Source organism: Allostigmatella hybrida (assembly GCF_020103775.1).
GTDB lineage: Bacteria > Myxococcota > Myxococcia > Myxococcales > Myxococcaceae > Hyalangium > Hyalangium aurantiaca.
This window is the reverse complement of record NZ_JAHXBH010000027.1, coordinates 1-115101: the sequence shown is the minus strand read 5'-3', so window position 1 is coordinate 115101 and position 115101 is coordinate 1. Positions and strand designations below refer to the sequence as shown.

At 69.5% G+C, this 115101-nt stretch carries 93 protein-coding genes and 2 pseudogenes; 25 read left to right on the top strand and 70 right to left on the bottom strand.

Annotated elements, in window-relative coordinates; all coding sequences use genetic code 11:
* Positions 1-206: 206 nt before the first annotated feature.
* Positions 207-1112, top strand: a complete 906-nt coding sequence (locus KY661_RS29875; protein ID WP_225413460.1) for a hypothetical protein — start codon at positions 207-209, stop codon at positions 1110-1112.
* Positions 1113-1124: 12 nt separating this feature from the next.
* Here the strand turns inward: KY661_RS29875 and KY661_RS29870 are convergent, their stop codons facing one another.
* Complete coding sequence (locus tag KY661_RS29870) at positions 1125-1295, bottom strand: hypothetical protein (protein ID WP_225413459.1); 171 nt, start codon at positions 1293-1295, stop codon at positions 1125-1127.
* Between the two features lie 262 nt (positions 1296-1557).
* Between KY661_RS29870 and KY661_RS29865 the strand changes: the two genes are divergently transcribed.
* Positions 1558-2634 carry a sulfite oxidase gene (locus KY661_RS29865; RefSeq protein WP_225413458.1) on the top strand — a complete coding sequence of 359 codons (1077 nt, stop codon included), beginning with the start codon at positions 1558-1560 and terminating at the stop codon, positions 2632-2634.
* Between the two features lie 13 nt (positions 2635-2647).
* On the opposite strand, the gene KY661_RS29860 is transcribed toward KY661_RS29865, so the two are convergent.
* The 6 genes and pseudogenes from KY661_RS29860 to KY661_RS29835 all read right to left on the bottom strand — a co-directional run bounded on the left by KY661_RS29860 (position 2648) and on the right by KY661_RS29835 (position 8996).
* Positions 2648-2842, bottom strand: coding sequence for a hypothetical protein (locus tag KY661_RS29860; protein ID WP_225413457.1), 195 nt, complete (start codon positions 2840-2842; stop codon positions 2648-2650).
* Positions 2843-3271: 429 nt separating this feature from the next.
* Entirely contained in the window at positions 3272-5428 is a 2157-nt protein-coding gene (locus KY661_RS29855; RefSeq protein ID WP_225413456.1) for a dickkopf-related protein, read from the bottom strand.
* Complete coding sequence (locus KY661_RS29850) at positions 5428-6099, bottom strand: hypothetical protein (RefSeq protein WP_225413455.1); 672 nt, start codon at positions 6097-6099, stop codon at positions 5428-5430. The genes KY661_RS29855 and KY661_RS29850 overlap by 1 nt, the downstream gene beginning before the upstream one ends.
* Before the next feature lie 243 nt (positions 6100-6342).
* Entirely contained in the window at positions 6343-7719 is a 1377-nt protein-coding gene (locus tag KY661_RS29845) for a putative metal-binding motif-containing protein (RefSeq protein ID WP_225413469.1), read from the bottom strand.
* A gap of 99 nt (positions 7720-7818) precedes the next feature.
* Positions 7819-8184, bottom strand: a pseudogene (locus tag KY661_RS29840) (putative metal-binding motif-containing protein); the annotation flags it as partial.
* Positions 8184-8996 carry a hypothetical protein gene (locus KY661_RS29835; RefSeq protein ID WP_225413454.1) on the bottom strand — a complete coding sequence of 271 codons (813 nt, stop codon included), beginning with the start codon at positions 8994-8996 and terminating at the stop codon, positions 8184-8186. The pseudogene KY661_RS29840 and the gene KY661_RS29835, both read right to left, overlap by 1 nt.
* Positions 8997-9237: 241 nt before the next feature.
* On the opposite strand from KY661_RS29835, the gene KY661_RS29830 reads away from it, so the two are divergent.
* Positions 9238-11037, top strand: coding sequence for a protein kinase domain-containing protein (locus tag KY661_RS29830; protein WP_225413453.1), 1800 nt, complete (start codon positions 9238-9240; stop codon positions 11035-11037).
* On the opposite strand, the gene KY661_RS29825 is transcribed toward KY661_RS29830, so the two are convergent.
* From KY661_RS29825 to KY661_RS29815, 3 genes are all read right to left on the bottom strand, one after another.
* A complete protein-coding gene (locus tag KY661_RS29825) occupies positions 11018-11626 on the bottom strand; it encodes a CPCC family cysteine-rich protein (RefSeq protein WP_225413452.1) in 609 nt (202 codons plus the stop codon). The two genes, KY661_RS29830 and KY661_RS29825, sit on opposite strands and share 20 nt — an antisense overlap.
* Before the next feature lie 54 nt (positions 11627-11680).
* Positions 11681-12349 carry a hypothetical protein gene (locus tag KY661_RS29820; RefSeq protein ID WP_225413451.1) on the bottom strand — a complete coding sequence of 223 codons (669 nt, stop codon included), beginning with the start codon at positions 12347-12349 and terminating at the stop codon, positions 11681-11683.
* A gap of 247 nt (positions 12350-12596) precedes the next feature.
* Complete coding sequence (locus KY661_RS29815) at positions 12597-15443, bottom strand: M16 family metallopeptidase (RefSeq protein ID WP_225413450.1); 2847 nt, start codon at positions 15441-15443, stop codon at positions 12597-12599.
* Between the two features lie 177 nt (positions 15444-15620).
* On the opposite strand from KY661_RS29815, the gene sppA reads away from it, so the two are divergent.
* Entirely contained in the window at positions 15621-17417 is a 1797-nt protein-coding gene (sppA, locus tag KY661_RS29810; RefSeq protein WP_225413449.1) for a signal peptide peptidase SppA, read from the top strand.
* Between the two features lie 6 nt (positions 17418-17423).
* Here the strand turns inward: sppA and KY661_RS29805 are convergent, their stop codons facing one another.
* From KY661_RS29805 to rpmH, 17 genes are all read right to left on the bottom strand, one after another.
* The gene (locus KY661_RS29805; protein WP_225413448.1) at positions 17424-17693 is read right to left on the bottom strand and encodes a hypothetical protein; all 270 of its coding nucleotides are present in this window, start codon (positions 17691-17693) and stop codon (positions 17424-17426) included.
* Positions 17694-17784: 91 nt separating this feature from the next.
* Entirely contained in the window at positions 17785-17973 is a 189-nt protein-coding gene (locus KY661_RS29800) for a hypothetical protein (RefSeq protein WP_225413447.1), read from the bottom strand.
* 11 nt (positions 17974-17984) lie between these two features.
* Positions 17985-18221, bottom strand: coding sequence for a hypothetical protein (locus KY661_RS29795; protein WP_225413446.1), 237 nt, complete (start codon positions 18219-18221; stop codon positions 17985-17987).
* Positions 18222-18236: 15 nt separating this feature from the next.
* Positions 18237-19076 (bottom strand): hypothetical protein, encoded by an 840-nt coding sequence (locus KY661_RS29790; protein WP_225413445.1) that lies wholly within the window; start codon positions 19074-19076, stop codon positions 18237-18239.
* Positions 19076-20089: a hypothetical protein gene (locus KY661_RS29785; RefSeq protein ID WP_225413444.1), complete on the bottom strand. Its 1014-nt coding sequence runs from the start codon at positions 20087-20089 to the stop codon at positions 19076-19078. The genes KY661_RS29790 and KY661_RS29785 overlap by 1 nt, the downstream gene beginning before the upstream one ends.
* A 27-nt stretch (positions 20090-20116) precedes the next feature.
* Positions 20117-21658, bottom strand: coding sequence for a pilus assembly protein TadG-related protein (locus KY661_RS29780; protein WP_225413443.1), 1542 nt, complete (start codon positions 21656-21658; stop codon positions 20117-20119).
* Positions 21634-22368, bottom strand: a complete 735-nt coding sequence (locus KY661_RS29775) for a TadE/TadG family type IV pilus assembly protein (protein ID WP_225413442.1) — start codon at positions 22366-22368, stop codon at positions 21634-21636. The genes KY661_RS29780 and KY661_RS29775 overlap by 25 nt, the downstream gene beginning before the upstream one ends.
* Before the next feature lie 112 nt (positions 22369-22480).
* Positions 22481-23125 (bottom strand): hypothetical protein, encoded by a 645-nt coding sequence (locus tag KY661_RS29770; RefSeq protein WP_225413441.1) that lies wholly within the window; start codon positions 23123-23125, stop codon positions 22481-22483.
* 189 nt (positions 23126-23314) lie between these two features.
* Positions 23315-23905, bottom strand: a complete 591-nt coding sequence (locus KY661_RS29765; protein ID WP_225413440.1) for a cysteine dioxygenase — start codon at positions 23903-23905, stop codon at positions 23315-23317.
* 135 nt (positions 23906-24040) lie between these two features.
* A complete protein-coding gene (locus tag KY661_RS29760) occupies positions 24041-24703 on the bottom strand; it encodes a Uma2 family endonuclease (protein WP_225413439.1) in 663 nt (220 codons plus the stop codon).
* 77 nt (positions 24704-24780) lie between these two features.
* On the bottom strand, positions 24781-26106 hold the full coding sequence (gene mnmE, locus KY661_RS29755; protein ID WP_225413468.1) for a tRNA uridine-5-carboxymethylaminomethyl(34) synthesis GTPase MnmE: 1326 nt from the start codon (positions 26104-26106) through the stop codon (positions 24781-24783).
* The gene (locus KY661_RS29750; RefSeq protein WP_225413438.1) at positions 26103-26330 is read right to left on the bottom strand and encodes a hypothetical protein; all 228 of its coding nucleotides are present in this window, start codon (positions 26328-26330) and stop codon (positions 26103-26105) included. Before KY661_RS29750 ends, mnmE begins: the two co-directional genes overlap by 4 nt.
* 29 nt (positions 26331-26359) lie before the next feature.
* Positions 26360-27142 carry a hypothetical protein gene (locus KY661_RS29745; protein ID WP_225413437.1) on the bottom strand — a complete coding sequence of 261 codons (783 nt, stop codon included), beginning with the start codon at positions 27140-27142 and terminating at the stop codon, positions 26360-26362.
* Entirely contained in the window at positions 27139-28959 is a 1821-nt protein-coding gene (gene yidC / locus KY661_RS29740; RefSeq protein ID WP_225413436.1) for a membrane protein insertase YidC, read from the bottom strand. The genes KY661_RS29745 and yidC overlap by 4 nt, the downstream gene beginning before the upstream one ends.
* Before the next feature lie 51 nt (positions 28960-29010).
* A complete protein-coding gene (yidD, locus tag KY661_RS29735; RefSeq protein ID WP_075005947.1) occupies positions 29011-29229 on the bottom strand; it encodes a membrane protein insertion efficiency factor YidD in 219 nt (72 codons plus the stop codon).
* The gene (gene rnpA / locus KY661_RS29730) at positions 29226-29630 is read right to left on the bottom strand and encodes a ribonuclease P protein component (RefSeq protein WP_225413435.1); all 405 of its coding nucleotides are present in this window, start codon (positions 29628-29630) and stop codon (positions 29226-29228) included. Before rnpA ends, yidD begins: the two co-directional genes overlap by 4 nt.
* 14 nt (positions 29631-29644) lie before the next feature.
* Positions 29645-29797: a 50S ribosomal protein L34 gene (gene rpmH, locus KY661_RS29725; RefSeq protein WP_037582942.1), complete on the bottom strand. Its 153-nt coding sequence runs from the start codon at positions 29795-29797 to the stop codon at positions 29645-29647.
* 353 nt (positions 29798-30150) lie between these two features.
* Here rpmH and dnaA point away from each other — a divergent pair, with 353 nt between their 5' ends.
* From dnaA to KY661_RS29710, 4 genes and pseudogenes are all read left to right on the top strand, one after another.
* Positions 30151-31500 carry a chromosomal replication initiator protein DnaA gene (gene dnaA, locus KY661_RS29720; protein ID WP_225413434.1) on the top strand — a complete coding sequence of 450 codons (1350 nt, stop codon included), beginning with the start codon at positions 30151-30153 and terminating at the stop codon, positions 31498-31500.
* A gap of 26 nt (positions 31501-31526) precedes the next feature.
* Positions 31527-32444, top strand: a complete 918-nt coding sequence (locus tag KY661_RS29715; RefSeq protein ID WP_225413433.1) for an aldo/keto reductase — start codon at positions 31527-31529, stop codon at positions 32442-32444.
* 185 nt (positions 32445-32629) lie between these two features.
* Positions 32630-32726 (top strand): annotated as a pseudogene (locus KY661_RS37805) (prepilin-type N-terminal cleavage/methylation domain-containing protein); the annotation flags it as partial.
* Positions 32699-33265: a pilin gene (locus KY661_RS29710; protein WP_398577261.1), complete on the top strand. Its 567-nt coding sequence runs from the start codon at positions 32699-32701 to the stop codon at positions 33263-33265. The pseudogene KY661_RS37805 and the gene KY661_RS29710, both read left to right, overlap by 28 nt.
* 16 nt (positions 33266-33281) lie before the next feature.
* On the opposite strand, the gene KY661_RS29705 is transcribed toward KY661_RS29710, so the two are convergent.
* A complete protein-coding gene (locus KY661_RS29705) occupies positions 33282-34235 on the bottom strand; it encodes a hypothetical protein (protein WP_225413431.1) in 954 nt (317 codons plus the stop codon).
* A 133-nt stretch (positions 34236-34368) separates the two neighbouring features.
* Here KY661_RS29705 and KY661_RS29700 point away from each other — a divergent pair, with 133 nt between their 5' ends.
* Positions 34369-35043 (top strand): response regulator transcription factor, encoded by a 675-nt coding sequence (locus KY661_RS29700; protein WP_225413430.1) that lies wholly within the window; start codon positions 34369-34371, stop codon positions 35041-35043.
* Positions 35040-36539: a sensor histidine kinase gene (locus KY661_RS29695; RefSeq protein WP_225413429.1), complete on the top strand. Its 1500-nt coding sequence runs from the start codon at positions 35040-35042 to the stop codon at positions 36537-36539. Before KY661_RS29700 ends, KY661_RS29695 begins: the two co-directional genes overlap by 4 nt.
* A 231-nt stretch (positions 36540-36770) precedes the next feature.
* On the opposite strand, the gene KY661_RS29690 is transcribed toward KY661_RS29695, so the two are convergent.
* Entirely contained in the window at positions 36771-36941 is a 171-nt protein-coding gene (locus KY661_RS29690) for a hypothetical protein (protein WP_225413428.1), read from the bottom strand.
* Between the two features lie 191 nt (positions 36942-37132).
* On the opposite strand from KY661_RS29690, the gene KY661_RS29685 reads away from it, so the two are divergent.
* Positions 37133-37525 carry a DUSAM domain-containing protein gene (locus KY661_RS29685; protein WP_225413427.1) on the top strand — a complete coding sequence of 131 codons (393 nt, stop codon included), beginning with the start codon at positions 37133-37135 and terminating at the stop codon, positions 37523-37525.
* A gap of 38 nt (positions 37526-37563) precedes the next feature.
* On the opposite strand, the gene KY661_RS29680 is transcribed toward KY661_RS29685, so the two are convergent.
* The 7 genes from KY661_RS29680 to KY661_RS29650 all read right to left on the bottom strand — a co-directional run bounded on the left by KY661_RS29680 (position 37564) and on the right by KY661_RS29650 (position 55101).
* Positions 37564-38526 (bottom strand): dioxygenase family protein, encoded by a 963-nt coding sequence (locus KY661_RS29680; protein WP_225413426.1) that lies wholly within the window; start codon positions 38524-38526, stop codon positions 37564-37566.
* Positions 38527-38624: 98 nt separating this feature from the next.
* On the bottom strand, positions 38625-39143 hold the full coding sequence (locus KY661_RS29675) for a secretin and TonB N-terminal domain-containing protein (protein WP_225413425.1): 519 nt from the start codon (positions 39141-39143) through the stop codon (positions 38625-38627).
* Between the two features lie 115 nt (positions 39144-39258).
* Positions 39259-40755 (bottom strand): right-handed parallel beta-helix repeat-containing protein, encoded by a 1497-nt coding sequence (locus KY661_RS29670; protein WP_225413424.1) that lies wholly within the window; start codon positions 40753-40755, stop codon positions 39259-39261.
* Between the two features lie 166 nt (positions 40756-40921).
* Positions 40922-42127 carry a patatin-like phospholipase family protein gene (locus tag KY661_RS29665; RefSeq protein ID WP_225413423.1) on the bottom strand — a complete coding sequence of 402 codons (1206 nt, stop codon included), beginning with the start codon at positions 42125-42127 and terminating at the stop codon, positions 40922-40924.
* Positions 42120-46739 (bottom strand): type I polyketide synthase, encoded by a 4620-nt coding sequence (locus KY661_RS29660; RefSeq protein ID WP_225413422.1) that lies wholly within the window; start codon positions 46737-46739, stop codon positions 42120-42122. The genes KY661_RS29665 and KY661_RS29660 overlap by 8 nt, the downstream gene beginning before the upstream one ends.
* The gene (locus KY661_RS29655) at positions 46732-54093 is read right to left on the bottom strand and encodes a non-ribosomal peptide synthetase (protein WP_225413421.1); all 7362 of its coding nucleotides are present in this window, start codon (positions 54091-54093) and stop codon (positions 46732-46734) included. The genes KY661_RS29660 and KY661_RS29655 overlap by 8 nt, the downstream gene beginning before the upstream one ends.
* A 162-nt stretch (positions 54094-54255) precedes the next feature.
* Entirely contained in the window at positions 54256-55101 is an 846-nt protein-coding gene (locus tag KY661_RS29650; RefSeq protein WP_225413420.1) for a class I SAM-dependent methyltransferase, read from the bottom strand.
* Between the two features lie 131 nt (positions 55102-55232).
* Between KY661_RS29650 and KY661_RS29645 the strand changes: the two genes are divergently transcribed.
* Positions 55233-56582 carry a cytochrome P450 gene (locus KY661_RS29645; protein ID WP_225413419.1) on the top strand — a complete coding sequence of 450 codons (1350 nt, stop codon included), beginning with the start codon at positions 55233-55235 and terminating at the stop codon, positions 56580-56582.
* Here the strand turns inward: KY661_RS29645 and KY661_RS29640 are convergent.
* From KY661_RS29640 to KY661_RS29630, 3 genes are all read right to left on the bottom strand, one after another.
* Entirely contained in the window at positions 56579-61918 is a 5340-nt protein-coding gene (locus KY661_RS29640; protein ID WP_225413418.1) for a trifunctional serine/threonine-protein kinase/ATP-binding protein/sensor histidine kinase, read from the bottom strand. The two genes, KY661_RS29645 and KY661_RS29640, sit on opposite strands and share 4 nt — an antisense overlap.
* Positions 61919-62012: 94 nt before the next feature.
* Positions 62013-64004 carry a protein kinase domain-containing protein gene (locus KY661_RS29635; protein ID WP_225413417.1) on the bottom strand — a complete coding sequence of 664 codons (1992 nt, stop codon included), beginning with the start codon at positions 64002-64004 and terminating at the stop codon, positions 62013-62015.
* Between the two features lie 155 nt (positions 64005-64159).
* Entirely contained in the window at positions 64160-64960 is an 801-nt protein-coding gene (locus tag KY661_RS29630; protein ID WP_225413416.1) for a hypothetical protein, read from the bottom strand.
* Between the two features lie 150 nt (positions 64961-65110).
* Between KY661_RS29630 and KY661_RS29625 the strand changes: the two genes are divergently transcribed.
* Positions 65111-66502 carry a M16 family metallopeptidase gene (locus KY661_RS29625; protein ID WP_225413415.1) on the top strand — a complete coding sequence of 464 codons (1392 nt, stop codon included), beginning with the start codon at positions 65111-65113 and terminating at the stop codon, positions 66500-66502.
* A gap of 2 nt (positions 66503-66504) precedes the next feature.
* Positions 66505-68013 carry a M16 family metallopeptidase gene (locus KY661_RS29620; protein ID WP_225413467.1) on the top strand — a complete coding sequence of 503 codons (1509 nt, stop codon included), beginning with the start codon at positions 66505-66507 and terminating at the stop codon, positions 68011-68013.
* A 24-nt stretch (positions 68014-68037) separates the two neighbouring features.
* On the opposite strand, the gene KY661_RS29615 is transcribed toward KY661_RS29620, so the two are convergent.
* The 4 genes from KY661_RS29615 to KY661_RS29600 form a co-directional block, all read right to left on the bottom strand.
* On the bottom strand, positions 68038-68313 hold the full coding sequence (locus KY661_RS29615; protein WP_225413414.1) for a hypothetical protein: 276 nt from the start codon (positions 68311-68313) through the stop codon (positions 68038-68040).
* A 144-nt stretch (positions 68314-68457) separates the two neighbouring features.
* Positions 68458-69456 carry an alpha/beta fold hydrolase gene (locus KY661_RS29610; protein WP_225413413.1) on the bottom strand — a complete coding sequence of 333 codons (999 nt, stop codon included), beginning with the start codon at positions 69454-69456 and terminating at the stop codon, positions 68458-68460.
* A 39-nt stretch (positions 69457-69495) separates the two neighbouring features.
* Positions 69496-72822 (bottom strand): patatin-like phospholipase family protein, encoded by a 3327-nt coding sequence (locus KY661_RS29605; RefSeq protein ID WP_225413412.1) that lies wholly within the window; start codon positions 72820-72822, stop codon positions 69496-69498.
* A 66-nt stretch (positions 72823-72888) separates the two neighbouring features.
* Positions 72889-74124, bottom strand: coding sequence for an MFS transporter (locus tag KY661_RS29600; protein WP_225413411.1), 1236 nt, complete (start codon positions 74122-74124; stop codon positions 72889-72891).
* Positions 74125-74485: 361 nt separating this feature from the next.
* Here KY661_RS29600 and KY661_RS29595 point away from each other — a divergent pair, with 361 nt between their 5' ends.
* The 3 genes from KY661_RS29595 (at position 74486) to KY661_RS29585 (ending at position 78571) form a co-directional block, all read left to right on the top strand.
* On the top strand, positions 74486-75103 hold the full coding sequence (locus KY661_RS29595) for a hypothetical protein (protein ID WP_225413410.1): 618 nt from the start codon (positions 74486-74488) through the stop codon (positions 75101-75103).
* A 68-nt stretch (positions 75104-75171) separates the two neighbouring features.
* Positions 75172-76002: a DUF3396 domain-containing protein gene (locus KY661_RS29590; protein ID WP_225413409.1), complete on the top strand. Its 831-nt coding sequence runs from the start codon at positions 75172-75174 to the stop codon at positions 76000-76002.
* Between the two features lie 1249 nt (positions 76003-77251).
* Positions 77252-78571: a serine/threonine-protein kinase gene (locus KY661_RS29585; RefSeq protein WP_398577258.1), complete on the top strand. Its 1320-nt coding sequence runs from the start codon at positions 77252-77254 to the stop codon at positions 78569-78571.
* A gap of 9 nt (positions 78572-78580) precedes the next feature.
* On the opposite strand, the gene KY661_RS29580 is transcribed toward KY661_RS29585, so the two are convergent.
* Both KY661_RS29580 and sitA5 read right to left on the bottom strand, forming a co-directional pair.
* On the bottom strand, positions 78581-79213 hold the full coding sequence (locus KY661_RS29580) for a pentapeptide repeat-containing protein (RefSeq protein ID WP_225413408.1): 633 nt from the start codon (positions 79211-79213) through the stop codon (positions 78581-78583).
* 11 nt (positions 79214-79224) lie between these two features.
* Positions 79225-80850, bottom strand: coding sequence for a SitA5 family polymorphic toxin (gene sitA5 / locus KY661_RS29575; protein WP_450097582.1), 1626 nt, complete (start codon positions 80848-80850; stop codon positions 79225-79227).
* Between the two features lie 593 nt (positions 80851-81443).
* On the opposite strand from sitA5, the gene KY661_RS29570 reads away from it, so the two are divergent.
* Positions 81444-81767: a hypothetical protein gene (locus KY661_RS29570; RefSeq protein ID WP_225413407.1), complete on the top strand. Its 324-nt coding sequence runs from the start codon at positions 81444-81446 to the stop codon at positions 81765-81767.
* A 20-nt stretch (positions 81768-81787) separates the two neighbouring features.
* Here KY661_RS29570 and KY661_RS29565 read toward each other — a convergent pair whose 3' ends face one another.
* The 4 genes from KY661_RS29565 to KY661_RS29550 all read right to left on the bottom strand — a co-directional run bounded on the left by KY661_RS29565 (position 81788) and on the right by KY661_RS29550 (position 85337).
* Positions 81788-83293 (bottom strand): CapA family protein, encoded by a 1506-nt coding sequence (locus KY661_RS29565; RefSeq protein ID WP_225413406.1) that lies wholly within the window; start codon positions 83291-83293, stop codon positions 81788-81790.
* Positions 83294-83397: 104 nt separating this feature from the next.
* Complete coding sequence (locus KY661_RS29560; RefSeq protein ID WP_225413405.1) at positions 83398-83670, bottom strand: hypothetical protein; 273 nt, start codon at positions 83668-83670, stop codon at positions 83398-83400.
* Between the two features lie 77 nt (positions 83671-83747).
* Positions 83748-84638 carry a transketolase family protein gene (locus KY661_RS29555; RefSeq protein WP_225413404.1) on the bottom strand — a complete coding sequence of 297 codons (891 nt, stop codon included), beginning with the start codon at positions 84636-84638 and terminating at the stop codon, positions 83748-83750.
* Positions 84639-84641: 3 nt separating this feature from the next.
* The gene (locus KY661_RS29550) at positions 84642-85337 is read right to left on the bottom strand and encodes a thiamine pyrophosphate-dependent enzyme (RefSeq protein ID WP_225413403.1); all 696 of its coding nucleotides are present in this window, start codon (positions 85335-85337) and stop codon (positions 84642-84644) included.
* Between the two features lie 52 nt (positions 85338-85389).
* On the opposite strand from KY661_RS29550, the gene soxR reads away from it, so the two are divergent.
* A complete protein-coding gene (soxR, locus tag KY661_RS29545; protein WP_225413402.1) occupies positions 85390-85857 on the top strand; it encodes a redox-sensitive transcriptional activator SoxR in 468 nt (155 codons plus the stop codon).
* Positions 85858-85869: 12 nt separating this feature from the next.
* Here the strand turns inward: soxR and KY661_RS29540 are convergent, their stop codons facing one another.
* The 8 genes from KY661_RS29540 to KY661_RS29505 form a co-directional block, all read right to left on the bottom strand.
* Positions 85870-86631 (bottom strand): MBL fold metallo-hydrolase, encoded by a 762-nt coding sequence (locus KY661_RS29540; RefSeq protein WP_225413401.1) that lies wholly within the window; start codon positions 86629-86631, stop codon positions 85870-85872.
* 35 nt (positions 86632-86666) lie between these two features.
* Positions 86667-87839: a hypothetical protein gene (locus KY661_RS29535; RefSeq protein ID WP_225413400.1), complete on the bottom strand. Its 1173-nt coding sequence runs from the start codon at positions 87837-87839 to the stop codon at positions 86667-86669.
* A 107-nt stretch (positions 87840-87946) separates the two neighbouring features.
* Positions 87947-88804 (bottom strand): pyridoxal kinase PdxY, encoded by an 858-nt coding sequence (pdxY, locus tag KY661_RS29530; RefSeq protein ID WP_225413399.1) that lies wholly within the window; start codon positions 88802-88804, stop codon positions 87947-87949.
* Positions 88805-88813: 9 nt separating this feature from the next.
* Positions 88814-89587 (bottom strand): tRNA1(Val) (adenine(37)-N6)-methyltransferase, encoded by a 774-nt coding sequence (locus tag KY661_RS29525; RefSeq protein WP_225413398.1) that lies wholly within the window; start codon positions 89585-89587, stop codon positions 88814-88816.
* Positions 89584-90540, bottom strand: coding sequence for a glutathione synthase (gshB, locus tag KY661_RS29520; RefSeq protein WP_075005904.1), 957 nt, complete (start codon positions 90538-90540; stop codon positions 89584-89586). Before gshB ends, KY661_RS29525 begins: the two co-directional genes overlap by 4 nt.
* A gap of 117 nt (positions 90541-90657) precedes the next feature.
* Entirely contained in the window at positions 90658-92301 is a 1644-nt protein-coding gene (locus KY661_RS29515) for a serine/threonine protein kinase (protein WP_225413397.1), read from the bottom strand.
* Between the two features lie 286 nt (positions 92302-92587).
* Complete coding sequence (locus KY661_RS29510; RefSeq protein WP_225413396.1) at positions 92588-92872, bottom strand: hypothetical protein; 285 nt, start codon at positions 92870-92872, stop codon at positions 92588-92590.
* Between the two features lie 46 nt (positions 92873-92918).
* Complete coding sequence (locus tag KY661_RS29505) at positions 92919-93224, bottom strand: hypothetical protein (RefSeq protein ID WP_075005901.1); 306 nt, start codon at positions 93222-93224, stop codon at positions 92919-92921.
* A 253-nt stretch (positions 93225-93477) separates the two neighbouring features.
* Between KY661_RS29505 and KY661_RS29500 the strand changes: the two genes are divergently transcribed.
* The 3 genes from KY661_RS29500 (at position 93478) to KY661_RS29490 (ending at position 97548) form a co-directional block, all read left to right on the top strand.
* Complete coding sequence (locus KY661_RS29500) at positions 93478-95664, top strand: tenascin-X (protein WP_225413395.1); 2187 nt, start codon at positions 93478-93480, stop codon at positions 95662-95664.
* 21 nt (positions 95665-95685) lie between these two features.
* Positions 95686-96216 (top strand): GNAT family N-acetyltransferase, encoded by a 531-nt coding sequence (locus tag KY661_RS29495; RefSeq protein ID WP_225413394.1) that lies wholly within the window; start codon positions 95686-95688, stop codon positions 96214-96216.
* A gap of 309 nt (positions 96217-96525) precedes the next feature.
* The gene (locus tag KY661_RS29490; protein ID WP_225413393.1) at positions 96526-97548 is read left to right on the top strand and encodes an aldo/keto reductase; all 1023 of its coding nucleotides are present in this window, start codon (positions 96526-96528) and stop codon (positions 97546-97548) included.
* A gap of 4 nt (positions 97549-97552) precedes the next feature.
* On the opposite strand, the gene KY661_RS29485 is transcribed toward KY661_RS29490, so the two are convergent.
* The 6 genes from KY661_RS29485 to KY661_RS29460 form a co-directional block, all read right to left on the bottom strand.
* Positions 97553-97996 carry a DofB protein gene (locus KY661_RS29485; protein WP_225413392.1) on the bottom strand — a complete coding sequence of 148 codons (444 nt, stop codon included), beginning with the start codon at positions 97994-97996 and terminating at the stop codon, positions 97553-97555.
* 35 nt (positions 97997-98031) lie between these two features.
* Entirely contained in the window at positions 98032-99672 is a 1641-nt protein-coding gene (locus KY661_RS29480; protein ID WP_225413391.1) for a bifunctional 3-(3-hydroxy-phenyl)propionate/3-hydroxycinnamic acid hydroxylase, read from the bottom strand.
* Between the two features lie 274 nt (positions 99673-99946).
* On the bottom strand, positions 99947-100387 hold the full coding sequence (locus tag KY661_RS29475; protein WP_225413390.1) for a DofB protein: 441 nt from the start codon (positions 100385-100387) through the stop codon (positions 99947-99949).
* A gap of 166 nt (positions 100388-100553) precedes the next feature.
* Positions 100554-101882, bottom strand: coding sequence for a hypothetical protein (locus KY661_RS29470; protein ID WP_225413389.1), 1329 nt, complete (start codon positions 101880-101882; stop codon positions 100554-100556).
* Between the two features lie 163 nt (positions 101883-102045).
* Positions 102046-102735 (bottom strand): head GIN domain-containing protein, encoded by a 690-nt coding sequence (locus tag KY661_RS29465; RefSeq protein WP_225413388.1) that lies wholly within the window; start codon positions 102733-102735, stop codon positions 102046-102048.
* Between the two features lie 85 nt (positions 102736-102820).
* The gene (locus tag KY661_RS29460; protein ID WP_225413387.1) at positions 102821-105211 is read right to left on the bottom strand and encodes a serine/threonine-protein kinase; all 2391 of its coding nucleotides are present in this window, start codon (positions 105209-105211) and stop codon (positions 102821-102823) included.
* A gap of 488 nt (positions 105212-105699) precedes the next feature.
* Between KY661_RS29460 and KY661_RS29455 the strand changes: the two genes are divergently transcribed.
* Complete coding sequence (locus KY661_RS29455; protein WP_225413386.1) at positions 105700-107763, top strand: PilZ domain-containing protein; 2064 nt, start codon at positions 105700-105702, stop codon at positions 107761-107763.
* Positions 107764-107786: 23 nt separating this feature from the next.
* Here the strand turns inward: KY661_RS29455 and KY661_RS29450 are convergent, their stop codons facing one another.
* The 4 genes from KY661_RS29450 to KY661_RS29435 all read right to left on the bottom strand — a co-directional run bounded on the left by KY661_RS29450 (position 107787) and on the right by KY661_RS29435 (position 111191).
* Complete coding sequence (locus KY661_RS29450; protein ID WP_225413385.1) at positions 107787-108788, bottom strand: ABC transporter substrate-binding protein; 1002 nt, start codon at positions 108786-108788, stop codon at positions 107787-107789.
* A gap of 64 nt (positions 108789-108852) precedes the next feature.
* Complete coding sequence (locus KY661_RS29445; RefSeq protein WP_225413384.1) at positions 108853-109614, bottom strand: ABC transporter permease; 762 nt, start codon at positions 109612-109614, stop codon at positions 108853-108855.
* Between the two features lie 12 nt (positions 109615-109626).
* The gene (locus tag KY661_RS29440) at positions 109627-110502 is read right to left on the bottom strand and encodes an ABC transporter ATP-binding protein (RefSeq protein WP_225413383.1); all 876 of its coding nucleotides are present in this window, start codon (positions 110500-110502) and stop codon (positions 109627-109629) included.
* Between the two features lie 104 nt (positions 110503-110606).
* Complete coding sequence (locus KY661_RS29435; RefSeq protein ID WP_225413382.1) at positions 110607-111191, bottom strand: DUF5011 domain-containing protein; 585 nt, start codon at positions 111189-111191, stop codon at positions 110607-110609.
* Positions 111192-111742: 551 nt separating this feature from the next.
* On the opposite strand from KY661_RS29435, the gene ypfJ reads away from it, so the two are divergent.
* Both ypfJ and KY661_RS29425 read left to right on the top strand, forming a co-directional pair.
* Positions 111743-112597 (top strand): KPN_02809 family neutral zinc metallopeptidase, encoded by an 855-nt coding sequence (gene ypfJ, locus KY661_RS29430; protein WP_225413381.1) that lies wholly within the window; start codon positions 111743-111745, stop codon positions 112595-112597.
* 142 nt (positions 112598-112739) lie between these two features.
* Positions 112740-113612 carry an alpha/beta fold hydrolase gene (locus KY661_RS29425; RefSeq protein ID WP_225413380.1) on the top strand — a complete coding sequence of 291 codons (873 nt, stop codon included), beginning with the start codon at positions 112740-112742 and terminating at the stop codon, positions 113610-113612.
* Positions 113613-113678: 66 nt separating this feature from the next.
* Here KY661_RS29425 and KY661_RS29420 read toward each other — a convergent pair whose 3' ends face one another.
* The 3 genes from KY661_RS29420 to KY661_RS29410 all read right to left on the bottom strand — a co-directional run bounded on the left by KY661_RS29420 (position 113679) and on the right by KY661_RS29410 (position 114990).
* Complete coding sequence (locus tag KY661_RS29420; RefSeq protein WP_225413379.1) at positions 113679-113954, bottom strand: (2Fe-2S) ferredoxin domain-containing protein; 276 nt, start codon at positions 113952-113954, stop codon at positions 113679-113681.
* A gap of 103 nt (positions 113955-114057) precedes the next feature.
* On the bottom strand, positions 114058-114273 hold the full coding sequence (locus KY661_RS29415) for a hypothetical protein (RefSeq protein WP_225413378.1): 216 nt from the start codon (positions 114271-114273) through the stop codon (positions 114058-114060).
* A 9-nt stretch (positions 114274-114282) separates the two neighbouring features.
* Positions 114283-114990, bottom strand: a complete 708-nt coding sequence (locus KY661_RS29410; RefSeq protein WP_225413377.1) for a DUF1775 domain-containing protein — start codon at positions 114988-114990, stop codon at positions 114283-114285.
* Positions 114991-115101 lie beyond the last annotated feature (111 nt).

The window sequence follows — 115101 nt, the reverse complement described above, 5'->3', positions numbered from 1 at the left end:
CGCATCGGCACGGGGCACCCGCCCACGTCCCCTGGCGCCCCTGGTGACTCCAGACACCAGGGCGAGACCGCAGTCACCAGGGATGCCCCCGCTCCAGCTCGGTCCGTCCGCCCCCAGCAAGTCCGCAAGTCCTGGGAATCCCAGCGGATACGGGCGCCGCCCCTTCCCATGCCGCCCTGGCACAGAAGGCGCAATGGAAGGGGCGCATGAAAAGCTTCAAGTTCGGTGGATTCAAGCCCTCCTCCCTGTTTGGACCGAAGCCGGACGCGCCGCGCCCCAGCGTGCCTTCGCCCTCCACGCCGAGGCCCCCGGGCAACCCGGTGGGCCCCCGGGATGGGTTCGAGACACCGGGGGGCTCGAGGCCCCGGAGCCTGTTCGGCGGGCCCTCGCAGCGGCCCAACGCGGACGTCACCCCGGAGTTCACCTCCAACCCGATGAACTTCGCGGGCAACAACGTCCTGAACGGCTACAACATGTTCCCCACCGGCAGGCCGGAGGGCGTGACGCTGCCCACGCCGCAGCGGCCGTTCGTGCCCGCCAACCAGTCGGTGGTGAGCCTGAACGTGAACCAGAACCAGGGCAACTCGCACCTGACGGCCACCCCCGCGGGAGGGCCCGGCACCCAGGCGCACTACCTGCACTACCTGTCGACGGGCGCGGGGCGCTTCGCGGGCCTCGAGGGCGTTCCGCTGCACCCGCGGCCGAACGATCCGTCCATGGTGGTGACGGGGCCACTCAACGGCTGCGCGGTGCACACCATGCACAACTCGAACAACAACACGATGTCGGTCATCCACCACGCCGACTACTCGAAGAACGGGGACGCGGAGCTCGATGCGTTCCTGGCGCAGAACCCGAACCTGAGGCTCGCCGGGAGCGTGAAGCCCAGCGACTACGCGCACTCCACGGGCGTGGGGCGCGTGGAGACGGGCGCCACTTCCTTCCTGCACTACGACCGGCCGCCCAACGGGGGCCAGGGGCAGTGGACGATGGTGACCCAGCTCAACGACTGGAAGAACGGCGGCACGGGCGCGGGCTCGCGGCCCGAGCTCGGCCGGCCACAGAACCTGCCCACGCCGTGGGTGCAGACCACGCCCCTGGACCTGCCCTAACCGGCCCTCCCGCTACCACTTCTGGTCGGGCAGGGGCTTGCGGACTTCCTCGGGCGGCTGGCCGTAACCCGGCATGCCCTCCTTGGCCTGGTCCGCGTTGTCCGCCTTCTTCTCCGGCGTCCGCTCCGGGCCCGCCTCGCGGGTCTGCTCCTGCTCCTTCGGTATCTTCGGATCCGCAGCCATCGTGTCCTCCTCCCGGCGTTTCGCCTGTCCGGGAGGAAAGTTCAGCACCGCGGCGGAATCAGGCCCGAACCCCGTGACGCCTGGCTGCCCTGCGTCCAGGCGCCCGCGTTACGTCAAGAAGGCAGCTTTGCCCAGGCCTCCGGGGCGGGCGCGGCCGGGCAGTCTCCCGCCGCAGACGCCCGCCACTGGACAGTGACCCTTGTCCCACCGGGGGGAGCGCCCCTACCTCTGAGAGCAGGACGGGGACGGACGGAGAGGGGCCATGGGACCAGGCGGCATCGGGTGGGAGCAGCTCTCCCCTCAGGACAGGCAGGCAGACGCGCACCAGGACTTGGTGACCGTCAAACACGAGCCCTTCAACGCGGAGACGCCCCCCGCGGCCCTGGCCTCGGCCCGGACGCCCACCGCCTCCTTCTTTGTCCGCAGCAACTACGCGGAGCCGGAGCTGTCCCGGGCCACGCACACTGTGGCGGTGGAGGGGGCGGTGGCGCGCCCCTTCACGCTGAAGGTGGCGGAGCTGGCGCGCGGGCCGCTGCGCACGCTGCCCGTCACCCTGGAGTGCGCGGGCAACGGGCGCACCAGCATGACGCCCCTGCCGGTGGGAGAGCCCTGGCAGCAGGGCGCCCTGGGCACGGCGGTGTGGGGCGGGGTTCCCCTGGCCCAGGTGCTCCAGCAGGCCGGCGTGAAGCCGGGCGCCGTCGAGCTCCTCGTGGAGGGAGCGGACGGGGAGGGGAGCCGGCGCTTCGCGCGGGCGCTGCCCATGGCCAAGGCCCTGCACCCGGACACGCTGCTGGCGCTGGAGATGAACGGGGCGCCGCTCACCCGGGCGCACGGCGCGCCGGTGCGGCTGCTGGTGCCCGGCTGGTACGGCATGGCGAGCGTGAAGTGGGTGACGCGGCTGGAGGTGCTCACGCGCCCCTTCGAGGGCTACTACCAGCGCGAGCGCTACATCTACGACACGCAGGACGGGGCGCCCGCCGAGCCGGTGACGCGCATGCAGGTGAAGTCCCTCATCACCTCGCCGGCGGAAGGGGCGCGGGTGGCGCCGGGCCCGGTGGTGGTGCAGGGCATGGCCTGGAGCGGCGAGCGCCGGGTGGTGCGGGTGGAGGTGGCGGTGAACGGGGGCGACAGCTGGCAGGCGGCCACGCTGCTGGAGACGCCGAGGCCCTCGGCCTGGGTGCGCTGGGCCTTCACCTGGGAGGGGGCGAAGGCGGGGCGCCACACGCTCCGGGCCCGGGCCACCGACGAGGCGGGCGATACCCAGCCCGAACGGGCGCCGTGGAACCGGCTGGGCTACGGGAACAACGCGGTGCAGGTGCGGGTGGTGGAGGTGGGCTGAAGCGCCGGGCGCCTCAGAACAGACACTCCATCACATCCACGAAGCTGCGCTCGGGCCTCGGGCGGGGCCCGGAGCGGGGCGGCGAGGGCGGCGCCTCGGCCTTGCGGGGAGGGCTCGCGGGGGGCAGCGGGAACGCGGGCGGCGCCACGTCGGGGATGAGGACGGGAACCGGGGAGGGAAGGGAGACAGAAACAAGGGCAGGCCGCATGACAGGACTCCTTTGTGTCATAGAACGAGCAGATAGCCCCCAGATCTGACATCCGCAGGTTCAAATTTGCTGCCTTGCGTCACATCGCGGGGTGAGCCGTAGGGCAGTGGACGTTGACGGGGCAGACCTGTTCCGATTTCGGAATGCAGGCCCCGCAACACTCCATCTCCTCGGGGCCACAGCGGGAGCACACCCCACAGTTCAATACCCCGCCGCACCCATCCTGCACGCGGCCACATTTCCTCTCACTGGAAGCACACGTCAGCGGCTGACACACACCCGCATCCGCCGCGGCCACGGTGGGCGGGGTGGGGAGGGATTCCGCCTTGCGGGAGGTGCAGGCCAGGAGGGCCATGGCCGCGGCCAGGCCCAGGGGCATCCAGGAAAAACGGCACATCATCATCGGCTCCAGGGGACTCCCACCCCGCGCTAGGGGCAGCGGAGGATGGGAGTAGCAGGATTACCGGTGTTGCGCGCGTCATGTTGGTACTTGGGCCAGGGCGCGTCGGGGTCCAGGCCCGGACTGTCCACGATGAATGCGTGAACCTTGGTCTCCGCGGTCACGTACAGGACGCCCAAGTTGGTGGCCACAGCTTGGCCCGAGGCTGGGTCGCGGAGACAATCGAGGGTCGGCGAGATGTTTGTGCCCTCACCCGCCCCTGGTTCGATCTTGGTCCCCCAGAGAGGTGTCGCCAAACTGGGCGTCCAAGCCCTGACTTCACCATCGGTATTCACCGTGTAGAGGTTCCCACCGCGGCCTACGACCGGGGCCCCCCGCAGGATTCCCGCTCCAGAGCTGATCACTACCGACGGGGTTCCAGTCCCAAGTTGAAGGGAGCGGAACTCTTGGCTCGAACTGGTCTCCGCGCCGAAATATGCGGTCTCACCGCTACCAATCGAGACATTGAACACGCGCGAACCACCACTCGCGGGAAAGAGCGTCTCCACAATGCCACCGTTCACGGAGATTTTGGCAAGCCCGCCCTGAGAGGGAACATTAACGGTGCCTGTTCCGACGTAAATATTCTCACCCGATACTGCCATTCCAGGACTTGCGACCGGCAAGCTCTGTGGCCACCCAGGCCGCGAAGTATTGGCTCCTGTTGAGAGATCGTAACTGGTGAGATTGGCATTAGAGGTCCCGTAGAAGACATTTTGGTCCTTTACGACAACGGCACCCGCGATTGCACGCGGAACCGAGGACCCCGTGATTTCCAAACACTTGGCAGTGGTGGCATCAGGGCTTAACCCCACAATACGCGCTAGAGAACTATTATAGACAGTGGTTGCTGTTTCCATACCGCCTATGGATCCCACGGCAATCGCGCTCGGGCTCTCTCCGCTTCCTGCGTAGGCGCACCTCGCCTTTTCCGTACCATTATTATTCAGCGCATAGAGCCACGAATTACTCGCCCCCCTCGCAGCAACGTATACGTACTCTTCACTACCTTTCAGAGCACCCACCGCAGCGCTGCCTGTGACATCCCCCGAGTCGAACACCCATTTCGTCCTGCCCGCCCAATCGACTCCATATGTTTTGCCGGTCTTCGAACCTGAGTTCGTCCCGAAGTAGATGAGTCCTTGGTTGCCGATCGCAGGGGTTCCTTCAATTTTTCCGGCGGCATCGAAGGCCCACTTCCAGCGCGTGACCCGGAGCGGCAACTCGGCCGACTGTCCTTCGTTGCCAGCACGATCCTGGCCTTTGACCCGGAACACCATGGCCCCTCTGAAGTCACTCATCTCCGGAACGGCAAGGTCCACGGCCTTCTCGCCACAGACTGGATGGCCGCCTGGGCACGAGGTCCTCTGCTGCATGTCAACCGTGACGGGGACTTCGGTCCGGCCGGGCGTTCCGCCAGGCCCAATACCAACCACTGTCAACTGAGACTGTGTCACCGTGTTATCGTTGGAGGAGACCGTTACCGTGACAGTTTCATCTCTGCGGAACGCACCTTCATATCCTGCTGTGGGATCCTGCTGCGCTGCTTGAACACCTGCGTTCCCTTGCTCCCGACCGGGCGGGGTGGAGAAGCCCAAGGTGAACGTGGGAGGCACCGTATCCACATCGACGAAGACTGAGGCGCGCAGATTCGTTTCCTCGTAGGCCGCCGTCACAGCGACTTCTTCATCTAGGTTCGGCACCAACCACAGCGCCGTGTACTGATTGCCATTGCGCGTGGGGGTACCAATCGAGCCCGCCGGGCTTCCATCCTTCTTTGTGGCCGTGAAGGCGAGCACGGGCCACTCCGCCTCCGTGACGTACTTCTCCGTCAGTTCCACGATGATGGGGATGGTTCCACCATTCAGCGATGCACCATTGACGGGTTCCTTGAGGGTCAACGCCGAGAAGCGCTGTAGGCAGCCCTCCGTCGTGCACACTTCAAACGCGCGGCACGCGTTCGTGCACTCGCTGGGGTCCACGATGTCCGGCTTCTTGCGGCAGACCCCCTCCTCGCCAATTTGTTCACACAGCCCGTTGGGGCCGCAGTCTTCATCCGACATACACGCGCTCAGTTCCCCGAGGCTCGGCACGGAGCACCCTACCACGAGCCCCAGCGCCACCATCCCTCCCATGAACCCACGCATCAGCGGACCTCCTTCACATCACGCTCACCGCCGGGCGAGACCAGGTAGCTAATCACGCTGCCAACCGCCGCCACGGCCGCTGTGCCAAACATCACATTGGCCAGCCGTGCCTGACTGCGCGCATCCTCCAGTTGTTGCGACAAGCCCGGTAGCTCCGAAGCGGTGGGCAGCGCGTCTCCCGCGAAACTGTCGCGCACCTGGGACACCGAGGACCGCGACTGGAGCCCCATCACCGCGCCCACACTGGCTGCCACCACCCCCACGCCCGCGAACACGATGGGCGCCACGGGGATGCGCGAGGGCGCCACGGCCTCCGCCGAGGGGGCGTAAGCGGGAGTTGCCTGGACCTCCGGCGCCTTGAGGTTGGGCTGTTGGGGCCTGTCCGTCTGCGCTACTGCGGCAGGGGGCTTCGCCTGAGCAGGGGAGGGGCGCTCACCCAGCCCCAGTTCCTTGCGCACCCGCGTCCGCACGTCCTCGAAGTCCCGCTCCAGCTTGGGAGAGACCCGGAGAGGAAGCTTGGCCTCGGGATCAAGCAACAAGCCCTCCCGGAAGGACATCTGCGCTTTCTCCCACTGCCCCATGTCCGCCAAGCAGATGCCTTCCCGCAGCGTCACGGCCACATCCTGAGCCAGCCCCCGGGCCAGCCCCCGGGCCCGCTCAAGCTGGACCAAAGCCCGCTCATTCTCTCCACTTTCGTAGAGCCGCTCTGCAGCCAAGAGGTACCGATGAAAGTCATCCTGCGCTTGGGCTGCGGGAGGAAAGAAGCCCAGGAGGCTGAGCACAACGGCCAAGACGAGCCGAGGAGAGGGTCGAAGAGGAAGCATGACGGCAGATGCTAAGGTTCGCGTCCTTCTCCGTCCACCTCCACCAGCCGCCTCTCACGCAACTGTCCTTTGGCTCCGGGCTCTCGACACTTACTCCGCGAAGTGAACCACCAAGCCATTGTCGCCCACCGCCCAGATGTCATCCGCCGCGTTGACGGCGATGTCCCGAAGAGGCTGGGGGCCGGCATAGAGCGGAGCGGGAGCCCAGCCACTCGGCTTGAGGAGACGGACACGTCCCTCCGTATCGGTGATGTAGACAGAATGTTGATCCAACGCCACAACGCCCGTGTAGTCGACAACGGGATTGTCCGCCAGAAGGTTCACACGGGACCACGTCTTGTTTCCATCCCATTTCATGACGAGGCCTTTGTCTCCCACAGCATAAGCAATGCTTGGCGACGCCATCCACACCGCAGTTAGATAGCCGCCATACCCGCTGGGAACGCCCGTCAGCGTATGGACGGTGAGCGCGGTCTCATTGCCCATACCGGGATGGCCAGCGATGAGCGGGGCGGAATGGTTCCGGTCGTACTCGTTGGCACCTCCCACCAGCAGAAGGGGCGCCGAGCCGTCGATCGTGTGGACACCCATATAGGCCGCAACCGAGTCAAAGAGCCTGCTGACCGAGGTGAGTCCCCCTGTGCAGAGGTAGAACTCTCCCCATGCACTGACAGCATAGTGTTGTATAACCCCACCTTGCGAACGTCCAATCACACTGGTTAGCGGGCTTCCGTTCCTGACGGACTGCGGGTCATGGCAGTCGGTTCCGTCATGCCATGCGACCTGCCCATCATCGCCCGCCAGGATGACGATGCCGTTCACCGTGGCCCACGTGGACTTCCAGGAGGCATTGCCGCACGCTCCGTCCAGGCTTGAGAAACTCGCGCCAGCAGCTTTGCGGACTGCGAGCTTGCCTCCATCTCCTGCCACCCAGACCCAGCCATTGTGGGTAATCGAGACGCTCTTCCAGTTGCGGCCTGTGAGGGCGGCATCATCCGGGAAGCTCTTCCAACCCTTCCCCAGGCAGGCATTGTCCTCATCCACGGTGGTGTTGCAGTTGTTGTCTCGGGCGTCACAGAGTTCGAAGCTCCCCCGTGCGTTGAGGGGATCCTGGTCATCACAGTCGATCTTGTTGGCGACGGTTCCCGTGGGAAAAGGCTCCGAGGGGCATCTCAAGCCCGCCCCCATGCCGCGTTCGTCGCCCGCTCCGTCTCCATCCGCGTCCGGATAGTAGGGCTCCTTGAGCGGCGCTCCCTGACAGGTCAGTCCATTCTTGTTGCTGTTGCAGATCCATGTCCCACCAGGACACGGATCACTGCAGGTTGCTCCCTTGAGTGGAAAACCGTCGTCCACTGCGCCATCGCAGTCTTCATCCACCTCGTCGCACGTCGTCTCGGTGAAGTTCCTGCGGGGATAGACATTCGCGTTCGAATCCAGGCAGTCCGAATGGTCTTGGACGTACTTCATGGGCTGCGTGCACCGGACGAGCGGGGCAGCGGTCATATCTCCAAAGCCGTCGCTATCCTGATCGGGGTACCAGTTCGTACCCACATCCTCATCGGTGTCCCCATTGCAGTTGTTGTCCCGGCTGTCACACACCTCTGGGGCCCCCGGATGGATGCCAGCGTGGGTATCATCGCAATCCCCCGTCTGCCCGGCATAGCCCGCAGGAAGACCGTCACAGAAAATCTCATACGGAGTACCGCTGGACGCGTATCCATCCCTATCCCGGTCCCCCCGGTATCCCACTGCGATGAAGGGACCCTCGCACGGTGCGTCCACGCACGTGCCTTGCACGCAGGCACGTCCCTCGCCGCAAGAATGCTCCGCATCGCAGGCGAGGGGTTTTCCTGAGATCACCTCTTCCAGGCTGGGTACGGTGCAGTTCAGGAAGAGACAGCTCAATCCCACCCATACGGAAAGAACGCGCATCAGGGAGCCTCCGTGACAGGAGCCTTCGCATGCTCTCCCGGCGACAGCAACCAGGTCACCAGGGCCGCCGCCGAAGCCGCCCCCGCGACCCCGAACAGGACATTGGCCACGCCCGCGCTTCCCCGAGCATCCTCCAGATGGGAGCGTGTTTCATCCAAGAACACCCCATTTCTCGCATCGCTCACGCTGGCCCGCGATTTCAAGCCGAACACCGTTCCCACCCCCAGTGCCACGGCCCCTGCGCCCGCCAGCGCCCACGGAAGCACCCGTCTGCCCGAACGGATTTTTGTCCCTGCCACGGGGGTGTAGGGCACGGGACTGCGAACGGGCGGCGGGGTGAGATCCGGTTGGAGGGACTGTTGCGCAGCGAGCTTGGGCGGGGACACCTCCTGCGCAGGAGCCGGAACCTGAGGCCGCTTTTGCAGGAGGTCCGCGCGCGCCCGCCGCCTCATCTCCTCGAAATCCCGCACCACCTTGGGGGCGACCTTCAGCGGTAGCTTCGCCTCGGGATCCAGCAGGAGCGCCGCATGGAACGCCGCCAGGGACGGCCCCCGCTCGCCCATGTCTCCCAGGACAATGCCCTCCAGAAGCCCCAGGGCGACCTCCTGTTCCGGAGTGCGGGCCCTGGGCTTGGCCCACTGGAGCTGAACCAAGGCCTGCTCATACTCCAGGTCCTCGTAGAGCCGCCGCGCCTCGGCCAGCGCGCCTTGGAAATCCTCCTGCGCGGGCGCGGCCATCGGGAGGAGGGCGCCCAGCACCACCCACCAGAGGGAGAAGCGCAGGGGCCATGCCAATGAGAGGGGTCCATCCATGGCCCCCATCATGCTCGGAGCCGATTGCTTGCCCGTCTTACTTTCAATCGCAGTAGGGGCATTCCCTCACTTTCCAGCCCTATCTCTGTGCAATACCGGAAAGCCTTGATGCCCACCGGGCAAGCAGGTCCACGCTTGCCCGAAGAGAGGATTTTCTTCTCCCCGCTGGCTGTGTCACTTTCCGCCCGGCCGGGCCCAGGGCTTGCCACGCTCGCCCCCATCCCAGAGAGGAACACGGTTCGTGACGGAGCAAGTGGGGAAGTACCAGCTGGTCCGCAAGCTCGCCACGGGGGGCATGGCCGAAGTCTTTCTCGCCAAGGCCGCCGGGCCCATGGGCTTCGAGAAGACGCTGGTGCTCAAGCGCATCCTCCCGCACCTCGCCGAGGAGGCCACCTTCGTCGAGATGTTCCTCTCCGAGGCCAAGCTGGCCGCGCAGCTCACCCACCCGAACATCGTTCAGATCTTCGACTTCGGTGAGGCCGACGGCGCGTACTTCCTCGCCATGGAGTACATCGACGGGCCGCACCTGCGCGCCCTCGTCAAGGGCGCCCGGACCCAGGGCCGCCCCCTGTCTCCCGTGGCCTGCGCCCGGCTCATCTCCCTGGCCTGCGAGGGGCTCGCCTTCGCCCACGACTTCGCGGATCCGCAGACGGGCGAGCCCATGGGGCTCATCCACCGCGACATCAGCCCGGACAACATCCTGATGTCCCGCCAGGGCGCCGTGAAGGTGGTGGACTTCGGCATCGCCAAGGCCGCCAGCCAGAGCCACCACACCCAGAGCGGCGTCATCAAAGGCAAGCTGGCGTACATGCCGCCCGAGCAGGTCCGCGCCAAGACCCTGGACCGGCGCGCGGATGTGTATGCCCTGGGCGTCGTCCTCTACGAGTTGATCACCACGCGCCGGCCGTTCGAGTCCTCCTCCGACGCGGGCCTGATGCAGGCCATCCTCTTCGAGGAGCCGGTGCCCGCGAGCCAGCACCGCGCCGGGCTGCCGGAGCCCCTGCTCGGCATCCTCGGCCGGGCCCTCGCCAAGGACCGCGAGCAGCGCTACCCGGACTGTCTGGCCTTCCAGTCGGACCTGGAGGACTTCATCCTCTCGGCCGGCAAGCCCGTGACGACGCAGCAGCTCGCCCAGCTCGTGGCGCAGTTCACCTCGGGCACGGGCACCCCCGTCCCCATCCAGAACACGCCGCGCGCCAAGGCCCCGCCCAGCACCACCCCCGTCCACACCCCCGTTCCCGCGAACCTCCCGGACACCCAATCCGGAGCCGCCTGGGCCGAGCCGCCCACGCTGAAGACGCCCCGGCCCCTGGAGCCCGCCGCCGCCGCCCTCCCACCCAGTCCCAGGCCCACGCCTCAGCCCAGTCCCCCGGTGAGGCCCTCCGTGAAGGCGGCCGCCGAGGCTCCGCCCCCTCCGGCCGTGGAGCGCCCCGGAGCCCCTGCCAGGACGCGGCGCTGGATTCCCGCCCTGGCAGGAGGCGTCTTGCTCGCGGCCGCGGCCGCCATCCTCTTGGGACGGTCCGGGACGCCGGCCCCTCCCCCTCCAGCCGTCGCCGAGGCCCTGCCCCTCGCGTCTCCTCCCGAGGTCCATCCGCCACGCGAGGAAGAGGCCCCCAGCGCCAAGGCCCTGCTCCCTGCGGAGCAGGCTCCCCAGGACCCGCCGCCCCCCGCGGCCGAGGACACGCCCTCCGAACTCATCCTGGAAGCGGCCCCCTCCCCGGAGCCCGCGGCCGGTGAAGAGTCCCCCAAGGCGCCTCGGCCATCGCGTCCCACGAGCCCCTCGGGCAAAGCGAAGCGGACGGTGTCCGCCGCGCTCAAGCCCGTGCAGAAGGGCACGATCGAGTTCCGCGTGCGCCCCTACGCCACCGTCTTCATCGATGGAAAGAAGGTGGGGGACACCCCCATGCCCGCCGTGGAGCTGCCCGCGGGGACCCACGTCGTGAAGCTCACGAACCCGGATCTGGCCAAGACCGTGACGCGCACCGTGAACGTGAAGCCCCTGGAGCCCACCATCCTCAAGGTCAATCTCCTCGAGGAATGAGCCGGGGCCGGCTCTCCGCGGTGGCGAAGCGCCCGTACTTGCGCAGCCGCTCCGGGTCTCCCGCGCGCAGGTCCACATCGCGCATGGCCTCGTAGGCCCGGCGGTACTCCGCGCGCGTCATCTGGTGGGCCACGCTGAAGCGCTGCAGCCGCTCCGGCCCGTCATCGAGCATGTCCTCGCCGTCCTCGTCCTCCCAGCCGCACACCGGGCAGACGTCATGCTCGCCGCGCCACTCGAACGTGCGGTAGCCGCAGCACGGACAGGGCTCGGCCGCATCCGGCGTGCCCTCCACCGCGTCCACGGCGATGCCCAGCTCCTCCGCCTCGGCCTTCAGCGCCTCGTTGCGGACGATGCGCCGCGCGTCCTCCTCCACGAACTCGAAAAAGGCGTCATACAGCGAGCGCCAGATGCGCGGCACCGCGTCCTCGCGGCGGAGCATCTCCTCGCGCACGCGCACGGGCAGCCGCAGCCAGCCGGGAGAGACTTCATCCCAGCCCCAGTAGGCGGACAGCTCGGCGAGCTTCTCGTGGGGGAGCCGCCGGGCCACCCGCTCCTGGGCAATGCGGCGGATGAGCACTTCACGTCGCATGGCGGGGGACTGCCGCGCCGGGCGCAAGCCCCCCGCGCGCGGATGACAACGGCCTCAGTCGAACGACACGTCCTCGAGGATGGCGAGCGTCGCATCCGCCGCGTTGATGGCGGAGCGGGACTCCTGCAGGTGCGCGCGGCAGGCGCCCAGGTACGCGCGGAAGAAGTGCTCGCTGGAATGCAGGAAGCGGCGGCGCACCTCCAGCGAGGCCTCCGCCAGCGGCACCACGGCCGGCTGGGCGCTCGCGCCCGCGCCCAGCACCGCGGGCTCCCGGTGGAACACGAGCCGCCAGTTGCCCTGGAGCTTCTCCAGCGCCACGTACTCACGCACCAGCGAGGACTGCACGAACGCGGCGAACAGGCTGCTCTCGGGGTTGAGCTTGAGCGCCTGGGCCGCCTCCTCGAAGAGGGCCTGCTCGTTGTCCGACAGGAGCGAGAAGGGCGCCGACGGCAGCCCGAAGCGCACCGCGAGCTGCGCGGCCTTCTGGTCGAGCTGGAAGATGCGATCGTCGATCGCCTCCACGTAGCTCTCCACCTGGGACTTCGGCGGCTGCATGAGGTTGCGCGGGAAGGCCAGCGGCTGCTTCTCCGCCTCGGGGCGCTTCTCCGCCTCGCTCCAGTCCATCTCGGAGCGCGGGGCCGCGCGGCCCTTGGCCGCGGAGGCCTCCTGCTCGGTCGTCACCGAGTGAAGCACGGCTTGTCGTGCACGCAGATTGATGGCCATGCTCTTCTCCTCGCCAGGCATCGCTGGCGCACTGTGAAGGTTTCACGGCCCCAGCCTTTAACGGGCGAGGGGAGGTCAGCGCCAATCACTGTCAACAGCACCCTTGCAGGCAGTTCAATGATAGCGCAGATCGCCGCCCTGCTGGCAAGCGTGCTCGAAGATCAATTCCTCGCCGGAAAGGCTCTCCAAACGCACCTCGGCGCAGGGGAACCCACGCGGCCCGCGCCCGGCGCCCCGCGTGGAAAGGCTAGGGAGCCTCGCCGGCGGGCGCCTTTGCCGGGGCTTTCTGCTTTGCCCCCGCGAAGTCGCCGGCCTTCACCACGGTGAGCTGGGCCGGGTCCACGTGCCGCGCGAGCGCCCGGCGCACGTCCTCGGGCGTCAGCTGGGCCAGGCGCTGCTCCAGCGTGGCATCGAATTGCAGCGTGCGCCCGTAGAAGAGGTACTGGGCCAGCGTCCACACCAGCCCCTCGTCCTGCGCGCGCCGGGCCTGGCGGTACTCCAGGAGCCCCGAGCGGGCCTTGGACACCTCCTCGGGGGTGAAGCCCTTCTCCCGCACCTGGGCCAGCTCCTCGCGCAGCGCCTTCTCCAGCCGCGCGGCGTTCTGCGGGGCGTAAATGGCATACGTGCTGAAAGCACCCACCGTGTCGAGCGGGGAGGCGGTGAGCGCGCTGGACACCGTGTAGGACAGGCCCTCCTGGTGGCGGATGCGCGTGGCCAGGCGCGAGTTGAGGAAGCCGCCGCCCAGCATGAAGTTGCCCAGCAAGAGCGCGGGCCAGTCCGGGTCATCCTCGCGAAGCTGCAGGTTGTGCCCCGCGCGAAAGTAAGCGTTGGCCTTGTCGGGCGTCTCCAGCACCAGCGCGCGCGGCGGCGCGGCGTGGAACGTCTGCGGCACGCGCACGTACGGGGCCGGGCTCTTCCACGCGCCGAACAGCTCGCGCACGAGCGCCTCCAGCGCCTGGGCATCGAAGTCTCCCACCGCGGCGAACTCCCCGTTCGAGGCCCCATAGAAACCCCGGTGGAAGGCCACCACCTGCTCGCGCGTCACCGCCTTCACCAGGCCGATGTTCTCGTCCACGGCGGGCACGTGGTACGGGTGGCCCACCGGGTACTGGCCCCCGAGCGCGCGCAGGAAGGCGTTGCCGCCTTGCGTCTCCGGCTCGCTCCGGGCCTTCTCCAGCGAGGCCAGCCACTGCTGCTGCAGCAGGGTGAACTCCTGGGCATCGAAGGCGGGCTCGCGCAGCGCCTCGGCCACCAGCCGCAGCACCGCGGGCAGGTTCTCGCGCACCGTCTCCACGGAGACGGCGGCCCCCAGCGGCCCGCCGTTCATCCCCACGCGGGCCTTGAGCTGGTCGAGCGTGTCCTGGATTTGCTGGCGGCTCTTCGTCCGCGTGCCGCGCAGGAGCATGGCCCCCGCGGCCTCGGCCACCTTCACCTGGCCCTTCACCGCCTCCGCGGTGCCCCAGCGCAGGTTGAGCGCCACCTGCACCATCTGCCCCCGGGTCTTCTTGGGCAGCAGCGCCAGCTTCAGCCCCTCGCCGTCCGCGGGCCGCAGCACCCGGGACTCGATGTTCGCGGGCGAGGGGTCAAACGCCTCGCCCTGCGCCACGGCGGCGCGGCCCTGGTAGCCCTGGAGCATGGCGGAGAGGTCCACGCGCGGCGGCATCTCGGCGCGGTCCAGCGTGGCGGTGGGCACGAACTGGCCCAGCGTCCGGTTGGAGGGCTTCAGGTACAGGGCCGCCACGCGGGTGACGTCCTCGGGCTTCACCGCCTCCACCCGGTCGCGGTGCAGGAAGAGCAGGCGCCAGTCGCCGATGGCGGCCCACTCGGACAGGGAGATGGCGGCGTTCTCCGAGTCGTTGAGCAGCAGGTCCACGGACTTCAGGAGGCTCGTCTTCGCGCGCGCCACCTCCTCGGCGGTGAAGGGCGTGCGCGCGGCCTCCTCCACCGTCTGGAGCAGCACCGCGCGGGCGGCCTCCACGCTCTGGCCCTCGCGCAGCTGCGTGTTGACGAGCAGCACGCCCGGGTCCTGGAGCTGGAGGTTGGAGGCGCTCGCGCGCACCGCCTTGCGCGGCTCCACCAGCGCCTTGTAGAGCCGCCCCGAGGGCGTGTCGCCGAGCACCTCGGTGAGCACGTCCAGGGCGCCGAAGCTCTCATGGGCCCCCTCGGGGATGTGGTACGCGGCGGTGAGGGCGGCCGTCTCGCCCACGCGGCGCAGGGTGACTTCGCGCTCGCCATCCTGGGTGGGCTCCTCGGTGTACGTGCGCGGCAGGGGCGCCTTGGGGCGCGGCAGCTTGCCGAAGGAGGCTTGCACCAGCTGGAGCGCTTTGGCCTCGTCGAAGCGGCCCGCCACCACGAGCAGGGCGTTATCGGGCCGGTAGTACTTCCGGTAGAAGGCCTGGAGCCGCTCGATGGGCACGTTCTCCACGTCCGCGCGGGTGCCGATGGTGGGCTTGCCGTAGTTGTGGAAGAGGAAGGCGGTGCCGAGCACCCGGCGCAGGAGCACCGCGTGGGGGTTGTTCTCCCCGCGCTCCAGCTCGTTGCGCACCACGGTCATCTCGCTGTCCAAGTCTTTCTGGGCGATGAAGCTGTTCACCATCCGGTCCGCCTCGAAGGCGAGGGCCCAGGCGAGGTTGGCCTCGGAGGAGGGCAGCGTCTCGAAGTAGTTCGTCCGGTCGAGCCAGGTGGTGCCGTTGGGCCGGGCGCCGCGCTCGGTGAGCGCCTGGGGAATGCGCGGGTGCTTCGGGGTGCCCTTGAACAGCAGGTGCTCGAGCAGGTGGGCCATGCCGGCCTCGCCGGGGCCCTCGTGCTTGCTGCCCACGAAGTAGGTGACGTTCACGGTGACGGTGGGCTTGGAGGGGTCCGGGAAGAGCACCACGCGCAGGCCGTTGGGCAGGCGGTACTCGGTGATGCCCTCCACGCTCGTCACCGGGGCGAGCGTGCCCTTGGGAGCCTGCGGGGACGTTTTGGCGGCGAGCGCCGGGGTGGCGGCCACCAGCAGGACGGCCACCAGGGCCAGGAAAGAGCGGCACATACGGGCCTCATGGGTCGGCGAAAAGGGCACGGCGCCTCCAACCCGCCCCACCCTACCGGTCATCCCGGAAAACACCGTATGCCCGTGGGGCCAGCGCCCCTGAGAGTGCGGATTGTTCAACAGGCGCGGCGGGGGGGCGGGGGCCACAGGAAGCCCGCCCCCCGGCGGGGATTGGTAGTAAGCACCCTCCCTGCGCGGGCCGCCTCTTCCTCGCCGGTCCCGCTTGCGTGTGAGGGAGTTATGAAACGCTTCATCGTGGGCGCCCTGGCCGTCATCGGCGCGCTCTCCATTCTGTTCGTCGCGGGCCTCATCCTGCTCATCCTGGTGGCCTCGGCGAGCAAGCCCTCGGTGCCGGGCACCTTGGTGCTGGAGCTGGAGCTGGACCAGCCCCTTCAGGAGCAGGTGCCGGAGGACTCGCTGGCGGGCGCTTTTGGCCCGGACCCGGCCACCGTGCGGGATGTGGTGGAGGCGCTGGAGAAGGCCGCGCAGGACAAGCGGGTGAAGTCGCTGCTCGTGCGCATCGACCAGCCGGGCGGCATCGCGGTGGCGCAGGAGCTGCGCGACGCGGTGAAGGCCTTCCGCGCGAGCGGCAAGAAGGCCGTGGCCTACACGGACACCTTCGGCGAGGGCGGCAGCGCCACGGGGGCGTACTACCTGGCCACCGCGTTCGACGAAGTCTACGTCCAGCCCTCGGGGGACGTGACGCTCACGGGCGTGGCCATGGAGACGCCGTTCGCGCGCGACGCGTTCGCCAAGCTGGGGGTGCAGCCGCGCATCGGCCAGCGCTACGAGTACAAGAACGCGGTCAACACCTATACCGAGCAGGGCTACACGGCCGCGCACCGCGAGGCGACGGAGAAGTTCCTGGGCAGCCTCTTCGGGCAGGTGGTGCGCGGCATCGCCGAGGGGCGCAAGCTGAGCGAGGACGAGGTGAAGGCGCTCATCGACCGGGCGCCCCTCCTGGGCCAGGCGGCGCTGGAGGCCAAGCTGGTGGACGGGCTGCTCTACCGGGACGAGGTGCTCGCCAAGGTGAAGGCGGAGGCCGGGGAGGGCGCGAAGCTGCTCTTCCTGGACAAGTACCTGGAGCGGGCGGGACGGCCGCACGAGACGGGCGAGACGGTGGCGCTGGTGTACGGGGTGGGCGGCATCGTCCGGGGCAAGAGCGGCTTCAACCCGCTGGGCGGGGATGCCACCTTCGGCGCGGACAGCGTGGCGCTGGCGCTGCGCAAGGCCACGGAGGACAAGGACGTGAAGGCCATCCTCTTCCGGGTGGACAGCCCGGGGGGCAGCTACGTGGCCAGCGACACCGTGCGCCGCGAGGTGCAGCGCGCGCGGGAGCAGGGCAAGCCCGTCATCGTCTCCATGGCCACGTACGCGGCGAGCGGCGGCTACTTCGTCTCTATGGGGGCGGACAAGATCGTGGCCCAGCCGGGCACGCTCACGGGCAGCATCGGCGTGTACGGGGGGAAGATGGTGACGGCGGACTTCTGGGCGAAGCTGGGCATCAACTTCGAGACCGTGGCCTTCGGCAAGGACGCGACGCTCTACAGCACGGACACGGACTTCAGCCCGGAGCAGCTCGCCAAGAACGAGGCCTCGCTGGACCGCGTGTACGTGGACTTCACGCAGAAGGCGGCCGAGGGGCGGCGCCTGCCGCTGGAGAAGCTCCAGGCGGTGGCGCGCGGCCGGGTGTGGACGGGCGAGGACGCGAAGGAGCTGGGGCTGGTGGACGAGCTGGGCGGCTTCCCCAAGGCGCTGGAGCTGGTGCGCGAGGCGGCGAAGCTGCCGAAGGACGCGAAGGTGCGCCTGCAGGTGTTCCCCCGGAAGAAGCAGCCCGCGGAGGTGATCGCCAGCCTGCTGGGCGGCGGGGAGGGGGACAACAGCGAGGATGAGCGCAGCGCGCAGCTCGCGGCGCTCTCGCCGCTGGTACCGGCGCTGGAGCAGACGCGGCAGCTCTACCGGCTGGGCACGCGGCTGGGGCTGTGGGGGCCGCAGCCGGAGACGCTCCGGGCCCCGCTGCCCGAGACGCGCTGGTAGCGCGCCTCAGGAGGCCTCCTTCTTCCGGGGGGCCTCCTTGCAGTTGCGGGAGCACGCCTTCTGCTCCTTCTCGCAGGACTTGAGGCACTCGTCGCTGCCGCCGCCGGCGTACTTCTGACAGATGTCCCGGCACCGCTGGGACTCGTCATCGCAGCGGTCCTGGCACGAGGCGGGCTCGCCGCGGCGCCGGCCCTCGCCCAGGGCCGGTGCGCTGGCCAGCCAGAGCCCCACGGCGAGGGGCCCTGCCAAGGGGTAAAACCGTGTGCTGATCCGCATCGCAACCTCCACGGGCCCGAAGAGCCGGAGGCGTGCAGATTAACCTGACCGGGTGACGGAACGCGTCACGCCCCCCGGGCGCCCGCCTGCCTCACGGCAGGGGCGACTGGATGATGTAGTAGAGCGAGCTGAAGTAGCGGCTCAAAGCATTCAGCAACTGCACCAGGAAGGGCCAGCCAATCGCGCCCACGCCCAGGAAGGCGGCGCTGATGGTGACGTACTCCACCATGGACTGGCCGCGGGCACGCGAGGGCAGGGGCCGGGGGGCAGGGGCGCGCATGGTCCGTCTCCTCATCCGCACTTGATGGAGCACTTCTGCTCGGCTTGCTGGCAAGCATCCAGGCACCTCTGCTTGCTGGGGCCTCCCTTCTCCTTGCACACCTTGCTGCATTCCTTGAGGTGCTTGGCGCACCGCTGCGGACAGCTTCGCTTGCCTGCGGTCCGGCTGCCCTCGGCGGAGGCCACGCTTCCCGTGAGGAGGAAGATGCCGAGCACCACGCCCAGGGCCTTGGTCGATGCCATGTTCATCCACATGCTCCCAATCTATTTCTGTTGCTCCAGGGAGAGATAGAGCCGCGCACCGGCCCCTTCCCTCTGGACTGTGGCGTTGAGCCGGCTGTCACCCCGGCGAAAGGAAAACTGGGGCTCCGGGGAGGGCTCCCGTGCGCCGTCCTCCAGAAGCCACCCCTGGGGCTCGAGCGCCTGCTGATAGAAGGCTTGCACGCCATTGACCTGCTCCGGGGCGAGCGACGCCATGACGGAGTAACGGACCCGGCCCTCCTCGCGGAAGGTGAGTGTCACGGGCTCCCGCGCGCCCGGGGGCAGCGGGAGCCCCGGAGGCAGCTGGCCCTGGTTCTCGATGAAGGACTCCACCTGGCCGGCGGAGACGAACACCATCGTCTCGCCCCCCTGGGCCAGCACCGACACCATATGGACCTTCTGGGTCCGCGGCATCACATAGCCCACGTAGCCCGCGTTCGCGTTGTAGCGGTGCTGAACGGGAGGCAGCCCCTCCTTCAACAGCGCGTCCTGATAGAAATCCAGCACCGCCCAGGGCGTATCCCGGGTGATGAACCACGCGACGGCGAAGGGCGAGTTCGCGTCCAGGAAGTCCGCGGCCAGGGGCTGGGGCACCGCGTCCTTGTAGGGAGGCAGCCCCTGCGTGGCGCGCTGGACGATGGCCTTCTCCTCGGCGGAGGGGCCCGACTGGCGCGCTGGAGGCTCTCTTACCCCCTGGGTGTCCTCGGACAGCAGGTTGTCGATGCGCGCCTCTTCCTGCTCGGACAGCCGCGCCTCCCAGCCGAAGCCAATCAGTGCCCCCACCACCGACACCGAGAAGAACAGCAGCCCCACGCGGGCAAGGGGTGAGGGGCCCTGCGGCATCAGCAGCTTTCCGGGTTCTTGCAGCCCATGTAGTAACTGCCACGCGCCTGGTAGGTCTTCTCGTGGTTGTTGCTGGAACCATCCTGCCAGGGCGTGGCGAAGAAGTCCTTCGAGCCCCCCTCGTCGCCCTCGATGGCCTGGGTGTGCTGGCCCGCCTCCGGCAGCGCGACATTGGGCGTCAACGGATCATCCCCCACACCGGGCATCAGCAGATTCTGGCCATCCAGCGCGGTCTTGAAGATCGTGTAGTCCGTCTGGAACCGATCGAAGCCTTGGGCGTCCGTGTAGATGTTCTCCACCCGCTCATACATGACGCCGGACTTGGTGTCCGGACTCACCGCCACGCTGGCGGCGCGGTCATTGAGCGCCAGGGTATCGGTGATGATGGCGAAGTCCTGCTGCGCCAGGAAGTACGCAGTGTCATCCGTGCCCGCCTTGGCGTTGCCGTGGATGTCTCCTTTGCCCTTCCAGTTCTCCTTGCTCAGGTCCACGTTGGAGAACTCCTGGAGGAACGACTTGGGCAGCAGGTAGTTCTCCACCACGGCCTTCGCGTAGCAGGAGTACAGCCCGCCCGAGGCGCCAAACTGGTCCGTGAACTGGTCAATGGACCCGCCCCCCACCTTGCCCGCGTTCTTGTCCGCCTGCGTGCACGTCACCTGCTCGGCCTTGTTCTCATCGTTGAGCCAGCACACGTGGCCCACGAAGGCGCGCTCGTCGTGGTGGTCCGTCGCGTCACAGTCCTGGCCCTGGTTGTAGCTGTCGCCACTGGACTCATGGTCGCAGAACATCAGGCGCGCCATGCCCTGAACCTCGGAGGCCTTGTCCCCGCCCGCCATGTAGTCCTGCCCGGTGAAGTCCCAGGGCGTGGAGGTGACCGCCTCCGTCACGTCCGCCGCGTAGCGCAGCAGGTCGTCCAGGAAAAGGGCGTACATGAAGATGGGGATGATGATGATCATGCTGATGGCCGCCTCCACCGAGGCGGCACCGCGCTGTTGCCGTGAGGTCCGACGCATGAGGAACGCTCCGTAATCCCGTTCGTGCTACAGCGGCATGTTGGGCGCGCTGGCCATCTCTGCGGAGTCCGAGTTGCCCGCCTTCTGCAGGACGTTGGCCGCCTCGGAGCCACTGGAGAAGGGGTGCAGCTTCGCGCGCCAGAAGGGGCCGAAGAGGTTGGGCTGCTCCTGCCAACTGCGCAGCCGGTGGTAGTACACGAGCGCCTTGGACACGGCGGCGCCCTCGTTCGCCGCCAGTTCCACCGTGCCTTCGCCCTGGTCCCCGTGCTTGAACGTCACCTTGGCGGAGCTGTTGAGCTCCCACGGGGCCTTGCCCACATCGTCGGTCCGCAGCTTCTGCGTCACGTAGCTGTACACGCGCGGCTGGCCATAATCGTGGTTCGGGTCCGGGTCGGCGCGGAACTGCATGAAGCAGTTGCCGGAGGAGGCGCAGGAGGCCAGGTCCTTCGCGTTGACGCCCTCGAACTCGTGATTGCCGCCCTGGTGCGCGTCGTCTGGCTCGTGCTCCCCGCCGGACGCGTTCGAGACGACCTTGGTGTCGTAGGTACCGATGCCTGCGATGAAGTGCTTGAACAGGGGGGTGGCCACGGTGCCATGCTCGTGCGCGACGCTCATCGCGCCGGTGTTGCTCATGTCCGAGCCGGAGTGCACGTCGCCCTTGCCCGAGCCCTTCGCCGTCTTGCCGCCGCCACTGCCCTCGACCAGGCTGTAACCGTCCTGCTGGATGTCCTTCGTCAGCTCCTTTATGAACTTGGCGCTCAGATAGGTGACGGGTTGTCCCCGGTTGGCGGCCCAGGCGGGGCGGGTGGCGTTGGCCACCTCCGTCATGACGGCGGCGAGCTTCTGGGTGGAGGAGTTGGCCGGCTTGCCGCTGCCCGAGCAGTTCTTCCCGTCGATGACGCAGGTGAACTCGGTTTTGTTGAGCCCGCCCACGCCTCCGTTGAGCTGCGAGGCCTTGGGCGCATTGATGGTCCGCAACTTGCCCAGGCCGCCGGAGGAGCCATCGGCCAGCGCCGCGGCGGTCTTGTCGAAGACTTCCCGCTGCGCTTGGTGGAGGCCGTCCATCACATTGTCCAGTGACTCCACGGCCTTCTGGCCCTTCTGGTCGAGGTTCTTGGCCTTGTCGTAGTATTCGTCCGCCTTGTCACTGAAGTCCATGGCCACCTTGATCGCCTCAAGGATGTGAAGGCAGTGTTGGAACCCCCCCCAGGGGTTACACATGGCTGCCTCTTCGGCGGCCACCACGTAGAAGCTGGTGCTGCCCGCGGACATCATGTCCCCGGTGACGGTCATCGCGGACATGTAGCCATGGATGCTGTTCATCGCCGCATACGAGGCGGCGATGGCCCGGTTGCTCACGGCGAAGTAGTTGAGCGCGCGCGCCTCCACCACGGCCATGGAGTAAGCCAGAGCGTCACTGTGCTGCTGCAAGCGCGTCTTCTCCCGAAGCGCATGGCCCAGGTTGAAGCTCAGCACCGACATCAGTGCCAGCAGCAGCAGGGACAGGCACGCCAGCACCAGGGCCTGGCCGCGCTTGCAGGCCCTCACAGACGGTTGGTGGTCAGGCATTTGTTCTCCTCCGGAAGTTGGGAGGTATAGAGATTGGACTGCATGCGCATGGTGTAGGCGGCGCGAATGGGCAACACGTAGACACCCTTCGAGGTGTCCTGGTACTTGCTCTCGAACTTGTTCGTGTTGGTGGTGGGCTTGCCCATGCGCATCACCAGGGGCACTTCGCGGTTCATCGCCGCGGCGTGGATGACCCAGTTGGCGAACGGGATGGGCATCCGGTAGTTGAACGTCACCTGGATGCGCAGCTTGGTCTGGTGGCTGGCCAGCCACCCACTCGCGCCCGCGATGGCCGGATCATCGAAGTCCACCTCCTGGCCGGAGATCTCCTTCTTACTCGGGCCACACGTCATGACCTGCACGTACGGCATGTTCAGGTCCGCCATCTTGTTGTTCTTGGCCTTGGACCACTTCTGACTGAAATCCGAGGCGCTGGTGATGGACTGGATGTACTCGCCCCCACTGCGGTCCTCGCTCACCAGCGGGAGCAGGACCGCGAGCGCCGCGCTCTCCATATCCGCCGTCTTGGCGTTGTGAATCGCCCCGGCGCGCACGGCCTTGTAGGCGGCGTACTTCGTCATCAACCGCGCCTGATGCATCAGCCCCAGTTGCAGGATGCCGAGCATCAGGAAGACAAACAGCGGCAGGACGATGGCGGCCTCCACGGCGGCCTGTCCCGACTCTCGCGTGCCCGGCCTTTTCTTCATCATCCTGACACCCATGCTGGTCATCATCGGGGACCGTGTGGGTCCAGACCATCCGTCAAGTGGACGTTCTCAACCCCCGAGAAATCCACTGCCAGGGGCTGAGAAACCTCAAGGATTACAGGTTCTTGATGGCGGTGCGGTCCTCTTCCGTCAACCCCCCGTAATCCGTGATGTTCCACAAGGCGTTCTGCACCACGGGTTCCTCCTGGGCGGTCAAGGTCCTGCCCTCCAGCAGCCTGATGAACTCGAGCAACTCCTGGTCCTGGGTCACCGGCCCCTTCTTGTAGGTGTCCCCGGTGAAGCCGGGACTGCGGTCCAGGTTCAAGCACTGCAGCCCCAGCTTGACGAAGAAGGGCTGGTCTCCTGGGGGCACCTCGAAGGTCTCGGTCTGGATCAGCAGCCCATTCTGGCTCTCGGTGTCGAACGAGATGAAGATGAGCCCTGCGGGAAGGTCAACCCTGATGGACTGATTGGTGGTGTTGGTAAAGCCCAGGCACAAGGGAACGTTGGTGCCATACCCCTGCTCCTCGCGCTCCTCCTGGTCCTCGCGGTAGCAATGGTCTCGCTGATAAGCGTCGATAGGCTCTTTGACCGTCAGCCCCGCGGGCCACTCGAACGGCGTCCCCACCGGATCCTTGGTCGACGGGCCAATGCCCGGCTTCTCGTCGTCCTCGCCGCCGCCCCCTCCGCCCCCCCCGTCGTCGCCGCCACACGCCGCCAGCATCAGCGCCACGAGCCAGGCACCCCAGATCCGCTTCATCCGCCACTCCTCATCAGTCGGAGGTACCCCCGGCGGGCCCCCCAGCATCGTTGTGGCGGACGAGCTTCCTTGGAGGTTTGGGGGATGGCAAGTGCGCGACCGGCGGCAGGTGCTCCACCGCACACGGCGGCCCGTGGACCAGGAGGGCGGTCCTCACGGTGCCAAGCCTGGGAAGAAAAGCCGGAAGCGCTACCGCCGCTCGGACAGCTCGGGGGAGGGCGTGGACTTCACGGGCCGACCAAACACGGAATAGTAGGACAGCCGGTGCCACTCGCAGCGCTGGCGGCGGGGATCGAACACCAGGCACTGCTCCACCGGGGCCGCGTAGACGTGCAGGGAAACCCCTGGCCCGGACAGCGCGGACACCCGGTGGATCGAATCGCCGGGTCCCCGGAAGTCCACGTGGCCCGGGCCCACAGGCCCCAGGCGAAGGGGCGAGCCCAGCACGGCGTGCCCTGGCTGTCGCCCTCCCGCGTGCAGCGGGAAGTTTTCCAGCTGGAACAGGCCCGCCTGGATGCTGAACCAGCACTCCTGTTCGTCATGGTCATGGATGGGCGAGGCCGTTCCCTCATCCCAGCAGTTGAGCACCAGCTCGAACCGGCGCTCGCGATGAATGAGGTTGCGGGTGTAGCGGCCACGGCGGAAGTGCAGATAGGGGCGCAAACACTCCGGGCGCACCCTCACACCTCTCAGCCGCTCCCCCACCTGCCTGGCTCCCTCCGGCTCGTGAATCTCCTCACGAAGCTGGTGGAGCACCTCCTCTAACGACGCCGCTCGCACCCCTTCAACATGTGCACGGTGCCTCCTTACAACCACATCCCCCCGGGCCCCGTGAACCCGGGGCGGATGCGGTGCCGGAAGTCCGACAGATCGCCGGTTCGGCGCTCAACATCCCATCCCTCAGGGGCCCCTGCGTCACGAGCCGCGAAACCCCGCCCCCACGGCCAGGGCCAGCGGGGCAGGGGCCCGGCCCGGCTGCAGGCCCGCGTTCACCTGGGGGCTGGGCTCCGGGGGCAACCAGAGCGAGCCCAGCTCCAGGGACAGGGAGGCGAACGGCTCGGCGCGCACCTGCGCCTCGCCCTCGTAGCTGGCGCAGAACAGCCAGCCGCGCTTGAGGCGCTGGAACACCTCCAGGGTGCGCGCCTCGGGGTCAATGAACCAGGCGTGGGAGACGCCGTGCTGAGCGTAGAGCGGCAGCTTGCGCGTGCGGTCCAGGGCGCGCGTGACGGGGGAGAGCACCTCGCACACCCAGTCCGGAGAGAGGGTGAGGAAGGGGGCACAGGGCTCGGGCGGCTCGGCCACCCGGTCCCGGCGCCAACCGGCCAGGTCCGGCACCAGCACATCCCGCCCCAGGTGCAGTTCGGGCGCCCGGAGGAAACACCAGCGGCCGCTGCCGCCCCGCCGGGGATCCAACTGCTCCCCCAGCTCCACCCCCAGCATGAAGGCCGCGCGCGTCTGCGCGGCCACCGGCCGGGGGGAGGCCACCAGTTCCTCTTCGACGATCTCCCCCACCCATCCCAGGGGCAGCGAATTGAGAACCGAGTATGTGGCCTGATCGACAAGCGTCTCCGACACCATATCCCTCCCGTGCAGCGGCTGAACGAGCACGCATCTTAAGGAGGGGACTGACATCGGCGGGCCCGCCAGGCGGGGGGCTACTTGCCGATGCAGAACCGCTGGAAAATGGCATCCAGCAGGGCTTCGGAGGCGGACGTCCCGGACACCTCCCCGAGCGCCTCCAGGGCCAGGCCCACCTCGCCCGAGAGGACCTCCAGGGTGGAGCGCTGGGAGGCCTCGTGGGCCCGTCCCAGCGCCTCGGCGGTGCGACGCAGGGCATCGGCATGGCGCTCGGAGACGAGCGCCACGGCCGCGGGTGTGCCCTCGCCCCACAGGCGCGACAGCACGGCCGCGCGCAGCGGCTCGAGCCCCTCGCCCGTCTTGCCGCTCACCGGCAGGCCCCCGTCCTCCAGGGGCCGGGCCACATCGCACTTGCCCGCCACGCGCAGCACGGGGGTGGCGCCGGCCTCCCGCGTCCAGGCCTCGGCCTCGGAGGGGGTGGCCCCGGGCGGCAGCACCAGGAGGGCCAGGTCCACCGCGGCCAGGGCCTCGCGCGTGCGGGCAATGCCCAGCGCCTCCACGCGGCCCGGCGTCTCGCGCAGGCCGGCGGTGTCCAGCAGGGACAGGGCGAGCCCATTCCACTCCACGCGGGCCTCCAGCACGTCGCGCGTCGTGCCGGGCTCGTCATCCACGAGCGCCCGCGCCTCGCCCACCAGCCGGTTGAAGAGGGTGGACTTGCCCGCGTTCACCGGCCCGTAGAGGGCCACCCGGGCCCCCCGGCGCACCAGCCGGCCCCGGCCCGAATCAACCAGGAGCGCCTCGGCCTCCGCGCGCAGCGCCGCCACGCGCGGGCCCGAATCCGCGTCGGCCCCCTCGGCCTCCTCCGGAAAGTTGAGCACCCCTTCCAGGTCCGCATGGAGCGCGCGCAGGGGCTCCTCCAGGGCGCGCACCCGGGTGGCGAGCCCACCGGACAGGCCCGCCGCCGCCGCCCGCACCGCGGCCTCCGAGTCCGCCGCCACCAGGTCCGCCACGGCCTCCGCGCGCGTCAGGTCCATGCGGCCGTGGAGGAAAGCGCGGCGGGTGAACTCCCCGGCATGGGCCGGGCGCACGCGCGCATCCTCCAGCACGCGCGCCAGCAGCAGTTGCAGGAGCCGAGGGCTGCCATGGGCCTGCAGCTCCACCACGTCCTCGCCCGTGAAGGAGTGGGGCGCGCGGAAGTAGAGAAACAGCCCCTCGTCGAGCGGACGGCCCGCCGCATCCACGAAGGAGGCCAGGTAGGCGTGGCGCGGCACCGGCGAGGCGGGAACGCCCGGCGCCAGCCGCCTGCCGGCCTCCAGCGCCCCAGGGCCAGAGAGCCGGAGGATGCCCACGGCCCCCGCGCCGGGCGCGGTGGCCAGGGCCACGATGGTCCCCTGTGGGCTCAGCGGGGGCCCTGCTCCGGCGTCGAGCCCCGGGCGGCCTTCTCCACGCTCTCGCGGTTCTCCGCGATGTACTTCTCCACCTTCTCGTCATCCAGCTCCAGGTCCCTCAGCACACCTGGGTAGACGTAGCGGAAGGCGGGGGAGGCCTCGTCCCCCCGCAGGCGGAAGCTCATCTTGAGCACCGCCGCGCCGTACAGCTTGTCCTTGAGTGACTTCGCCTTGCCCATGTCCTCTCCTGGCGGCCTCGAGGCCTGGCTCAGTCCTCGAAGCCGTCCTCGTCATCGTCCGGCAGCAGGAACCGCTTGGGCAGCGGGGCCGGCTTGCCTGGGGTGAACACCACACGCCGGCACCGCCCCTCGCCCTCGCCCGCCACCGCGACACCCGCCACACCTTGCACCGCCTTCAAGACGCGGGCCCGGTCTTCTACCTTCATAGCGGCCAGGGCGTAGAAGCGCCCGAGGGAGGAGGACTTCTCGGCCAGCCGCCGGGCGGCCAGGGCCAGCGCCGCATCCTCGGTCACCTCCAACGTCCGCTCATCGGACTCGGCGGCGCGCTTGGCGGGGGCAGCCGCCGCGGGAGCGGCGGCCGGTGCTTGCTTGGCCTGACGCGCGGGAGCGGGCGCCGGAGCCGCGGGAGCCGGGGCCCGGGCCGGAGCGGCCGGGCGAGGGGCCGGGGGCGCGCTCGCCGCGGGCGGAGGCGCCGCGGGGGCCGGGGGCTCCTTGCGGTGACGGGGCTCGGGCAGGGCGCCCGCGCCCAGGAGCACCCACCGCCGCTCGACGCCCGGGCGGTGGAGCATCTTGTTGAGGAGGAACTGCAGCGAGTCCACCACCTGGCTGCGCCGGCCGGTCTCCACGCCCGCGGGCGCGCCCGCCTCGAAGTGGAGCGCCACCGCGAGGCTGCCATCCGGGACGTCCTGGAACTCCAGCCGGGCGGGGTAGCCCATCAGCCCGAGGATGTCGGTGAGGAGCCGCTCCACCCGGGCGCGAAACTCGGCCGGGCTGAGCGCGGGGGCGGGCGGCGGTGTCTGCGGCCCGCTCACTTGCGTTTGCCTCCGGTGGCGGCTGCCACCGCGGGGGTTCCACCGCCGCCCCGCTTCTGCTTCTGGTGGTCCAGCCACTTGCGCAGGCCCCACTGCTGGCCAATGGAGAGCAGGTTGTTGGTGAAGATGTAGAGCGAGAGGCCCGCGGGGTACTGCAACAGCGTCAGGGTGAAGATGATGGGCATCACCCAGATCATGATGCGCGCCTGGGCGGCATCCATCATCTGCGGCTGCATCTTCTGGGTGATGATCATCGACACGCCGAGCGCCAGCGGCAGCAGGTACGTGGGGTCCTTGTAGGTGAGGTCCCTCCACACCGGCCCGAAGAACGGCTCCCAGTAGATGTCGAAGCTGTTGCGCAGCGCGGTGAACAGGGCGATCCACACCGGCATCTGGATGAGCAGCGGCAGACAGCCGCCCAGCGGGTTCACCTTCGCCTGCTGGTAGAGCTTCATCACCTCCATGTTCATCCGCTCGCGGTCATCGGCGAACTTCTTGCGGAGGGCCTCCATCTGGGGCTGGAGCTCCTTCACGGCCTCCATGCCCACCATGGACTTGTAGGTGAGCGGCAAGAGCACGAGCTTCACCAGCACGGTGAGCAGGATGATGGCCACGCCCCAGTTGCCGGTGACGGCGTGGAACCACTTCATGAAGAACAGGAGCAGCTTGCAGATGACGGCCCAGATGCCGAAGTCCACCGTCTCCTCGATGGTGGGGTCCCACGCGGCGGACGCCATGCCTGCGGCGCGCAGCACGTCCTGGCTGGGCACGGGCTTGAGCAAGTCGGGATCCTTGGGGCCGAACCAGCCGCCAAAGCGCATCGTCACCGTCTCGCCCGCGCCCACGGTGAGCGGGAAGCCCACGGCCACCTGGCGCACGGTGGGGGTGGCGGTGAGCACGCAGTGCCCCTCACGCGGCGCCTCCAGCGGGTAGAGCATGGACAGGAAGTACTGCTGGTCGATGCCGAAGTAGTGCACCGGGCCCGAGAAGCTCTCCGTGGCCTCGTCCTCGGGCACGCGCTTGTGCAGCTCGTCGCCCACGTGGCACGCGGCCCGGCTCTGGTTGCCCACGCCGCCGAAGAAGGACGGGGCGTGCTCGAAGTTCGGGTCGATGGCGCGGTTGTGGTGCATGCGCAGCTCGCCCGTGAGCGGCTGGGACGAGGTGTTGCGCACCTGCACGGTGTACGTCAGCTCGTGGCCCGCCTGGGGCCAGTCCAGCCGCTTCATCACCTCCCAGGGCCCCCGGCGCGTGGTGAAGACGACCGTGCCCTCGCCCTCCTCCTGCACCTGGTAGCGGGCGTTGGCGGGCAGGGGAGAGGTGCCCTCGATGGAAATCGACAGCGGCATCGGCTGGCCGGGCACCGGCTGCACGAGGTTCATCTGCGGCGGGGGCAGGAGCTCCGCGCCGAACAGCTCCTTGTAGCCCTCCGCGATGGAGAGCGACTGCTGCTCGCGCATCTTCGGGCCCTGGAGCACCGCGGAGGCGAAGGCGGCCCCCTCGGACGAGAAGGAGTACTTGGCCTCCTGGCGCGAGCGCTCCAGCGTGCGCACGGGCGCCTCGGGCTCCGGAGGGCTCTGGCCCGCGGCCAGCTCCGGGGTGCCGCCCGGCGAGGACGGGGGCGCCGCGGGCGTGCCGCCATCCGGGCTGCCCACCGCCGCCACCCCTGCGTCCGCCGCGCCGGGCTCCGGCGCGGGGGGCGCGGAGGGCGCCAGGAACATCATGTAGATGGTGATGGCCGCGAAGGACACTCCCAGGGCGGTGAGCATTCGCTTCTGCGAGTCATTGGATTGAGGCGAGAGCGGATCGTCAGGGAGCATGGCATCCCCTCTCCCGGCGGGAGAGGGCCGGTCAGGGCGGTATCGCCGGGCTCAAGGCACCGGGTCGAAACCGCCGGGGTGGAAGGGGTTGCAGCGCAAAAGGCGCCACGTGGTGAGTCCGGCGCCCTTCAGGCCGCCGTGCTTCTCCAGCGCCTGCAGCGCATACGAGGAGCAGGAAGGGTGGAAACGGCACACCCGGGGCAGCAGCGGTCCGATGAACCGCCGGTAGAAATGGATGGGCAGGGCCAGGAGGAAGGCCAGCGGACTCATGAAGGACCCCCTCCGGAGGCGGCGGGAAACAGCCGCTGCAGCTTGCGAGTGACACCATCGAAGGCGCGGGACAGCTCGGCGAAGGCGGCCTCGTTCGCCGAAGCGCGCACCACCAACACCACGTCCAGGCCCGGCGGCCATTGCGAGCGCCGCTTGCGGAAACACTCCCGAAGGATGCGCCTCAGGCGCACCCGTACCACCGCGTTGCCCACCTTGCTGGAGATGGTGAGTCCCAGGCGCGTCTGCGCCCGGCCATTGCGCTTCACCAGCGCCAGCAGGGAATCGGACGAAATCTTCTGGCCACCACCCTGGACCTGGAGAAACTCGTGACGGCGCAGCAGGCGCAGGGTCTTGGGAAACCGCTCATCCCTCGATGGAGGCCCCGAGCCCTCGGCCGTCACGTCAGGCCCTCGGCCTACTTCTTGGCGGCGGACACCACGAGCCGCTTGCGGCCCTTGGCGCGGCGGCGCTTGAGGACTTCCTGGCCGGCGCGGGTGCTGTTGCGCTTGCGGAACCCGTGCTTGCGGTTGCGCTTCACTTTCGACGGCTGGTACGTGCGCTTGGACACGGCTTAACTCCTGAAACGACGGCGGCACCTCTGATCCGGCGCTGCCACTGGAAAAGGCGGCGCTCGTAACCCGATCTCCCACCCAAGTCAACGCTGGAACTCAATTCTGCCCCATCTCGCCGATCATCCGGCGCTTTTCTGGCGGCAGCCTGGGGCCTCCAGCAGGCAGCCGGCCCCCAGCCCGGGTAGGCCCCGCGCCTTCACCGGCGCCTGATCCCCCCGCGATCTGAAACGGGGGGAGAAGTCCCTGAACTTCCAGTGGTTTTGGGCGGAAACTTGATCGCCCAGAGGCCCTTTGTTAGCACGGTCGGCCTCTCGGCCTCTGGCCGGCTTTCCTTTTCCCTGAGGCCCGTGTGAGCGCCCTCGCTGAAGCCCTTCCCGCCCCGCCCAGCGCCAGCCGGGTGTGGGCCCGGACCCTGGAGACCATCCGCCAGGACGGGAAGACCTACGCCCTGACGTGGCTGGAGCGGATGTGTGCCCTGGACGTCCGGGAGGGCTCACTGGTGCTGGGCGTGCCGGACCGGTTTTTCCGGGACTGGGTGGATGACCACTACCGGGCGCTGCTCGAGTCCACGCTGGCCCGGGTGGGCGACGGGCTGGGCAAGGTGGCCTACGAAGTCGTGGAGGCGCCGCCCCCCTCGCTGCACCCCGTGCCCACGCCCGCCACGGTGGCCAACACCGCGCGCCCGCCCCGGCTGAGCCCCCGGTTCACCTTTGGCACCTTCGTGGTGGCCGACAGCAACCAGCTCCCCGCCGCCGCCGCCGCCGCGGTGGCCGACAAGCCCGGGCACCACTACAACCCGCTCTACATCTATGGCGGCACGGGCCTGGGCAAGACGCACCTGCTTCACGCGGTGGGCAACCTCATCTGGGAGCGCAACCCCGCCCAGCGCGTGGTGTACCTGTCCAGCGAGCAGTTCACCAACGAGTACGTGGAGAGCGTGCGCGAGCACCGGATGACGGAGTTCCGCCGCAAGTTCCGCGACGAGTGCGATGTGCTGCTCATCGACGACATCCAGTTCCTGGGCAAGCGCGAGGAGACGCAGAAGGAGTTCTTCTACACCTTCAACACCTTGTATGAGCAGAACAAGGCCATCGTGCTCACCAGCGACACGGTGCCCTCGGAAATCCCGGGGCTGGAGGAGCGGCTGCGCAGCCGCTTCGCCATGGGGCTTCTGACGGACATCCGCGAGCCCAGCTACGAGACGCGCGTGGCCATCCTCCAGAAGAAGGCGGAGGCCGAGGGGCTGGGGCTGCCGGACGACGTGGCGCACTTCATCGCCAAGCACATCCAGAAGAACGTGCGCGAGCTGGAGGGGGCGCTGGTGAAGCTGTCGGCCATCCACAGCCTGAGCCGGCAGCCGGTGACGGTGGAGTTCGCCTCGCAGGTGCTCAAGGACATCCTGCCCACCAACCCCGCCGTGGACGTGGAGGGCATCCAGCGCGAGGTGGCCCGCTACTACAAAGTCACCGTGGAGGCGCTGCGCGAGGACCGGCGCCACAAGGCGCTGGCGCACGCGCGCCAGGTGGCCATGTACCTGAGCCGCAAGCTGACGAAGAGCTCGTTTCCGGAAATTGCCTCGCGCTTCAACAAGGACCACTCCACCGTCATCTCCGCGGTGCGCAAGGTGGAGGGGCTGCGCGAGTCGGACGCCGGGCTCAAGCGCGAGCTGGCCGAGCTGGAAGCGAAGCTGAGCCCCTGACGCCGCCGAGCCGCTAGCATGGCGGGATGAACTCTCCCATGCGCGTGAAGATGGCCCCCCAGGGCCCCGAGGTCTCCCGGCTCATCTACGGTGTCTGGCGGCTGCTGGAGGACCCCCAGGGGGCGAGCCCCGAGCGGGTGCTGGGAAAGCTTCACGCCTGCCTCGAGCTGGGCATCACCACCATCGACCATGCGGACATCTACGGCGGTTACCGCTGCGAGGAGGTGTTCGGCCACGCGCTCCGGACGAGCCCCGGGCTGCGGCAGCGGCTGGAGCTGGTGACCAAGTGCGGCATCATGCTGACGAATCCGGCGCGGCCGCAGAACTGGATTCAACACTACGACTACTCGCGCGGGCACCTCATCGGCTCCGTGGAGCAGTCCCTGCGCAACCTCGCCACGGATTACATTGACGTGTTGCTGTTGCACCGGCCGAGCCCCCTGCTGGACCCGGCCGAGGTGGCCGAGGCGCTGCGCCTCTTGGTGGATCAGGGCAAGGTGCGGCACGTGGGCGTCTCCAACTTCACCCCGGCCCAGTTCGACATGCTGTCGAGCTACCTGCCCATGCCGCTCATCACGAACCAGGTGGAGCTCCACCCGCTGCGACCCGAGCCCTTCCTGGATGGAACGCTGGACCACTGCCTGAAACACCGCATCCTGCCCATGGGCTGGTCTCCGCTCGCGGGCGGGCGGTTGATGACAGGACAGGGCGAAGCGGAAGGCAAAATCCGCGAGGTTTTGCACGGACTGGGCCACAAGTACGGCGTGGCCGCCGACACGGTGGCCTATGCGTGGCTTCTGCGGCACCCCGCCCGGATCCTTCCCGTGATTGGCACCCACCAGCCCGAGCGCATCGCCGGGGCGGCGCGGGCCCTCTCGCTCCCCCTGGACACGCAGGACTGGTTCGCGGTGTGGCGCGCCGCCATGGGCCGCGAAGTGCCCTGAGGCCGCGCGCCGGCAGGCCGCTCAGTGCCCAAGCACGTCAGCGGCTGCCGCGCTTTGTCATGTTTCACCGCGTCCCCTGAGCCAACTTCCGGTAATCCCTTGCACGCCGGCCTCGTCAAAGGCTGGCGCGCTGCTTGCTTTGGCTCCCCGGCGTTGTCCTTCCCCAACAACCCCGGAGTCCTCTCATGACGCAGCGCCGTCAGCAGTCTGGCTTTACCCTCATCGAGCTGATGATTGTCGTGGCCATCATCGGCATTCTCGCAGCCATTGCCATTCCCAGCTTCAACCGCTTCCAGGCCCGCGCACGCCAGTCCGAAGTCAACGTCAACCTCAAGAGCCTCTTCACCGGCCTGCGTACGCAGCAGCGCAAGCCTCCCGCGTCGATCCATGCCAGTGGCTTCGCTCCCGAGCGCGGCAACCGCTACAGCTACCAACTGGGAGACTGCAGCTCGTACGAAGATCGCAGCACCATCGACGCACAGGTCCACAACGATGACACTTGTGTCGGCGCGGATTTCTTCAAGTACCCCTCGCTCCCCAGCATCTTCACGCCCACCTTGGTGCCGGTCGCGACGTGGAACTCGCGCGCCACCGCGAACAACCTGTCCAATGCTCCGGGTATCTATGGCTCGGACGCGAGCTGGGATTTCCTGGCCTATGGGGCCGGCGATGTGGACAACAACGCCGAGGCCGACCAGTACGCCGACACCTGGCTCATCTCCTCCGCGGACGGTGTCCTCGCGTCCGAGTGCCCCGTTTCGGATCAAGCCGTCGCCGCCGGTGAGCCCTTCAACACCGCCAACGACGTGAACTGCAACTGAGCCTGTCTCCGCGGTCTCAGAAGTGGCCCGCGCGGGCCTCCTCGAAGGGCACCCGGTGATTCATGTACAGGGTGTCCAGCATGTGGTTGCTGATGGGGTTGAAGTTCCCGTCGGTGAAGCGGTGCACCACCGCCCCCTTGCCCGCGTCCTTGAAGAAGGCCAGCGGATCCACGCTCCCGCCCAGCCCCGTGAGCGTGGGCACCGCGTCCGCCTCGTTGATGTAGTGCACGTACTGGGGGCCGTCCGGGTAGCGCGTCGAGGCGGCCCCGAACGTCTCCACCTTCAGGTGGCTCATCAGCTTCTCGGTGTCCGCCTGGGACAGGCCGTCTTCCACGCGCAGCCGGTGCTGCACATCGGAGAGGGCCCGCGCGGTGATGAGCCCGCCCTGGCTGTAGCCCATCACGCTCACGTCCCGGCCCGCCTTCAGCTCCGCGTAGAGGGTGTCCGCCAGCGTGTCCACGGCGGGATTCGTGCCCTTGTCGAGCTTGTCCGCCACGCACTGGGCCAGATCCGCCGTGAGCCCCTGCGTGGCGTTGTGGATGCCCAGCACCTTCGCGCCCGAGGTGTCCGCGATGGACTGCATCTCGCGAAGCTGCCCCTCCACTGGCGTCATGATGCCGTTGACGTAGAGAATCGTTTCCTTCGGGTTCGGGTTGTCCCGGGGCGTGACGCCCGGAATCCGGTTCAGCGGCGTGTCCGGCGGGAAGGTCTGCCCCTGCGTGCCCACGAGCTGTCCGTCGAACATCCGGTCCGGCTTGGAGTCCTTGCCGAAGAGCCTCTCCAGCTCCTTCAGGTGCGCGGACTGGAAGACATCCAGGCCCATCTGGAGGTTGCCGGGGATGTCCTGGAAGGAGTCCTTCACGGCCTCCACCACCTTGCCGATGGGGCCCAGGGCCGTCTTTTCCACGGGTTGGCGCGCTGCGGTGGCCGCCGGGCTGAACGTGCTGCGGCTGCGATCGATGGACGTCATGATGACTTCATTATCCTACAGGGTGGGCAGAAGTTGCTTCATGTGTGTGTTTTCCCCAGAGCACCCGTGCCGGGAGGGCCGTCGCGCGTGGCTTCAGGTTCTCTTACGAAGTGCCGGGTAAGAGGGGCGCACCATGGGCGAACGCATCCTGCTCATCGAGGATGATCCACAGTTGGGCGCACAGATCGCCGGCTTCCTGGGCCGGGCGGGCTTCGAGCCCACCTGGTGGAAGGAGGGCCGGGCGCTGGCGCCGGGCGAGGCGGAGGCCTACCGCCTCATCATCCTGGACTTGATGCTACCGGGCACCTACGGCCTGGACATCCTCCGGGGGCTGCGCGAGGGCTCGGAGGTGCCCGTGCTGGTGCTCAGCGCGCGCAATGACACCTCGGACAAGGTGCGGGCACTGCGGCTGGGCGCGGACGACTACATGACCAAGCCCTTCTGGCCGGAGGAGCTGGTGGAGCGCGTCCGGGCGCGGCTGCGCAGGCCCGGCATGCAGCGCCAGGAGCAGGTGGAGCTGGGCGCGCTGCGGGTGGACCTCCAGGCCCGGGAGGTGCTCGTGCACGGCAAGCCCGTGGAGCTCACCCGCGTGGAGTTCGACCTGCTGGCGGCCCTGGCGCGCCGGCCCGGGGCGGCGGTGACGCGCCAGTGGCTGGTGGACAACGTGTTGGATCCCGAGCGCGAGGGCACCGAGCGGACCCTGGACGTGCACGTGTCCCGGCTGCGCCGCAAGCTGGGGCCCGGCAAGCACATCGAGACGGTGTGGGGGATTGGCTACCGGCTGGGCAGCGGGGGAGGGGACACGTGAAGCTGCGCATGCGGCTGGCGTTGATGACGGTGGCGGTGGCGGTGCCCGTGGCGCTGTGCATGGGGTGGATCCATGTGGCCAGCCAGGTGCGGGCGCTCGAGTCGGCGCTCTCGGAATATGCCCTGGCGCACATGCTGTCCGGGGGCCGCGAACGCTGCGAGGCCTCGCCGGAGAACTGGAGCATCGAGCCGCCCCGGCCCCGGACGGCCAACGGGGGCGACCGGGAGCCGCCGCCCCGGCCCCGGGGCCCTCCGCCGGGCCCGCGCCCTCCGCCGGGCTCGCGGCTGTATGCCTATGACGCCCAGCTCTCGGCCCGGAACCCCTCCGCGCCAGCCCTGGATCCGTCCCTCGTGGAGGCGATGCGGCAGGGGGAGGGGCTCGCCAGCCGGGCCTCGGCGTTCGGGGTGGACGAGCCGCGCGAGGTGCTCGTGCGGATGCCCTGGGGCACGGGGCCGTGCGCGTTCGCGCTCGTGCAGTGGCCCGGACGGTTCAACACGGAGGAGCGGCCCGCGGTGCCCTTCCCCCATGAGTACTGGCTCATCCCGACGGGGATTGCCCTCGCGGGGGTGCTATTCGCGCTGGGGCCGGTGGTGCGGCGCCTGCGCCAGCTCACCGGCGAGGTGCGCACCTTCGTCCGCAGCGCGTACCAGGGCTCCCTCACCCAGACGGGCAACGATGAGATCTCCGAGCTGGCGCGGGCCTTCGACGAGGCGGGCCGGGAGGTGCGGGCACAGATGGAGCTGAAGGAGAAGCGCGAGCAGACGCTGCGCTCCTTCCTGGAGAACACCACGCACGATGTGATGATCCCCCTGACGGTGCTCCAGGGGCACCTGGCCGAGCTGCAACAGCACGCGGCGAAGGGGACGCCGGTGGACGCCGCGGCGGTGGCGGCGGCCAGCCAGGAGGCGCATTACATGGCGGCGCTCATCCACAACCTGGGCGCGGCGGCCCGGCTGGAGGCAGGGGAGCCCTCGGTGCAGCGCGGGCCGGTGAACCTCAACGCGCTGGTGGAGCGGTGCGTGGGGCGGCACCGGCCCATCGCGCGGCAACAGGGCGTGCAGCTCGACTATGCCGTCCCGGAACCACCGGTGAGCCTGACGGGTGATGACACGCTCATCGAGCAGGCGGTGAGCAACGTCATCTACAACGCCGTGCGCTACAACGCCCGGGGAGGCCACGTGGCGGTGGTGCTCGACCGGCAACCGGGCCCAGCGTTCTGCCTGCGGGTGCTGGATGACGGGCCCGGCATTCCCGAGGGGGAGCTGTCCCGGCTCGTCGAGCGGCGCGTGCGCGGCGACGCGGCGCGCACGCGAGGGCCGGGCGGCCACGGGCTCGGCCTGAACATCGCCTGGAAGGTGGCGGTGCTGCACGGCTGGAGCCTGCAACTGGGGCGCTCCGAGTACGGGGGGCTCCAGGTGGACTTCTTGGGCGAGCTGCCCGCCTCACTGGGACCTGACACGGAAGGCCCTCAAGTTCTAGGTGCGGCCCAGGATTGAAGCTTCATTGGCCTGTGGTCCTTGCATGTCCCGGGTGATGGGCTCCTCCACATACCTCTTCCGAGGTATCGCTGGGGCGGCCAACCTTCGCTACCGTGATGCACCCTGAGTTGGCTCAACACGGATTCTTTCCGGGCAGTGATTTCATTGGACTCGGCGAATAAAAAGATCCCGCGACCCAGAAGAAAATCTCCGCCGCTCTGGCCGACCTGCGCATCTAGCACTTGGAGTTCAGCAATGACTTGGCAGTACCACATCGAGACGGTGCCGTATCACACCCACTTTCAGAAGAGCGAGGCTACCCAGCGCCTCAACAACTTCGGCGAAGAGGGATGGGAGCTCGTGACCGCTCACCCCAAAGAAGAAGCGGGCACCCTGACACTTTTCTTCAAGCGCCAGCATCCACCCTCTCCTCCTGTGTCCAAACGCATCCCTGAGCCTTCCAGGAAGCCCCCTCCTGCCATCGTATCAAATGAGTGGTCATCCCAGGCATCAACTCGAACAGGCACGATCGTTGGCCGGACGACGGTCCCAATCAGCATGGCCAATCCTACACTCCCCATGCTCCCATCCCCTCACACGGGGGTGAAGCCATGACACTCCAGAATGAGGAACTGGATGCGCTCTGGGATCACCTGTGGGGAATCGAAAACCGGCTCACTCACGGTGAGCCTCTCGAACTCTCCGGGAGGATGTGCGCTCTCCTGCGGGCCGCCGCGCCAACGGTGGCTGTCAGCAGTGCCGATGCGGAAGCGGCCCTCACCAGTGCCGAGACTGCCACCGCCCTTCTCGTCGAGATCCGGAAGCGAATCCGTGAAGGCTCGAATCGAATCAACGACGCGCTCGTCCGAATGTACGCGCTCCAAGACGCAGGGGACCTCGACGGTGCACGCCAGCAGATGCAGGACGTACTTGCCGTCGAGGTTGTGCCGCTCTACCGGGAGATTGCCGAGGGCGAGATCGCGAAGCTCAACGGCCTGTCATAGCCGGTAGGCTCGCACCTTCTTGGCGGTGAAGCCTGGGCTCAGCCGCCATCGCGCGGGGGGCCCATACCGCCATCGCGCGGGGGAGGCATGCCGCCGTCGACCCCCGGGGGAGGACCGCCGGGGCCACCCGGGCCGCCGCCACCGCCGCCGCCAGGCACCTGGCACCTGGCGTTCGAGAGCGAGGAGCGGATGACCAGGGTCTTCCAGGCCAGCATCGCGCCGTCGGACATCCGCTGGGTCTGGAAGCTGTAATCCGGAGCGCTGTCCGCCGAGACGACGTTGTCCGTCGCGTTGGTCGTGTCGCGCGGCCCACGCGCGTTGTAGAGCGGCTGAGTGGTGATGATCTCGTCATCCAGCGCGTCGTCGAAGACGAGCTGAGACGTCACGTACTCGTCGCCGTTGAGACGCACGGTGAAGTGGATGTGAATCGTCCGGCTGCTGTACCAGCCCGGGAAGCACGAATCGAAGTCCACCCGGCCATCCGCGTCCGTCGTCTGCGTGCCCCGGAACCAGCGCGCGGAGGTGGCCGACGGATCATCCCCCGTGCAGAAAGGATCCGCGTCCTCGCCCGAGTAGAGCCCTTCCGGCGCCGCATGCCAGATATCCACCGACGCCCCCGCGATGGGCGCGCAGCTCTCGTTCACCACTCGAAACGCCAGCCGTACGGGCAACCCATCGTGCCCCTCGCTGATGTCCTTGCGCTCCAGGGTCTCCGCATAGCAGGGGCCCAGGGTGGCCTCGCAGGTCAACTGGCACGTCCCCGCGTCCGAGGCGAAGGGGTTGGGGTAGGTGCTCGCGGCCACCATCGCGGCCGTCCCCCCCGTGGCCCAGGCTCCAGGGTCCGGGGTGCCGTCGCCGGGCCCCGTGCCCGCGTCATCGTCGTTCCCGCACGCCAGGAACTGGCTGAGCGGCAGGGCCGCCAGGGCAAGACCGATTCCACCGAGCACTCGGCGGCGGGTCAGCTCCGGGGGGGACATGTCTTTCTTGGCGTTGTGGCGCATCCAGGCTCCTTGGCGCGGCGGAAGTGCCGCACCCTGGATGGCTTTGTACGGGGGGGACCTTAAGGAAACCTTACGTGGCTCCGCAGGCCCGGCTTCCCTCAGGGCAGCGTCACCGGCTCCACGTCCGTGACGATGAGCGTGTTGGTCCGCGCATCCACGCTCGCCCTGCCCCGGGGAGACAGCTGTGCCTGCACGTGGGGCAGCAGCTCCGCGGCGCGGGCATGGCTGACCGGGATGAAGTAGGTCTTCAGCGGTGCGGCGTCCTCGCGCGCCTGCTTCACCTGGGTGCGCGCGGCCGCCTCCTCGGCCAGTTCCTTCAGCGGCGCCACGCGCAGCACGTTGCCCTGGATTTCCTGGCCCAGCCCCTTCGAGGCGAGCACCACGTCCAGCGCCTCCCGCCAGGGCACGTTCTTCAGCTTCAGCGTCACCTGGCCCTTCACCTGCTCGGACACCACGAGGTTGAGCCGGCCCACGTCGGCGAGCATCCGCAGCACATCGTGCAGATCCGCGCGCACCACATCGAGGTGGATCCGCTTGGACTCGGACTTGGGCGGCTCCGCCAGGCTGGGGGAGGCCAGCACCAGCAGCGCGGCGAAGAGGGCACCTACCCGGCTCATGGAGCCTCCTGCGGGAACGGGAAGTTCCCCCAGGATAGCCCTCCCCCACGAGGGGGACAACGGCACCCGGGGCTGCGTCAGGTCTTCCCTTCCGCAAGCCCCCAGGGCCAGTGGATCAGTTGCAGGACTCCAGGAAGCCCAGGTCCGCCGTGCCCTCGCACACCGAGCCGCTCAGCACCGGCGCCGGGATGGTCAGCGCCATGGCGTTGTTGCGCGCCGGCGAGCCCACCACCGTGAAGAAGTCGTTGTTGCGCGGGTCCGCCACGAAGAGCGGATCCGTCACGCGGCTCGTCCCATCCAGCCCCGTGGACGAGCGCCAGCTCTCCAGCGTCGTGTCCTTGCCGTTCAGCCGGAACAGCGCCGTGGCGCCCGCCTGGTAGACCAGGTTCCGGTCCGACTTGAACCCCGTCGTGCCGCTCAGCTGGAGTTCCACCGCCTTGGGCGTGGCGTACACCACGTTGTTGTACACCTCGGTGGCCTCGGCCGGGCCGTCCGAGCCATCGCCCACCTTGATGCCGCCCACCGGCAGGAACGCCAGCGTGTTGTGGTGCATGCGCACGCGCCGGCTGGTGCCCACGCGCAGCCCGTCCCCGCTGCCGCCACCGGAGGTGCTGCCGTCGAACACCAGGTTGCGCCGGATGATGACGTCCGTCACCGGCTCGCGGAGGATCATGTTCCCGCCCAGCGACAGGCCCCGCCCGTTGTTCCACAGGCGGTTGCCCTCCATGAGGATGCGGCGCGCCGAGTAGTGCATCACCACCGCGGCGCCCTGCGGCGCGGTGGACGTGGGGCGGTAGCCGTAGAACTTGTTGCCGCGCAGGGTGACACGGTCACACGTCTTGATGTCCACCGCGTTCTCACGGTCCTCGTGGAAGCGGTTGTTCTCCAGGGTGATGTCCGTGGGGTGGGCGCTGCCCGTGGCGGTGTCCGTGCCCTGGCACTGGAACGAGTCGCCGCCGTTACCCCAGGACTCGGTGCCCTGGATGAGGATGCGCGAGGTGTCCGGCAGCACCAGCATGCCGTGGCTGTCCTTGCCGCTCCAGGTGTAGTCGTGGACCTTGTTGTTCAGGAAGCCGATGTCGCTGGCGCCCGAGTAGAACACCACCGCCGAGGGCCCGGTGCCGCCCGCCACCTCGGTGTCGCGCACCACCGAGTTGCGCGCCCCCTCGAACCGCACGCCGTGCGTCTGCGAGCCCGCCGCCTGGATGTTGAAGCCAGACACCACCCAGTACCGGCGCTGCAGGCGCAGCATGGCGCCCGTCTTGGAATCCCCGCCGCGGATGATGGGCTTCGCCTCGCCCGGGGCCCCCAGCAGCTGGATGGGCGCCGTGGCGGTACCGTCCGCGGAGCTGGAGCCAATGGACACGCGCTCGGAATACGTGCCCGCGTGCACATAGGCGGCCTCGCCGGCCCGCAGCCGCGTGGCCGCGTAGTTCAGCGTCCGCCACGGCTGAGTGGCCGTGCCTGGGTTTCCATCACTGCCACTCGTGGACACGTGGAAGATGCGCTGGGGAGCCACGCTCGCGAAGGCAAGATCCGGCCGGTTCTGTGCACCGATTCCATCATCCAAGGCCAAGGCCTCGGTCCCAGAGAGGGCCAGCACCAGGCCCATGCACGGCAGCCAGGAGAGGGAGGGAAGGGTACGGCGGAAGAGGGTTCGAGAAGGAAGTCCGGAATAGGTCATCGATAGTCACGATCCCAACAAATCGATGCCTACTCCACCCCACCCGCCGGGTCCTGCCCATGCCTGACAATTCACCAGGCAAGAGAGAGTGGGCTTACTCGGTGGGAGGGGGAGCGTTCATCCAGTATTCCTCCACCCAGCCCAGGAGGTGGTGCCAGGGTTTGCGCAGTGAGGGGGGCTGCTTTTGCATCAGCTCATAGGCCTCGAACTCCTGCCGCCAGGTGAGGAGGGCCGTCTCCGCGGACTGGCGAATCACCGTGTCTGGGTTTCCCACCAGGCTCAACATGACATCCAGCGCGTTGAGGTCTGGCCGGAAGCGGAAGAAGCGCAAGGGGCCCAGGAGCTCCGTGGCGTAGCGCACGTCGGACTGGGCACCGCCCTCGACGAAGGCCATGGCGGCCCGGACGTTGTGCAGGAGCAGCCAGATCCACCCGTAGCTCTGCTTGAGCATGGGCCGCCTCGGGTGGCCCGGGAGCAGGGAGTCCAGGAACATGCTCAGCGAGGCGCTGATCTCCGACCACTTCTCGAACCACTTGGCCGACTGCGGCGTACAGCCCAGCGAGAGGATGGACACCCGGGGCAGGTACCGGGCCTCGGACTGGGTGTCCTCCATCGCGTCGTGGCCGTCCTGGTGGGCGAGGTAGAGCAGCGCATCGGACAGGGCCGTCATCGCGGTGCTGTTGTTGGAGAGCGCCCCATCCATCATGAGGTTGTTGCCGCGCTCGCCCAGGTTGGTGCCCGAGCGGTAGAGCGGCATGAGCACCGGAAACGCGGAGCTCGCCAGGGCCGCGTCCACGATGGTGGTGAGGACGTCCGCCTCGGGCGGGAACTGGTGGTAGGTCGTCTTGCGCCAGACGGTCGAGTCGAAGGCCTCGATGACCACCATCCGATCCAGCTCACACAGCTTCGCCTCGCCGAAGGTCTCCTCCAGGATGGAGCGGATGCCCTCGCCGTCATACAGCGGCAGGAGCCCCGACGCGGCCCTCAGGACGTTGATGGGCCGGACCTTGAACTGCCGGGTAATCCTGTCGTTGAACTCGATGCAGTCATCAATGATCTGAACACTGCTGGGAGACGTGTCCCCCTTGCGCTGCTTGAGCGTCAAGGCATGCGCCAGGTACAGGCTGACGAAGGCGCCCAGGGACGTCCCCGAGAACATGCGCGTGCGTTCAAGGAAGCCGGGGAACATCACCTCGATTTCCCGGAGCACCCGGAGGGTGATGAGCGAGCTGGGGCCGCCGTCGAAGGCAAGGATTCGCATCCGCTCCGGCTGCTGTTTGTCTTTCTTGGACTCAGGCATGGGGACTCTCGATCAAGGGTGAAGGACGCTGCGCCTGCGGGGACAGTTGGGCTTTTGCCAGACACTCGGAGAGCTTCCGGGCGAAGACCTGGACGTGGGGCGGCTTCAGCAAGGAGAAGTGGTCGCCCGGAACCGGGTGGGACTCCACGCCGCCCGCCGCCAGCTTGTCCCAGCCCATCATCGGGTTGCGGAGCCCCCGGCCGTTGCGCACCTCGTCCGTGGAGAAGAGCGTCACCCGGTGGGCGTAGGCCCGGGGCTCGTACGCGAAGGCCTCGCGCACGTGCAGAAGGAAGAGCTGGACCATGGGCAGCAGCGCCCCCTGGCGCAGGGCCAGCACCCGCGAATCCTCGGGAACGAAGTTCGCCAGCGCCGAGCGGGCCAGGAAGGTCTCCAGCATCCGTGGGGACACCCGGAGCCGGTTGGGCAGGCGCGGCTCCTCGCGTTTGCGCGTGGCGTTCGCCAGGTAGAGGTAGTCGTGCAGGTGCGGCCAGAGGGAACGGGCCACCCCCGCCGTCAGGAAGCGGGTCATCATCCAGGGCGTGGGCCGGTGGCCCGCCAGCGGCGCCGGCTCGTCCACGATGGCCAGCAGGCCGATCTGCTCGCCGGCCTCCGTGAACTGCTGCGCCATCTCGTAGGCCACCAGGCACCCGAACGAGAAGCCGCCCAGGAAGTAGGGCCCGCGCGGCTGAACGCTTCGAATCGCCGCGATGTAGCGCCGGGCCATGTCCTCCACGCGCTCGTCGGGCGCGGACTGCCCATCCAGCCCCAGGGCCTGCAAGCCGTAGAAGGGCTGATCCGCTCCGAGCTGGCGCGCCAGCTCGAAGAATGGAAACGCCACGCCCCCGGCCGGGTGCACGAAGAACAGCGGCGGCTTCGTGCCCCGCGTCTGGAGGGGCACCAGCAGGGAGGACTCCTCGGCCCGGGGGGTTCCCTCCACCGAGTGGGCCAGCCGCTCCACGGTCAGCCCGCTGAAGGCCGTCCCCACCGGCACGGACTGGCCCAGCTCCTGCTCCAGCCGGTCCATCAAGCGCAGGACGATGAGCGAGTCGCCGCCCAGCGCCACGAAGTCGTCCTGCACGCCCACCGGGGCCACGCCGAGCAATTCCTCGCACATGCCGGCGATGCGCTGCTCGAGCCCCGTCCGGGGCGCGAGGTACGCCATGGCCATCTCCGGGCGGGGGTGGCGGGCGCTGGCGGAAGCCGCCAGGGGTGCCTGCGGCGAGAGGACCGGGGGCTTCTGGGCGGAGGTACGGGCCTCCTGGCGCCGGGCGAGCACGAGCCCGTGGTCCACCTGCGCGCGCACCGCTTCCGCCTGGGGAAAGAGTTCCAGGGCCTCGAAGTCCAGCGTCTTCAGGACGCCCTCCCAGCCGGACAGCGGGAGCAGGGGCGAGTCCTTCCGGAAGCCGTCGTCGAAGTACCACCAGCCCTCGGCCAGCCCCCAGGAGAGCACGTCCCAGCGCGAGAGCCGCACCGCCTCCACCAGGCCCAGCAACCCGCCGGGACGCAGCAACGTCCCAGCGTTCTGGAGCGACTGCCGCACGTCCCGCGTCGCGTGGACCACGTTGTAGGCGATGACGGCGTCGAAGGTTCCCTCCTCGTAGCCCTGCTCGTGGGGCGGGCGGGAGATGTCGAGCACGCCGAAGCGCATGACGCCGTCCAGCCCCCGCCGCGTGGCCTCGCGCCGCGCATCCTCGACAAACGCCCGGCCGAGATCCGTGAAGTGGTATTCGAGGTCCACGCCCTTCAGCGCGGCCAGCGCGGGCCAGGTCAACAGGCCCTGCCCCCCGCCCAGCTCCAGGATCCGGAGCCGCCGGCCCGGGGTGGCCTGAGCGAGCCGGCGAAGGGCCTCTTGCAGCAGTTGGAGGTAGATGCGCTCGTGGCTGTGCTCGGCCGTGCGCGCCTTGCACTGCTGGAGGAACTGGGAGCTACCCCCCGGGTAGAGCACGCTGATGGCCTCGACCTTGCCGCGCAGCGCCGCGTCGTAGCTGCCCAGGCAGTGCTCCACGAACTCGAACAGGCCCTGGAAGCGGGGATGGGTCTCGTCCAGCCTCTGCCGGATCCGCGCGGGGGCCTCCCGCGTGCCGCCCTCGCGCAGGAAGCGGACCTCCTCGCCCTGGAGCTGGAGGATTCCATCCTCGGCCAGGCCCGCCAGCATCGCGTCGAAGAGCTTGTGGAACCGGGGCTGAATGCCCAGTTGCTCCCGCAGCGCCTGCCGGCCGTGGACGGCGTTCACGTGCGTGCCAATGCCGTTGGCCTGGAGGTACGCACACAGGTGGCTGGAGCAGAGCGCCCGGAGCCCTTCCGTCAGGCCCGGATGGCGCTCCAGGGATTCGATGCCCAGCTCCTGGCGGATCGTCTCCTCCAGGGTGCCCAGCGCGGGCGCTTCCACGGCCCGGCCCAGCCAGTGGCGCCGCCGCTCGAAGGGGTAGGTGGGAAGGGGCACGCGGTAGCGACGCTGTCCCTCGTGCAGGGCGCTCCAATCGATGGGCACGCCCGCCATCCACAGCCGTCCCACCGCGTCCCAGGTGGCTTCGGCGGGCAGGCTGGCGAGGAGGGGGGCACCGTGACGCCGCGCCAGCGCGCCCAGGCTCTCCCCCGGGCCCACTTCGAGCAGGAGGTGGCCTTCCCGCACCACCGAGGGCAGGGCCTCCAGCGAGCCCTGCGTCCACCGGCCCCGCGCCACCACGCGGGCGAGCGCGTCCTCCAGCGAGAACGCCTCGCTCAGGCAGGCCGCGACGAGCTCTCCAGGGCCCTGGCCCAGCAGGGCCACGGGCTTCACGCCCAGGGACAGCCACCACCGGGCGAGCGCATGGCCCACGGTGAAGAGGGCCGCCTCCGCCCGGACGGGCTCCCACGCCGTCACGTCCGCGGTGAACATCCCGTGCAGATCCAGCCCATGCCGCGCCTGGAACAGGCGTGTGCACCGGTCCACCTCTTCACGGAACACCGCCTCCGTGCGGTAGAGCGCTTCGGCGGCCCCCAGGTGCTCCACGCCCTCGCCCGGAAAGAGGAAGGCCACCCCCGGAGGCGTCTCGGGCGCAGCTTCGGTGCCACTGGGCGCCTGGAGCGCCCGCAGGGCATCGCCCGTCTCGCGGCACGCCACGGCGAAGCGGTGGGGAAAGGCCCGGCGCCCCACCTGGAGCGTGTACGCCACGTCCGCGAGCGCCACCTCGGGATGGGCCTTCAGGTGGGCGTGGAGCCGCTGCTTCATGGCCTCCAGCGCGGAGCCCGTGCGCGCCGAGAGGACGAGGAGCTGGCACGGCCTCGCCGGGGAGCCGGGCTGCCGGGGCGGCGCCTCTTCGAGCACCGCGTGGGCATTGGTTCCCCCCATGGCGAAGGAGCTGACCCCCGCGCGCCGGCGCGTGGCCCCCTCGCGCCACGCGGTGGCGGCGGCGTTCACGGTGAAGGGGCTGTCCTCCAGGCCGAACTTCGGATCATTGCCCTGGAAGTGGAGGCTCGGAGGGAGGAGCCGGTGCTCCAGCGCCAGGGCCGTCTTGATGAGGCTCGCCACGCCGGCGGCGGTGTTCAGGTGGCCGAAGTTGCTCTTCACCGAGCCGATGGAACAGAAGCCCTGCGCCGGGCCCGCGCGGCGGAAGGCCTGCTTCAGCGCGGCGATCTCGATGGCGTCTCCCAGGGCGGTGCCCGTCCCGTGCGCCTCGACATAGGAGATGCTCCGGGCCTCCACGCCCGCGAGCGCGTGGGCGAGCTGGATGACCTCCGCCTGCCCGTCGATGCTGGGCGCCGTGTAGCCCACCTTCGAGGAGCCATCGTTGTTGACGGCCGCCCCCAGGATGACCGCGCGGATGGTGTCCCCGTCGGCGAGCGCATCCTCCAGCCGCTTGAGCACCACCACGCCCACGCCATCCGCCGGCACCGTGCCCTCGGCGCCCGCGTCGAAGGGGCGGCAGTGGCCATCCGGCGAGAGGATGTGGCCCTCCTGCGTCAGATAGCCCGTGCCCAGCGGGAAGGCGATGGAGACCCCGCCGGCCAGCGCCATGTCGCACTGGAAGTCGAGCAGCGCCTGGCAGGCGAGCTGCACCGCCACCAGCGAGGTGGAGCACGCCGTCTGCACGGTGATGACGGGGCCCCGGAAGTTCAGCTTGTAGGCCACGCGGGTGGTCAGGTGGTCCTTGTCATTGCCCAGCACCGAGCCTAGGCTCTCCAGCAGCTCGTGGCTGTCCGACTGCGGCGCCACGTGGTGGAGCAGGTAGCCCGCGCCGCCCGCCCCCGCGAAGAGGCCAATGGGGCCGGCAAAGCGCCCGGCCTCGTACCCCGCGGACTCCAGGGCCTCCCAGGCGGACTCCAGGAAGAGGCGCTGCTGCGGATCCATCAGCGCGGCCTCCCGGGGGTTGATCTGGAAGAAGTCCGCGTCGAAGAGATCCACGCCCTCCAGCAAGCCCCGCGCGGCCACGTAGCGCGGGTGGCGCCGCTGGGCCTCGGCGACGCCCGCGGCCTGGAGCTGGGCCTCCGTCAGGCGGGTGATGGACTCCACGCCCTCCCGGAGGTTCCGCCAGAAGGCGTCCAAGTCCCTCGCGCCCGGGAAGCGCCCCGCCATGCCGATGATGGCGATGCCCGTGGGGGCAGTGTCCGTCTCCACTTCCGCCTTACTCATCCTGTCCGTTCCTGCCCTTCAAGGTGTGACGCTGCCGGTGACGGCCCTGCGCTGAACGTTGCTTGCGAGCCCGCTCCTCCAGGGGCTCGCTTCCTGCTTGGGGAGACGCCTTCCCGGAGAGGTATGCAGCCAGGGCCCTCACCGTGGGGTAGCGGAACAACTCCAGCACGGGCAGTTGCTGGCCAAAGTCCCGCGCCAACCGGCTGCGAACCTGGGACAGCAGCAGCGAGTGCCCGCCCAGCTCGAAGAAGTTGTCGAGCGCGCCCACCTCCTCCACGCCGAGCGCCTCCTTCCAGATGGCGGCGACCTTCTGCTCCGCCTCGCTCTGGGGCGCGAGCCGCTGCTGGGCGGCCCGCCGCGCTCCTCCCTCCAGGGACAGGAGCGCATGGAGATCCACCGCGCCCTCCGGCGTCCGGGGGATGCGCTCCACCCGCTGGAGCACCGGGGCGGGCGTGGGCAGGCCCAGCACATCGCGCACCTCGCCGGAAACCCGCGCGGCGCCGCCCGTGACGAAGGCGCGCAGCTGGAGCGCCTGCGGGGACACCCCCGTCATCCGGACGCGGATGGGGAGGCTCCGGGCATCCAGGCCAATGAGCAGGTTCTCCGGCGTCTGCCCCAACGCCACCTGGAGCGAGTTCCATCCCTGGCTCCGGGAGAGCGTCTGGTAGCCCCGGGCGTTCGCCAGGCGCTCCTCGGTCTCCGACAGGACGAGGCCCATGCCCTCCCACCGGCTCCAAGCGAAGCAGAAGTGCCGCGTGCCGTGCGCCCCCCGCCGCGCCTGGACGAAGTGATCCAGGAACCGGTTGGCGGCGGAGTAGGCGGCCACGGAGAAGCCGCCGAACGTGCCGTTCACCGAGGAGAACCCCACGAAGAAGGCCTCGGGCCGGGTGTCGAGCAGCCGCTCCAGGATCCGCGTCCCCTCCACCTTGGGCCGCAGCACCGAGCGGAAGTGCTCCACCGTCTCCTCGGCGAGGATCCGCTCCTCCAACACCCCCGCCAGGTGGAGGATGCCGTCGAGCGGCCGGGCCCAGCGCGTCTCGGCATGGGACACGGCTTCGCCCAGGGCGGCGGCATCACAGATGTCCACCGCGCCGTAATGCACCTCGCCGCCCGTCTTCGCGGCCAGTCCGGTCAATTCCTGCCACGCCTGGAGACGCCCCTCGGCTTCGGGGCCCTCCAGCGGCGTCCGGCCCAGGAGCAGCAACCGGGCCCGGTGGTGTTTGAGCAGGCGGCGGGACAGCTCCACGGCCAGTGAGCCCAGGCCGCCGCTGATCAGATACACGCCCCCCGGGACAAAGGCAGGGCGGTGCGGGCCCTGGGCCTTGGGCTGGACCTGCTCCAGGCGCGGCACGAGCCGCTGTCCCCCACGCCAGGCCACCTCGCGCTCCGGGGACAGCACCTCCAGCTCGCGCAGGACCCAGGAGACCGCCTCGTCCGGAGACACGCGGGGCAGGTCCAGGTGCCGGGCATCGAGCCAGGGCAGCTCCTGCGGAAGCGTCTGGAGCAATCCCAGCATCGGCGCCGCGTCACACGCCACGTCCTCGCCGGGCACGATGGGCTGGGCCTGACGGGAGACCACCTGGAGCCGCAGGGGCGCCGGATCCTCCCGCCGCCGCGAGAGCGCCTGCGAGAGGAGCAGCAGGCTGATCACCCCCCTGCGCTGGAGATCCTCCGGTGTCTGGGATTGCGTCTCCTCCCAGGTCCACAGGTGCAGCACCTGCGCCAGCCGCACCCCTTCCTCCTCCAGGGCGGCCAGCAGGCGCGGATAGGCCTCCGCGTCATCGGGCGCGAAGCGGAAGGCATCAGGCCCCGTCCGGGTGAACACCGTGCCCGGCTCCACCGTGATGCAGCGCTGGCCCGCCTGGACTCGCGCCTCCCTCACGCGCGCGCCGAGCCCGGGCCCGTCCAGGAAGAGGACACAGGCCCCGTCCCGCGCGGAGGGGCTCGAGACGGCCTGCTTGGGACGCCACACCCGCCGGAAGAACCACGCGGGCAGGGTGTTGGCATTGCCCTGGTGCAGGTCGAGCTGCCGAAGGGTCTGGGTAAACGCTCCCGCCTCCAGGGCCTTCTTGAGCGTCCCGCGCTGAATCTTCCCGCTGGTCGTCCGGGGAAACGCCTCGCGCGGAACGGGGATGATGAAGGTGGGCGCGGCCCCCAGCCGCGCGGTGACCCGCTGGCGCATCTCCGTGGCGATGCGCGCCCACGCGGCGGGCTCCTCCTCGCGGGGCACGAAGAAGATGGCGAAGCCCTCGGTGCCCAGCGCCGCGACATCCACGCTGCACGCCCCGACATACGTCGGCTCCACGCCGGCGATGTCTCGCACCATGTCTTCAATCTCATGGCAATACAGGTGCGAGCCCCGGACGATGATCATCTCCTTCTCGCGCCCGGTCAGCGTCAGCCGCCCGCCCAGGAGGAAGCCCGAGTCGCCCGTGTTGAACCAGCCTCCCTCCACGAACGCCTCCCGGTTCGCCGCCTCGTTCGAGAGGTAGCCCGGCGTCATCACGTGGCCCCGGGCGTGAACGCGCCCGATGACACCTTCCGGTAGCACCTGGTTTTCCCCGTCCACGATGCGCACCTGCACACCCGCGTTCGGAGGCCCCACCTCCACGAACGTCACCGTGGCGGCATCCTCGGTGTCCCTCAGCTCCAGCCGTCCACCCAGCGAGGACTTGGCCACCCGGTGCACGCCCCGCCCGGGGTCGAAGTCATTCTGGTAGGTGATGGCGGTACACAGCTCCGCCATGCCGTACGCGGGCTGCATCACCTGCGTGCGGAGGCCAAAGGGCGCCGTGGCCTGGAGGAACTCCCGGATGACGGAGGCGGTCACCTGCTCCCCCGCGTTCATCAACCGCTTGAGCCCGTCGAGCCGCCAGGAACGGTGGGGTGCCTGACGGAGCGCATCACTGACCAGCTTGAATCCGAAGTTGGGTGACCAGCTGTAGCTGACACGGTGTCTCTCCATCAAATCCAACCAACGCAGCGGATCCGCGAGGACCCACTCGGTGCTGGAGTGAACCTGGGCGTGTCCGAGATACGTTACACCCAGGTGGTAGATGAGCGTCGGTGCCACATGATCGAACGGAAGCCAATTCAATGAGACGTCTTCGGGGGTATAGCCATTGAGCCGTGCTTCGGCATGGAAATGATGAATCATTCCCCAATGTGTTTCCTGGATGCATTTGGGCACCCCCGTGCTGCCCGAGCTGAGCTGGAGAAATGCAACCTCTTCCGGCTTTGCGGGATGCAGTGTTTCAGCGGGGGAGGAGGATTGCATCTCCTCGAAAGACAGCAGCCGCAAGTCCGCCATGGCGAAGGCGGCGCGCAGTCCCTCCAGCGCGGGCACCAACCGTCCACTGGTCAGCACCGGCGGGTGGCCGAGCAATTCCCAGATATTGTGGAGTTTCACGGCCACTGAATTGTGTTTGTCGTAGGCGGGAGCAATCGCCACTGTGACGGGTTTCACACCCCCCAGGAGACACGCCCACAGCGCGGTGCAGTGCTCACGCAGGGAGCCGAGTTGCAGGAGGACCCGCGCCCCCGCCTCCAGGCCCCGGGCGCGCAGCCCCGTCAGCACACAGCGGGCCTCGTGCAACAATTCTGGATAGCTCTGGTATTGCTCCACCCCATCCGCGCCGATGTACGTGATTCCCCGCATCGGAGCGGCCGACGCCGTGCGCACCAGCGCCTCGACCAGGGTCCTCGGCGCATCGCGGGGCAGCTCCAGCGGGCCTCCGTCGCTGAACGCCAGGGCCCTCCCGGTGGAAGCCGCCGGCGAAGAACGCTCCGTTTCCGGTGGAGGCGGGGCCTCGCTTCCGGGGTGCTCCGCCTGAAAGCCCGGCAACACCTCCGCCAGGTGCAGGAAGGACGGGGGCTCCTGCCAGGGGAGGACGGCCACCGCCACGTCGCCGGTTCCCTCCTGCCGCCGCAGGAGCTCCTCCCACTGCCGCGCGAGGTGTGGCTCCAACAGGGGCACCTGCCGCAGTGCCTCTTCATCCACGTGTCCGGCCGGTGTCCGCGGCAGGGCATGGAGCGGGACGAGGGCGTCCGGGGCCAACGGGGGCGGAAGCTCCAGGGGCGCGCGGGTGCTGGAGACGGCATAGGCCACGCGCAGGGGCTTGCCGTCCCACGAGCGCCGCAGCCGCACCACCGCCTCTTCCACCCCGGGCAGGGCCCACAGGGCCGACTCCATCGCGGCCCGCCGTGTGGCCTCGGTGCCGCTCCCGGGGCGGGGCCGCTCGTACTGGGAGAGGCGCCGCTCGGGAACCGTGGCGGCCTCCTCCAGGATGGCCTTGAAGTCCTGGAGGAGCTGCCCGGCGGTGGAGGCCTCGAACAGCTCCGTGCTGTAGAGGAGCGTGCCCTCCCATTGGCCCTCGCGCTCCCACACGTTCCAGGTGAGCTCGAACGGCGCCGTCTGGATGTCCGCTTCCGAGAGGCTCAGCGTCAGCCCGCCGCGCGTCACGCCCTCGGCGGGCGGGCGCTGGGGCGCGAACATCACCTGGAACAGGGGCTGGTGGCCTCCCGCGCGGTCCGGCCGCAGGCGCTCCACCACCTTCTCGAAGGGAATGTCCTGGTGGGCATACGCCGCCAGGCTCCGCTCGCGCACGCGGCCGAGCAGCTCGCGGAAGGTGGGGTCCCCGTGAAGCGGGAGACGCAGGGCCAGGGTGTTGACGAAGAAGCCCACCAGCCCCTCCAGCTCGCTCCGGTCCCGGCCCGCGACGGGGCTTCCCACCACCACCTCGCTGCTGCCCGTGCAGCGCTGGAGCAGGATGCCGAGCCCCGCCAGCAAGGCCATGACGGGGGTGGCGCCCTCCGCCCGGGCCAGCGCATCCAGGGCCCGGGATGTCCCGGTGGGAATCTGAAAGGCCACGGCCGCGCCGCGAAACGTGGGCGTCTCCGGCCTCGGCCGGTCCGTGGGGAGCTCCAGGGTGCGCGGGGCGCCTTCGAGCGCCTGGGCCCAGAAGGCCAGCCCCCGCTCCAGCACCGGCCCCTGCATCCCGTGCTGCTGCCAGAGCGTGTAGTCCGCGTACTGAACCGGCAGCCCGGGCAACGGCGAGGGCTCTCCGTCCAGTTGGGCCTCGTAGAGCGCCGTCAGGTCCCGGACCAGCACCTCCATGGAAGCGCCATCACAGACCGCGTGGTGAAGGGCCAGCAGCAGGGCATGGTCCGTCTCTCGCAGCGCGACGAGGTGGGCCCGGAGCAGCGGGCCCTCGTCCAGGGCGAAGGGGCGCGCCAGCTCCGTCCGGACGAAGGCCTCCAGCCGGGCCTCGCCTTCGGCCTCCGGGAGCGCGCGCCAGTCGAGCCGCGGCAAGGGCACCGGGGCCGGGGCCGCGATGTGTTGCACCGGCTCGCCGCCCACGGACGGGAAGGTGGTGCGCAGGGCCTCATGGCGAAGGACCAGCGCCTCCAGGGCGCCTTTCAGCGCGGCGGCGTCCAGCGGGCCCCGGAGCCGCACAATGAAGGGCAGGTTGTAGACGGCGGTGCCCGGGCGGAGCTGCTCCAGGAACCACAGCCGCTGCTGGGCAAAGGAGAGCGGCAAGCGCGCCGGGCGCGGCATGGGAACGAGGGGAGGCAGGCCCCGGGGTTCCTCCCTCCGGGCCTCGGCCCTCCCGGACAGGCGGGCGAGGGTGCCTGCCTGGAGCACCTCGTGCGGGGACAGGTCCACGTCGAGGACGTCGCGCACCCGCGCGGAGAGCTCCGCCGCCCGCAGGGAGTCTCCGCCCAGCTCCAGGAAGTCATCGTCGAGCCCCACCGGGGACACGCCGAGCACCTGGCTCCACACGCTCTCCAGCGCGAACTGGAGCGGCGTGAGGGGAGGGCGGAAGGGGGCCGCCAGCGCGGGGCGCGCCTTGCCCGGCGCGGGGAGGGCCTGCCGGTCCACCTTGCCGTTGGGCGAGAGCGGCAGGGCGGGCAGCTCCACGAACACCGCGGGCACCATGTACTCCGGCAGCGTCTCCCGGAGGAAGCGGCGCCAGCCCGAGGGGCCTGGGGTGCTCCCAGGCCGGACGGCGAGGTAGGCCACCAGCCGGGCCGCTCCGGGCACCTCCTCGCGGCCCACCACCACGGCGGCGCGCACCGCCGGGTGCTTTGCCAGCGCGTGCTCCACCTCGCCCGGCTCCACCCGGTGGCCGCGGATCTTCACTTGGTGGTCCCTCCGGCCGAGGTACTCCAGGTTCCCATCCGGCCGCAGCCGGGCCGAGTCGCCCGTCCGGTACAGGCGCTCGCCCGTCACCGGGTGGGGCACGAAGCGCTGCGCCGTCAGCTCCGGGCGGTGGAGATAGCCCCGGGCCACCCCCACGCCCCCGAGGTACAGCTCGCCCACCGCGCCTTCCGCCACCGGCTGGAGCCGCTCATCGAACAGGTGCGCGCTCATGCCCAGGAGGGGACGGCCGATGGGCGGCGGCCGGGCGCCCCCCGTTCCCTCGAAGCAGGTGGCGTGGACGGTGGCCTCGGTGGGCCCATAGGCATTGAAGAAGCGCCGGCCGGGGCTCCACCGCGCGGCGACGCTCGCCGGACACTCCTCGCCCGTCGAGACCAGCACCTTCAGTGCCGGCAACGCCGCATCCGGAAGGACGGCGAGCACGGAGGGGGGCAGCACCGCGTGGGTGATGGCCCGCTCGCGCAGCAACGCCAGCAGCTCCCCCCCGGGCAGCCGCGCGTCCGAGGGCAGCAGGTGCAGCGTTCCCCCCGACAGCCACGCCGCGAGGAGCTCCCAGAGCGAGACATCAAAGCAGATGGACGCGTACTGCAACACCTGGCTGTCCGGCCCCAGCCCGAAGGTCCGCGCAAGGGCATCCGCCAGGTTGAGCAGGCTCCGGTGCTCCACCTGGACGCCCTTCGGCTGTCCCGTGGAGCCCGACGTGTAGAGCACATAGGCCAGGTGCGACGGGCCCGCGAGCGGCGCGAGGCGGGCCGTTGGCCAGGCCGCCAGCGCCTCCTCCGCATCGAGGCGGAGCACCTCGCGCGACTCCAGGGGCAGCAGGGCCTCCACGGCGCCGCGCGTGAGCACCGTGGAGACATCGGCGTCGTCCAGCATGAAGGCCATACGCGGGCGCGGATACGCCGGATCCAACGGCACGTAGGCCGCCCCCGCCTTGAGGATCCCCAGCAGGCCCACCAGCATGTCCAGACACCGCCCGGTCCCCAGGCCCACCCGGTGCTCGGGCCCCGCCCCCCGGGCCCGGAGCGCATGGGCCACCTGATTGGCCCGCGCCTCCAGCTGCCCGTAGGTGAGATGTCCCTGCTCCGAGCGCACGGCGATGGCTTCCGGGCGCGTGTCTGCCTGGTACTCGAACAACGCATGGATGAACGAGACGGAGGCCTGCCATGGCCCTCCGTCAGGGGCCGATGTCATCCGCAACTCCTCTGAGAAACGACGCTCACGACTCTTTTGGGACGTGCCCCCAGCGCTGGGCCATTCCAGACAGAATGGCCGGGCCACGCCGGGAGGACGTCAGACAATTCACTCTCTGTCTGTGTAAACCACCACTCGGTACAGCACTCCCCCCAACCCGGCTCAGCGCCGGGAAAAGGAAAGAATCATGTACCGGAGCAGGTCCAGCCGCGTGACGAGCTCGAGCGTCATCAAGCCCGCAAGCGACAGGGCCGCCTGCGCGCCGAAGCGCGGGGTCATCCTCCGCCGCACCACGCCGTACGTGGGCAGGGTGTTGGCGGTGATGTCACGCTCGGCCAGGGACAGGAAACCCGTCCTCTGGGCGAGGGCGCGGTAGCGCGGCAGCGGATAGCGGATGTCCACGTAGCCCGAGACGCGGCGCTGGTAGGCCCCGAAGAGCACATCTTGCGCGGCCAGCGCCGGCACCAGGGGCCGCCGGGGGACGAAATCCGAGACGACGAGGCGCCCCCCGGGGCGCAGCACGCGGCGGGCCTCCTCGAAGAAGCGCTGGCGGTCCGGGAAATGAAATATGCATTCAACGGCCAGCACCACGTCAAACGAGGCGTCTGGAAAGGGCAGGGCGCACGCATCCCCTTCCACAAACGTGACCGTGTTGCCAGGGCTTGCGCGCACCTGTTGCCGGGCCCGCTCCAGCTGCCGCGCGTCGATGTTCAAACCTGTCAATGAAACATCCCGGTACCGGGCATCGAGCGTGGCGAGCGTTCCGCCAAAGCCACACCCGGCATCCAGCACGTGCATGCCCTCGCGCAGCGCCGCGGCCTCGAACAGCTGATGACACATGCGGTCCGCGGCGGCTTCAAAGTCAGTCAGCGTGCCATCCGCCTGTTGCCCGTCCGCCCACCAGCCCCAGTGGATGTGACGGCCAAACAGCGGGTTCAGGCCCTCATCGCCGCCGTGGAGGTGCTCCAGGATGACCCGGGCATAAGGGGGAGCATGCACTGGAGGCATTGATGTTCCTGGCACTGGGCGCGCGGTGCTGAGGGCACGTGACGGCAACGGCAGTAACAGATTGAGACCGCTCACGTCAATTCATGTGAACAGACCTTGACCCGCGTCACCGTGGACTTTACGAGGGCGCAATGCATCTCGTTCCTGGGCCTGGGCTCCCGGCGGTTCTTCAGATTGCCCGGTACCGCTTCCAGCCCTTTGCGTTTCTCGATGAATGCGCAAGCCGCTACGGCGATCTCTTCACCGTGCGTTTCCCTATCCTGGGACCGCTTGTCTGCGTGAGCCGCCCCGAAAGCATTCGCCGCCTCTTCGCCGCCACCTCCGATGAGCTGCGCCTGGGCGAGGCCAATGACATTTTCAGGCCCCTGTTTGGCGAGCGCTCCATTTCGGTGCTCGATGGGCCCAGCCACCTGAAGCTGCGGCGTCTGTCCGTGCCCCTGTTCCAGGCAGAGCAGTCCTATGCCTGGACGGACATGATTCTGGAGGTGGCCTCGCGCCGCACCCGCCGCTGGCGCCCCGGAAGCACCCTGTCCCTGCGCCAGGAAATGGAGGCCGTGACGCTGGAAGTCATTCTGCGCGCCCTGCTGGGCCTGGAGGATCCCGCCCAGCTCGCGCTCGCCAGCCACCATGCGCGCACCATGGTGGACTGGTCCGCGTCTCCCTTTGGAACCCTGCTCATGGTGCCCGCGCTCCGCAGGGACTTGGGGCCCCTCACCCCCTGGAAAGGCTACCACCGCGATCTGGGGACGCTGGCGGAGCTGGTCATGGCGCAGGCGGCCCGGCGCCGCCGCGCGGGCGATGCCGCCGGGCGGCGGGACTTGCTCTCCCGGCTGATGACCGTCCCCAGCGAGGACAAGGCGCTGAGCGACGAGGAGCTGAAGGACCTGGTCCTCATGCTGCTGTTCGCGGGCTACGAGACGACGGCCACCTCCCTGTGCTGGGCGTTCGAGGCCCTGCTCTCCCACCCCCAGGAGCGGGCGTGGGTGGAGGCGGAGCTGAAGGAAGTCACCGGCGGGCAGCCGCCGCAGGCCGGGCACCTGGAGCACCTGGGGCGCCTGGACTCCGCCATCAAGGAGGTGCTGCGCCTGTTCCCCGTGGTGCCCATTCTGGGCATGGCACGGCGCGCCGTGCAGCCCTTCACGCTCCAGGGCATCACCTTCCCGGTGGGCACCAAGCTGGTGCCCACGAGCTACCTGGCCCAGCGCCGGGCGGACGTCTACCCCGAGCCCACGCGCTTCCAGGCCGCGCGCTTCCTGGAGGAAAAGCCGGACCCCGCCGCGTGGCTGCCCTTCGGCGGCGGGCTGCGCCGCTGCGTGGGGCTGCCCTTCGCGCTGCACGAGCTGAAAGCGGTGCTGGCCCACGTGCTCGGCCAGACGCGGCTGCGCCTGGTGAGCCGCCCCCCCCCCCACGCGGCCCTGGAGGGCATCACCGTGGGGCCTCGCGGGGGGACGCGGGTGGAGGTCGAGGCCGTGCGGGCCTAATCGCTCTCGCCCGGGGCGGACGGCGTGCGCCGGGGAATCGTGACGACGAACTCCGTGTACTTCCACTCCTCGGTGGTGAAGTCCAACGTGCCGCCGTGGCCCTGGACGATGATGTCATGGCCGATGGCCAGCCCCAGGCCCGTGCCCTGGCCGGTGGGCTTGCTGGTGAAGAAGGGATTGAAGATTTTCCCCCGGATGCTCTCGGGAATCCCCGTGCCGTTGTCCCGGATGCGGATCTCCACCGCGTTCTGCAGGTTGCGCGTGCGCACGGACAGCTCGGGCATGAACCCCGCCTCGCCCTTCTTGCGCCGGGCCTCGATGGCGTAGCACGCGTTGTTCACCAGGTTGAGCAGCGCCCGGCCCAGCGCCTGGGGCATGACCTCCACCGGCGGCAGCTCGCCGTCGAAGTGCGTCTGCACGGCCACCTCGAAGGCGGGGTGCGCCATGCGGAACTCCTGGCGGGCCAGCTCCACGGACTGCTTGAGCAGGTCGTGCAGGTTCACCTCCGCCATCGGGCCGCCCCGGCCCGTGCGCGACAGCTCCAGCATCGAGTGCACGATGGAGTCCGCGCGCGTGCTGTGCTCGCTGATGTGCGCCGCGTTCTCCTTGAGCGAGGTGGACAGCTCCGTCAGGGCATCCCGGTCCGAGGGGCTCTGGAGCTTCACGGGGTCGGCCAGCAGCTCCTGCAGCTCCTGGGCGAGGTCCACCGAGAGCAGCGCGAAGTTCTTGATGAAGTTCAGGGGGTTCTTCAGCTCGTGGGCCACCCCCGAGGTGAGCGCGCCCAGCGAGGCGAGCTTCTCCTTCATGACGAGCTGCGCCTGCGTCTGCTTGAGCTGCTTGAGCGTGTGGGACAGCTCCTCGTTGCTCGCGCGCAGCTCCCGCGTGCGCTCGCGCACCCGCTGGTCCAGCGTGTCGTAGAGCCGCGCGTTCTCCAGCGAGATGGCGGCCTGGGCCGAGAGCACCTCCAGCAACCGGCAGCGCTTGGGGGTGAAGGCGCCCGCCACCAGCCGGTTCTCCAGGTAGAGCACGCCCAGGGGCTGCTTCTGCTTCATCACCTGGAGGCACAGCACCGAGCGGGGCCGCTGGCCCGAGATGTAGGCGTCCATCTGGAAGTGCCCCTCGCGCGTGGCCTCCTTCAGCACCACGCGCTCGCCGGTGCGCTCCACGTACCGGACGATGGTGGCCGGCACGTCCCCGGGAAGCTCCGGCGTGGCGGCGCGGACCTTCACCTCGGTGACGCCGTCCTCGCCGAGCTGGCCCTCCACCACCAGCGGGTTCTCGCCCCGGAGCAGCAGCACGCCCCGCTGCGCGCCCGCGTTCTCCAGGCTGATGCGCATCAGCTTCTCGAGCAGCTCCTGGAGGACGATTTCCCCGGAGATGGCCTGGGAGGCCTTGAGCACCGTGGACAGGTCCAACGTCTCGCTGGCCGTGCTGGCCCCCTGCGCGGCGGCCGTGTCCGCCCCCAGCAGCTCCGGGTACTGGCGCTCCAGCGCGGCGACCTTGCCGTGCGCGCCCCAGCGGCCGTAGGCGTGGTGCGCGTCCTCCAGGTACGTGCGCGCCACGCGCTTGCGGCCCTGGGAGAGGTAGAAGCGCGCCGCCAGCTCGTTGGCCAGCGCCTCGTCTTGAGACAGCTCCGCCCGGGCCGCCGCCTCGATGGCCTCGTCATACAGCGCCATCGCCTGGCCGTCCGCCCCGGCGAGGCGGGCCTGCTCGGCCAGGAGCAGCAGGTGCTTGTGCTGGAAGTTCTCGGCGCACAGCTTCCGGTAGCCCGCGAACTTCTCGATGTTCTCCGCCAGGGTCTTCGCGGAGGCGGCCTTCTCCTCGGCCGAGGCCTGGGGGTAGAGCGCCGCCAGCAGGAGCCCCTGGTAGAACTGGAACTCGGACTGGATGACCCACCCGTACGCCAGCCCCAGCCGAGGCTCCGCCTTGCGCAGGTAGCCCAGCGCCCCGGCGGTGTCGTCCATCAGGAACGCCGAGCGCATCCACATGATGTACGCGGCGCTGAGCACCGAGGGGTTCTCCAGCTTCTCCACCAGCGCGTCCTCGCTGGGCCACTCCAGCCCGTCCGAGGGCGGCGCCGCGTCCATCAGCCGCAGCAGGCTGCGCTGGGAGACGCGGATCTGCTGGATGGACCAGAGGTACTGCGAGCCGCTGCGGCGGTAGAAGTCCACGTGCCGCTGCAGGCGCCCGTGCTGCGTCTCCAAGTCCTCCTTGCCCAGCTGCCCCAGCACCCCGAAGTGCAGCGAGCACTGCGAGGCCCAGACGAGCATGTTGTTGGCGAGGCACCCCTGGAAGGCCTGGTCCAGCAGGCGCAGGGAGGACTCGAACGGGCGGCACCACGGGTTGGGGTAGGCGGCGAAGATGAACTGCGCCAGCGGCGGCTCGCTGCGGCTGCCCACCTTCTCGGCCAGGGTGAGCGCCAGGCGCCCGTACTCGTGGGCCTGGGCGTAGTCGCCCGTGGCGGGGCCATGGCCCAGGGCGTACATGGCGTAGGAGGTGGCCGAGCCCGGCGCATGGCCGTGCGCCCGCGCGCGGTTGAGCGCCAGGGGCGACATCAACGCGAACAGGTGCGGGTGGGTGTACGCCGCGTAGCTCAGCGCCTGGGAGAAGAGCAGGATGCGCGCCCGCTCCATCGGGTCGGTCGCCTCGGGCAGCTCCGCCAGGCTGGTGATGGTGCGCGCGGCCCGGTCCGCCTCCAGCGTCTGCTTCTCCCGGGCGGCGGCGGCGGCGATGGCCTCCTTGTCCTCCGGAATCTCCAGCCCCAGCACCTTCAGCCCCTCCAGCGCGGGCTGAATCACCTGGAGGTACTGTCCGCGGCTCACGAACAGCTCGATCATCAGGTGGTAGATTTCATGCTTCTGCTCGGGTGACTTCGCGCGCTCCAGCACCAGCCGGAAGCCCTTCTCCGCGTCCTCGAACTGCCCCACGAGGAAGTGGCTCTCCGAGAGGTTCTTGTGCAGCGCCAGCGCCAGCCCGTACTGGCGCTCCCAGATGCTGCTGGGCAGCAGCCGGGTGCTCACGCGCAGGTACTTGAGGGCCGCGATGTACGCGGTGGAGGCCTTGGCGCGGATGCCCGCCAGCAGGTTGAGCTTGGCCAGCTCCTCGCGCTCCTCCAACGAGTCGATCAGCTCCTCGGCCTGGTTGAGCTGGTTGACGATGTCGAAGATGGCCCCCGTCCGCTGGTCCTCCGGGGTGTTCTGGAGCAGCAGCCGGCCGATGCGCAGGTGGAGCTGCTCGCGCACGTCCTTGGTCATCAGGGCGTAGGCGGCCTCCTGCACGCGGTCGTGGAGGAACTCGTAGCGCGTCTCCCCGGGCGACGCCGAGGTGGGCCAGGCGCTGCTGTTCTGCACGTACTTGTAGGCGTTGCCGATGGGCAGGAGCAGCCCCGTCTGCACCGCGTCCCACAGGGTGACGGCCGTCTGCTCCGGCGCCTGGCCGCTGATGGACGCCAGCAGGTCCAGGCCGAACCGGTTGCCGATGCAGGAGGCGCGCTTGAGCGCCTCGCGCGCCGCCTCGGGCAGGCTGGCGATGCGCTCGGCCATGAGGTCCGCCACGTTGTCCGTGATGGACTCGCCTTGAATCTGCTCCAGGTCCCACTGCCAGCGGCCCCGCTCCGGGTCGAACGTCAGCAGGCCCCGGGCGTTCAGCGAGCGGATGAACTGCGCCAGGAAGAAGGGGTTGCCCTGCGTCTTCTTGAAGACGAGCTGCGCCAGCTCGGCCACCTCCTCCACCGGCCGGTCCACGGTGTCCGCGAGCAGCTGCTGCGTGCTGTGCACCCCCAGCGGGTTCAGGGAGATCTCCGTGACGGCCGCCTCCCGGCGCAGCTCGCCCAGCACGGACAGCAGCGCGTGGCCCGCGCGCACCTCGTTGTCGCGGTAGGCGCCAATCACCAGCAGGGAGCGGATGCTGGGGTCGGCGGCCACACGCTGCAGCAGGAAGAGCGAGGCGGCGTCCGCCCACTGCAAGTCATCCAGGAACAGCACGAGCGGGTGCTCGGCGCTCGCGCAGCAGGCCACGAGCTGCTGGAACACCAGGTTGAAGCGGTTCTGGGACTCGGTGGCGAGCATCGGCGGCACGGGCGGCTGCGGGCCGATGATGAGCTCCATCTGCGGAATCAGGTCCGTCACCACCCGGCCGTTGTCCCCCAGCGCCGCGAGCAGCCGCTGCTTCCAGGAGGCGATGCGCTCCTCGCTCTCGGCGAGCAGCTGGCGGATGAGCCCGTCGAAGGCTTGAATCCACGCCGCGTAGGGGGCGTTCTGGAGCTGATCGAACTTGCCCGCGCCGTAGTAGCCGCGCTGGCGCACGAGCGGCAGGTGGACTTCATGGACGAGCGAGGACTTGCCCACGCCGGAGTAGCCGGTGACGAGCAGCAGCTCGGTGCGCCCATCCTGGCAGACGCGGTTGAAGGCCTCGTCCAGCCGGGTGGCGTCCGCCTCGCGGCCGTAGAGCTTCTGCGGAATGTGGAAGGTGGCCGAGACGTCCTGCTCGCCCGGGTGGAAGTCGGGGATGGTGCCCAGGGTGGTGAGCTGCTCCAGGCACAGCTTCAGGTCCATGGAGAGCCCGTAGGCGCTCTGGTAGCGGTCATCCGCGTTCTTCGCCAGGAGCTTCATCACCACCGCGGAGAGCGCGCGCGGAATCTCCGGGCGCAGCAGGTGCGGGGCCGCCGGGGTGACGGCCAGGTGGCTGTAGACGAGCGCCATCATGTCCGTGGCCTGGAAGGGCAGCTGGCCGGTGAGCAGCTCGTAGAGCGTGACGCCCAGCGAGTACAGGTCCGTGCGGTAGTCCAGGCTGCGGTTCATCCGCCCCGTCTGCTCGGGGGAGATGTACGCGAGGTTGCCGTCGAGCTGCTCGGGGGAGATGAAGTCCGGGTTCTCGACGTTGAGGCGCGAGGCGATGTCGAAGTTGAACAGCCGCGTCTCCCGCGTGCGCGGGTGCACCAGGATGGAGGCCGGCTGGAGGTTCTTGTGGATGATGCGGCGGCGGTGCAGCTCGCCCACCACCTTGGCCAGCTGGAGGCCAATCTCCAGCACGCCCTTGATCGAGCCGCTGGCCTGCGCCTGGTAGGTTTTCAGCGGCACGCCGCCAAAGTCATCCATCGTCTGGATGACGCTGTTGCCGTGCCGCGTCAGGTCCAGCACCTGGACGATGCCCGGCGTGTCCAGGCCCGCGCTCAGCTCGTGGCCATACTTCAGCCGGGCCAGCTCCTCCAGGGAGGGGAACTCCTCCTGGGGCATGCGCATGAGTACCCGCTGCTGGTGACGCTCCGCGCGCGCGAGCCAACCGGTCTCGTCCGACTGGAGAACCTCGGAGATGGTGAAGCCTGGCGGATTGCGCATGGTGGACCCCCTGTGAACCGTGAAGGCCCTCTTCCGTGGGAAAGAGGGCCCTGTGTGTGCCACTGCCCTGGGCCTGGACGGCCCCGGCCCCTGCCTAACCTGACTTCGCGACGTGGACGGCGAGCGTGCCGGACTCCTGGGACTCCTTCGGCGTCTTCACCTCCACGGTGGCCGTGTCGGCCGGCCGCGCGGGGTGCTCCTCCTGCCGGCCCACCACGTCATGGAGCATCTCCGCGGAGGCGCCCGGCAGCGTCCGGCCTTCCAGCCGCACGGACTCGATGGTGCCGCCGAGCCGCTGCCGCAGCGTCTCGGTGATGAGCAGCTGCTCCTTCGCGGCCACCAGGGCCAGCCGCGCCGCGACGCTCACCGCCTCGCCGATGACGGCGTAGTCCAGGCGGCCCAGCTTCCGGGTGCCCACGCTGCCGCAGAGCACCTCGCCCGAGTCCAGGCCGATGCGGATGCCCTGCGCGTAGGCGGACTGCTCGCCATGGCGGAAGGTCATCTCCCGGAGCTGCCGCCGGGCCGCCAGGCACGCCTCCAGGGCCCGGCTCAGGTGCTGGGGGCCGCGGAACACCACCATCACCGCATCCCCGATGAACCGGTCCACCACGCCGCCCCGGCCCGTCAGCTCGGGCACCACCACGTCCAGCACGGCGTTGAGCCGCCCCAGCGCCCGCTCCGGGTGCTCCTGGCGCGCCTGCGTCACGAAGCCCGGCACGTCCATGAAGGCCACCGTGGCCTCGTCCCGCTCGCTGAGCACCATGCCGTGGCCCGGCAAGAGCGGCGCCACGCGCTCCAGCAGGCTCTTGTGCACGAACAGCCGCAAGAGCTGGTTCTCCTCCGTGGAGCGCACCAGCTCGCGCAGCTCGGTGGCGCTGCGCAGCGCCTTGGCGATGGTGGCCTCCAGGTCCGCGAAGTCGATGGGCTTCACCAGGAAGTCGAAGGCCCCGCGGTGGATGACCTGGCGGATCTTGTCCATGTCGCTGTAGGCCGAGACGATGATGACCTTGACCAGCGGGTTCACCTCGCTCACCTGCGACAGGAAGGTGATGCCGTCCATGTTCGGCATGTTGATGTCGGACAGGACGACGTCGGTGTCCGGGTGCTGGCGCAGCTTCGCGAGCCCGTCCAGCCCGTCGCTGGCGAAGAGGAACTCGTACTGCGCCTCGCGGATCAGCTTGCGGAAGCGCTGGCGCATCATCACCTCGGTGCTCGGCTCATCGTCGATGACGAGCACCTTGGCGGCCCGGCGGCGCGTCTCCACCCGCGAGGCGAAGGCCGAGGAGAACTCCAGCGCGGACTGGAAGCGGCGCGCCGGGGTCTCCTCCAGCGCCTGGGCGAAGAGGGCATCCAGCTCCTTGCCCAGCCCGGGCAGGGCCTGGGAGGGGGGCACCGCCTGGACGAGGCTGCCCCGGCGCGCCTCGCCGAGCATGTCCCCGGAGAAGGGGAAGTGGCCGGTGAGCGCCCGGTAGGCCACCACCGCAAGCGACCACACGTCACTGCGGTGGTCCACGTGGGGCTCGCCCCGGAGCTGCTCGGGGCTCATGTAGCGCGGCGTGCCCATCACCTTCCCGGCGGGCCGCGCGGCCGCCTGGGCCTCGGCGCCCAGCCGGGCCAGGCCGAAGTCCAGCACCTTCACCACCTCCTCGGCGTCCACCCGGGCCAGGAAGAGGTTCGCGGGCTTCAGGTCCTGGTGGACGATGCCCGCCGCGTGGGCCGCGGCCAGCGCCCGCGCCACCTGCTGCACCAGCGTGGCCACCGCCGCGGTGGGCAGCCGGCCCTGGCGCGCCAGGCGCGTCTCCAGGTCCTCGCCCTCCAGCAGCTCCATGACGATGTAGGGCGTGTCCCCGTCCACCCCGTAGTCGTGCACCTGGACGACGTGGGGGTTCTGGAGCTGGGCGATGGTGCGCGCCTCCTGCTCGAACTGGGAGCGGGCCTGGGCGGAGGCCGGCAGCCCCAGGGCCATCAGCTTGAGCGCCACGCGGCGCTGGAGCTGCGCGTCGTGGGCCACCCAGATGGTGCCCATCCCGCCGTCGGCGATCCTCCGCTCCAAGAGGTACCTGTTGCCGATCTGGCGTCCAGACATGACCCATTCGCCCGAAGGTTCGACGGGAAGGGGGCACCCGCCGGTAACGCGCGGTTCGGGGACCCGCCGCATACCCGGAGTGCATCATGGCATACCCCTCGCGGGGATGGGATGCCTGCCCGCCTGCTCCCTACCCACGCCCTGAGGCCGGAGCGCTATCCCCCCGTGAACCGGGCCAAAAACAGCCCCAGCCGGGGCCAGAGCACCAGGGCCCACAGGACCAGGGAGGCCCCACCCAGCACCAGGGCCGCCAGGGCCTGCCCCCGGCGCCCGATGGGGGGCACCGCCGTGGGGTCCACCCGCTTGAGCGCCCACGCCCCCAAAAGCAGGGCCAGGGGGGCCAGCAGGGGCAAGAGCAATCCCCCCAGGGCCACGCTCAGGGCTTGGCGGGCCAGGGGGTTGTTCTCGCGCACGTGCCACAGCCGCAGCAGCCGCTCCTCGGACACCGGGCGCCGGAAGAACAGCTGGTTGCGCGTGTCGAAGCGCAGGGAGAGGGCCGCCAGCGACAGGAATGCCAGCCCTACCGCCGCCTCCGTCTGCCCCTGGGCGGCGCTGCCCAGGGCGAGCACCAGGGGGGCGGCGATGAAGGCCTCGCGGGCCCCCGGCAGCCCGAAGAAGAAGGCCCCGCACGCCGCCGTGCCCACCGCGCACAGGGCCCCCGGGGCCAGCTGCCCCTGGAGCAGCAGGAAGAGGGCGAGCGCGGCGAACAGGGCGCCCGCCATGCCGGCGAGCCAGCCCCACCCATCCCGCCGGCCCCAGAGCTTCTGCCGGAAGCGCTCCAGGTAGTTGACCTCGGGCCGCCCGGCGCAGGGGCCGCAGTACGTCCGGCCGAGCACCGTCTGGACGCAGCGGCCACAGAAGAAGGTGCCGCAGCGCGAGCACGTGCCCGTGGCGGCCTCCTCCGGGTCGGTGGCGCAACGGGCGCTGAGCGGGTGAAGCCCATCGGCGGCGGACATGGGAAAGAGTCTCCCACGGCGCGGGGCCGGGAAGGAGAGGCCCGCCGCGGTGTTGTGCGCCCACGGGCGGTTGCCCCGTTCTGTTTCCCCCCCCGCGAATCGCCCGTGCTAAGCGCGGGGGATTCGCTCGTCAGGAGGCCTTGCCCGCGCATGAAAGCCCTCGTTGCCGCCGCCGCCCTCGCGCTCGGACTGCCAGCGCTCGCCCAGGAGGCGAAACCGCCGGAGTCCAGCCGCAAGGAGCTGGCCATCTCCCATGAGAAGTACACGCTGCCCAACGGCCTGGAGGTCCTCCTCTCCGTGGACCGCAAGCTGCCCATCGTGGCGGTGAACGTCTGGTACCACGTGGGCGCCTACCACGAGGTGCCCGGCCGCACGGGCTTCGCCCACCTCTTCGAGCACATGATGTTCCAGGGCTCCAAGCACGTGCCGGACGATGTCCACATCGCCATGCTCGAGCAGCTCGGCGCCACGGACCTGAACGGCACCACCAACACGGACCGCACCAACTACTTCGAGACGGTGCCCAGCAACCACCTGGAGACCGCGCTCTGGCTGGAGAGCGACCGCATGGGCTACCTGCTGGACACGCTCAGCGCGGACAAGCTCCAGACGCAGCAGGAGGTGGTGAAGAACGAGCGCCGCCTGGGCACCGAGACGGCGCCCTACGGCATCGCCGACGAGAAGCTCTGGCACGCCCTGTTCCCCGCGCCGCACCCCTACCACGGCAACGTCATCGGCTCGATGGCGGACCTGGAGGCGGCCACCGTGGAGGACGTGAAGGAGTTCTTCCGCAAGTGGTACGCGCCCTCCAACGCCACGCTCGCCATCGTCGGGGACTTCGACGTGGAGAAGACCAAGGCCCTGGTGGAGAAGTACTTCGGCACCCTGCGCAGCGCGCCCAAGCCGCAGAAGCCCCACGTGGCCCCGGTGAAGCTCACGCGCGAGCAGGTCATCCGCCACGAGGAGCAGGTGGCCACGCTGCCCCGGCTCTCCCTGTCCTGGCTCAGCCCGCCGTACCTCTCCGAGGGGGATGCCACCGCGGACGTGCTCGCCACGACGCTGGCCACCGGCAAGGCCAGCCGCCTCTACAAGCGGCTGGTGCTCGAGAAGCAGCTCGCCCAGAGCGTGTCCGCCTCCCAGCAGAGCCTGGGCGCCCAGTCCGTCTTCTCCATCGAGGTGACGGCCCGGCCCGGCGTCTCCACCGACACGCTCCAGAAGGAGGTGGACGCGGTGCTGGAGGATGTCCGTAAGAACGGCGTCACCCCGCAAGAGATTGCCCGGGCCCGCACCCGGTACGGCACGCTGTTCCTCGGCGGGCTGCAGTCCGTGGGCGGCTTCGGCGGCAAGGCGGACGTGCTCCAGGGCTACAACCACTTCACCGGGGATCCGGACTTCCTGGAGAAGGACCTGGCGCGCTACCAGGGCGTCACGCCCGAGCAGGTGAAGCGCTTCGCCCAGGAGCAGCTGCGCCCGGATGCCCGCGTCGTGCTGCACGCCGTGCCCCCGCAGCAGGCCCCCGCCGCCTCGAAGGAGAACAAGTGATGATGCGCCGCCTCTTCGTCTCCGCCTCCCTGCTGACGCTGGCCTCGTGCGCCTCCACGCCCAAGGCCGCGCCCCCCTCTGAGCCTCCGGCCGCCGAGGCCCCCGCCCCGCAGGACGCCGAGGCCTTCCGCCAGAAGGCCCCCGAGCCGGGCAAGCCCCCGGACCTGGTGCTGCCCACCTTCGAGAAGGCCCAGCTCGACAACGGCCTGACGGTGCTCGTGGCCACGCGCCGCCAGTTGCCGCTCGTCTCCGTGGGCGTGGCCTTCGCGGCCGGCAGCGCGCAGGACCCCGCCGGCGCCGGCGGCACCGCCGACATCACCTACAAGATGCTGCTGGAGGGAGCCGGGGGAAAGGACACCATCGCCCTGGACAACGCCTTCGCGGACCTGGGCGTATCCCCTGGGGTGGGCGTCAGCCCGGATGGGGCCTTCCTCGGCGTGCAGGTGCTCACCGGCAACGTGCAGCCGGCGCTCGCGCTGCTGGCGGACGTGGTGCGCAAGCCCACCTTCGCGCCGAAGGACTTCGAGCGGCGCAAGCAGCAGCAGCTCGCGGACCTGGTGCGGCGCCTGGGCTCGCCCGGCTTCCTGGCGCAACAGGCCTACCTGCCGGCGGTGTTCGGCGAGGGCCACCCCTACGCGCACCCCACCGGCGGCACCCCCGCCGAGGTGTCCAAGCTGACGCTCGCCGCCGTGCAGGGCTTCTACCGCAAGCAGGTGGGCCCCCAGGCCACGGCGCTGGTGCTGGCCGGTGACATCTCCAAGGACCAGGCCGTGGCGCTGGCCCAGAAGTACTTCGGCGACTGGAAGGGCACCGCGGTGATGCCGCCCGCGCCCCCGGCGCCCGCCGCGCCCCCGCGCGAGCAGGTGCGCTTCGTGGCCAAGCCCGGCCTGGAGCAGACGGTGGTGCTGCTGGGCCGCCCGGGCGTGGCCGCCAACCACCCGGATGAGGAGGCGCTGGAGCTGGCCACCACGGTGTTCGGTGGCTTCTTCGGCAGCCGGTTGAACATGAACCTGCGCGAGGCCAAGGGCTACACCTACGGCGCGGGGGCCAGCTCGGATGCGCGCCTGGGCGTGGGGCCGCTCACGGCCAACTCCTCGGTGCGCGCGAACGTGACGGGCCCCGCCGTGGCCGAGGTGTTCCGGGAGCTGAGCGAGCTGCGCACCCGGCCCATCACCTCGCGGGAGCTGGAGGCGGCGCGCGAGGGGCTCATCCGCGCCTTCCCCGGCAGCTTCGAGTCGGTGTCTGGCTTGAGCGCCAGCGCCGCGGCGCTCTTCTACAAGCGCCTGCCGCTCGATGAGCTCAACCGCACGGTGGACAAGCTGGAGAAGGCCACCCCCGCCGAGGTGCAGCGCGTGGCCGAGGCCTATCTGGATCCCGCCGCCATGCAGCTCATCCTCGTGGGGGACCCCACCCTCATCCAGGGGCAGGTAGGGCCGCTCAACCTGGGCACGCTCACGCAGGTGGACGTGGCGGGCGCGGGCCGCCCCGCCCCCGGCAAGGCGGCGAAGTAGGCCGCCTCACCGCCTCACGGAGGGTCAGTTCCCCTCTTCCTCGGACTCCGTGAGGCCCCGGTGCTGGCGGGCGTACTCGTCCGCCTCGTCGATGGGGCTGCGCACATCCGGCACCGGGCCGCCCACGGGCCCGTCGCTGTCCAGGGCGAACTTCTGCTCGCGGGTGCCGTGCTTGGAGTCGTCGGCGTAGAGCGGCTTGGAGCTGTCGGCCTCCAGCCCCCGCTCGACGCGGTCCTTCGCGAAGGAGGGCTTGTCTGAGGACTGCTGGCCGCGGTTGGGGGAGTACTTGAGCTTGCTCATGGTGTGGGGCTCCTGGATCGGCCACGCGGGAGAGACCCGCGTCCCATGAGGTTCAATCTCGCTGCGCCCCCGCCATGGACAAGCTTTCAGGGGGGGCGACCGGGGCTCGACCGGATGCCTGCCCTGCGTTCCAGAGGGCTCCGCTCACTTCCCCAGGAAGCCCAGCAGCGCCGGGTGGAACTTCCCGGGCGCCTCGAAGTGGGGGATGTGGCCCACGCCCGGCAGGGGCACCAGCGTGGCCTGGGGGAACGCGGCCGCCGCCTTCTTGCCCAGCTCCGGGTACTGGCCCAGCTTCGGCAGCAGCTCCGGGGGCACCTTCGCCTTGCCCACCACCGTGCGGTCCTCCTGGCCGATGACGAGCAGCGTGGGGCGCTCCACGAGCGGGAACTCGTACACCACGGGCTGCTCGTAGATCATCTGCTGCGTGGCCGCCGCCACCCAGGCCAGGCGCGGGTACTCGCCGCTCTGGAGCTGCCGCGCGGGCACGCGCACGTACTCCTCATACTCGGGCTTCCACGCCACGTAGTAGGTGCGGTGGTACTTGCGGATGCCCTCCTCGGTGGCCTTGAGCTGCTCCTGGTACAGCGCCTCGGTGGACTGCCAGGGCACGTGCAGCCGGTAGTCCTCCAGCCCGATGGGGTTCTCCAGCACCAGGTGCGTGGTGGCCTCCGGGTAGAGCCTCGCGAAGCGCGTGGCCAGCATGCCGCCCATGGAGTGGCCCACCACCGCCACCTGCTTCACGCCCAGCGTGTCCAGGAGCCCCTTCGTCGCCGCCGCCAGCGTGTGGAAGCTGTAGGGCAGGGCGGGCTTGGAGGACTTGCCGAAGCCCACCTGATCCGGCACCACCACGCGGTAGCCTGCGCCCGTGAGCGCCTGAATCGTGGTGCGCCAGTAGGCCCCGAAGAAGTTCTTCCCGTGCAGCAGCACCACCGTGCGCCCGTTGGCCTTGCCCGGGGGCTTCACGTCCATGTACGCCATGCGCACGTCCTGCCCCTCGAGCGTCAGCGGCAGGAACTGCACCGGGTACGGGTAGGCATAGCCCTCCATCGCGATGCCCAGCGGCTCCGGCGCCCGCTCCTGCGCGGACGCGGTGGCGGCGCTCAGCACGACGAGCAGCGGCAGGCAGAGGCTCCGGACAGACATGGCACTTCCCTCCCTCATGATTGTTGGATTCCCCAGGGGCTACAACATCAGCCAGTAGGCCAAGCCGTTGATATCGCTCACGGAGAGGGCCACGAACCACCCCTGCCCCTCGTCCCGGTCCGCGAACATCCGGCGCACGCCCACGGACAGGCCCACCCGGTCCTGCAACCCGCCCACGCGCAGCTCGCTTCCCACCTCCACCCCGTTTCCGTTCACCCAGGGAAAGGAGATGCGCGGGCCCGTGCTCACGGTGACATCGCCCAGCCGCAGCGCGGGGCGGAGGCCCACGGTGGAGGACACCCGGTCCTTCTCGGACTGGATGTCCAGGGGCTCCACGGTGGACAGCAGCGACACCCGGGAGGACAGGTGCAACGCGGGCTCCACCCACGCCAGGGCGATGCCCCCGTGCGCCACGTCGAACGACATCCGGTAGGGCAGGAGGTGCGCCGCGGCGCGCAGCCCGCCGCCCCGGCCCGCCGCGTTCGTGCCGGGGATGGTGGACACGTCCCACACGAAGCGCGGGTAGGTGGGGGCCAGGTCCTCCGCGCGCCGCAGCCAGAGCTGCCCCGCCGAGTGCGCCAGCAGCAAGGCGTTGCGGACCCCGGTGCTCTGCGCGGGCTCCTGGCGCTCGAGGGTGTGCGAGCGGTCCAGCACCCGGCGCAGCGTGCGCATGGCCCAGCCGTTCACGTCCTCCATCGCCTGCCGCATGTGCTCGCTCTGGGGCGTGTAGCCGTGCTCGCGCAGCGCGGCGATGAAGGCCGCGAAGGGCAGATCCTCCACGCACAGGGCCTCCGGGGACTTCTCCGTGCAGGGCGCCTTGCGCGACAGCAGGGCCTCCGCCACGGCCGCCATCGCCGGATCCGGAGCGCCGGCGGAGAAGTCCTTCAGCCACGCCCACGCCGGCTCGCGCTCGAGCTCCGAGGCGAGGGCCTGGTTGTCGAGCGCCGCGGCCAGCTCCAGGCGCGCCAGCCGCCCCACCACGTACCGGGCCTTGGGTGAGCCGGACAGCCCCAGCGTCTGGGTCACATACCGCAGCGCGTGCCCCAGGCAGCGCTGGGTGCCGGGCTCGCTCAGGTCCAGGGTGTTGGCGAGGTGGAGCCGGCGCATGGGGGGGCTCGGCGCCAGCTCGGGCGTGGAGCAGATCGCCATGCCAATGGCCTGGGCGGCGTCATACACACCGGCGTAGTAGTCGAACTCGCGCAGGGGCCGGTCCAGGAAGCCCGCGAAGTTGAACAGGTGCGAGCTGCCCAGGGGCGAGAAGCGGCTGGAGAGCGTCAAGGCCCGCTCGCCCCCGCGCTGTTCCTGCAGCTCCTGCGCCTCGCGGGCGAGCGCCTCGGACTGGGCGCTGGCGCGCTGGAGGTGGGGGTGGAGGTTCACCAGGTGCCGGAGCCGTGCCTGCGCGTCCGGGGCGGGGCTCGCCTCGCCCGCTTCCGGGGTGCGCGTGGCGAGCGCGGTGAGCAGGGGCTGGAGGTCTCCCGGGCTGAAGAGCGCGCCGGGCTCCAGCGCCTCCAGCGCCTGACGGGCCTGGGCGGCGCGCGGCGCGAGGGCCGCGTCCGCCTCGAAGGGCGCGATTGCCTCCCGCAGCAGCACGTTGGCGGCGGCGTTCGTGGCGCCGGAGAGCTGCTGGCCAATCTGCACCACGGCGAGCAGCGCCGCCTTCACCCGCAGCAGGCGCTCCGGGGCCAGCGTGCTGCCGGCCAGCCCAGCCACCTCGTCCGCCAGGAAGTAGAGGGCCGCCGTGCCGCAGATGAGCCGGTCGATGAACTCCTGCTTCCATATATAAGGAGGGGGCAGCCGCCCGTGCGGGGCGGACTCCCAGCGCTGGGGGCCCTGGCGGGTGGCGCGGCCGGTGACGCGCTCGGCGAGCAGCACCACCTCCTCGCTCGACAGCGGCGGCGGGGTGTCCTCGGCCGGCACCCCTTCCTGGGCCAGGGCGGTGATGCGCTGGGCACAGGCGTGCCAGTGCTCGGGTTGCTCGGAGGGCGTCTCCCCGAAGCACTCCAGCAGGAGCCGTCCGAAGCGCCCATGCTGGGCGATGTCCGGGAAGGTGCGGGGCGGCGCCAGCAGCTCCACGGAGGTTCCCTCCCGGAGGGCATGGAGCTGGAGGTGCACGAAGATGAAGGGCAACAGGGACGCGGCGGTCTCCCGCAGCAGCCCCTGGGTGGTGCGGTTCCAGCGGCCGGCGCGCACCGCGCGGGCCAGGTCCACGTTGCGGCTCGTGGAGACGAGGCTGCCCATGAGCTGGAGGCCCGCGCTCAGGCCGCTGCCCTCCGCCGCGGGGCTCGCCGAGGGGGGCCGGTAGGGCGACAGCCGGCGCAGGTCCGGATCGACGAAGAGGTAGCGCACGGGCTGCAGGGGCGTGGAGGCGTACGTGGACTCCGTCAAGTCGATGGCCAGCCCCACGGGGGCGTTGTCGAAGATGCCCCCATCCACGTAGCGCCGGCGGCACAGCTTCAGCGGGGGCCCCTTGGAGGAGGGGGCCTCACAGCGCAGGGGCGGCAACGTCTGGCCGGGGCCCTGGCACGCCTCCGGCGCCACCTCCTGGTCCCCAGGGCACTCCACCGCGCAGTCGCAGAGCGGGCGGGGGGCGAACGCCAGCGGAAAGGCGCCCGAGGCGAGCAGGGCCTGCCAGCTCTGGCTCCAGCCAAAGTTCCCCTCCTGGGGTGGGCTGCTGGCGAGCACCGGCAGCTGCAGCACGTTGTCCCCGGCGTCGCGGCTGGCCGTGAGGGGCTGCTGGCGCAGGCGGGGCTGCCCCTCGCGCGTCACCTCCAGGACCCAGGGCAGCACGAACTTCTGCGTCAGGGTGGGCAGGCCGGCGATGAGGCGGGTCTCCGGCGTGACGCGCGTCACGGTGAAGCCCACGGGCAGCCGGCACCCGGGCTGGAACTTGCGGGAGGGGTCCGACGGCAGGAGCTTGCGCTCGAGCCGGGCGAGCGCCTCGGTGAGGGGCAGGGTGGACAGGAGCGCATCCCCGTCCGAGTAGACGGCGGGGTCCTCCGGCAGCAGCCGCTCCAGCCCCACGGGCAGCCACAAGTCGTGCAAGAGGTTGCTGTCCACGGAGGCATCCGCGGTGGTGTCCTGGGACTCGCACCAGATGAGCGCCGCCAGCAGGGCGTTGATGCTGCCGGCGGAGGCCCCGGTGACGGCGGTGAGGCGGGGCACCCGCTGCCTCGCGCCGCCAAGGCCCTGGGCGCTCGCCACCTGGGGAAAGCGCACCGAGGCCCAGGCGAGCCCCGCCTCGTAGCTGCCCAGGCTCACCCCCCCACTGAGGATGAACGCCAGGGGTTGCTCGGGATGCGGGGAGGAGGCCGGGGAGGGCTCGGGGACCGCGGCCACCAGGAGCGAGAGGGCGAGGGCGGGCAGCATGCCCCCTTCTAAGCAGACGGCGCGCCGGACGGCCAAGCCGGAGGCCCGGTTTTTTCCGGGCGGGGCTCAGGCCTCGGTGGCGTCGAAGGCGCGCGGGCGCAGCACGCGAAAGGAGACCATCAGCACCAGGAAGAGGAGGCTGGCCGTGGCGGTCGCGGAGCGCACGGAGAGCCGGTCGGCCAGGGCGCCCAGGAGCCACACGCCCAGGGCATACCCGCCGTTGAGCACCATGCCGTAGAGGCTGCTGACGCGGGCGCGCAAGGCAGGGGGCGCGCGGACCTGACAGACGGTGTGAATGCCGGAGAGGGCCATGAGGTAGCTGGCCCCGAGCAGGAAGATGCTCACGGCGGCGAGCGGCAGCGTGGGGGCGAGCCAGTACAGGGTGGCCACGGGGCCGAGGACGAGCAGCACGCCGGCGAGCACGCGCTTGCGCCCGAAGGCATCCAGGAGCGCGCCCACGGCCACGGCGGCCGTCACCGCGCCGGCGCCCTGGCAGGTGACGAGCAGGGAGGTGGCCCCGGCGCCCTGGCCGAAGACGCGGATGGCGAACACGGGCACGAGCCCGATGAAGGGGGCCACGAGCAGGGCGACGGCGAAGGTGGTCATCAGCATCAGGCGGATGCCGGGATCCTCGCGGGCCACGTTCGCGCCCCGGGCGATGTCCGCCCACAGGCCCGTGGTGGAGGGGGCGGACGCGCGCGGGGGCGGGCGGACGCGGGACAGGGCCACGGGGACGGCCAGGAAGGACAGGGCATTGACGAGCAGCGCCCAGGCGATGCCGCCGGCGCCCAGCACCACGGCGGCGAGGATGGGACCGATGACGCGCCCGAGGTTGTACTGGGCGGAGCTGAGGCTCATCGCGCTGTGCAGGTCCTCGGGGGGGACGAGCTCGGCGAGCAGCGCGTTGAAGGCCGGGCCCATCATCATGTTGATGCAGCCGTTGAAGAAGGAGATGACGGCCACGGCGGGCACGGTGAGCTGCTGGGTGAAGGCCAGCACCGTGAGCAGGACGGCGAGCAGCCCCTGGAGAAAGATTCCGAGGGCGAGGAAGGTGCGCCGGTCGAAGCGGTCGGCGAGCGCCCCGCCCAAGGGAGAGAGCACGAGGCCCGGCAGGTAGGAGAGGGCGACGACGCCACCGGTCCACTCGGCCTTGCCGGTCACCTCGGTGACGTAGACGCCGAGGGCCACGGTCTCCATCCAGGTGCCGACATTGGACACGAGGGAGCCGGTCCAGACGGCGAAGTAGCCCGGGTGCTCGAAGGCGCGAAACGAGGAGATGCGGGGCAGGCGGAGGACGGACACGGAGCGTCCCTTGTAACGCACGCACCCGACGCGCGCGCGGTGGGAATGGGTCCCACTGTTGGAGCACCAAGCAGCCCGATCCGGAGGTGCTAACTTCAACGCCTTCATGACCATGACGAAGAGGCCTGCGGGCGCAAAGTTCTCGTGGCGCGCAGGGCTGCTGGGGATGCCCTTGGTGCTGATGGCATGTGGGACAAGCCGAACCCACACCCCGCGCCAATACCACCAAGCCGCGTTCGACTCTGCTTCCAGTTCTTGCCGTCAGGTGCCGGCACTTTGTCGGCCTGCGGTAGGCGAGAAGCTGCAAGCCGTCCCAGCACCGCCATCCCCACCTCCTCTGTCTGCAGGAGCCTCCCTTCCCATGGCCGTTGCAGGAGGGGCTTTAATTCAGCCCAGCCGGTCTCTGGACGCTGAACTCCGACGACAGCTCGAAAAAGCGCTCGCCGGATGTGCCGACGAGGCCCGATCGCAGGTGATGCTTCAGCACTTCCAGGCCCGAGGTCCCACTCAGCAGGAGTGCGACGAGGAGACAGGACGGGACAACCAAGGGCGGCCCATCACCCGCGCCATGCAGTTGGGACGGGAGCAACACCAAGTGGCCTTGGAGTGCGCGGCCAAGGCGCTGAGCCACTTGAATCCCGGGGGATTCAGCATCCAGCCACGCTACCGCCATGACCCTCGCGCACGAACAACGGAACATCTGCCGGACGGACGGGTGAAGGAACTCCTGAAGCAGGGCCGGGGCTGGGAGCTGCGAGGAACATTGGAGCCTGACATCGTCATTCATGAGGCCGATGCACGCCGCGTTCAGTCCGTCTATGACTACAAGTTCCCCTGCGTGAGCACGGACAAACGTTCCCGGTGGCGGGAGTATCCAGAGGGACACCCCTACGAAGGCCGCCATCAAGGGAGCATGTACAAACAAGCCCTGGGGGTAGAACCCGCGATGGTTCAGCCCCGGATCGGAGTGTTCCGATGACCGGTTCCTCTTCACGTTTCCGTCTTCAGACGGAGAACGGATACGTCCGTGTCCAGGAGGGCCTGCGCATGACGTTCTACATGCGGCCCCCTCACCAAGAACGCGTGAAGGGGGTGCTGAATGCCCTGGAGGCCTACCGGCACGCCGTGGGCGAGCAAGCACTCGGCCTGTTCGCGAACGAGGAGGGTGATTGGATGCCCCTCGATGCCGCAGGGTGGACCCACGTCCAGCGGAAGCTTCTTGAAAGACGCAGCCCGCTCCTCGCCTTGCAAGAGGCCTCCGGGACGGAGTGCCGCTATGCCTTCTTCTACTTCGGCAAGGATGCGACGTATGCCGACCGGATGAATGAGCCCCATGCGATGTGCGAGGCCACGTTCTGGCTGCCCATCGGGTTCCTGGAAGAACAAGGGCCAGAGCGTCTTCGCGGACTGGCGCTGGAACTCGCCGCGATGCTGCTTTGGGAGTCGGGGTACTGCGGGCTCTCCTTCAACGGGGAGCTCGACTTGTCGAACGACCTGCACACACTGACTCAGTACGGCATGCGCCATCCCGGCATCGACATTCCCAGTCCCGATGGGCACTCCTGGGACATCGGAACACGCCTGGGAGGGCCTTACTGGATGAACTTTCTGGGTCCATCCGTCGTGGCGGACCTAGGAGGCGCGTCTGGCTTACGGCAGCGGCTCCAAGACGCTTCCACCACGATCCAATCTTGGGAAGGAGGCAAGGCCCTTGTGACCTTGGGTGCACAGCCCGAGGCGGGAGATACAACGCGAGGCGACTCACTTCCTGCTTACCGGGAACTCGCCCGGGTGCTGGAACCCTGGCGGTATCAACGTCACTCAGAAGAGCCGGAATTCTGCTACTGGGAACGCCGCTTTCTCGACGAACAAACCTGATGGTTTCGTGTCCGTGAAGAGAGGCCATGCGCTACCCGTTTGGCTGGCACGCATAAGGCATGTCCGGCCTGCGCTGTCTGCAACGATAACCGTCACCGCAGGGGTCAGTGTCCTGGGGATTGCAAGAGGGCTTGCATTGCCAGCCATCGCAAATCTTCCCCTCTTGACAGGGGGCAAATCCCTCACCGCATCGCTCAACGCACTCCATCCATACCTTTCCTGGAAGCGTGGGCTCGATGCGCACTTCGCACTTGCGGCCTTCAGGGCAGGGCGATTGCTGGCATTGAGTCCCATACACTTGCGCGCACACCGAAGTTCCTTCACCGAACCGAATGCAATCCTGGCCCGCAGGACATCCTTGCATCTCGCAGCTGGGCAAGCACACCGGTTGGGGACGGGTGTCCGCGCAAAAGAAGCCGGTGGGGCAATCCGCCGGAGCATCCTTGTGGCACGGACGCGCGCACCAACCGTCACGGCCACCACACACCAGTCCGCGCGTGCACGCGGCCTCCTTTTCCCGGGGCAGTTCCAGGCAACTCTCGCCTTCTTGGCGAACACCGAGGGGGACGCAGAAGCGCACCAGCGGCCCATCGCCCGCCGTGGCAAGGCTTTGGCAGACCTGGTCTTCCGGGCACTCCGAGTCCGTGATGCACCGGCTGTCTGTGCAGTACTGCCGGTAGGCACGGACTTCGAGAAGACAGCCGAGTGGGGGTTCGCATTCTGAATGGGTCCCACAGGACTGGCCGTAGGTCGTCAACCGCATGCGCTCTTGGGAGCTGAGCACCGGGCTGACGGGCCTGCTTCCGGGGGCTGCTGGGTGGGGCACCTCGGGACGTAGCAGGAGGCCCAGCAGCAGGATCAAGGGGATCGGCAAAAGGACGCCCATGAGGACGCCACAGAAAATGCGCCAGCTTATTGACCGCACTTTTCGAGGCACTCGGGCGTCTGTTGCCTACCGCCCCCACAGAAGGTCTTGTAATCCTTCTCTGAACAGTACTTGCGGACAATCTCCAAAGAGTCCCGGCGGACAGCCTTGGACACACGGCCCTCCTTACCAAATTCTGAAGGACAGCCTGTCAGCACCATGAGAGCCAGTGCGCCGGTTCCCGCGCGGAGCCATCGCATGAGTCCATCTCCCTGAAGATTCGGCTGACGCTAGCAAGTCGCGCCTTCGAACGTCCACAGAGGGCTTCACCGCGCCCAGAAATTGCTTCGAGCCGCGCAGGCTGCTGTCGCGTAGGCTGGTCCGGTGCCATTGCATCCTCAGGCTTGGGAACTGTCCTGCCTTCCGCCGGGCACGGAGATTGGCTCCTGGCGGCTCCTGGAACTGAGGGGGCAGGGCGCCTATGGCACCGTCTACCGCGCCGAGCGGGGAGGAGAGGAGGGCTGCGGCTCCTTCGCGTTGAAGCTGGCCCGCCACCCCGCGGATCCCCGCTTCGAGCGGGAGGCGGAGCTACTCTCGCGCCTGTGTCACCCGAACATCCCGGCCCTGCGAGACCGGGGACTGTGGGCCCATTCCGCCGGGCGCATTCCCTTCCTCGTCATGGACTGGGTGGAAGGCGTTCCGCTGTACGCATGGGGAGCCGGGCGTGCACTCACCTCACGGCAGGTGATGCAGGTGCTGGCACAAGCTGCTCGTGCCCTGGCTGCGACCCACGAGGCGGACGGCGTCCACAGGGACGTTTCGGGAGCCAACATCCTCGTCCGTCCCGAAGACGCCCACGCCGTGCTGATCGACTTCGGCGCGGGAAGCTTTCGCGGTGCGGCGCCGCTCACGGAGGAAGTGATGCCTCCGGGAACCCCTCCGTATCGCAGTCCCGAGGCCCTCCAGTTCCGGTGGCGTTTCTGGCGTGAACGCGGCGCCCACTACGCGCCAGGGCCTGCGGACGACGTGTATGCGCTCGGAGTCACCGCCTACCGGCTCGTCACGGGCATCTATCCTCCCGCCGACGTGCTCCTGGAGGGTTCGGAAGCGAAGCCCCGTGTCCGGGTTCCGGCCGAGAACCTGGTGACGCTCTGTCCGCTCTTGGCGAAGCTCCTCCGGCAGATGCTCTCGAAGAAGCCCTCGGCGCGAGGCAGCGCCTCGCAGGTGGCACGAGCGCTCGAACATGCGGCGGCGTCTGCTGGACCGGGGGCGGATCAGCCCATCACCCGCCACCCCTCCGCCACCGGTGTCTCTCGCCGCCCGGGCCTCTGGCTGGCAGCAGCGGCGGGGCTCGTCACCTCTCTGCTCCTTCCCGGCGCATGGACCGTGTGGCGCCATCCTGTCTGGCTCGCGGAAGACCCCATGGAGACCACGGGGCTCGCACAGGACGCGCTGCCGGTCAGCGGTTCCGTCCAAGCCCCTGCGTCCGGCCCGGAGCGCATCGGCCTCGACGTTCCGAAGAAACCCCTGCCCGGCCAGGCACGGCCGCCCTGCCGGAAGCGTGAGATCGAAATCAACGGCGGGTGCTGGATCCTGCCCCGCGAGGCGACACCACCGTGCGGAGACCTAAACTACGAGTGGCGGGGTGTTTGTTATTACCCTGTTCTCGCCCCAGTCCCCTCTGGGAACTCCGAACAGCCCTGACACCGTCCCTCAGTAGAAGATGCCGTCTACCTTTTCGATGACGGCCTTGAGTTCTTCCGGTGTGGTCTCCAGCTCTCCAGCCAAGGTGGGCGCGTGATAGGTCAATGCCCGGACCGAAGCCGGATGGACCTGGAGCCCCTCCATGAGGACCTCCGCCACGCGGCCTGGCCATTTCACGCCGCGCAGCGCAGGAGCCCGGAGGAGGGGATCCAGAAGGGTGAAACAAGGCCATCGGGGCAACCGCAAGGATGCCGGGTCACACCCCATGAAGCGGCAGCCATGCAGCCGGGCCTCGGAGAAGTCACAGTCCTCGATGGAGCCCTGCTGATACTCCGGCTCACTCCCGTACGCAGGCCAATGCCCAAAATCGCACCCTGACAGGCTCCCCTTGAACCGGCACCCTGCCAGGGTGGCGCGGAGCCATGCCTGATGGTTCTTCAGTTCCTGTTTCACTTCGAAGGTGCATCCGATGAACTGGGCTCCGAGGATGTGCAAGCGCCGGGCGGACACCTTCAGGACAACGGTGCACTTCCGCAGGGTCAGGCGGGGGCCAAGGAAATAGAGCGAGTTTTTGTCCGTCACCAGGAACTGCTCGTTTTCGATCTCCTTGTTCTCGATGATGACGTTCTCAAGCCACTCCATGGCCGTACTCCTCAGAAGCTGATCATCCGGAAAAGTTCCGTCGCCATCCGCCTTCCATGCCGCGCCAGGTTCGACTCTGTCCCGGAGAGAATCTCGTACTGGTAGCCCGTCTTCGGGTCAACGGCGTCCGCGCCCCGGGAACTCCACCGGAGGGTCCTCCGGAACTGCTCTTGCACCTTGCCGTGGACAAAACGCCCTCGCGCCTCACGCTCGAGCAGCCGCGCCAGCCAGTATTGACCCTTCTTCAGCGCCTGCTGAATGGCACTGCTCTCGTTGGCCGAGAGCCGCTCTGGGCCCCATTGCCGCGCTGCTTGGGTGGCTGCTTCCTGAAGTTGGTCTCCCACCGGGTCTCTGGCAGGGATGTCCGCGGCCGACTTGCCGCGCGGCAAATGCCAGCGCTGGCCGTTGGCAAGTTCCACCTGCCGGTTGCCGCCCCGGTGAATCACGACGGTGGTAGGGCCCTTTCCCCCAGGAGCCGGTCCACCGCCCCTGTTCTGCTTGAGCATCACCGCCGCCAAGGGGCCCTGGGGCGACACTGCCACCGTTGCCACGGTCTCCACCGCTGCGGCAAGTGCTCCCTCCGGGACCACCGCTCCTCCCAGCACCGCGGCCCCGCCCTGTGCCTCCCATTGAGCCCCCGCCATGCGATAGCCAGGGAGCGAGCGCACCTTGGCCGCAGCCTCCCCCAAGGTGCGCCCTGTCAGCGTGCCTACCGCCAGGATCAACACCCGCGCCGCGTCCACGCCCAGCACCTTCCCGTACGCCTCGCCCGCCACGCGTAACTCCTCGAAGGTGGCCGCCTCGTGCGCCGCATGGGCCATGCGGCTCCACCCGTCCATCAGCCTCCACACGGTGTCCAGTCCCAGCCATCCCACCAGAATGACCGTGAGCGTTGCCGCGGCTGCTTTCGTGGTGGGCTCTGGCACCATCCACATCATGCAGTAGAGGGCCACGGCCCAAACGGCCATGGAGACCAGGGCCCGCACATCCAGCACCTCGCGCGCCAAGGCATCGCGCATCTCATCGAGCACGGAACCGAAAGCCAGCGCCAGCGCCAGCGTCCTGCGGTCATCCGAGTGCAGGTAAGGCCCGTCCTCCAGCAATCCCAGGCAATCTCCTCCTCCCTGGTTCCCGCACCATTTCAGGTATCTGGCTCGCAAGGCTTCATCCGCCTCAGGCGTGAGTGGAGCGAGTCCTGTCTGGCTCAAAGGCACGAAGGTGTAGGCTTGCTTCCGGTAACTCTCCAGCAGCCATAGGCCTGTCATCCCAACCGTTTCAACGTCTGGCGGCGGCTGACCCGGCACCTTGAGCAATTCGCTGGCGGCTTCCCGTGGATTGCCTGTCAGCCTCATGCCACGTGAGAGCCGCTGAACGGCACGTTTGAATTCGTCCTTGGGGATGGGTACCGGCCGGACTGCGATGGAGCGCGGCTCCATGAAATCCAGAGCGTAAGTGACTTCTCCTTGCTTCCCCGGTGCGGCAGGGGATGCAGGGGAGCGGTAAGCCCCCACCTGCGCTCCGTTGCGAGAAACGGCCGGAGCGCAGGCACCCGGCAGGAAGAGCACGAGGAGGATTCCAGCCCATCCAGAGCGCCACCTTGCACCGGTTGGACACGGAACCCCTGGGCCGATGGACACGTCGCACCTCCCCAACGGCGAACGTAACTCGATTCATGTCCGTCAAGTGACGGTTCCGGGAGTTCCCTCCGGGAAGCGTGCCTGAGTCCGTCCTGGAGCACACACTTGTCTGATTTGTGGCGCTTCCAACACGCTGCCAAGACCGAGGGCCGTTTGTGGCGAGTGGCCGGATCGAGTCATCTCCCGCCCGTGAACGCCAGGCCGATCTTGGCGGCTCACCGGGGGAGTAAGCCATGAAGACGAGGCTGGGTATCGCGTGTCTGTTGATGGTGGGCGGGGTCCTTGCCATGGGCTGTGGCAATTACGGGCCCCAGCAAATGGAAGAGGCTTCCTTCTCCAGCACCGCCGAGGGAGAGGAACCTTCTGCCTCCATCCCGCCGGAGGATCCCGCTCAGCAATCCATGGAGGAAGAATCCAGTCCGGACGAGGTGGAGGGACTCATGGCGTGTTGCCACGTCAAATGCGCGGACGGGAAATGGTACGGACCTTTCCCTAACGTCAAGTTCGATAACTGCAAAACGTATGGCAAATACTACTGCCCCGCTCACAAACACGGAAATTACGCGAGCCACGCCTGGAGGGGCTGTTAGCCCATGGAATCCATCATGAACAATGCATTCAAGGGTTTCGGTCTGATGTTGCTGGGAACGCTTCTGATGGCCGGCTGCGGCGGCATGGAGCCAGCGCCCCTGGACATGCCTCAGGATGTGTCCGAGGCCTCGGAGGAGCCGCAACAGTCCCTGGAGGAGCCTGAGCCGGTGACGGCTGAAGCCGCATGCTGCTACGCCCAGTGCTCCAACCAGAAGTGGTATGGCCCGTTCAAGACCATCACGTATGGCAATTGCCGGAACTATGGCAAGTACTGGTGTGCCAACCGTGGCCTGAGCTTCGTAACCGCCAAATGGGATGATTGCTAGCGTCAAGTCCCCTTGAGAGGCTACGGCGCGGCGTCAAGGACAGACGCCCGCGCCTTCCCACGCGGCGACACCGTGCCATCCTCGTCGATGCGCGCCCCTGAGTCCGGGAAGTCCTCCGCGGTCAGCTTGCGCACCAGCTTCAACACAGCGCCCTTCGGGTCCGGCACGGCCAGGCCCTCGCCCACCTGGCGCGTGGGGAGGATCTTCCCCGAGAGGAAGCGCCCCTCCCGGTCCAGTTCCACCTCCAGCACCATGCCCAGCCCCTGCGGGCCCTGGAGGTTGAAGCGCCCGTAGGTGGCGAAGTTCCCCATCGAGTACGCGATGAGCCGGCCCTTGTAGAACTCCATTCCCCGCGCCACGTGCGGCCCGTGGCCCAGCACCAGGTGCGCCCCCGCGTCCACCATCGCCCGGGTGAAGGTGCGCAGGTCGCCCCGGTCCTCGCCCATGAACTTCTCCTTCCCGTGTGGCACGTGCAGCGCCTTGCCGCCCTCCGCCCCTCCGTGGAACGAGATGATGACCAGGTCATGCGCCGCCGCCACCGACTGCACCAGCGCCGTGGCTGTGGGCAAGTTGTTGAGATGATTGCCCGTGGGCGAGGAGTGGAACGCCACCAGCCCGATGCGCAAACCGTTGCGGTCCACCGTGGCCACCGTCCCTGGCGGCCCGCTCCAGGCGATGCCCAGCGCGTCCAGCGTGGACTCCGTCTGCCGGCGGCACTCCTCGCCGAAATCCCCCGCGTGGTTGTTCGCCGTGGAGGCCACGTCCACCCCGGCCTCGCGGAGCACCTGCCCGTACTCCGTGGGCGAGCGGAACGCGTAGCAATTGCGGTCCGAGCGGCACTTGTTCGTCTTGCCCCCGTCGCACAGCGGGCCCTCCAGGTTCACGAACGTCAGGTCCGCGTCCTCCAGGAGCCCCTTCACCGCGCTGATGACGCTCGCGGGGCCCTCGGGGGGCAGGTAGCCCTCGGGCACCGTGGTGCCCAGCATCACGTCCCCCACGGCGCGCAGGCGCAGCCGGGCATCCGCGGGGGGCGGGGGCCGCGGGGTGGTGTCCGGCGGCCTCGACAGCCGCTCCTGGAGCGCCACCTGGGCCCGGGCCTGGGCGAGCACGTCCTGCAAGTCGGGCTGGTCCGGCTTGAGCTTGCCCACCTCCGTCCACTCCGCGAGCGCCTCGTTCCACCGGTTCGCCAGAGAGTAGGCCCAGCCCAGCTCCCAGCGGCACTCCACGCTCGTGGGCCGCAGCGCCACGCACTGGGACAGCTCGTCGATGGCCGCCGCCGCATCGCGCGCCTTCAAGGCCTCGACGCCCCGGGCGAAGTGCTCATCCGCCGAGCGGCCGTGCTCCTGCATCAGGCTCGCACGCGCCTCGGCGGCGAGCTCCACGGCCAGCTGGTGCATCACGGCGGCGCCCCGGCGGCTGGCATCGCGCACCGCCTCCTGCGTGGCAGGGGAGGGCGGGGAGGCGAGAGGCGGGGGCGAGGCGGGCGTCTGGGACAGCGCCAGCAGCAACAGGACAGAGGGGACCATGGCCGGCGCATCTTACGGACGGCGGTCCCCTCCGGAGAGAAACATGGGGGCCACGGGACAGGATTGCCCGTCTGCCCGGCAGGCAAGCCCGCGGCCGGGGGGCCCTAGCGTCCCGAGGCCGCCGAGGCGGCGAACTCTTCCGACATCATCGCCCCGCCCTGAGGGAGCTTCCAGCGGCTGACGCCTGCACGGCTGCCCTTCGTCCGGGCCAGTTGCCGAAAGCCGAAGCCCAGCAGCGAGAGCGCCCCCATCACCCAGAAGCGCGAGAGCCCCGCTCCGCGCTTCTTCCGGCTCAGGATGGCGGGAATGGCAATGAGTCCCGCGCGCTTGAGCCAGGACTTCCTGCCGTACACATCCAACACGGTCGATAGGGCCATGAGGGCCAAGATGCGAGCGGCCCCGGTGGACGGGAAGGGGAACCCCCGACGATGGCCGGGATGCTCCCCTGGCCGCTTCACGGCCGGAGGAAGGATGTGATGCGCTCGCGCAGGCTCCGGGCATCCAGGCCGTGCGCGGCCTCGTGCTCCTCCATCTTCCCGTAGCGGCGCAGCTCGGTGCGGCCCACCCCCAGGGACAGCAGCCGGTGGGGTACGTGTGTCAGCGCCCGCGTGACTTCATGCGCCGAGGTGCCCTCCAGGTAGGGCTCCACCAGGATGACGCTGGGCTCGCGCAGCGTGGCGCGCAGCGTCTCGGCATCGAAGGGGCGGATGGTCGCGGCGTACAGGAGGGTGAGGTCCTCCTCCGCCACCGCGTTCAAGACATTGGTGAGCAGCGGCCCTACCACGAGCACGGTGCCCCGGGTGCCCTGGCGCAGCACCTCGAACTTCCCGGGCACGATGGGGCGGGGGGCCGCGTTCATCCGGAGCGACAACCGCAGGTACACCCGGTCCCGGCCCGGGAGGGCGTGGCGCAGCAGCGTCTCCACCTCGTTGGGGTGGCCAGGCACGTGCACGGTCCAGCCGGGCAGCGCATCCAGCAGGGCGACATCCCCCGGCGCCTGGTGGGTGCGGCCGCCGGCGGGCCAGTCATAGGAGCCGCCAATGCTCACGAGCACCGCGCCCACGTCCTGGTGGCACAGGCCGAGCTTGATCTGCTCGTAGGGCCGCTCGATGAGAAAGGGCGTGTAGGAATGGACGATGGGCCGCAGCCCCTCGAGCGCGAGGCCCGCGGCGACGCTGATCATCAACTGCTCGCGGATGCCCACGTTGATGACGCGGCGAGGGTGCTGGCGCCGGGCGGGCTCGAAGACATCGCCGGAGATGTCCGCCAGGACGACGGCGAGGCGCGGATCCGTGCCGAGCAGGGCCTGGGTGGTGGCGACGAAGCGTTCACGCATGGTTTCCATGGATCACCTTTTCGGTTCGACGGTGGCGACGACGGCCTGGGGGCGGCCGTCGCGGGGAAGGGTCAAGGCGCGGGCGAGGGCGTCATGGTCCCTGCCGCTCACCGTCTGCGCATGCCAGCCCTCGGCGCTGAAGCGGGCGGCGATGCCCCCGGGCCACCCATGGGAGGCCGACTGGTTGTCGATGACGATGGCGGTGAGCGAGTCCAGGCCCAGGCGTCCCGCGACGGCGATCGCCTCGTGGTTGCTGCCCTCGTCCAGCTCCGCGTCTCCCAGCAGCACGGCCACCCGGGGCCGGAAGCGCTCCTGGATGCGCAGGCCGAGCGCCATGCCCACGGCGATGGGCAGCCCGTGGCCCAGCGAGCCACTGCCCACCTCCACGCCGGGCACCAGCACCCGGTCCGGGTGGTGTCCGAGCAGCGCGTCATAGGCGCCAAAGCGTTTCAGCTCCGCGAGGGGCACGAAGCCCTTGGCGGCCAGCACGGCGTAATACGCCATGGGCCCGTGTCCCTTGGAGAGGACGAAGCGGTCCCGCTCGGGGTCCTCCAAGGAGGTGGGGGAGACCCGGAGCACCTGGTCGTAGAGCACCCAGAGCACATCCAGGGTGGAGGTGGCACTGGGGGCATGTTTCTCGTCACCGGTCATCAGCGACAACAACCGGCCAAGCTCCCCGTAGGGCAGAGACGGTGTTGAAAGTGTCATGCCCCTCAACATGCAAGTTGAAGTGAACTTCAAGTCAACCCATATTCGAGGCATGACGACACTTCCCGCGATGCTCACGGTGGGCGAGCTGGCGGCCCGGAGCGGCATGACCGCCTCGGCGATCCGGTTCTACGAGAGCGAAGGCCTGCTCCACGCGGAGCGGACAGGGGGCAACCAGCGCCGCTTCCCCCGCAGCGAGCTGCGGCGGGTGGCCTTCATCCGGGCAGCGCAGCAGCTCGGGCTGACATTGGAGGAAATCCGGGAAGCGCTGGCCTCACTGCCTGGCTCACGCACGCCGAACCAGGCCGACTGGGAGCAGCTCTCCCGGGCCTGGCGCCACCGGTTGGACGAGCGCATCGCGCAGCTCGAGCGGCTGCGGGACAAGCTCAGCTCCTGCATCGGCTGCGGGTGCCTGTCCCTGAAGAACTGCCACCTCTACAACCCGGGAGACGCCGCGGCGCTCGGCGGCCCGGGGGCCCGCTACCTGATGGGGGAGGCGTCCAAGCCGCCCCCCAAGTAGGGGACCTGGGTTTCAATACCAGTCGCGCACGCGCACTTCGACGCCCACGTCCGTGCCCACCAGCCGGGTGAACTCGGCCAGGTCGCTCTCCCGGAAGTGATAGGGATAAACCACCTTGGGCTTGAACTCGCGCACCGCGTCCGCCGCCTGCTGCACCGTCATGGTGTACGGCAGATTCATCGGGATGAACGCCACGTCGATATTCCTCAGCGCCCGCATCTCGGGGATGTCCTCCGTGTCGCCCGCGATGTAGACGCGCGTTGCCCCGAACGTCAGCAGGTATCCATTGCCCCGGCCCTTCGCGTGGAACTGAAGGCGCTCGGGCGTGAGGTTGTACATGGGAATGGCCTCGGTGGAGACGTCCGCCACCTTCAGCGTTCCGCCATTCGCCAGCACCTGCACCTTCGCCTGGAGTTCAGCGGGCAGGGCATCCTTCACCGCCTGGGGCGCCACGATGACCGTCCCCTCCTGCACCAGGGCCGTCAGCGTGTTCGCGCTCAGGTGATCGCCGTGAATGTCGGTCACGAAGACGGCATCCGGCCGCGGAAGGCCCTCATACAGCGAGGCCTCACCCACGGGATCGACGTAGAGCGTCTTGCTCGCCCAATACATGACGAAGCTGGCGTGGTTCACCGGGCGGAGGGTCAGATTTCCCCGCGAGGTGGAGATGACATCCCCGGAGAAGGGGGCCTGTTCCTCTTTGTCGTCGGAGCACGCGAACAGCCCCACCGTGAGCGCCGCCGCGGCGGCCATGAGCATCCGTGTCTGTCTCATCTGTTCCTCTCTTCCTTTCGCCAATCCTGCCGTGACTACCGCACCGGCACGCGCGAGCGGGGGGCATCGCCGTGGGCTTCCTCCAGGGCCTCGGCCACGGCGTCCATCTCCAGGCCCAGCTGCTCCACGCTCTGGCGCAGGCTCGCGCTCGCCACGTCCGCGCCCGCCACGTCCGCCGAGCGCACCCGCAACACCTGCGTGTAGAGGTGCTCCAGCGTGTAGTACATCCGCGTGTGCTCGGCCTCCAGCCGCGAGGCCGAGGTGGCCAGCTCCGCCCGCTGCTTGCGCTGCTCGTCCACCAGCCGCAGCGCCTTCTCCAGCCGCTCCTTCACCACCGCGTCCTGCTCGGAGGCCACCCGCGCCGCCAGCCCCGCGCGCTCCTGCTCCAGCCGGCGCTCATCCTCCGGGGAGTTCAGCGCGCGCAGCTCCGTCTCGCGGCGCACCAATTCGTGGCAGCTCTTGCGCAGCCCCTCCACCGTCTGCTCGGGCTGGTGCACCACGTCCCGCAGCACCCCTGGCCCCGAGCGCAGCTCCGCCAGGAGCTTGTCGCACAGGGCGTTCACCCGCGCCGTGCGGGGATCCTCGGTCTTCGCGGGGGAGGCTTCCTGGGTGGGCACCGGGCGCGCCTCGGGGGGGACTTCCTGGGGCAGGGCCTTGGCCGCCGCGCCCTGGGCGAGCTCGCGCTCCCGGACGCGGCCCAGGGTGCTCGCCGAGCACCAGGCCAGGCCGAACGCCGCGAAGAGCAGCCCCCATTGCTCGGACGTGAAGGCCGCCCCGGCCATCACCAGCGCCGCCACCGCGAAGAACCACCCCACCACGGGGTTGGCTTCCTGGAGCTGCCGCTGGCGCTTCCGGTCCCGCTCCCGCTGGCGCCGCTGCTCCCGCCGCAGCCGCTTCAATTCCCGGCGGCGCTCCCGCTTGCTCTGCGTGTCGAAGGACCCGGCGTTCACCTTCGCCGACCACTTCTTCTCCACGTCCTTGAGCTGCTCCTGCGCCCACTTCTCCACGCCCGCCGCGTGCTTCTCCGCCCAGGCTTCCCAGCCCTGCGCCCGCTGCTGCGACCACCGCTCCCAGTTCTTGTCGCCCAGCCGCTCCCACTGCCGCATCCGCTCGTTGTGGCGCCGCTCGCCCTCGGCGAGGGCTTCCAGCATGCGGCGCAGGTGTTTCTGGAGCGGGTGTTCCGGTGGCGGAAAGGGAGGCTGGGCCATGGCGATGTCCTCGTGCAGGCGAGGCAGCGAGGCTCATCCTGCCCACGATTCCGCCATTCCACCAGCACGCCCCGTGGGGGGCCGGGCGCCCTCCAGGCTTCCGGGGCTCAGGCCACCTGTTCCACCGCGAAGCGGCGGCGGGGCGCCACCAGTTCCTCCTGCGCGGAGATGAGCTGCAACTCCCGGGAGCCCGCCGCCTGCGTCGCCGTGAAGATGCCGAAGATGGAGGCGGCCGTCTCCCCGAGCGCCGCCGCCGCCGGGCGCCCGCTCAGCCGGTGTGCGAGGAAGAGCGCCGCGACCGCATCCCCCGCGCCGTTGGGCGGCGGCTGGATGGGCAGGAGCGGCGTTGTCACCCGCCAGGCGCCCTCCGCGGTGGCCGCCAGCATCTGCACGGTGCCGGACGTGGCGCCCTCGGGTTGAAGGCTGGTCACCAGCACCACCTTCGGGCCCAGCGCGCGCAGCGCCGCCGTGGCCTCCAGCGCGTCCTCCAGCGTGCGCACCGTGCGCCCGGTCAGGTACTCCAGCTCGAACTGGTTGGGGGTGGTGATGTCCGCGGCGGGCACCGCCCGCTCCCGCATGAATTCCGGAATCCCCGGCCGCACGAAGACGCCCCGGCCCACGTCGCCGATGACGGGGTCGCAGCAGTACAGGGCCCGGGGGTTGGCCGCGCGCACCTGGGCCACCGCGTCCAGAATCACCGCCCCGGTGGCCGCATCGCCCATGTACCCGGACAGCACCGCCTGGCACTGCGCCATCACCCCGCGGTCGGCGATGCCCGCGACGACGTCCGCCACGTGGGCCGCCTCGAACACCTGGCCCCGCCACTGGCCGTAGCCCGAGTGGTTGCTGAACTGCACCGTGTTCACCAGCCACACGTCATGGCCCAGGCGCTGAAGGGGGAAGGCCGCGGACCGGTTACCGACGTACCCGTAGGCCACATGGGACTGGATGGAGAGGATCGCCACGGCCCCTCCCTAGCAAGCCGTCCGGGGCGGGTCCATCAGCGCGGCCACCTCGGGCCCGTACCCGCCGGGCCCCTCGCCGTGGACGATGAGCGGCGGGCGCACCTCCAGCCCCCGGTCCTGATCCCTCAGCGCGTGCACGAGAAAGCGCGTCGCGGGCGCCTCCACCCGCGCGTGCACGAGGCGCAGCGCCCGGGGAAACAGCCGCGCCGCCGTGAGCAGCCCCAGCACTTCCGTCAGCCGTGCCGCCGGGTACACCAGGCTCACCCCGCCCCCCGGCGCCAGGGCATGGCGTGCCGCCGCCACCACCGCCGCCGCGTCACACGCCAGCTCCTCCTTGGACAGGGCCCGCTCGGGGTCCGGGCTGCGCATGCCCGCGCCCGCGCGGCGGAACGGGGGATTGGAGACCACCAAGGCATGGCCCCCCGGGGGCAGCAGCGTCCGGGCCTCGCGCAAGTCCCCGAGCACCGGGTGGACCTGGCCCTCCAGGCCGTTGAGCCCCACGCCCCGCGCCAGCCGCGCGTGCACCGCGGGCTGCAGTTCCAGAGCATCCACCGGGCCCCGGTGGAACTGCCGGGCGAGCAGGAAGGACACCACGCCACTGCCCGCGCCCAGCTCCAGCACGCGCCCCTGGCGCGCGCCCTCCGTGGCGGCGAAGTGGGCGAGCAGCACCGCGTCCAGGTTGAAGCGGTACCCCTCGCGGCGCTGCAGCACCTGGACGCCCGAGGTGCCGATGGCATCCAGCGTCTCGTCCGGGCCGGGGGCGTCCGGCGGCAGGGGGCTCACCGGTTCGCGGCCAGGCGCTCCGCGAGATCGATGACGTGGGACTCGATGCTCACGCCATCCAGCCGGTCGATCTCCACCAGCCCCGTGGGGCTCGTCACGTTCACCTCCGTGAGGTAGTCGCCCAGCACGTCGATGCCCACCAGGTACAGCCCCCGCTCCAGGAGCACGGGCTTGAGCCGGGCGCAGATCTCCTTCTCGCGCGCGGTGAGCTGCGTCTTCACCGGCTTGCCCCCCGCGGCCATGTTCCCCCGGTGGTCATCGTCCGAGGGCACCCGGAGCACCGCGCCCAGGGGCTCGCCGTTCACCAGGATGATGCGCTTGTCGCCCAGCCGCGCCTGCGGCACGTAGGCCTGGGCCATGATGGCCTCCTGGCCTCCGCGCGTGAGCAGCTCCAGCATGGAGCGCATGTTGCGGTCCTGCTGTCCCAGGAAGACGATGCCCTTGCCCCCGAAGCCGTCGATGGGCTTGAGGATCGTCCCCCCGGGGTGCCGGGTGATGAAGTCCGCCAGCGCCTGCAGCTCCCGGGCGACGAACGTCTCGGGCATCAGGTCCGGGAAGTGCAGCGTGAAGAGCTTCTCGTTCGCCTCGCGCAGCGCCGAGGGGCTGTTGATGTAGACCGGGGACTTGCCCGCGCACAGCTCCACGAGCTGCGTGGCGTGCAGGAAGTCCACGTCCACGGGCGGATCCTTGCGCAGGAACAGCACATCCAGGCTGGAGATGGGGTGCACCGCCTCCTCCAGCACCTCGAAGTGCCGGCCCGCCTCGGCCCGCACGGCCACCGTGCGCATGCGCGCCTCGGCGCACCGGCCGCTGAAGCGCAGCCAGCCCTGCTCGAAGTAGCGCACCCGGTGCCCCCGGCGGTGCGCCTCCACCATCATCGCGAACGTGGAGTCATGGTCCACCCGCACGTGCTCCAGCGGGTCCATGAGGAAGCCAAGGGTGAGCGGTGCCATGGCGAGAGACCGTATCCAGGTGGGGGCCCTGAACCTCCAGGGCACGCAGGGGGTGAACAGGGTGCAGAAGGCCAGAGCCGGCCCCTCCCGTCCAGCGCCACCTGCGCCTCCGCCCCGTCAGCGCTCGGGAATGTCACTGAGCAACAGCGCCCTCTCGAGGGTCTCGCCCGCCGGGATGGAGACCTGGAGCTCCCGGTGCTTTCCGTCCGGGCCCACGATGCGCAGCGACTTCGTGCCCTTGGGCAGGAGCTTGTTGCGCAGCGGCGTGAAGCCCAGCGACTTCGAGCCCAGGAAAACCTCGGCCTCGGGCTTGATGATGAGCGTCAGCCGGCCCTCTTTCGTGGACTTCCGGTTGCGCGAGGACTTGCCGCCCTCCTTGGGCGGGGCCTCCGGCTCCGGCGCCTCTCCGCTCCCGGCCGCCGCCGTCCCCGCGTCGGGCACGGGCAGCACGGGGGGCTGCCCCGGCTCGGGGAACTGCCTGAGCCGCGGGTCCACATACGCGGGCACGGTGGGCTCGGGCTCCACGTCCTCATCCAGCGCGGGCACGAGCTTCCAGACGAGCAGGCCTCCGGCCACCACCAAGACGAGCAGCAGCAAGGCCCACGGCCCCCGGGTGGCATCCCTCGCGGCGGCATCCTCGGGCATCGCGGTGGCCCGGGCGCTCAGGGCCGCGGCCTGCGCCTCCAGCTCCTCGTCCGCGGGGTTCCGGGTGGGGGTGCGATCCCACTCCTCGGGCTCGGCCACGTCCGGGGAGACGATGACGGCGGGCTCCGGCCCGGAGGGCGCGGGCGCCTTGCTCATATCCGCGCTGTCCAGCAGGGCCTGCGTCGAGGCCATCTTCGCCTGGAACAGCGAGCGCATGAGCGCCGCGCGCCGCTCGAGATCGAACATCATCCGCCCGGCGGCATCCTCCAGCGCCCGCGCCATGTCCCGGCCACTCTGCCAGCGGTCACCCGCGTTGCGCTCCAGCGCCTTGAGGATGACGGCGGACACGTCCTCGGACACGTGGCTGGCGCGCTGGCGCGGGGAGGGGATGGGCGCCTCCAGGATGTTCAGCATCTCGTCGCGCTCGGTCTCGCCCGCGAACAGGCGCTGCCCGGTGACGAGCTCCCAGAGCACCACGCCCAGGCTGAACACGTCACTGCGCCCATCCAGCGGATCGCCGCGCACCTGCTCGGGGGACATGTACCCGGCGGTGCCCTTCACCGTGCCCACGTGCGTGCGCTCCAGGCTGCCGCGCGCCTTGGCGATGCCGAAGTCCAGCAGCTTCACCACCCCGTCGTACGTCACCATGATGTTCTTCTGGGCGACGTCCCGGTGGATGACGGGGCTGGGGCGGCCCGAGGGCCCGGTGAACGAATGCGCATAGTGCAGCGCCAGACACACGTCCCGGCCCACCGCCAGGCTCATGCCCAGGGGCAGGGGCTGCTTGCGGCGGAGGCAGGCGTCGGTGACCTGATCCAGATTCTGGCCGGCGACGAACTCCATGGCCAGAAAGAGGCCGTCGTCCTCCTGCCCCAGCTCGTACACCTGGGCGATGTTCGGGTGGTTGAAGGCCGCGGTGATGCGCGCCTCGTCCAGGAACATGCGCTCGAACTGCTCGTTGCTGCGCACGTCCGGGAGGATGCGCTTGAGGGCCACGTACTTGCGGAAGCCTCCCGGGCCCGAGGTGAAGCCCAGGAAGAGCTCCGCCATGCCGCCCACCGACAGCCGGGTGATGACCTCGTACTTCCCAATCTGCTCGCCCCGGTAGAGGTCCATGGACTTTCCTACAGCCCTGTCTTCCGCTGGGGCCTTGTCCCCCAGGATACCTGTGGATGGCCTGTGGAGGAGACGGGGATGCCTGTGGAAAACCCCGGGGGAACAGGGGGGGGTGTGGATGCCCGGGGGAAACCGCCAACTTGCCCACATGTAGCATTTCCGGGATTCTTCAATCCCTTCGGGCGCTTACAGACTTTTCCCCAAGTCTGAGCTGCCTACTGTCGCTACTACTTAGATCCTCTCTTCTATTACCTTCTAGAGGAAGCAGCAGGAGCGCTCAGGCGTGCTACTGCTCCAGCCGCTCCAGCAAGGGGGGCAGCTCCTGCAGCAGCTGTGCGTCGAGCTGTTCGATGACGGTGCGGATCGCGGCGGCGCTCTCCAGGGAGACGCAGTTGCGCGTCATCCGCTGCAGCACCCGAAGCCGCTGGTTGCGCATCAAGAGCCGGGCGAGCACCGCCTCCAGCTCCTGGGTGAAGTCGACCTGTAGCAGTCCGGCCCCCAGCCGCTCCCGAAGCTGCTCGATGAGCTGGGTCAGTCTTCCGGATTCTGTGTAGCCGGCGGCTCGCTGCATGAGTCGTTCGAGAGAGGGATGGAACGGAACAACGGTGAAGAACCGGTCAGGACCGGAATTTCTTCTGCCAGACGAGCTGGGTGAGCATCAGCCGCGAGCGCGCGACGTCCATCTCCACGCGCACCAGGCAGTCGGCCACCTCCAGGCGCAGCGCCGAGGTGAAGCTGCCGTTGTCGCCGGAGATGCGGCAACTGGTCTGCGCCGCCAGGCGGAACAGCTCCGCCATCACGTGCTGGCGCGTCTCCGGGGGCAACCGGTCCACGAAGGGCTGAAGGGCCCGCGGAATCAGCACGGTGAAGGCGCGCGGCCGGGGCTCGAAGCCAAGCGAATCAATGGAGTCGACACTGTCCATGGCTGCGCACTGTTGCTAGAAACGTACCTTCCCCGGCTTCAAGGATTCCGGGCACTTGGCAAATGTGTGGGTCGGGCGCCGGTAGAAATGACAGTCCGAGGCAGGACTTCGTACGGGACCGAAGGGAAATACCCCGGCAACAGTCCCAGGGCGGGGACCGGTGGCTGGCCAACAGGCATGCGAGGCCGGGCCCCCGGTGCTGCCTCGCACCCGGGGCGGCCGGGGGCTATAGGCCAGCGGACGAGGTTCATGGATGGGACGCAGGACGATGCAGGGTGGGGCAGCCCAGGCGCTGCTCCTCATGGGGCTCCTGGCCGTGGTGGCGGGCGCAGGCTGCCGCGACAACCCCCCGCTGGTGGGCGCCTCGGGCCGGCTGCGGCTGTCCGCAGGCTCGGTGGCATTCCCCCCCTCCTATGCCGGTCAGACGCGCGAGGAGACCGTGCGGGTGCTCAACGCGGGCCGCTCGCCCCTGAGCGTGACGTGGACGCGGGTGGAGGCGCCCTTCACGGTGGAGGGCCTGCCGGAGCGGTTGGCCGCGGGGGAGGCCCCGGTCCGGATCCGCTTCGCGCCCGGGGCGGTGGGCACCTACGCCGCCACGCTCGTGGGCACCTCACCGGAAGGGGGCACGGTGTCGCTGGCGATCTCGGGCGAGGCCCGGCCCCCGCCCGAGTGCCCCGCGCCCGGCACGTGCTTCCGCGCCACCTTCGATGTGGCCACGGAGCGGTGCGTGGCGGTGGCCCTGAACGACGGGACGGAGTGCGATCCGGGCAACGAGTGCGTGCTGAACGGCCGCTGCCTGGGGGGCCAGTGCCAGGGCCAGGAGCGGGTGTGTGACGACGGCAACGCCTGCACGACGGATGTGTGCAACCCGCTGGATGGGTGCACCGCCGTGCCCGCGCCGCCCTGCCCCGGGGACGGCCAGTGCCAGGTGGGCGTGTGCGATCCGGCCACGGGCTGTGGGCTCGCCAAGGCGGTGGACGGCACCTTCTGCGGTGCCCAGCGCGGGTGTGACGTGGCGGACGTGTGCGTGGAGGGGGCGTGCGTGGTGAGGGATCTGCCGGACGGCTTCGTCTGCGCGCCCAGCACCCCGTGCCAGGAGGAGGGCCGCTGCCAGGGCCCCGTCTGCGCGCGGCCCGCCGCGCTCGCGCTGGAGCCGGACTGGCGGTACGACGCGGCCGAGTGGAGCCGGAACCTGCATGACTTCATGGTGTGGCCGGATGGGAGCGTGACGCTGTCGGGCTTCTTCTCCAGCCCGCTCTTGGATGCGACGGGGGAGTTTCCGGTGAGCGCGCAGGGCACGGGCCGGCGCTGCATGCTGTGGAACGATCGGCTCCTGTGCATGGACTATCCGCAGCAGGGCACGGTGTCCCTGCTGGAGCGGCACACGGGCGTGCCCCGGTGGACCTTCACCCTGACGGCGGCGCGGCCGGACCTGGCGGCCCAGGCGACCACGATGTTCATGGCCCGGCTGGCGGTGATGGCGCCGGACCGGCTGGCGGCGCTCTTCGAGGCGTACCCGGCGAACTCGGAGCAGGACACGCAGTGCCGGGTGTACTTCCTGGTGGTGCTGGACGCCAAGGGCGGGCTCGTCTCGGGCAAGCTGCTGGAGGACCCGCTCCTGTCCGTGTGCAACCACCCCCACCCCTTCGGCTTGGTGTCGAACACGGAGGGGGACTTGTTCGTGGCCTTCTCCCCGACGGTGAACACGGGGGCGCCCCTGGAGGCCGGCGCGCCCACGCTGCTCCTGGCGTACTCGGCGGATGGCGTGGAGCGCTGGCGGCGGATGCTGCCCATGGCGGGGGGCGAGCTGGGCACGGTGCGCGGGCTGCTCCTGCCCGAATACGCCTCCACGCCGCTGAGCACGCAGGATGGCACGGAGCGGGGCACGGTGGCGGAGCTGGGCCGGGCGGTGGCCACGCGGAACGTGCTGGTGCCCAGCCCGGCGGGGACCACCGTGAACCCCGAGGGGGGCGAGGCGGCCTCCTCCGAGCTGAAGGGCTACGCGGTGCCGGGGTTGGATCCCCTGTGGACGTACGCCCTGCCCTCTGGGCAGCGCTTCACCTCGAAGGAGGTGCGGCTGGCGGACACGCTGCCGTGGGGCGCGCAGGGCCCGGAGACGCTGGTGCTGGGCTTTGCCTCGGCGGGCACCACGCCCACGCTCGTGGGGGTGCGGACGCGGGATGGCTCGGAGGCCTTCCAGTGTCCGCTGTCCTATGAGCCGCGCTCGCTCCAGCAGCTCTTCGAGCTGGGGCCAGAGAGCCTGGTGTTGATGGATGGCTCGGGCGCGTGCGGGCAGTGCGATCCGCCGTTCGCCTACAGCCAGGCCCGCTTCCAGCGCTTCCCCCTCAAGGGCCTGAGGCCCACGGCGGCCCCCTGGCCGGGCACCTTCGGGGGGCCGGGCCATGGACACCACGAGCTGCCGGTGAACGGGGCGCCGTGAGACACGGCTATCCTGGGGGCCATGCAGGTTCCCGTTCTCACCACCGAGCGGTTGGAGTTGGTCTCCCTGTCGAAGGCCTTCCTGGCCGCGTCCCTCGCCGGGGAGCGGGCCCAGGCGGAGAGGCTCGGAGGCTTTGAGCTCCCCCGGGAGTGGCCGGGGACGCATGAGCCCCTGCTGCGCCTGCGCCTGGAGGACCTGGAGGGGGACGCATCGCTCCAGCCCTGGCTGCTGCGTGCCCTGGTGCGGCCCGGGCCCGGGCGCCTCATGGTGGGGTATGTGAACTTTCACGGCGCCCCGGACGCCCGGGGGGCCGTGGAGCTGGGCTACGAGGTGTTTCCGGAACACCGCCGCCAGGGCTACGCGCGGGAGACGGTGCGCGCGATGATGGCCTGGGCCGAGCAAGAGCACGGCATCCGCCACTTCGTGGCCTCGGTGGGCCCTGGCAACGCGCCCTCCCTGGCCATGGTGCGCAAGCTCGGCTTCACGCAGACGGGCTCCCGGTGGGACGAGGTGGACGGGGAGGAGCTCGTCTTCGAGCACGTCACCGGCTGAGGGAGGGCTCCCGGAGATCGAGGATGCGGCCTTCCCGGAGCGCCCCCGCGTCATCCACCCACAGGGGTGTGCCCACGGCGTGGAGGCGCTCCGGGGCCGTCCGGGTGAGCCTTTTCTCCCCAACTTCTCCACAGCCATCCGGCGCCAGGTGGCCCCGGCACCGCCACGTCCACGGGCCTCGGGCGGCGGGCGAACGGATCGCTCAAATCCCAACCCAGGAAGCGCACGTCCGCAGCATATGGCCATGCGGTGGAGGAAGTGCGCGCGTTACATCGGTGCCGTTTGGAATGACGGACGGGGAGACGCCACATGAACTACCGGTTGCTGGGCCGCACGGGCCTGTACGTATCGGAGCTGTGCTTTGGAGCGATGACGTTCGGAGGAGAGGGGATCTGGAAGGCGATTGGCACCTCGGGCCAGGCGGAGGCCGACACGCTGGTGGGCCGCTGCCTGGAGTCGGGCATCAACTTCTTCGACACCGCGGACATCTACTCCAACGGCGTCAGCGAGCAGCTGCTCGGCAAGGCGCTGGGCGCGCGGCGCAAGGACGTCATCCTGGCCACGAAGGTGCGTGGGCGCGTGGGCCCGGGCGTCAACCAGCTGGGCCTGTCGCGCGGCCACATCCTGGACTCGGTGGACGCGAGCCTGAAGCGGCTGGGTACGGACTACATCGACCTGTACCAGATTCACGGCGTCGATCCCGTCACGCCGCTGGATGAGACGCTGCGCGCGCTCGACGATCTCGTGCGCCAGGGCAAGGTGCGCTACCTGGGGGCCTCCAACCTGGCGGCCTGGCAGCTCATGAAGGCGCTGGGCATCAGCGAGCACCGGGGGCTGTCGCGCTTCGAGTCGCTCCAGGCCTACTACAGCATCGCCGGGCGGGACCTGGAGCGTGAGCTGGTGCCGCTCATGAAGGACCAGCAGGTGGGGCTCATGGTGTGGAGCCCGCTCGCCGGCGGCTTCCTGAGCGGCAAATACCGCCGCGGGCAGCAAGGCCCCGAGGGCTCCCGGCGGGCCTCCTTCGACTTCCCGCCCGTGGACCGGGAGCGCGCCTACACCGTCGTCGACGTCATGGATGGCATCGCCCAGCAGCACCAGACGTCCGTGGCGCGCGTGGCCCTGGCGTGGCTGCTGCACCAGCCCCACGTGACGTCGATCGTCATCGGCGCGAAGACGCCCGAGCAGCTCGCGGACAACCTCGAAACGCCCAAGCTGAAGCTGACCGCCGAGCAGCTCGCCGCGCTGAATACCGCCTCCGCGCTGCCCGCCGAGTACCCGGGCTGGATGGTGGCCCGTCAGAGCGAGGACCGTTCTCCCAAGCCCCCGTCCTGAGGCCTCAGAGCACGAGGCCCCGGTCGCGCGCCTCCTGGATGAGCGGCGCCGCGTCGCGGTGGAGCCGATCGGACAGATCGCTCGTGGTGGCGGTGACGGACTTGTGCACCGCGAGCCCATCGTCATACGTCCGGGTGACGATGAGCATGCCGGAGATGATGACGCGCTGAAGGCTGTTTTGGAGCTCCGAGCCCTCGATGACCAGGTGCACCACCTCGGAGTACTTGCGCACGGTGGCCAGCAGCAGGTTGAGGTGGGTGCGCTCCTCTAGGTTGGGCACCTTCACCGTCGCCACGATGGAGGCCACGTAGAGCAGTGGCTGCCCCAGGCGCTCGCGCGCCTCGGCGAGCTGGATTTCGAGCTGGGCGACATCGTCCCGGGCCGGGGGCCGGACGTATCGCGCGAAGAAGACGCGGTCGATGAGGCCTGCCTTGAATGCCGTGCCCATGGCCTCTTCCCTTCGCCCTGCCGTGGCCCGGGGACTCATGCGATGGACGACATGCGGGAGGGCATGGGGGCCTCCTCGATGCGCTCGGACGGCAGCGGTTGGATGAATTCCCGGAGCTGCGCGCGCAGCTGATCGATTTCACCGCCCAGCGAGGCGCCGTAGACGAAGCGGTCCGGGCGGACCACCGCCGTGTCGGCCTGGTGCAGGGAGAACCAGGCGGAGAGCTGGCCGCCCTCGTCCACCACGTCCCCGTTGTGGGCCTCGTGGGCCCGGGCCGCGGGCAGCACGCGCAGGAGGACGCCGTTGAGATCCCGCGCCAGGGCCTCGGCCGAGCGCCGCACCGGCTCGGCCGTGTCCGCCATGCACAGCACGGCGAAGCGGTTGCTGAACAGGGTGTCCAGCGCGGCCCGGGAGCCGCCCGCGAGCCCCACCGTGGGCTGGGGGAAGTACGTGCCCCCGGACAGGCCCTTCTTGTGCTTGCCGCCCGCCATGAAGCCGTGGGTGAGCACGATGGGCTGCTTCACCTTCCAGTCACGCAAGAGGGGGCGCGTCTTCGGGTTGCGCCAGATCCACTGCATGACCTTGTTGCGCAGGGCCGCCACGAACTTCGAGCGGGACAGGAAGATCTGCCCCATCTTCACCGTGGCGTTGATCATGTTCACCGCGTGGGGGCGCCGCTCGCGCTCGTAGGTATCGAGCAGCGCGTCGCCCGCGGTGCCCTTCACCGCCAGGGCCAGCTTCCAGGTGAGGTTGACCGCGTCGCGGATGCCCGAGCACATGCCCTGGCCCAGGAAGGGGGGCATCAGGTGGGCCGCATCTCCCAGGAGAAACACGCGGCCGGCGCGCCAGCGCTGCGCCACCTTGCTGTGGAAGGTGAACACCGCGGCCCGGACGATGGTCACCAGGCTGGGGTCCATGAACGAGCCGATGATGCGCTCGACGACTTCCTTCTTCTCCACCACCTCCGTGCGCTCGTTGCCGCGCAGCAGCAGGTCCATGCGGATCTCATTCAGCGCGCCGCGCGTGGCGAAGCCGGGCCGCTCGGGATCGCACACGTAATACGTGTAGATGGGCTCCGGGGTGGGCGTGGTGGCGGTGATGGTGATCCACGGCACGCCGTAGGAGGTGCCCTTCATGGGAATCTGCAGCATCTCCCGGATGCTGCTGTGCGAGCCATCGCAGCCCAGCAGGTACTGGGCGCGCACGGTGCGCTTGCGCCCCGTGAGCCGCTCGGTCATGTGCACGGTGACGCCGCTGGCATCCTGGGTGAAGGACTCCACCTCGTGCCCCATCCGCAGCTCCACGTGCGGAAAGCGGCGCAGGCCCTGGCGCAGCACCCCCTCGAGCTGCGGCTGGCTGAAGAAGGCCAGCGCCGTGTGGCCGTGGCCGAAGTCCAGCCCCTTGAACACCGCCGAGGCGAGCACGTTGCGCTGCCCGTCGATGTAGTCCATCCGGGGGCAGTGGTAGAGGCTCACCGCCAGCTCGTCCACCATGCCCGCGGACTGGAAGTTGCGCTGCGTCTCGTCGTCACACGAGAAGGCCCGGGGCTGCGTATGCGCGTAGAGCTCCCGGTCGATGATGAGCGTCCGTACTCCATCCTGTCCCAGGTAGTTGGCGGTGATGGCGCCCACCGGGCCACACCCCACGATGATTACGTCGACAGTCTCAGCGGACATCACATCTCCGGGAAGAGGGCGTCCCGCCGCGGGGGCAGGGACTGGCGCGGAAGTCTAAACGGATGTCCAGAATTCTTCGCCCCTCGCCCCCGGCTCCCTTGAGTGGGAGTCTTCCGGGAGATGGCTCGCCTGGCACCCTTCCGGTGCGCGTGGGCAAGGCGGGGGGCGGCGGGGACCTTGGCCGTAAGGCCCCGGGAAGCCGGGGAAACTGCTACCGGGTGATACCCGATGGGCGCTCCAAGACGCTCAACGGGGCAGAGGGTGCGTCTGGGGGCTACATCACCAGACCGCGGTCCCGGGCCATCTTGATGAGGGGGCTCACGTCCTTCTTGAGCCGCTCGGCCAGGTCCGCGGTGACGCCGTCGATGCTCTTGTGCACCGCGAAGTTGTCGTAGGTGCGCGTGAAGATGATCATCCCCGAGATGACCACGCGCTGGAGGCTGTTCTGCAGCTCCGAGCCTTCGATGATGAGGTTGATGGCCTCGCAGTACGGACGCAGGTCGGCCAGCAGGGTGTTGAGGTTGTTGCGCTCCTCGGCATTGGGGACCTTCGACTTGGAGTCGATGGAGCCGACGTAGATGAGCGGCTGGCCCATCCGCTGCTGGGCGGCCGCCACGAGCGCGAGCACCGCCGCCGTGGTGTCCTTGGACGGCGGCTGGGAGTACCGGGCAAAGAAAATCCGGTCAATCACTTCGGTTTTGAATGCAGTCGTCACAACGCCCTCACTCCTCGACGAGTAACGAGGGCCTGGGGCCGCCGGAGAGGGTACGGGCGGTAGAAGGCAAGCCCTCTTCGAGGGCACTATCCTGCACCAAAGCGAGGGAAGGTGGAAAGGAAACTCCCCACCCTCCCGGAATCCCGGTGCTACAGCGTCGCGATGCTTACTGGGCTGGCGGGCGAGCCGTCCACAACTCCACATCGCCCACGTAGCTGTCCCACTGGCGCAGCGTGCCCTCGGCCGCCACGCGCAAGAGCGTCAGGAAGCGGCGCAGCAACGTCTCGTTGTGAAGGTGCTTGGACAGCAAGTCCAGGTTGCCCTGCCAGTGCCCGTCCTCGCCGCCGTCATACTCGATGTGCGAGCTGAGGAAGCGGGTGGCCTTCTGTGGGTCCTTCACCCCCCACGAGGCGACGCACGCGTTGAGCTTCTCCATGAAGCCCGGGGCCAGGTGCCCGGTGACGCCCTCGGCGGCCAGGGGCGCCACGAGCAGCAAGAGCGGGTCCTGGTAGAAGCCAATGGCGCTCTCCTGCGAGGCCATGAACTCGCGCGTGGGCACGTTGGGCTGGGCAATCTCCTTCACATACGAGGGGTTCTCGCCCAGGTGCTCCAGGTCGCGCTCGATGATGATTTCATGGTTCACCTCGCCGGTGAGGTGGCTGATGAAGTGCGTGCGCAGCTCGGTGGTGGGCGAGTAACCCACGCACCGGCCCAGCAGCCGCGTGGTGAAGCGCACGAACAGGTGCAGCTGGGTGAGCGAATAAATGTATTGCTCGCGCGTGAGGGTGCCCGCCTCCACCGCGGTGAAGAAGCGCGCCTGCGTCACCGGGGTGAAGAGCTGGTGCTGCAGGGTGTCCAGAATCTCGTGCACGAGGAACGAGGGCGCCAGGGGCTGGCCGGCCTGGGCGGCCTCCTCGGAGGTCTGGTGCAGCAGAAGGTCCAGCCGCTGCGACTTGGCGCGGAAGGCGCCCTTGCCGGGCACGTCCACGCGCGCCACGTGGGCGAGGTTGATGAGCCCATAGCGGCGCGAGGTGGGGGTGTCATCGTCCGCCATCAGGAAGGCGGCCACATCGCGGCCCCAGGCGCGCGCGGTGCGAAGCGCCGCGTACATGAGGACCGCCTGCGTGCCGGCCGGAGCGTCCGGCGCCACGTGCACGCGGGTGAAGTAGGCGGCGCGCTGCAGGGCGCTGTCGGCCAGGCGCGTGCGCTTCTGGAAGTCCGTGCCCTCCGCGGCGAGCACGCTGGCGAAGGCCACCGTGCGGCCCGAGGCGCGGTCCACCACCGCCACGTCCTCGCCCAGCGTGTTCTCCAGGCTCTCGGGCGCCAGGAACTCCGCGGCCGGCGAGGAGGCCAGCGCCGCGAGCAGCGAGGGCTGCGCCTGCGGTACGCGCTCGATGACGACGTCCAGCTTCTCGGTGGCCTTGTGCGTCACCACCTGGGGCCGCGCCCGGGTCTGCCAGAGCGGGGAGGACTTCGACGGCGAGGAAGAGGTCATGGAGGACTCCTGGGTAAACGGCGAGTGGGGCAAACGGGTGCCCCATTATCGACGACAACCCGGATCAGATTTCAATAGGGGCGTGAAATTTTCACATCCCTACCAACTCTCTCCGACTCCGCGCAGGTAGGTGGACGTGGGCGCCAGCATCCCCGGGACACCGTCACGGACGGGGGAAGCGCACCTTCGAGCCACCGGAGATGGAGACATGCCGCTGAGCGGGCTGCGAGTCAACCTGGACCGTGGAGCCGCCGCTGGCCTCGGCCGTGACGCGCTCGGTGGGATTGGCACGCACCTCGGAGCCGCCGCTGGCCTCGGCCTCGAGCGCCTTGAGGCTCAGCGCCTCGCCGTAGACCTGACAGCCGCCGCTGGCCTCCGCGGCGAGCAGGTCCGCGCGCCCCTTGAGCGTCACATTGGCCCCACCGCTGGCGTCCACCTCGACGCGCGTGGAGTCCAGGCCGCTCACGGACACGGTGCTGCCGCCGCTGGACTCGAGGGTGAAGGTGGGCGTGGCGGTGGCCTCGGCCTCCACCGAGGCGCCTCCGGTGGCCTCCACGCGCGTCATCCGCGGGCTGGAGACGGTGAGGGTGACGCGGGAGGAGCCCTTCCAGGAGCCGCCCCGCTTCGAGCGCACCACGAGCGTGCCGTCCTCCACCTCGGTCTGGACATGCTCCAGGGCCTGGGGGTCGCCGGAGAGGCGCACGGACGTGGGGCCCACGGTGACGCGGGCCTTGAGGCCGCCGCCCACCGAGATGCCCTGGAAGTCCCCGGTCTGGCGCGTCTGCTCCTCGGCGAGGGCGCTGAAGGACAGCAGGAGGGCGGAGAGGGTGGCGGCAACACGCAGGGTCTTCATGGCGGAGGGCTCCAGGCGGAAACGGGGCCTTCCAGGGGCCCCGGCCTCCGTGCGTACGCCCGGACGGCGGAGCCATTGCCCGGGCCTACTCCGGGGCGAGCTGCTCCAGGGGAACGCGGACCGAACTGTTCTCCCCGCTCTTTACTTCCACCGCGAGCCGCAGGCTCTTGCCATTAGGGTCGACGAGCCGCAGGGCGTGCCGGCCGGGCGGGAAGTCCAGGTTGAAGAAGGGCGTCTCACCGAGGAAACGCTTGCCCAGGTAGACCTTGGCGTAGGGCTCGGTGACGAGGGTGAGCGAGCCCAGGCCCGCGGGGATGGAAGGGGCGGCCGGCGGGGAGGGCTTCGCGTCCTTGCGGGACCGCTTGGCAGGGCGCTGCGGCTCCAGGGGGGGCGGCTCGATGGGCTCTGGGACGGGCTCGGGGGCGCTGTCCGCCGGAGCGCTGTCCAGGGGCGGCTCGGCCGGAGCGGCCTCGGCGGGGGCCGGAGCGGCCTCGGCCACCGCCTCGGGAACCGGCGCGGGAGCTGGCTCGGGAGCTGGCTCGGGAGCTGGCTCGGGAGCTGGCTCGGGAGGAACCGCGGGCGCGGGGGGCGGAGGCGGGGTGGGCTTGGCCACGGACAAGGGCTCCAGCAGGCCTCGCGGCGGCGGCGCCTCCTCCGCCCAGAGCGCCTCCACATGAATCATGTTCCACCCGAGCGTCACCGCCGCGGCGATGCCACCGCCCACCACCAGGAGCGCGGCCACGCCCAGGAAGAGCAGCCCACGGCCCTTGGGTCTCGTGCCGGGCCCTCCGTACGAGTCCGTGATGATGTTCGTCTCATCGCTCTCGGGGAGCTCGTCCTCGGGGAGGGCCGTCTCGTTGGTGTCGGCCGGTTCCTCGTCCCCGCCGGGTGGAAGCACCTGGTAGGGACGGGTGATGAACTCCGAGGAATCAGACTCATCCTCGGACGGCTCCGGGGCCGGGGGCGTGGGAAGGCGGGACTGCGAGGGCCGGGCCGGAGGGTGGCCCGTCGCGCGGGGAATCCGCTCGCTGGAGGCTGAGCGCGGCCGTGTGGGAGGTCCCCTGCGGGCGCCCTCGTCCGGGGCCTGCGGGCGGGCGGAGGGCTCCGGGGAGGCGGGCTCCGCGGGGACGGCGCGCTTGGGCGCCACCGGCGGGAGCGAGCCGTTCGTGCGCCTGCGGGGAGGCTCCGAAGGTGTCACCGGCGGGAGCGTGCTGCTCGTGGGCCTGCGCGGCACGGGAGGAGTGGGGGGCCGGTGCGCGGGCTCCGGGGCCGGGGCCTTGGAGGCGACCCGCGTCTCCTCGGAAGGGGAGGGCAGGATGGCGGAGGGCACGGTGAGCGCCGAGGCCGAGGCCATGCGAGGCGAAGGGCTGGGCAGGGCGGGGGTGATCTGCGGCAGGCCCGAGGGGCCCTGCGGCTCGGGCGGCGGGGGCACGGGCAGGGCGAAAATCTGGGACAGGCGCACCTCGCCGGTGGTGTCGCCGCTCAGGTCCTGCCCGGACACCAGGAGCTGCCGGGTCTGCTCGCGCCGGTCGGCGAACAGCCGCTGCATCAGCTCGCCGTTCTGCTCCGGGTGCCAGATGAGGGGGCCCACGGCGCGCTCCAGCGCGCGCGCGAACTCCAGCGTGGAGGCGTACCGGTCCTCGCGCTTGCGCGCGAGCGCCTTGAGCACGATGGCGTCCAGCTCCGGGGGCACCGCCTTGTTGCCGCGCGAGGGGGGCGGCACCTGGCCGTGCAGCACCGCGCCGGCGCCCGCCTCGGGCGTCTTCGCGTGGAACAGGCGCAGGCCCGTGAGGCACTCGTGCAGCACCACGCCCAGGCTGAACAAGTCACTGCGCGAGTCCAGCGGCTCGCCGAGCAGCTGCTCCGGGGACATGTAGCCGCTGGTGCCCTTCACCATGCCCACCTGGGTGCGGCCCCGCCGCGCCAGGTTCTTGGCGATGCCGAAGTCCAGGAGCTTGGTGACGCCCTCGTACGTCACCATGATGTTCTTCTCGGCCACGTCCCGGTGGATGACGGGCGAGGGCCGGCCCAGCGGGTCCGTGAAGGTGTGCGCGTAGTGCAGCGCCAGCGCCGTGTCGCGCGCCGCGGCCAGCGACAGGCCCATGGGGATGGCCTCGCCCGCCAGCCGGCACGCCTTGGCCACCTCCACCAGCGTGGCGCCCGGCACGAACTCCATGGCCAGGAACAGCTCGCCCTCGGCGATGTCCAGGTCGAACACCTGGGCGATGTGCGGGTGGTTGAAGGCCGCCGTCACCTTCGCCTCGTCCAGGAACATCCGGACGAACTCCTCCTCGCCCTTGATGTCCGGGAGGATCTGCTTGAGCACCACGAGCTTGCGGAAGCCGGCCAGGCCCCGCTGCGACGCGAGGAAAATCTCCGCCATTCCGCCCGTGGACAGGCGGCAGAGCACCTCGTATTTGCCCAGCTTCCGGCCGCTGAACGCGTCCGTCGTGAGCTGCAGCGTGGAACCGCCCATGTGAGGAAGGGGAGTGTATACCGCAACACGCGCCCATTCGATGGGACGCAGTGCGGCGAACACCCCCCCCTCCCCCGGGGGCAGATCCAGCAGAAACGGCCTTCTTCAATTGGATCTGAACGTGCTGAATCCGTAAACCATGGATTTTCTGGGGGATGGTCAGCCCCCGGGCAACGAACGAGAATTCCGCGAACAGGCTGCAACCGCGCTGGTTCCGGGGGAGGCAAGCGAGGGAGGAAGCGGCCCTCAGGGTCCGGCAGTAGACAGTTTAACCCCCCTGGAGGACGATCGGCTTCCTGACCATCTGCGGAGTTCCGCACACCCAAAAAGCAGTGGACCTTGCCCTTGGGTCCGAGGCAGATGCGCCCCGCACAAAAGCTGCTAACCCTGATAGGGAAAAAAATTCCCTTAGGGGAATACCGCAGAACCGTGCTATGAAATTGTTCTGCTATAACGAAAAAGCCAATTCACCCGGCGACGGAGCTCCCATGCAGTCGGACAACCGGATGTCGACCCGCGAGTCAATTCTGGGCTACCGGATGGGCACGGCGCTGTCGGCGGTCGCCTCCTTCGGCGATGAGCAGGGCTCCGAGGGCCGGTTGGTGCAGCTGTCGCTGGAGCACCTGACGCTGCACATGGCCTCGTGCACCTCCCTGCGCCCGGGCCAGGCGGCCTCCGTGGTGCTGGGGCTGGGCAACCGCTGCACCCCGTCGCTGCAGGCCGAGGTGATGGACGTGTCCATGGGCGGGCCGGAGATGTCGCCCGAGCTGAGCCTGCGCTTCGTGGCGCCCCCGCTGGACACGGGCCGGCAGATCGTCTCCGCGCTGGAGTTGCTGCGCGAGAGTGGCCACCTGGTGGTGCCCGAGGCCCGCCCGGTGTGGAAGGAAGTCATCACCCGCGAGGACCGCATCCTCCGCATCAGCGAGGCGCTGGCCGCGCGCAGCACCCGCGGCGTGGCGCGGCTGGAGGATGGCACCCGCGTGGAGGTCCGCGCGGCGCTGTTCGACAAGTACGACGGAACCATTGGCTGGGCGGCCGAGGTGCCGGTGCCCCGGCGCCCCTTCACGATGGAGGCCTTCGGCTACAGCTCGGTGCTGCACTTCCGCGTGGACCGGGCGCACGAAGAGGGCGGGCTGTGGGTGATGCCGCTGCCGGTGGAGCTCACGCGCTTCCGCCACCGCTGGCTGCGCCGCGCCCCCATCACCATCGACTGCTTCCTCTCCTTCAACCACCCGCTCTGGCCGCAGGTGAGCGTGCGCCGCTCGCTGATGGACATCTCCTACGAGGGGCTGTCCTTCATGACCGAGCCGGGCGAGGACCTGCTCTACCCGGGCATGCGCGTGCCGGTGATGGAGGTGGAGATGCCCAACCGCGCCCCGGTGAAGCTTCTGGCCGAGGTGCGCAACATCTCCACCACCCCCAAGGGCCGCCGCTGCGGCATGTGGGTGTGCCCCATCAACGAGGAGCACGGCCTGGCTTGGCGCGCCATGGTGGAGGAGCAGATCCACCCGCGCACCCGCACCGCGGGCGACTGGAACGACGCGGTGTGGGACATGTACGAGAAGTCCGGGTACTTCCGGCTCTCGGGCAAGGACCCGACGAAGTTCGACGCCTTCAAGCGCGAGTTCTACGAGACGCAGAACAAGCTGGTGGGCCGGCCGCGCCTGGGCTTCCGCATCGTCAAGCCGCTGGATGGTGCCAAGGTGGAGGCCTCCATCTCGGTGGCCAAGCCCTACGGCACCAGCTGGATGACGCACATGGTGGCGCGCCAGCACCCCACCGGCCTGGAGGGCAAGAAGGTCTCCGCGCGCGAGGCGCTGCGCGACATCTACCTGCGCGGCTACGAGCCAGCGCAGCTCGACCCGGACGTGAAGTGGTTCTTCGGGTACTTCGAGGCCCGGGTCCGCTGGTCGCGCTACGCGATGTTCGACTTCGCCTCGTGGTACGAGCACACCGGGCAGTCGGCCGCCATCGACTTCCGCCTGATGGAGGGCGAGACGGACCGCGCCTGGGAGCCCATCCCGGCCGGGGTGGAGGTGGGCACGCCCACGCCCGAAGAGCTCGCGGTGTTCTTCAAGCACGTGGAGCAGACCAAGCCCCTGGCGTTCCGCGAGGCGTTGGACCTGGTCCCCGAGCGCTTCGACATGCAGGCCACGCGCGAGCTGTGGAACAGCGCCCAGCTGTCGCGTGAGCGCGAGGCGTTCGTCGCCCGCATCGACGGCAAGCCAGTGGCGATCGGCATCGCCGAGACGGCCACCCCGGGCTTCAACCTGTTCCAGATCCTCGACAGCGTGCGCATCATCCCGCTCATCGAGGACACGCGGCCCGAGGCGCAGAAGGGCATGTTCGGCCTGCTCACGCGCGCGGCCGAGTGGTTCCGCGAGCGCAACCGCCGCCTCTTCATCCACTACGTGGAGTGCACCAACGTGGAGTACGCCGAGCGCGCGGCGCTGGCGGACCTGGGCGAGGGCGTGCTGTGGATCATCTCCTCCGGCCTGCTGCCGGAGTTCCTGGAGCACCTGTGCGAGGCCACCACGCCCCGCGCGGAGTAACGCAGGGCCTGTGGTGACGCCCCTCAGGGGGCTGGGGCGCGCGCCTCGACGAGCAGGCTGAGGTCCACCAGCCCCGAGATGTCATCGTTGGTGAGGTAGTTCAGCTCCCGGGCATGCCGTGCCGCGGCGGCCAGGGCCGCGCCGCCCGGCTCCAGCGCGGGCTCCAGCCGCGAGAACGCCGCCTTCAGCACCTCCTCGCGCAGGGGCTTGTGGGTGAGCTGGCCAAAGGCCGCATTCACCTCGTTCTGGAACCGCCCGGGATTGGCGCGCCAGCGCTCCGTCAGCCGCACGTGCGCGCGCAGCAGGGCCACGAGCTGGGGCCTGCGCGTCTCCAGGGCGCGCTTCGTGGCCACCACCACCGTGGTGGGAAAGCTTCCCCCGGGCCACAAGTCCCGCTCGTCCACGAGGATGTGGCCGCCGCCCTCGGTGAGCATGCGCGAGGCCCAGGGCTCGGGCACCCAGGCCCCTTCGATTCCGCCATGGAGGTACTGGCCGAGGATGTCCGGGTTGGTCAGGGGAAACACCTGCACGTCGTCATCCGGGCCCCCGGTGGCGCGCAGCCCCTGCTGCTTTAGCCAGTAGCGCAGCGCGATGTCCTGGGTGTTGCCAATCTGGGGCGAGGCCAGCTTCTGGCCCTTGAGCCCCTCGGGCGTCTTCACCGTGCGGGTGACGAACACCGCGCCCCCGTTCACCGCGCCGGCGATGATGCGCAGCTCCCGGCCCGCCTTGAGGAAAGTGTTGATGGCGGGGCCGGTGCCCACGTACGAGACGTCCAGGGAGCCGGCCACCAGGGCCTCCATGGCGGCGGGCCCCGCGTTGAACTGCTTCACCTCCAGGGGCCCCACGCCGGGCTCGGAGGAGAAGGCGCCCTCGGCGTTGCCCACGAGCGCCTGCGCATGGGTGATGTTGGGAAAGAAGCCCAGGCGCAGCGGGCCCCCGTCCTTCGGGGCCTTCTTGCAGCCCAGCCAGGGGGTGGCGGACAGGGCCAACAGGCCCACGAGACAGCGGCGGCGATGCACGTCCATCGCCGTGCACATCGCCTTGCCGGGCGCGGGAGGCAACCGCTCTGGGCGCCGGGCGTCGGCCACCTCACAGCTGGGGTTGCAGGCCCCAGCGCCGCCGCACCCGGTTCTCCACCGTCTGGAAGAGCAGCCGGTCCACGAGCATGCCCAGGGCGATGATGGCCAGCATCACCGCCATCACCTGGGGCACGTCCATCAGCTCCCGGCCCAGGGTGAGCAGCTGCCCCAGGCCGCCCGAGACAAAGAGCAGCTCGCCCGCGAGCAGCGCGCGCCAGGCGAAGCTCCACCCCAGCTTCAGCCCGGTGATGATGCCGGGCAGGGCCGCGGGCAGCAGCACGCCGAACGAGAAGCGGGCGCCCCGGACCCCCAGCGTGTGGGCCACGCGGATGAGCTGCGGGTCGATGCTCTTCACCCCATCCTCCACGGCGATGGCGATGGCGAGCACGCTGCCCATGACGACGACGAAGAGGATGGCCGAGTCATTGAGGCCAAACCACAGCAGGGCCAGGGGCAGCCAGCAGATGGAGGGCAGGGCCTGCAAGCCCGCCACGATGGGCTTCACCGCCTCGCGGAAGAACGACAGCCGGGCGATGGCCAGGCCCAGGGGCACGCCGATGCCCACCGAGATGAGGTACGCGCGCCCCAGCCGCCCCAGGGAGCGCAGCACCGCGCTGCCCATCTGCCCGGTGGCCACCATGCGGACGAGGCTCTGCACCACCGTCACCGGCCCCGGGAAGAGGTGAGGGGACCAGAGGCCGGAGCGCGCCAGCAGCTCCCAGACGCCCAGCAGCAGCACCAGCATTCCCAGCTTCTGTGCCCAGCGCTTCATGTGCCCTCTCCTTTAATGGTGCAGGGCCGCCGTCTTGCCTGCGTCCACGGGCGCGGCCTCGGCGGCCGGGGTGGAGCCATCCACCTGGCGCATCAGCATGCGCAGGTACCGGGCCATCTCGTTGAGCCGGCGGTCCTCCAGCGAGCGGGGCATGGGCAGGTGGACTTCCAGGTCCTTCACGATGCGGCCGGGGCGCGGCGCCATGAGCACCACCCGGGTGCTCAGCATCAGCGCCTCGTGCACGTCGTGGGTGACGAACACCACCGTCTTGCGGGTGCGCAGCCAGATGGACTGCAGCAGCTCCTGCATGTGGATGCGCGTTTGGGCATCCAGCGCACCGAAGGGCTCGTCCATCAGCAGCACGGCCGGGTCCGTGGCGAGCGCCCGTGCCAGGCTCACGCGCATCTTCATGCCACCCGAGAGCTGGTGGGGCAGGGTGTTCTCGAAGCCGGACAGCTGCACGCGCTGGATGAACTCGAGCGCCCGCGCCTTGCGCTCGGCCCGGGGCACCCCGCGCGCGGCGAGGGCGAACTGGAGGTTGCCCTGCACCGTCATCCACGGAAACAGCGCGGCCTCCTGGAACATGAGGAGCCGGTCGGGCCCTGGCCCGCGAATCCGCTGGTCATCGATGGAGACGGTGCCGCCGGTGGGCACGAGCTGCCCGGCCAGCGCATACAGGAGCGTGGACTTGCCACAGCCCGAGGGGCCGAGCAGACAGACGAACTCTCCTGAGTGAACGTTGAGGTTCACGTTCTTCAGCGCCACGACCTTGTTGGCGTAGGCGTAGTCCACCTGCGCCACGGCGATCTTGGCGCGCTCGGCGGGCACCCGCGTGGGACGCAGGTGCTGGAGGGAGTTCTTCCAACGGGCCAGCAGGGCTCGGAACATTCACCTACAACGTAGGAATTGCCCCTACGTCCTGCTTGCCCGACCCACGAGGGACGGCGGCTTGCCTGCCCGGTTGCCCTGGGGGGCGCCGTCCAGGGGGCGGCTTACCAGGGGCAGTTCGCCACGGTCACCGTGCGCTGCACGGGCGCGGCCGCGTTGCCGCCGCCGTCGGTGACCATGTACTCGAGCGTGTAGGTGCCAGGGACCCAGCCATTCACATACCCGAAGACCTGGACCGACTGCGTGAGGTTGCCGTAGCACACGTCCTCGGCCGTGACGCCGGGATCCACAAACGGGGTGCCGCACGTGTGCGTCATCTCCGGCTCGCCGTTCAACGCGAGGAGGGGTGCCAGGGTGTCCTCCACGGTGACGGTACGCACGGCGCTCGCTTCACCTGTGTTGTTCCGGGCGATGTACTGCACCGAGTAGGTGCCCTCGGCGCTCGGGTTGGGGCCGGGGCCGTAGGCATCCTCGCCCGAGTTATAGCGATCCACCGTCACGGGGCCGCAGGCATCCGTGGCCGAGGCGCCCGGGTCCTGCCAGGTGCTCGCGCCGCACTCCAGCGCCATCTCCAGGCTGCCGTTGACGGTGAGGGTGGGCGGGGGCGTGGTGTCCTCGCACGAGGACGCTTCGGAGCGGCTCCGCAGCTTGGGGCGCCGGGTGGCATCGGCATACCCTGGCGCGCTCAACCGCAGGCTCAAAAAGTTGTCATGGTCTGCCTCGGCCTGCACCTGAGTGGCACCCGCGGCCAGGGGACCGCAAAGGCTCACGGCCAGCAGCAGCTTGGAAAGACTGTCTTTCGAACGCAGAGAGGGAAAGCCAAGAGACAAGGGGAGAGGGCGCATGGATGGGGGCTCCTGTCGTCGTCGGTCCGGCGGGGCGGATGATACAGGCCTGGAACTGCAAGCAACAGCTTATTTGAGAGGGATATGAAGATTGTTTTCAAAGCCTTGCGCCGGAACTGTGACGGATTGCGCTACACAACAGGCGGGACTTAATGCTCCGCCGCGCCTGGAAAACATGCGGTGAAGGTGTGAGTTTGTTTCACGGGCCTGTCTCGGTTTCACCGGCATGAGGGCGATGCTTGAAAATGGCCAGCCGGGAAATCATCACCTCCGATGAAATCAGGCGCCCGCCTGGCGGCTTGCCCCCCGCTCAGGCCCGCTCTGGAAAGGGGGCGGGGCGGGTCGATGGAGGCAAGGGGGCTGCCTACCTTGGGACGGGACAGGAGGGGTGTCCCATGAGGTGGCAAGGAGGCCGTCGCAGCTCGAACATCGAGGATCGCCGGGGCATGGGCGCGGGGCGCCCGCTGGCGGTGGGAGGCGGGGCGGCGACGCTGGTCATCGCGGTGCTGGTGTACCTGCTGGGCGGAGACCCGGGGGACTTCGTGTCCCAGGCGCCCCAGTCCCCCTCCTCCGGGATGGGAGGCTCGGGGGCACCGGTGGACCCGGCCCAGGAGCCCCTCAAGGAGTTCGTCTCCGTCATCCTGGCGGACACCGAGGACACCTGGCCCGCGCTGCTCTCCGAGGTGGGCGTCACCTATGAGGAGCCGCGCCTGGTCCTCTTCTCGGACGCGGTGGAGTCCGCCTGCGGCTTCCAGGAGAGCGCGGTGGGCCCCTTCTATTGTCCAGGGGACCAGCGGGTGTACCTGGACCTGACCTTCTTCGGAGAGCTGGACCGGCGGCTGGGCGCCTCCGGGGACTTCGCGCAGGCGTACGTGGTGGCGCATGAGGTGGGACACCACGTGCAGAACCTAATGGGCACCTCGCAGCGGGTGCAGCAGATGCGGGCCCGGAGCCGGGGGGACGCCAACGCCCTGTCCGTGCTCCAGGAACTGCAGGCGGACTGCTACGCCGGCATCTGGGCCCACCACGCCCAGCAGCAGCGCCAGGTGCTGGAGCAGGGGGATGTGGAGGAGGGGCTGAACGCGGCCTCGGCCATCGGGGATGACACCCTTCAGCGCCGGGCGGGAGGGCACGTGGTGCCCGAGTCCTTCACCCACGGCTCCGCGGCGCAGCGGGTGGAATGGTTCCGCCGGGGCCTGGAGCAGGGCACGCTTGAGGCGTGTAACACCTTCCAGCAGCAGGGCCGCTGAGGCCTCATCCCCCGGACATGACGGGTGTATACCTGGGGTATGGCGCAGCGGAAGGTTGATGGAATGAGCGCTGGCAATCACCGCGAGCCCATCACCCCCACGCTCGTGGACCGCTGCAGTGGCCATGCTCTTGGAGACGCAAATGTACGCTGAGGTGAGCGGCGCGCGCTTGTTCTTTGATACAGAAGGGCCGGAATGGGAGGAGAGTGGGCCCGAGCTGCGGCGCAGGCCGACGCTGCTCATTCTGCACGGGGGTCCGGGAATCGACCATTCGCCATACCGGCAGCTGGGAAGAGCCGTGTCGGATCGCCTGCACGTCGTCTATCTGGATCATCGTGCGAATGGGCGAAGTGAGACAGGAGACCGGCGGGGTTTGACGCTCGACGGGTGGGCGGAAGACATCCATGGGTTCGTTGCAGCTTTGGGCTTGCATCGCCCCATCGTCCTTGGCCACTCCTTTGGTGGGTATGTGGCCCAGGCCTACGCCGCCGCCCATCCTGATCAGCCAGGAGGGTTGATTCTGGCGGGAACCGCGCCTCGCTTCGTCCTGGAGCGTGCGCTGGCAGCGTTCGAGCGCCTTGGCGGCGCGGCGGCGGCGGATACGGCGTCCCGGTTCTTCCGGCGTCCCGCTGAGCATTTCCCCGAGTACATGGAGCGTTGCTACCCGCTCTATGGCCGCACGGCTCCCGGCCCGCAGATGGTAGCGCGTATGGTGATGAACATGCAGGTCGCCGACAGTTTCGTGGGCGGCGAGATGCAAACCTTCGACCTTCGGGACCGGCTCGCGAGGATTACTGCTCCGGTGCTCATCCTTTCCGCGGCCGACGATGTCATCGCCACCCCCGCCGATGTCGCGGAATTGAAGGAGCACCTGCGGGCTCCGTGCACAGAGGTGCGGTTCGACGCAGGTCATGAAATGCTGCGGGACGAACCTGCTCGCGCGGCTGCCGTGATCAGGGGCTTTGCGCTGGACGTGGAGAGGCCACATGCCGGAGCGCCAGCAGGGCGGCCATGATGCGCTGGCGGCACCTTCCGCCGTGCTCCTGAGCGAGCCGCCTCTTGTTCATTCGTGTTCAGGGGCTTAGCGCGGGGAGGGGGTGTCCTCCAGGAGCTTGAGCACCTGGCGGTAGAAGTCCTCCCCCTCCTCTTTCGGCTCCACCGCGAAACAGCCGCCCCCGGCATGGCCTGGGAGCGGCTGCACCAGGGCCATCACGCGCTTCTTGGGACAGATGTCCAGGCAGCCCACGCGGAGGATGCGGATCTGCCCCTTGTGGCCGTCCTCCTTGAGCCGGTCCTTGAGCCAGCCGCGCAAATCCAGCGTCTTGTTGCCGGAACACTTCCGGCACACCAGCACCACGCCAGCTTTCCAAGGAGGGCGAACAGGGCGAGCAGGGCTCATGGGGGCAAGCTAGTGACCAGGCCGGGGGACCTCAACCCTTCTCCCCCGGCACGGCCGGGCTTCACCGGGGCGGCTTGAGGGAGGCCGGCAGGCCCGCCCCGGCCTGGAAGGCGGAGGGCTTCAGCTCCGCATCGAGCTGGGCGGCGGGCGGTGCCTCCACGGAGGAGCCCGGAGGCACCTCTGGCGGCGGCCCTCCGGGGGCGGGGGCTGGAGTGCTGCTGTCACTGGAGCACGCGCACAGCCACGACAGGGCGGTCAGGATGAGCAAAGGGCGCATGAAAGCCTCTCAGTATTTGATCCAGATCTCGGTGCCGGGATGAATCTCCTGGAGCATCTGGGTGTCCGGCTCCCGCTCGATGAGGCTCCGGACGAGGGGGTTGGGGCTGTAGGCGGTCTTTCCTGCCCAGACGATCTGCGCATCCTTGAAGACACCCATGTCGTGGACGTGCTGATCCACGGTGTACTTGTTCCAGCCGGGGGCGCGCTCGGGAAGCAGGAACACCGCAGGGGCGGGATTCGCCGAGGGGCCGGTTCCCCCGCCGTGGTCATGGCCTCCACGGGTGGCGCTCCACTCGACGGTGGACTCGGTGCCATCCGCGGCGCGGCAGGACTGAAAGGTGGGGAAGTACAACGTGGTGAAGGGTTTGTTGGGCAGCATCGCGCTCAGGCCCACGCGGTACAGGTGGGTGTCCCCGGGGAGCACCTCCGCGGCGGGCTTGGTCCAGACCACGGACTTCACGGCGCCGTTGGCGTCCTTGGAGAGGGCGGCCTTGCCAAACACCGAGTCCAGGGGACGCACCGACGTCACGCTTTCGGGCAGGTGGATCTCGATGCGGAACGTGTCCGCGCCCGAGCAGCCATGGGCGATGTTGAACGTGAGTTCCTGGGAGTTGCCGGCGATGAAGGGCCCCGAGAGGACAGAGATGTGGGCCTCGGCGGCGGTGCACAGCAGGGTGGCCACGGCAGCCAATAACAGACGTGGAGATGCGTTCATGCAGGTTCCCCCGGTAAAGAGTTGCAGGCGCCTTCTAGCAGGCTGCTGAAAAAGTGACTGGCGGAGGACCCACCTCATGAGCTACCTGCCTCGGAGCACCTACGTGGGAGG

What these genes read in the sequence shown, in the direction of transcription:
- KY661_RS29655 (WP_225413421.1), bottom strand. Translation starts at nt 54,093, where the DNA reads ATGACATCGGCCCCTGACGGAGGGCCATGGCAGGCCTCCGTCTCGTTC.
- KY661_RS29555 (WP_225413404.1), bottom strand. Translation starts at nt 84,638, where the DNA reads ATGGAAACCATGCGTGAACGCTTCGTCGCCACCACCCAGGCCCTGCTC.
- KY661_RS29670 (WP_225413424.1), bottom strand. Translation starts at nt 40,755, where the DNA reads ATGGGCCTGGTGCTGGCCCTCTCTGGGACCGAGGCCTTGGCCTTGGAT.
- KY661_RS29565 (WP_225413406.1), bottom strand. Translation starts at nt 83,293, where the DNA reads ATGGTCCCCTCTGTCCTGTTGCTGCTGGCGCTGTCCCAGACGCCCGCC.
- KY661_RS29795 (WP_225413446.1), bottom strand. Translation starts at nt 18,221, where the DNA reads ATGAACATGGCATCGACCAAGGCCCTGGGCGTGGTGCTCGGCATCTTC.
- KY661_RS29570 (WP_225413407.1), top strand. Translation starts at nt 81,444, where the DNA reads ATGGAATCCATCATGAACAATGCATTCAAGGGTTTCGGTCTGATGTTG.
- KY661_RS29415 (WP_225413378.1), bottom strand. Translation starts at nt 114,273, where the DNA reads ATGCGCCCTTTGCTCATCCTGACCGCCCTGTCGTGGCTGTGCGCGTGC.
- KY661_RS29875 (WP_225413460.1), top strand. Translation starts at nt 207, where the DNA reads ATGAAAAGCTTCAAGTTCGGTGGATTCAAGCCCTCCTCCCTGTTTGGA.
- KY661_RS29770 (WP_225413441.1), bottom strand. Translation starts at nt 23,125, where the DNA reads ATGAAGCGGATCTGGGGTGCCTGGCTCGTGGCGCTGATGCTGGCGGCG.
- KY661_RS29445 (WP_225413384.1), bottom strand. Translation starts at nt 109,614, where the DNA reads ATGAAGCGCTGGGCACAGAAGCTGGGAATGCTGGTGCTGCTGCTGGGC.
- yidC (WP_225413436.1), bottom strand. Translation starts at nt 28,959, where the DNA reads ATGCTCCCTGACGATCCGCTCTCGCCTCAATCCAATGACTCGCAGAAG.
- yidD (WP_075005947.1), bottom strand. Translation starts at nt 29,229, where the DNA reads ATGAGTCCGCTGGCCTTCCTCCTGGCCCTGCCCATCCATTTCTACCGG.
- KY661_RS29645 (WP_225413419.1), top strand. Translation starts at nt 55,233, where the DNA reads ATGCATCTCGTTCCTGGGCCTGGGCTCCCGGCGGTTCTTCAGATTGCC.
- KY661_RS29630 (WP_225413416.1), bottom strand. Translation starts at nt 64,960, where the DNA reads ATGTCCGCCGCCGATGGGCTTCACCCGCTCAGCGCCCGTTGCGCCACC.
- KY661_RS29615 (WP_225413414.1), bottom strand. Translation starts at nt 68,313, where the DNA reads ATGAGCAAGCTCAAGTACTCCCCCAACCGCGGCCAGCAGTCCTCAGAC.
- sppA (WP_225413449.1), top strand. Translation starts at nt 15,621, where the DNA reads ATGAAACGCTTCATCGTGGGCGCCCTGGCCGTCATCGGCGCGCTCTCC.
- KY661_RS29690 (WP_225413428.1), bottom strand. Translation starts at nt 36,941, where the DNA reads ATGCTGGCGCTTGAAGAAAAGTGTCAGGGTGCCCGCTTCTTCTTTGGG.
- KY661_RS29790 (WP_225413445.1), bottom strand. Translation starts at nt 19,076, where the DNA reads ATGCCGCAGGGCCCCTCACCCCTTGCCCGCGTGGGGCTGCTGTTCTTC.
- KY661_RS29680 (WP_225413426.1), bottom strand. Translation starts at nt 38,526, where the DNA reads ATGCGCCACAACGCCAAGAAAGACATGTCCCCCCCGGAGCTGACCCGC.
- KY661_RS29470 (WP_225413389.1), bottom strand. Translation starts at nt 101,882, where the DNA reads ATGACCTCTTCCTCGCCGTCGAAGTCCTCCCCGCTCTGGCAGACCCGG.
- KY661_RS29675 (WP_225413425.1), bottom strand. Translation starts at nt 39,143, where the DNA reads ATGAGCCGGGTAGGTGCCCTCTTCGCCGCGCTGCTGGTGCTGGCCTCC.
- KY661_RS29820 (WP_225413451.1), bottom strand. Translation starts at nt 12,349, where the DNA reads ATGGCCATCAATCTGCGTGCACGACAAGCCGTGCTTCACTCGGTGACG.
- KY661_RS29440 (WP_225413383.1), bottom strand. Translation starts at nt 110,502, where the DNA reads ATGTTCCGAGCCCTGCTGGCCCGTTGGAAGAACTCCCTCCAGCACCTG.
- KY661_RS29640 (WP_225413418.1), bottom strand. Translation starts at nt 61,918, where the DNA reads ATGCGCAATCCGCCAGGCTTCACCATCTCCGAGGTTCTCCAGTCGGAC.
- KY661_RS29455 (WP_225413386.1), top strand. Translation starts at nt 105,700, where the DNA reads ATGCAGTCGGACAACCGGATGTCGACCCGCGAGTCAATTCTGGGCTAC.
- KY661_RS29805 (WP_225413448.1), bottom strand. Translation starts at nt 17,693, where the DNA reads ATGCGGATCAGCACACGGTTTTACCCCTTGGCAGGGCCCCTCGCCGTG.
- KY661_RS29490 (WP_225413393.1), top strand. Translation starts at nt 96,526, where the DNA reads ATGAACTACCGGTTGCTGGGCCGCACGGGCCTGTACGTATCGGAGCTG.
- KY661_RS29635 (WP_225413417.1), bottom strand. Translation starts at nt 64,004, where the DNA reads ATGTCTGGACGCCAGATCGGCAACAGGTACCTCTTGGAGCGGAGGATC.
- KY661_RS29715 (WP_225413433.1), top strand. Translation starts at nt 31,527, where the DNA reads ATGAACTCTCCCATGCGCGTGAAGATGGCCCCCCAGGGCCCCGAGGTC.
- KY661_RS29685 (WP_225413427.1), top strand. Translation starts at nt 37,133, where the DNA reads ATGACACTCCAGAATGAGGAACTGGATGCGCTCTGGGATCACCTGTGG.
- KY661_RS29410 (WP_225413377.1), bottom strand. Translation starts at nt 114,990, where the DNA reads ATGAACGCATCTCCACGTCTGTTATTGGCTGCCGTGGCCACCCTGCTG.
- KY661_RS29550 (WP_225413403.1), bottom strand. Translation starts at nt 85,337, where the DNA reads ATGACACTTTCAACACCGTCTCTGCCCTACGGGGAGCTTGGCCGGTTG.
- KY661_RS29625 (WP_225413415.1), top strand. Translation starts at nt 65,111, where the DNA reads ATGAAAGCCCTCGTTGCCGCCGCCGCCCTCGCGCTCGGACTGCCAGCG.
- KY661_RS29500 (WP_225413395.1), top strand. Translation starts at nt 93,478, where the DNA reads ATGGGACGCAGGACGATGCAGGGTGGGGCAGCCCAGGCGCTGCTCCTC.
- KY661_RS29495 (WP_225413394.1), top strand. Translation starts at nt 95,686, where the DNA reads ATGCAGGTTCCCGTTCTCACCACCGAGCGGTTGGAGTTGGTCTCCCTG.
- gshB (WP_075005904.1), bottom strand. Translation starts at nt 90,540, where the DNA reads ATGGCACCGCTCACCCTTGGCTTCCTCATGGACCCGCTGGAGCACGTG.
- KY661_RS29835 (WP_225413454.1), bottom strand. Translation starts at nt 8,996, where the DNA reads ATGGATGGACCCCTCTCATTGGCATGGCCCCTGCGCTTCTCCCTCTGG.
- KY661_RS29845 (WP_225413469.1), bottom strand. Translation starts at nt 7,719, where the DNA reads ATGAAGTACGTCCAAGACCATTCGGACTGCCTGGATTCGAACGCGAAT.
- KY661_RS29860 (WP_225413457.1), bottom strand. Translation starts at nt 2,842, where the DNA reads ATGCGGCCTGCCCTTGTTTCTGTCTCCCTTCCCTCCCCGGTTCCCGTC.
- KY661_RS29870 (WP_225413459.1), bottom strand. Translation starts at nt 1,295, where the DNA reads ATGGCTGCGGATCCGAAGATACCGAAGGAGCAGGAGCAGACCCGCGAG.
- KY661_RS29535 (WP_225413400.1), bottom strand. Translation starts at nt 87,839, where the DNA reads ATGGCCCAGCCTCCCTTTCCGCCACCGGAACACCCGCTCCAGAAACAC.
- KY661_RS29865 (WP_225413458.1), top strand. Translation starts at nt 1,558, where the DNA reads ATGGGACCAGGCGGCATCGGGTGGGAGCAGCTCTCCCCTCAGGACAGG.
- KY661_RS29760 (WP_225413439.1), bottom strand. Translation starts at nt 24,703, where the DNA reads ATGGTGTCGGAGACGCTTGTCGATCAGGCCACATACTCGGTTCTCAAT.
- KY661_RS29665 (WP_225413423.1), bottom strand. Translation starts at nt 42,127, where the DNA reads ATGCCTGAGTCCAAGAAAGACAAACAGCAGCCGGAGCGGATGCGAATC.
- KY661_RS29705 (WP_225413431.1), bottom strand. Translation starts at nt 34,235, where the DNA reads ATGACGTCCATCGATCGCAGCCGCAGCACGTTCAGCCCGGCGGCCACC.
- KY661_RS29800 (WP_225413447.1), bottom strand. Translation starts at nt 17,973, where the DNA reads ATGCGCGCCCCTGCCCCCCGGCCCCTGCCCTCGCGTGCCCGCGGCCAG.
- KY661_RS29775 (WP_225413442.1), bottom strand. Translation starts at nt 22,368, where the DNA reads ATGATGAAGAAAAGGCCGGGCACGCGAGAGTCGGGACAGGCCGCCGTG.
- soxR (WP_225413402.1), top strand. Translation starts at nt 85,390, where the DNA reads ATGACGACACTTCCCGCGATGCTCACGGTGGGCGAGCTGGCGGCCCGG.
- KY661_RS29785 (WP_225413444.1), bottom strand. Translation starts at nt 20,089, where the DNA reads ATGCGTCGGACCTCACGGCAACAGCGCGGTGCCGCCTCGGTGGAGGCG.
- KY661_RS29590 (WP_225413409.1), top strand. Translation starts at nt 75,172, where the DNA reads ATGACGTTCTACATGCGGCCCCCTCACCAAGAACGCGTGAAGGGGGTG.
- KY661_RS29425 (WP_225413380.1), top strand. Translation starts at nt 112,740, where the DNA reads ATGTACGCTGAGGTGAGCGGCGCGCGCTTGTTCTTTGATACAGAAGGG.
- KY661_RS29700 (WP_225413430.1), top strand. Translation starts at nt 34,369, where the DNA reads ATGGGCGAACGCATCCTGCTCATCGAGGATGATCCACAGTTGGGCGCA.
- KY661_RS29815 (WP_225413450.1), bottom strand. Translation starts at nt 15,443, where the DNA reads ATGACCGGTAGGGTGGGGCGGGTTGGAGGCGCCGTGCCCTTTTCGCCG.
- KY661_RS29605 (WP_225413412.1), bottom strand. Translation starts at nt 72,822, where the DNA reads ATGCTGCCCGCCCTCGCCCTCTCGCTCCTGGTGGCCGCGGTCCCCGAG.
- KY661_RS29620 (WP_225413467.1), top strand. Translation starts at nt 66,505, where the DNA reads ATGCGCCGCCTCTTCGTCTCCGCCTCCCTGCTGACGCTGGCCTCGTGC.
- KY661_RS29480 (WP_225413391.1), bottom strand. Translation starts at nt 99,672, where the DNA reads ATGTCCGCTGAGACTGTCGACGTAATCATCGTGGGGTGTGGCCCGGTG.
- KY661_RS29855 (WP_225413456.1), bottom strand. Translation starts at nt 5,428, where the DNA reads ATGCGTGGGTTCATGGGAGGGATGGTGGCGCTGGGGCTCGTGGTAGGG.
- KY661_RS29485 (WP_225413392.1), bottom strand. Translation starts at nt 97,996, where the DNA reads ATGGGCACGGCATTCAAGGCAGGCCTCATCGACCGCGTCTTCTTCGCG.
- KY661_RS29465 (WP_225413388.1), bottom strand. Translation starts at nt 102,735, where the DNA reads ATGAAGACCCTGCGTGTTGCCGCCACCCTCTCCGCCCTCCTGCTGTCC.
- KY661_RS29660 (WP_225413422.1), bottom strand. Translation starts at nt 46,739, where the DNA reads ATGAGTAAGGCGGAAGTGGAGACGGACACTGCCCCCACGGGCATCGCC.
- KY661_RS29825 (WP_225413452.1), bottom strand. Translation starts at nt 11,626, where the DNA reads ATGCGACGTGAAGTGCTCATCCGCCGCATTGCCCAGGAGCGGGTGGCC.
- KY661_RS29510 (WP_225413396.1), bottom strand. Translation starts at nt 92,872, where the DNA reads ATGCAGCGAGCCGCCGGCTACACAGAATCCGGAAGACTGACCCAGCTC.
- KY661_RS29515 (WP_225413397.1), bottom strand. Translation starts at nt 92,301, where the DNA reads ATGGACCTCTACCGGGGCGAGCAGATTGGGAAGTACGAGGTCATCACC.
- KY661_RS29780 (WP_225413443.1), bottom strand. Translation starts at nt 21,658, where the DNA reads ATGCCTGACCACCAACCGTCTGTGAGGGCCTGCAAGCGCGGCCAGGCC.
- KY661_RS29540 (WP_225413401.1), bottom strand. Translation starts at nt 86,631, where the DNA reads ATGAGACAGACACGGATGCTCATGGCCGCCGCGGCGGCGCTCACGGTG.
- KY661_RS29750 (WP_225413438.1), bottom strand. Translation starts at nt 26,330, where the DNA reads ATGGGCAAGGCGAAGTCACTCAAGGACAAGCTGTACGGCGCGGCGGTG.
- KY661_RS29460 (WP_225413387.1), bottom strand. Translation starts at nt 105,211, where the DNA reads ATGGGCGGTTCCACGCTGCAGCTCACGACGGACGCGTTCAGCGGCCGG.
- KY661_RS29610 (WP_225413413.1), bottom strand. Translation starts at nt 69,456, where the DNA reads ATGTCTGTCCGGAGCCTCTGCCTGCCGCTGCTCGTCGTGCTGAGCGCC.
- ypfJ (WP_225413381.1), top strand. Translation starts at nt 111,743, where the DNA reads ATGAGGTGGCAAGGAGGCCGTCGCAGCTCGAACATCGAGGATCGCCGG.
- KY661_RS29650 (WP_225413420.1), bottom strand. Translation starts at nt 55,101, where the DNA reads ATGCCTCCAGTGCATGCTCCCCCTTATGCCCGGGTCATCCTGGAGCAC.
- KY661_RS29560 (WP_225413405.1), bottom strand. Translation starts at nt 83,670, where the DNA reads ATGGCCCTATCGACCGTGTTGGATGTGTACGGCAGGAAGTCCTGGCTC.
- KY661_RS29595 (WP_225413410.1), top strand. Translation starts at nt 74,486, where the DNA reads ATGGCCGTTGCAGGAGGGGCTTTAATTCAGCCCAGCCGGTCTCTGGAC.
- KY661_RS29580 (WP_225413408.1), bottom strand. Translation starts at nt 79,213, where the DNA reads ATGGAGTGGCTTGAGAACGTCATCATCGAGAACAAGGAGATCGAAAAC.
- KY661_RS29450 (WP_225413385.1), bottom strand. Translation starts at nt 108,788, where the DNA reads ATGGACGTGCATCGCCGCCGCTGTCTCGTGGGCCTGTTGGCCCTGTCC.
- KY661_RS29505 (WP_075005901.1), bottom strand. Translation starts at nt 93,224, where the DNA reads ATGGACAGTGTCGACTCCATTGATTCGCTTGGCTTCGAGCCCCGGCCG.